Here is a 115,343-nt window from a genome sequence, read left to right on the forward strand (position 1 = left end):
CGTATCTTCCAAAAATCAGTGAAAGCATCCAGAATGCAAAGACGTATTTTAACAATGCGATGCAAGCGCATGACTATCATGGTAATTATACCTATTGTTACTGCACCAAGTCATCCCATTTTAGTTTTGTGCTGGATGAGGCGCTTAAGAATGATATTCATATAGAAACTTCCTCTACATTCGATATCCCTTTGGTAAGAAGTCTCTATGAAAAGGGTAAAATCACCAAGGATACTCATATCGTCTGCAATGGATTTAAGCGAGATTTATACAAGCAATATATTTCGGAATTGCTGAATGATGGTTTCCAAAATTGTATCCCCGTATTGGACAACTTGACAGAAATCGATTACTACCTGGAACATGTCAAGGTTCCCTTTAAGGTAGGTATTAGGATTGCTGCTGATGAAGAGCCCAAGTTCGGCTTTTATACTTCACGGCTAGGGGTGAGGTACAAGGATATTATTGATTTGTATGAAAAGAAAATCAAGGATAATCCCAATGTAAGTCTTAAAATGCTACATTTCTTTATCAATTCAGGAATCAGGGATACGGCGTATTACTGGTCAGAGTTGACACGGTTTATCCAAAAATATGTGGACTTGAAGGCGGTATGTCCTGAGCTGGACACCATGGACATCGGTGGAGGATGGCCGATTAAGACCAATGTCTTTTTCGATTATGATTACCAATACATGGCTGATCAGATCGTAAAGAATATCAAATGGATGTGCGCTAAAAATAATACGGTGGAACCAAATATATTTACTGAATTTGGGAGCTATACCGTGGGTGAGAGCGGCGCAGTTTTATATTCCATTTTGGAAGAAAAACTCCAAAATGATAAGGAATTATGGTATATGATCGATGGTTCCTTTATCACCCAATTGCCCGACAGCTGGGGACTAAACCAAAAGTACATCATGCTGGCCGTGAACAATTGGAAAGAAGAATATCATAATATCAACTTGGGAGGGTTGACCTGTGACAGTATGGACTATTACAATTCCGAAGCCCATCAATACAATATTTACCTTCCCAAAAAGACCGACAAAAAACCGCAATACATTGGTTTTTTTCATACCGGTGCCTATCAGGAATCACTGGGCGGCTATGGGGGGATTCAGCACTGTCTGATTCCAGCTCCAAAGCACGTCCTGATTGACAGAAATACAGATGGTACGATAAAGCATAAATTATTTGCCGAGGAACAAAACAGCGATAGCATGCTGAAGACCTTGGGGTATTGAGGTGGAAGAGGGAAGTAGCTAGTGTCAAGTAGCTATATGCGAGAATATAATATCATTCATCAATGATTAAGATAAGAAGGAGAGAAGCGAAAAGACAAAGTATCAAGTAATGAGATAAGAGTATTGAGCCTCGATGGGGAGGTTAGTGGGGTAGATTGGAGCAGAAACAAGCACCACAGGAAGAATTCGTCATGCCAGGACACGGCTCTCATCATAACCAATAATGAAGAATACCTGAGAGGAATTTAAAAGGAATTAGTTAAAACTTCCGTCCGGGAAAAGATCAGTTATTACAACGTTTAACCCGGTTTTAATTTTGATCATGATGGATTGCTCGGTTCGGAAGTGGTTTCCCTTGTTTTATCGAGGGATAATTAGGATGGATTCGCACGGGATCAATTCAATCAGTTGGCTTTCAGACCTTTTAAATGGTCCAGTTTTTCTCCCTTTAAATTGAAGTAAATACGCATGCAATCCGCTGTCATACAGCTATGGACAGGAAGGATTCCTAAGACATATCCAATTTCCACCTTCGAAAGCAGCTCGTCTGTAGCCTTTATAACTCCATGCTCTTGGCTGATGCTTTTAAGGAAGGATGTTTTAGTTGGGATGGTCCAACCATGCTCGTTCAATAACACTATTTCACCATAGTTTTTAGTACCGTCAGGATTGATCAGAACGTCTTTGGCCAGGTGAACACCACCACTGTGAACCAGTATTTCGTGCTTTTCCTTCTTAATGTCCACTACTGGAGCTGCCAGTGCAATGGCGATGTCAGATTTGTCACAACTTCCAATATTGGCCTGCGTGAGATCATAAAACACAAAATTACCAGGGCCTATTTCGTCGATTCCTGTAAAGTCATTTTCTATCGAACAACTAGGCGTGTCTCCGCTTCTGGTGACGAGCATGGGGAATTCATCACAATATTTGTCTTTCAGCATTCTCAAGGCAGCTTTGGTCTGCCCATGAATTTGATGGATTCCCATTTGATCCGCATGATAGGTGTGTCCTGCATGGATATAAAACCCTTTGAACTCAAGTTTGTCGGACCGATTAGCAATCCGCATGATATCTTCGATCTTTCCAAAATCACTTACTTCCACACCGGCCCTGCCATAGCCCGCGTCTATTTCAATAAAAAATCCCACAGAATTGGTTAGTTGACTGGCGAGTATCTGCGCTACGGGGGCATTGACCAGCTGTACAGAAATGGAATGATCCTTTGCCAGCGTATTCAGTAGGTCGGTCTCCAATGGGTTAAAGGGAAAAGCAATGTGTATATTTTCCCAATACTGTTTAGCAAAATATGCTGCCATCTGAATGGAAGAAACGCTGATCTCATCAATGCCAAATTCCTTGTACCAATTTCCTATTTCAAGTGATTGGTGTGTTTTGAAATGGGGAATAAGGGATAATTGATGTTCCTTGGCCTTTTTCGCCATACGGGCAATATTTGCTTTACAAATAGCTTCATTGACCAATAGGGTGGGTGAATTAATGGAGGTCTGGAGGGACATGAGGTCAGCTAGGTTTTTCGGTGATGGCTACTTCTGTTTTTTCTGGAACAGGGACATTTACGACGTTTTCAAGAAAATCGATACTCGACTGCAGTACACCTTCCCAGTCTCCAGAAGTGATGCTGGATCCGATAACATGGTTTCCCGATTCAGGAAAGGCCACTTTTTCTTTTTGGGATTTAGGAGTACTGATCTGTTGGTACATTTCTATCATGGCCGGGACTGATACGACATGATCTTGGAGCTCTTTGTCTTTATAATAATATCCAAGAAACAGTGGTTGGTTGATTTTCTTGAATGTATCTTCATTCATTTTACTATATACCAATTTGGCCAAGCTTACATAGGCATTAATATGTACTTGTTCAGACCAATATTTAGCTTTTTCACCTTCTCTTGGATTGAGGATTACCCGTTCATCATTGGTGCCAAATTGCTCAAATATCCATCCTGTCCAAGGGCTGAAAAAACCCTCCAACTGATTGCCATTGTCCCGGATACAAGGTGAATAGAGCACTGTGGCGGCGATGTCTTCCCGCTCAGAAGCCAATAGCACCGTCAATGCCCCTCCCATGGATGTGCCCACTACGATGACCCTGTCACCAAGCTGTTTTCCGATCATAAAGGCTTCACGGGCTCCATCAGCCAGCTTTTCGGCAGTGAGGTACTCAAATGCATTTGATCGATCAATGCCATGCTCGGGGAGTCTGGTGAGGTAGAGATTGGCACCAAAATGGGCCGCTAATTTCCTGTGTACAGGATCTCCTTCCATCTGACTGGCCCCAAATCCATGAATGTAAACTATGGAAAAGGGTGTTTTGGTTTTGGTGCTGTCTGCCCAAACGATTCGTGCCTCATTGTTCGGCTTCAGGCCTTTTACAGTGTCTTCTTTTTGTTGGATATAAGCTTCCAGTTTTTTCAAGTCTGTAGGGATTGTAGGGTATGTTCCTTTCAAATCACTGTATGTTTCTTTTGGCCCCATCATATAAACAATAGCCAAAACTATGGAAATAGAGATTAATATAGGTAAAAGTTTCTTAAACATAGCTGGCATGATGGTTTGGATAGTTAAAGCTAAACTGTTTTGTAAAATTATCCTATCGTTGTGGCAGATATGATACGGAAATCAGCAGCCATTCAACTATCTTTCAGGAATCCATGAATTTTTTGTGATTGGGGATTCTTGTGTAGGCGAATATTTATTTATGGTTTCAGAGGTGTTAACCTCAGTTCGATTATAAAACCGTCACTGCGGGCCTGTCTGGAGCCAAGCAGGCTTGTCTGGAGCCAAGCAGGGCTTAGAGGAAGATTTGAAGGGAGGAAGCCGCGGCAGCTCGCACACCCTTTTCCAATGCACGCCCCCCTAAAATGCGTTCGCAATGAACGTTTTTGATGCTGATTATGAGTTGAACTCAGGTTATTATTATTATTGTAATATATCGGGATTATAAGAACCAGGCATATTTTTTGTTGAATTTTGAAACTATTATGAAAAAAACATTACTACTATTAGTGATTGCCGGGCTTTTTACTTCAGTTAAAGCCCAAGAGTATAGTTCTCCAACACGTTCTGTCTATGCTGAACTGGGTGGGGCTGGTCTAGTTTATTCCTTTAATTATGACTTCAGGTTTGACAACAACAGGTTGGATTCATGGGGCATTAGAGTCGGAGCGGGGGGGTATGCTTTTGATGATAAATCATTGCTAACAATTCCTGTTCAGATCAATAGGCTATTTGGAAGGAACAATCATTATTTCGAAATTGGTGCTGGAGCCACTTTTGTCAATTTCAGAAAAACCGGTTATGATTATGACAACAACGGTAATAGCGTTGAAACGGAAAGCAAGGAATGGCATTTTATTTTGGACGTGGGAGAAACTCCATCAGTCATGGGCACGCTTAATTTTGGCTATAGAAGGATTCCTGATGAGCCTGGCGTGACCTGGCGGGCCAATCTTACTCCTGTTTTTAATGGTGACGGTTTTTGGCCACTGTTTGCAGGTATTGGCATTGGTTATGCATTTTGAGTAAATTTAGGATATACTAACCCAAAATAACGATGAAAAAGATACTGATTGTTGCCGTAGGATTATTGTTGGCAGTCCATGTTTCGGCGCAGGAACGGAAGTCGCCGAGAGCAGAGAATGTATTCGCGGAATTTGGTGGTCCCGGATTATTTACCTTCAATTACGATACCCGCTTTAAAGGAGAAAGCACCGGACTGGGAGCGAGAGCGGGGATCGGCTATATTGCTATTGATAATTATAATTTACTGACCATACCAATTGGACTGAATTACCTGATGGGAAACGAGGACGATGGCAAGTACTTCGAAGTAGGCATCAATGCTACATTTACCTCTGCGGAAGATAATTTGTTTGAGGATGATGACCCGGAAGCCGATGGAAGTATGGTGCTGGGATCCTTGGTGTTTGGCTATCGAAAGCAGCCAAATGATGGTGGTTTTACCTTTAGAGCGGGACTGTCTCCTTATTTTAGCTCCAATTACTTTTATCCCTTTGTGCCATACCTCTCTTTTGGATACGCTTTTTAGGGAGATTGGATATTGTAGGATTTGAAGATTCGAAAATGATTTTGAAGTGGAACCGACTCTTTATAAAAATCACTTTTGTAACTTCCACGTTAAAATGAACAATATGAAAAAGACGATTTTACTACTTAGCTTAACTTTATTGGCATCGATTGCTTTTGGACAAAATTCAACAAATTAATTGACAGGGAAATTTTCCGAAAAATAAGAAACAAATACTGATGAAGCGTTTGATTATATTTTCGGAACAAATAAATGGATGGGAGATAATAAAGACGGTACTGAAAAAGTAAAGTTTCAATTAAGGGAATATGCGAATCTAATGGGTGGATATATTGGATTTGAAAAGCTGTATGAAAAGTCTGTTGGTGATAGCCTAAAGGTTTCCGTATACTTGGTCAAATATGATAGGCAACCATTAAGATTTATCTTCAAGTATTATAAGGGAAGAGATAAATGGATGCTTTTTAATCTTAAATTTGATGAAAACATTGATGATGAACTTGAGGAGATTATGAAATATGAGTATCTAGTTGGAAATGAAATTCAATAGTTGGCAATTTTGATGAGTCTTTTTAATGCTAGTTGCTAATCCTGATGTTCTATAAACTAAATCAGCCCAGTACATCCCCGTTTACTGGGCTGATTTGATATAATGCTTCACTGTTTTGTGCTCACTTTGGACCAAGCAATGTTTCTGGGAGATGAGTGATTTCTAGGTGGCTATGGTAAGCATATTTCTCTTTAATTTAGCAATAGGAATGCGTGCTCCAGTATAAAAAAATCAGCGCAAATCTTATTAATCTGCGCCATCTGCGTGCTATCGGAACCAACCCTAATCTCCCCAACTTTTCCGCTTGCCCCCTCACTTTTCTATTTTTTCATAGGAAGCCAAGACTCCTTTGACCATGGCGGCACTGAAGCCGTGGTGTTCCATTTCATTTAGGCCTACGATGGTGCAGCCTTTTGGAGTGGTGACTTTGTCGATGGCAGCTTCTGGGTGGATGCCTTTTTTGATGATGAGTTCAGCGGCGCCTTTGACGGTTTGGTTGACAATGGCATTGGCGGTTTTGGCATCGAAGCCGATCTGGATTCCTCCCTGTGTCATGGCGCGCATAAAACGCAGCACATAGGCAATTCCGCAAGCTCCCAAAACAGTAGCCGCCTCCATCAGATGTTCTTCGATGACAATGGAAATACCAATGCTGTTAAAGAGTTCCTTGATGGCATGTTCTGTTTTTGGACTGCCGTTTTTGCCACAGATGCAGGTGATGGACTCTTGAATGTCAGCTGCGATATTGGGCATGGCGCGGTAAATGGCCATCTCTGCCGGCAGGTGTTGGTACATTTCTTCTAAGGTCACTCCAGTGGCCAGGGATATGATGGTTTGTTTGTCTTTGGCCATGACTGGAGCAATTTCTTTTAGAATAAGCGGGACATTATAAGGCTTTACCCCAAGGATGACAAAATCAGCACCTTCGACAGCCAATTTATTGTCCGATGATACGGTTACACCTAGCGGTGTAAGGTAAAAAAGATTGTCCGGGTTTCTTTTGGTTACCGTAAGGTTTTTGGCATCGAAACCCTTAGTAGCCATTAAGCCATTGACAATGGAAAGCCCAAGGTTTCCACATCCGATAATGGCTATTTTGAGATTTTTCATTTTGTTAATTCCTGATTCTGTAAATGTTACTTTTGCGCTTGTAAAAATAAACGAATCATTTGAATGATTTTTAGTTGTTGTTAAAAAAATATTTACAGAGGGGATCGCAGATTGGGCCTGGCAACGTAATAAAAGTAACATGCCCCTTTCCTCCCTGATCGGAGTTGAAGGGTGGCAAGGGGCAAGGATATGTTTAGAAATCAGCTAGTGTCGAAGGATGATATTTCGGTAAATTGCTCAAGTAAATGATCATTGTCCGAATTAAACCAATTTGGACAAGCTTTCCTCCAACGCTTTGATTTTGGCTTCGGCGTCAGCTTGCTTTTTCTTTTCATTTTCGACTACTTGGGCAGGCGCATTGTTGACAAAGCGTTCATTGCTTAATTTCTTTGTGACCGAATTGAGGAAGCCTTTGGTGTATTCAAGTTCCTTCTGGATGTTATCCTTTTCTGCTTCCACATCGATCTGCTCGCTCAAAGGGATAAAGAATTCATCCGATTTTACCACAAAACTCAGGGCACCTTCCACTTTTCCGGCAAAATCCACTTTGTTTAGGTTGGCCAGTTTTTTAAGAATGGCCTCAAAGGATGTGTACAATTCCTGGTTTTGCGTGTTAATGGTGAGGTCAAAGGTTTCTTTTGGAGAAATGCCTTTGGAAGCTCGGATGTTCCTCACTTGGGAAACCACTTCAAATACCTGAGCGGCATCATTGATCAGTTGTCCATCATAAGGGGATTTGGTAGGCCAAGAAGATACGATCAGCGCGTCTTTGACCTCCCTGCCTTTTACCTGGTGCCAAAGCTCTTCGGTGATAAATGGCATAAATGGATGTAATACCTTCATGATGGCCTCAAAGTAGCCCAAGGTCTTTTCGTATGTCTCCAGATCAATTGGCTTTTGGTATGCTGGTTTGACCATTTCGAGATACCATGAGCAGAAATCATCCCATACCAGCTTATAGGTGCTCATCAGCGCATCAGAGATTCTGAACTTGCTGAAGTGGTCTTCGATTTCCTCCAGTGCTTGGTCAAATCGGCTTTCAAACCATTTGATGGCCGTATGGTTATGGTGCTCCAAAATATTGGAATCCACTTCCCAACCTTTGATCAAACGGTAGGCGTTCCAGATTTTATTGGCAAAATTTCTGCCCTGCTCAACGAGTTTTTCGTCGAAAGGCAGGTCGTTTCCTGCAGGGGAACTGAAGAGCATGCCTGTACGTACGCCATCGGCACCGTAATTTTTGATCAGTTCTAGCGGGTCAGGGGAATTGCCCAGTGATTTGGACATTTTTCTGCCCTGCTTGTCCCTTACGATACCGGTGAGGTAGACATTTCGGAATGGCTTTTCACCCATGTATTCGTATCCTGCGATGATCATCCTGGCCACCCAGAAAAACAGGATCTCTGGGGCAGTTACCAAGTCATTCGTAGGATAATAGTATTTAAGTTCCTCGTTCTTTTCACCCGTGGTAAATACATCTGTATCAAAGACAGAAATCGGCCACAGCCAAGAGGAAAACCATGTATCCAGAACGTCTTCGTCTTGGGTGAGATCACTTAAGCCATAGTTTTGGTTGTATTTCTCGTTGGCGATTTCTAGTGCTTCTTCAGCGGTTTTGGCCACGACATATTCACCGTTGGGAAGGTAGAAGGCAGGGATTTGATGGCCCCACCAGAGTTGGCGGGAGATACACCAGTCCCGCACATTGTCCATCCAGCTGCGGTACATGTTTTTGAATTTTGGCGGATAGAGCTGAATGATATCGTCCATCACGGCCTTTAATGCCGGTTTGGTAATATCTTCCATTTTTAGGAACCACTGTAGCGATAACTTCGGCTCGATCACTGCATCAGTTCGCTCCGAATGGCCTACATTGGAAGTGTACTCTTCTTCCTTTTGTAGTTGGTCGGCCTCTTTAAGGAGCTTTGCGATTTTCTTTCTGGCTACGAAACGGTCTTCTCCTACGAGGATTTGAGCTTTTTCATTCAGGGTACCATCATCATTGATGATATCGATTACTTCCAGCTTATGCCGCAGGCCAATTTCATAATCGTTCACATCGTGGGCAGGTGTCACTTTCAGGCACCCTGTACCAAACTCCATGTCCACGTAATCATCCTCTACGATTGGAATGGCGCGATTGATCAGCGGAATAAGGGCCTTTTTGCCTTTGAGGTGGGTAAATCGCTCATCGTTTGGATTGATACAGATCGCTACATCGGCCATGATGGTTTCCGGGCGCGTGGTGGCAATGGTCAGGTGCTCGTCTTCACTGCCTTCGATTTTATAGTTGATATAGTACAGCTTGGACTGGACTTCCTTAAAAATCACCTCATCATCGGACAGGGCTGTTTTGCCTTGTGGATCCCAATTGACCATGCGGATGCCCCGATAGATTTTTCCTTTATTGTGAAGGTCCACAAAAACACTGGTCACTGCATCGCTAAGCCCTGCATCCATGGTGAATTTGGTGCGGTCCCAGTCACAGGAGGCCCCCAGTTTCTTCAGTTGCTCCAGGATGATGCCTCCGTATTTTTCTTTCCATTCCCAGGCATGGGTGAGGAAGTCTTCCCTTGAAATGGACTTTTTGTCTATGCCTTTTTCCTTCAACAGTGCCACGACTTTTGCTTCAGTGGCAATGGAAGCGTGGTCAGTACCAGGTACCCAGCAGGCATTTTTTCCTTCCATACGTGCTTTTCTCACCAAGACATCCTGAATGGTATTGTTCAGCATGTGTCCCATGTGCAGTACTCCGGTCACATTGGGAGGGGGAATGACAATGGAATAGGGCTCTTTGTTATAATCTACTGTCGAACTGAATAACTTGTTCTCCATCCAGAATTCATACCATTTGGATTCGGCTTCTGCTGGATTATATTTTGTTGAAAGGGACATAGTCAATTTTAATATTGTCGCAATAAGAATCTATCTCAGAGCGCAAAAATAATAGAAATATCTCTGATGACCTTAAAATCTGGATAATTAAGCGATTTCCTGATGCCAGGTGGGGCAGGACTTTTGCACAATATGCCAACATTGGGCAAATCTTTCTGGAGCCAATCGCTCCATAAGTTTTTTTATACGGGGATAATTCTAATTTTGTAAGAACCAGCAAGTGTTCTGAAGAAGACAAACCAAGTAAAACCCTCTCTACACCAAAGCGGAATGATTGACTTGGTCTGAAAGGTTCCTCTAAATCGTACCAAAATCACTTAATGCATATGAAAGAGCAGAAAGTAAAACCATTGGAAAGCTGGGTGCAAATCCCCAAAAATTCGGATTTTACTATTTATAATTTGCCCTTTGGCGTTTTTAAAAGCAAAAGACTTTCTCCCAGGATAGGGATGGCCATTGGGGACAAGATTGTAGATATGCACATCCTTCATCGAGAAGGGTTCTTTTCCGCCATTCATTTACCTGATGATGTGTTTTTGCAGGATAGTCTAAATGGCTTTATTGAATTGGGAAAACCCATTACCCGAAAAGTTCGTGAGACGGTTCAGAAATTATTGTTGGATGAAAATTCGGCGCTGAAAGACCATCGTGCCCGGGGGAAAGTAATGGTCAATCGCAAGGAAGCGGTCATGCTAATGCCTGTGAAAGTGGGGGATTATACGGATTTTTATAGTAGTAAGGAACATGCCACCAATGTGGGAACCATGTTTCGTGGTCCAGAAAATGCCCTGATGCCCAATTGGAAACATCTACCTGTAGGTTACCATGGCAGGGCTTCTTCTATCATTCCTTCTGGCGTGCCGATCCATCGACCAAAAGGACAGTTTAAAGCGCCAGATGCAGATAGTCCTTCCTTTGGTCCTAGCGAGCGGTTGGATTTTGAGCTGGAAATGGCCTTTATTACAGGAAGGAACACCAAAATGGGGGAGCGCATCAAGACAGAGGAGGCCGAAGATTGTATCTTTGGTTTTGTGCTTTTTAATGATTGGTCAGCCAGGGACATTCAAGCGTGGGAATATGTGCCTTTGGGGCCGTTTTTGGGCAAAAGTTTTGCGTCCAGCGTCTCTCCTTGGGTGGTGACCATCGAAGCACTAGAGCCTTTCAGGACAAGTTCTCCGAAACCTGAAGAGCAGTTATTGCCTTATCTCCAGTGCGAACAGAATCACAGTTTTGATATCAACTTGGAAGTTTATATACAGCCAAAAGAAGAAAAAGAAACCCAGGTCTGCCGATCCAATTACAAATACCTTTACTGGAATGTCGCCCAACAACTGGCCCATCAGACGGTGAATGGCTGTAATATCAATATAGGTGATATGTATGCATCTGGGACGATCTCTGGCCCCACAGAAGACAGCTTTGGATCGATGTTGGAATTGGCCTGGAAGGGAACAAAGCCGTTGAGGTTGGAAAGTGGAGCGGAGCGTTTATTTATCGAAGATGGAGATACCGTGAAGATGAGAGGCTATGCCGAAAAAGATGGGATTCGAGTGGGGTTTGGTGAGGTGAGTACTGAGGTTCTGCCCAGTAATGGTAAAAATTAGAGCGTAATTTCAAAGGGAATTCTCTGGTTGCCGAGGTGGTTTTACTTCTATTTCTTTGGTACTATGGATTTGTAGTGGGTAAGTTGAGGGAACCGGGCTATCGGGATCGAAGTAATACGTGGACGGATGAATTTGGTACTCATGCTCCTGATGCAGTCGATAATCATGCATTCATTCCTTGCCCATGTTCAGTACCTACGGGATTGTGAGGATACTGCTTTCTATTACCAAGCTAATGCTCTTAGCGGAGCACCATTATTGACCCTAGGGAAATCCCTTTTAAAAAAAATGTTGTATAAATTACAAATTCTAATTCGTTGTCATTCCGACGAAAGGCATTGTTAGGATGGCGTAGCTAGTGGAATATGCAGTCGCTCATCTAAAAGCGATTTCCCTGGGACGGCATGGAAGAAACTGAGTTTTTTTCTTTCGGAAGGTGGTGCTGTATCCATCGATGAAATGGGAATGGTAAGTGGTCATGAAGACTCCTTTTAAAAGTAAATTTAAAAAAGGCAATCCGAATGTTCGGACTGCCTTTTAAAGATACAAACTGATAATTCTTCAAGTGGGTTTTACCCTGCTATTTTTTACTCAGGTATTTTTTTCTAAGCTGTTTTTTCTCCTTTTCTCCAATACCTATTTCTTCTTCCAACATAGTATCCACATCACCATATTTCTCACGGATACCATCCCAGGCAGCTTCCAGATAAGGCGCTTTGACGCCCATCATGTATGCTGCCCGATCTTTTGGGATGCCGTACATTTCCAGTTTGGAATTATCGATTTTACCCACAGCTTCATTGGAGCGGAGGTAATCGGCCATGATGGTGTCCCAGTCTGCTCCCAAGACGTGTAAGATCAGTGAGGAGGCAAATCCCGTACGGTCCTTGCCGGCACTGCAATGGAAGAGCACGACCTCGTCCTTTTTCAGTAGATGATCGAATAGGGGCTTAAAGTCTGTGATATTGTCCACAAATCCTTTATTGGCGGTGATCATCAAAGAGTCTACTTGGTCAGTAGAAAAGGTAGGTCCCGTCAATACCTTCATAAACTGCTGCATGGATTTGGGATCGATATTGCCAATGGGGCTGTTGATCCACTCTGCTCCTAATGAGGAAGGGATATCGTCTGGTTCACGCTTGATCTCATAGTCAGACCTAAAGTCAATGACTGTGGTGATGCCGGTTTCGGCCAGTTTTTCTTTGTCCTCTTGAGGCAGACTGGTGAAGCTACCCGACCGATATATCAGGTGATCCTTGAGGATTTTTCCGTCTTTGGTTTCTATGCCTCCCAGTTCGCGGAAGTTAGGACTGGCCTCCAATCCCAGGTTTTGTTGGGCATGGGCCGAGACGGAAGCCAATAGGGCTGTGGTTGCAATGATCGCTTTAATTGATTTCATATTAATTGGTTTAGAAGATGATAAATCTGATTCCTGCTTGTCCATTGGTAGCATACCATTCACTAGAGGTGATACGGTCCCTGTTATCACCGAGGTACTGGACATAGGGCTCATTGGTCAAGTTCCTGATTTCTGCAAAAGCCTTGATCTTATCTGTGATGGAATAGGCAGCTGAGAAATCTACGGTGAAGTTATTGTCCACATGGACATAAAAGTCAGGACCAAGGTTTTGGTTGATGGTTTCCACAGATGCTCCTCGGAAGTTTCCTGCCAGTCGTAGCATCAGACCGCTTTTTTCGTAGAACAGGGAAGTATTGAACAGATTGCTGGATTGGGTAGGTAGCGTGGTGATGTCGGTGGATATTACCGATCCTTCATCATCTAGCCTCGGTACTTCCAGTTCGGAATGTATCCTGCTGTAATTGACATCCACTCCAAATCCGCTCCAAATACCGGGTAATGTGCTGAATCTTTTGGTAATGCCCATTTCGAAGCCTACCAAATATGCACTTTCAAGGTTCTTGGGCTGGGAAACGAGGTAGTTGGTGCCGTCGATGGTTTCGGCCGATAGGTCGGTAAAGATGAAGTCATCAATGTCCTTGTAGAATATCCCGGCGGTGATCATCCCAATGTCTTCCAGGAACCATTCGCCCATCAGGTCAAAATTATTGGAAAAAGTGGGGAGTAATGCTGTATTTCCTCTGGATATACGTGGAATTCCAGTTGAGGTATCAACGCTCTCAGAAGGACTTAGGCTACCAAAATTTGCTCTACTAAATGTCCTGGTGAATGCAGCACGGAGATTGACTTGCTCCCTTGGGCTGTATTTTACATGGAACATTGGAAGGAATGCGTTGTAGTCGTTGTCCCTGGAGACTGGGGTTACTTCATCCGTTTCATCATCGTATGCAAAGCTGTTCATGGTAAGTTTGGTAAACTCATTTCTAAAACCACCGATTACCTGAATTTGGTCTGTGATCTTATAAGTACCCATGATATAGCCGGCATATACGTCTTCTGTACCGTCGTATTTGGTGGTGGCATTGGAAGCAGGAGAGTAGTTATTGATGTCATTTTCTTCCATAAATTTCGGAGAGAATATCTCGAAGGTCTGATCCTGAGGCATGGGCTGGATGGCCAAGGCATCAAACTGTCCATCCTGCTCTTGGAAGAAGGTGCCGGGAGCAGGGAAGTCCATTCGCTGAAATTCGCTCAATGCACGCAACGGTGCAGCACCTGGAATTCCCAATAGGGCATTTGGCAGGAATACTAGAGGAGTCTGCTGAGCTTCGTTTTTCTTAAACCTGAATTTCCCACCCGCTTTTAGGGTAAATACTGGATTTACGTCCCAAGTGAAGTTCATCTGGCCCACATTATCCCTGTCACGCTGATCGATCTGGTAAATGATCAGTTGCTGCAGTGTGAGCTTATTAGGGTCCAAGAAGTCATTTTCATTGGTCAGCTCAGGGTCAAAGTTTAGCGGAGTGATCCCTTTGCCGTCCGGCGCGTCAAAGATGTTGTAAACATGTCCGTCTGAAGAGCGACCGCCAAAATCACCTTCCAAGTTTTGGTGAAATTGGGCTATGGGCAATCCTTTAAGCTCACTGGGCATGCTTGGAGGGGTATCCAGGTTATAATAGCTGTCGTATGAAGATAATTTCCAGTCCATTTTGAAGTTGGTGGCCAAATGGTGAATGCCTCCAAATTCATAGCCTTTCAGATAAGTCCGGTATTCAGACTCTCTATTGCTGTAGCGGTAGCGGTTTTCTTCAAATTCATAATACGTCTCATACACAGGACGAATGTCATCAAATTGATCTTGGACGATTCGGCCAAATAGTTTGTGGTCCGTGCTGAATTCATATTCCAAGGCTGCATTGAGAGCAGTGGTGCGGCGGGTACCAAAATACCTTTTGGCGTTCATCGTGTTGATACTGTAACGCTCAGCAGGAACGGCACTGTTAAGGTTGTAATCCAATACAATTTCGTCAGAGGAGAAATTCCTGTTCCAGATGGAAGCGGCAAGGATGATCCCGAACTTGTCCTTAAAGAAGCGGTTGCCATAGACGATGGACGCATTATAACTCCCGTTTTGGGATTTTTGGTTGTATCCACCCGCTGCGCTGACATTAAGCGTCCTGTCCTGGGGGGCCGAGCGCGTCACGAAGTTAATGGATCCGCCGATGGCGTCTCCTTCCATATCAGGAGTGATGGCCTTGGAAAGCTGTATGTACTGGATCATTTCGGCGGGAATGGCATCCAAAAGGGCATTTCTGTTCCCTCCAAAATTAGAGCTTGGCAGCCTAGTGCCATTATAAAGAGTGGAAGACCACGAATATGGCGTGCCACGGACACTGACTTGGTTGGCTTCGCCATGGTAGCGGTTTACACTTGCAGCAGGCAACCGCTGTACAGCCTCAGCCGCATTTCTGTCCGGTAATTTGCCAATGGCATCAGCGGCAATGACGTCCATGATCGCCAATGAATTCTTTTTGATGGAGATGGCCTTTAGCTGGGAAGGTACCATGGTCCCTTGGATTACGTATTCTTCCAGGTCGCCAGATGCCTCAGATAGTCTGATGTCTCCTATGGAGTTGGTACCAGCTTTTAGCTCGATTTCTTGGGTGACGGTTTCAAAACCCAAATAGCTGACCCGTAAGGTCGCTTTACCTGTGGGAAGGTTGGAAATTTCGAATTTCCCGCTAAGGTCTGTCGGAGCTCCTTGACTGGTTTCCATTACCAGTACATTTACTCCAGGAAGGTAGCCCGTCTGATCGGACACACTTCCTGACAAAGATGCCTGACTTTGGGCCATGGTATGGGTGGCCCAGATCAGTAAGGTTAAGAATAATGGTAAGTGTCTTTTCATGTGCTTGAGTAATTTTTCAACAAACCTATTGTTTGTAGCTATTGAAGTCGTCCGTATAAATTTATCCGAACTTTTCCCATGAATATTATACTATAAATAGCTTTATTTCAGTTTGTTAACAGGTGTTAATAAATGGTTATGAAAAGGTGAATGGTAGTTAATTTTAGGATTTAAGGGTGTTTTGTTCACAATATTGAAGTGGATTTTAATAGATGGGTGAGGTGTTTTTCTAATGAGCCCAAGGCATCCTGTTCCCTCATGCTGGAATCAATGCTCAATAGGGAAAAAGAGACTGCTTTTCCGTCAAGACAGAACAGAAAGAGTAGCTATTTTGGTGCTGACTTATCATGGGATTGCCTGGACGATAATTTCGCAGATATGGTGTTAACGGCAATAATTAGGAGTTTACCTTATTTCCTTCGATGGCCGAGGAATAGGGCTTGGGCGAGTGCCTGAAAAATGCTCAGGTAAAGTTTATGCGTTGATTTTCAGGGACTTTTTGTAGTCGCTGGGACTGCATCCCGTGGCTTCTTTGAAGTATTTGTAAAAAGTGGACTTTGATTTAAAACCACTTTCATAGCCGACTACGGTAAGGTTGTCTTCATTGGGCTGTTGGAGGAGGTTTTTGGATTCTTCGATCCGTGCAGAATTGACGAATTGGTAGAAGTTTTGGCCTAAGTGGATATTGAGTGCCTGGGTGATTTTGAGCTTGGAAGTACCCAGTTCATTGGCCAGTTGATCCAGATTGAAATCAGGATTGAGGAATGACTTTTTACGTTGAAATACCAAGTTGATTTGATTCAGTATGTTGGCCAGTTCTTCCTCGGAAATCCTGGAGTTTCTGTACTTTTCCTGGGGCTGTATGGAGATTTTCGGAATCGCATATTCACTTGGTTTGGCAGGAAGCAACATCCTTGTGCGAATATGGATGATGCTATAGAAAAGTCCCAACATTAGGAAATAATAGACATAGCGGGTGGTGACAGGAAACTGAATGTCCCATATCAGCATCGTCCAGCCAAATAGCACCAAAAATGATAGTAAGAGGTTACAGGAGGCAATGAGCCTGGCAATGGTGGCCTTTTGCTTGTAAATGGAACCTGTAGCGGGAGTGTGATGGAGCAGATAAAGTGAATAGATGCTATATGCAGAAAAGGAAAGAAATACAGCGATGATCACACCTTGATGATAAAGCTCCATGATCAGTTTAGGAGTGTTTTGGGCCATTAGAAGGATGATCATTATAATATTAAGCCCAAAGCCAACAAAAAAAGGGGAAGAATGGGCGATGATTTGAGCAGAAGGAATCGATCTGTTTCGGATAGATTGTACATAAAAATATAGCAACGGGCCGTACAATAAGGAAAAGCAGCCATGCAACTTGTCAAAAACCTCCATATTATCGACTAGCCAATAGATAAGGGCTTTGTACGTAACATGTACTGCTATAAGCCCAAAGAGAAGGCTAAGGTAGAGGTCTTCTCCCTTGTAACGTTTGTTCAGGTAAATCAGTAACCCGCTGGTTAAGGCCTGTAATATGACTACAGTCAACATGATCCCCATAATATTTTGCAGTTAAAATGATAAAAAGGTGCGCTCCATTCTCCCTATGAATTTTATTCCTTGCCATAGGCAATACAGCCGGAATTCCTTGCTAACGCTCAAAAGTACCTTTTTAAGGTTAATTGGATGTTAATGGCATGTTATGTTTGGTGACAGCCGGGCCTATGGCAAATAACTCAGATAATGAATGGGATGGTGATGTTGACGGGATTGACCAGTTGAATAGTCGTTTTTATACCTGGTGAATTGTCATGAATTTGCGGAAATTTAAACTTATGAAATTTGTGCGGCCAACAACAACATGAAAGAGTTGGCCGTTATAAAATCACTGAAAATTCAAGCAATTATAAAAAACAGTCAAATCCATGTCATTTCAAGCGTATCTCGATAATGTCCAGGCCAAAACGGGCAAATCTCCGGAGGATTTTAAAGGCCTGGCCGAAGAGAAAAAATTCATCGAAGGCGACACCATCAAAACAGGTGTAAAAGCCACCCAAATCACCGATTGGCTAAAAAGTGAATTTGGGCTGGGGCATGGTCACGCCATGGCCATCTATGCTTTTTTGAAGGGGAAGAAGGAGTAGTGTTTGAAGAAAAGCCTTCGCTCTTATGAAAGGGTTTTGCAGCCTATTATGTTCCCGGTTTTTTTAATGGGATAGAACATCCCGTTTACAGAATCAATTCTTTTTTTTAAAGACAGGGCGATAGTGGATTTAGTTAAGATGGATGATGCTGACATAGGGTTGTCATTCTTGGGCAGTAAATTAGCGGAAAATGGAACGTGAATTATGAAGGAAGCATCTATCGCAACATTTTGCCCCAGTGGCCGCAAGGATTGGCGTCAATGGCTAGAGGACAATCACCAAATACAGGACGCTGTTTGGCTTGTTCAATACAAGAAGGTGAGTAAAAAGGCTTCTCTTTCATGGGAAGAGGCGGTGGAGGAAGCCCTGTGTTTTGGCTGGATAGACGGAAAAAGAAAATCCATCAGTAATGAAAGTTACCGGCAGTTTTTTTGCAAAAGGAAAGCTACCAGCACTTGGTCCCGAATCAACAAGGAAAAAGTCAAGCAGTTAATGGATCAGGGACGTATGCGGAAGGCCGGGGTAGAGGCTATCGAAACGGCCAAGCGAAATGGAGCATGGAGCATGTTAGATGAAGTAGAAGCATTGGTCATTCCCGAAGATCTTCAAGTTGCCTTTTCACACTATCCAGGATCGAAAGTGACTTTTTCAGAATGGAGTAAATCCACCAAAAAAATGGCATTGCATTGGATTGTCATGGCCAAACGACCAGAGACCCGTCAGAGACGCATTGACAAGGTCGTGGCCATGGCGAATAGGAAAGAGCGGCCAAAGGTCTTTAAATAATAATTGGTATAGATTATCCATACTGGTAAAATGCTTCAGATCCTTTTAACCATCGTTTACAGCGGATGGCTAAAATCTTTTACCTGAATGTCAAAGAACATAATTTTCGGGTTTTGTACTTCCCTTTTGCTCCCCTATGTACCATTCCTTTCAAGCGATTTGGAGAAGCGGCAGAGTCCTTTCTTGCTTAGCCTTCAGTCTCTTATGTCCACGGAACTGAACTGACTGTGGATACGGGTTTTTTGGTGATCAGGCAATTGGGCTGAGCAATAAGTGATGGTTAAAAAATAGACAAGCCAAAAAAAGCCCCTAGAGCAAAACAGCGCTCTGGGGGCATAGGTTTAATAGGCGGTTTTAATGCAATATGGAATTAAGGGATTGCAAATCCCCAATACTTTTGGTTAGGCAGCGTAAATGCCGAATAGCGAAAATTTACTTTGTCATAACCTGAAAAAACTTGTCACACGTAATTCAGAGATATGACGAGGGCCGTGCCCTGGCATTTCGAAAAGTAAACTCAAAGCTAATCGTACCGGGGCACAGCCCTCGGTACAACTGCCTCAAATCTCATGTCTGAAATCTTATTCCTCACCTTAGGGATTGCTCGTAAAGTCCAGTTTTTTAAGCCCTTCCTGGATTTCTGGAGCGCCCATAAAGAGTTCCCATCCGAGTCCAGAACGGTGGTTTTCGATCATTGCCACGATAGGGCCTTGATCGATGGCCAGGTATCTTTTTGGATAATAACCAGCTTCAGGGCTTAATGCATCATAGAAACCATAGCGACCAAATACTTTTTCCCCATAGTTGAAATAGAGGTTTTTTAGCACCTTGAGGGATTCCTGTGGTGTATACGGCATGGATGAAAGCGCGGCAGTGGGAGTGATCACGCCCAGGTCGTGTCCTGGTCGGTGGCCAGCATAGCCATTGACCGAATAGCTGGCCGTCAAGCCCCAGAGGTCTTCGCCATAGCCTTTGAAGCCATCCTTGTTTTCGATGCACCAGGCACGGTTGATCAGTGTATGGTTTTTGTTTTCCTGCCAGTAGTTGGCATAGCGGTCTTCCAGGCCTTTTGGATTGAGGCCATGGTAAGAATAGTGTGCCCAGAAGAGCGGTCCGCCCATTTTTTCGGCGCCATTGTGTTTTAGTTTCAGTTTATGCCCGTAGGCCTCTACATCCGTATTGATATCGCCACTTCGAGCCCAGCCTTTATGGTAAACACTTGCCGGAACGGTGTGTGTGGGAGAGGCGGCAGCGAGAATATAGGTGATCAGGCATTCGTTGTAGCCTTCGAGAGGGAAGTTCATGTCCCAGCCGTAGTTGGGAGACCAGTGCCAATAAAGCGCGTCCTGGCCACCTTGGGTGTACCAATCCCATTCCATCTCCCTCCATAATTGGTCGATTTTTTGGGCAATGGCTTTTTCCTTTTCCGAGCCGTTTTTATAATATTCCCTTACCGCTAGCAGTCCTTGCATCAAAAAGGCAGACTCCACCAAATCTCCGCCATCGTCCTTCTTGCTGAATGCTTTGACTTTGCCTGTTTCGCCATGTAGCCAGTGGGGCCATACGCCATGAAAGCGATCCGCCTGCTCTAGGAAATCGACCATTTTTTCAAATCGGGCAGCTCCTTCTTCACGCGTGATCCACCCACGGTCGATGCCTGCCAGTAAACCATATATACCAAAGCCCGTTCCCCCGGTAGTGACTACATTTTGGTCGTTTTGAGGGTAGTCGCCATCCAAGTGTATCCTTTCCCTGGCCATGCCTGAATGAGGCTCTGCCCCCTCCCAAAAATACCTGAAGGTATAATACTGTACCATATTGATCAGCTGTTCATCGGTCAAGTCTTTGGTCAGGACTTTAGTGCTGCCAATTTCATTGTTCTCACCAGTTGGGTCAATAGTAGTTATACGGTAGTTTAGTTCTAGGTTATTGCCCAGGTCATTGACAAAATCCATGTACATGGTGTCTTTTACCGTGGCCCTTTTGCTAAAATCATTATTTGCAGAGCTTACCCAGACTTCATATTCATTTACCCCTTCTTGAGAAGGCCAGGTAAGTTCCACATGGCGAGGGTATCCAGTTGCTTTGACAGGACTTTTAGTAGTCGTTTTCTCCTGCGTACATCCCCAAAAGGCCAAGATGGCCAATAGGAGAGGTATAGGGTTTTTGAAGAGAATATTCATGATGATTTGCAGTTATTTGTGTTTTGAAAATAGCCAGGGCAATAAATCCGGCTCGGCAAAAGTCGGATCCCAGGCATTGTGATTGGCTTCAGGGTAAAAGCTGTACTTTACGTCAGCCCCTTCTTCTTTGAGTATCTTGTAAACACGCTGAGAGAGGACTGGGGGGACGATATCATCCTTGCCCCCATGCGTGATCCACAAGGAAGTGTGGTGTGCATATTTTTTGGCAAGCGAAAGATTGCCGCCGCCACAAATGGCGATGGCAGCAGCATACTTCTTTGGCCATCGTCCCAGCGTCTCGAACGTGCCAAATCCACCCATGGACAGTCCCATGACGTAAAGGCGTTTTTTATCTATCCGTTCTTTTTTGATCAGCTTTTTGGTCAGTTCGTTGACCAGATCAAGCTGTTCAGAGGGGTTCTCCACAGATTGGCTAAAATCGGGGTTACCTTTGCCAAAAAGTTCCTTGCGGATGCTGATGTCAATCCAGTATTTGTCCTCTGGACACTGCGGAAAAACTATAATTGCCGGAAATTGCGCTCTGTTTTCAGGAGACAGGAAGAGATCAGCACCATGGGAGAGCTGCTTTTCATTGTCACTTCCCCGTTCACCGGCACCATGGAGAAAAAGCACCATGGGGTACTTTTTGCCGTTTCCGTAGTTTTCAGGATAAAGAATACGGTAAAGGAGAGAGTCCCCTTTATGGTTGACAAATACCCGCTTTTCAAATGGGGATTTATCCTGCGCCATCAGCTTGTGCGTACCAATGAAAAGCATTGGCAGGAGAAGCAGGATGAGATAGTTTTTGTGATTTTTCATTTTCGGTTTTCACCCCCTAGCCCAATACATGCTTGCGGTGAGTTTAAAGGTTTTTAGAGAAATTTTACAATTTTCCAATTCTTACAATTTCAAAATTCCATTAATACGTCTGTTGGAATCGGTGGTCGAGCTTGGGATGACGGATGGGCTTTAATGGGATTTGGGTCCCGTCAGTGTTTTCCAGCCAGTCCCAGACTTCGTTTCTAAGTTGCTTACTCAAATCCCTGTATTCGGGATCTCTGATCAGGTTGTTCATCTCGTAAGGGTCTTTTTGGATGTCGTAGAGTTCGTTTATATCCCAGACACCTTGGTTAAAGATGTACTTGTACTGATCTGTCCTCACGGCAAATACCGTAGGTGTGGAAGGGTAGGCCATTTCCCAATAATATTCATAAAACACTTTCTCGCGCCAGTCCACCTCCTTTTGCTCCAGAAGTGGAACGAAGGATTTTCCTTGCATCTGCTCGGGAGCGCCGCTCATTCCGGCCACTTCCAGTAAAGTGGGAGCGATGTCAATGTTCATGACCATTTTGTCAATGGTGATTCCCGGCTTTACCATCTCGGGGTATTTCACCAACAAGGGCACTTTCATGGATTCCTCATAAGCATGTCGTTTATCGATCAGGCCATGCTCTCCAAAGGAAAAACCATTGTCACCCATATAAACCACAATGGTGTTTTTCTCCAGTCCTTCTTCTTCGAGCCAGTCCATCACCCGGCCGATACTTTCGTCCAAGGCCATGAGGGTTTCCAGGTAGCTTTTATAGAAAACATTAAAGGGGAGTTGGCCATGGTACATGTAATCTACTCCATGCCAGCTGTAACGTTGTTTCCTTACCCAGTCCGGAATGTCTTTGTAGTTTACCTTGGTTTCTGGTGCGCGAATGATATCTCCGTAAAATTCACTGCTGTCCGTAGCCGTCAGGTACATGGAAGGAGGTGTTATAATAGGCAAAGTATCGTACATACCTTCGTGCCTTTTGGCAGGTTGGAATTCGGAGTGAACGGCCTTGTGGGATAGATAAAGCATAAAAGGCTCTTCATCCCCAAGGCTGTTTAGCCAATTCAGTGCCTCATTGGTCAGCAGATCAGACGTATAGCTGCCTTCTGGTTGTGGCACACGTTCGCCGTTGATGTTGAAAACGGGATTATAATAGGTGCCCTGACCGCGAAAGCTTACCCATTGGTCAAAACCTGGCTGTGGCATATCATCGGTGTTTCCCATGTGCCACTTACCAAAAAAGCCTGTTTTATAGCCCATCTCCTGTAAATACTGCGGGAAAAAGGTCAAATCATCCGGTAACGGAGCCTGATTGTCCACGATCGTGTGGGTATGGGCGTACTGTCCGGTAAGGATAGATGCCCGGCTTGGAGAACAAAGGGAAGTACTCACAAACGCGTTGTTCATGTGGGCTCCTTCAGCGGCTATTCGGTCCATGTTGGGGGTTTTTAGCCCAGGCACTGCCCCGGTAAACCCCATGAAATCATATCGGTGATCATCCGAAAGGATAAAGACAATATTGGGTTTTTCTGACTGGCCAAATGCCTGAATGCAGGACAGCAAGACAGAAGCCAATAAAAATAAACTTCGTTTAAGCATAATTAATGAGGTTATAGGTCTTCTTGAGCTAAAATGAGGAATGATTCAGCTTATCACTAATCGATTGTACAGTCCTTCAATTCTGTCATTTAACGATCCATTAATCTTCCAATCTTACAATTTTAAGTTCACTAAACTTTTCAATCTTCCCAATTGACCTTTTGTGTACTTACTTCACTGGAATTGGTGCCAATCATAATTTCAAATTCCCCGGGCTCGAATACAAAGTCCAAGCTGTGGTTATAGAATTTGAGATCTTCTTGGCTCAGTTCGAATGAGACTTCTTTGGTCTCTCCCGCTTTAAGAAATATCTTCTGGAAACCTTTGAGCTCCTTAACAGGTCGGGTCATGCTGCCCACCAGGTCCCTTACATACAGCTGCACCACTTCTTTGCCGTCGTATTTTCCGGTATTGCTCAGGGAAATGCTGGCTGTGAGGGTTTGGTCGCCATTTAGCTGATCTGTGCTTAGTTTTAAGTTTCCATATTCAAATTCCGTATAGCTCAGTCCATAGCCAAATGGAAATAGTGGCTCATTGGATACATCCAGGTAGTTGGAGCGGAATTTTTGGAACCATTGGCCTTCTGGTAGTGGACGTCCGGTGTTTTTGTGGTTATAATAAATAGGGATTTGTCCCGTATTTTGAGGAAAGGTCATGGTCAGTTTGCCCGAAGGGTTTACTTTCCCGAACAACACATCGGCGATGGCATCTCCCGCTTCACTGCCACCAAACCACACATTAAGGATGGAAGGGATGTTATCCGCCTCCCAGTTGATGGCCAACGGACGACCGGTAAACAGCACCATCACGATGGGTTTCCCTGTTTTGGCCAATGCCTTCAACAGGCGACGTTGGTTGGCTGGCAATTCGATGGTGCTTCGGCTGGATGATTCGCCGCTCATTTCTGCGGATTCACCCATGGCCGCAACGATGACATCAGCTCCTTTTGCCGCTTCTACTGCTTCCTTGATCAATTCCTCCTCAGACCTGTTGTCCCGGTATGTAGGTTTGCCAAAAACGCTCACCCTGGACTCCAATAGGGAATCGGCCACGACGTTGGCACCACGGGCCTCGATGATTTTTACTTTGTTTCCGACCGCATTTTGGATGCCCTGCTTGAGGGAAATGGATTCTTTGAACCTACCGGCCACACTCCATGTTCCGGTCATATTTTCGGCATTGTCTGCCATTGGCCCGATAAGGGCTATTGTTCCCGTTTTTTCCAAGGGCAATACCCGTCCCTCGTTTTTCATCAGAACAAAAGATTGGGCAGCTATTTCCCGGGAAATCTGCCTGTTTTCAGTATTGAATATTTCTGTTTCGGACCTTTCGATGTCACAATAGCGATAAGGATCTTCAAATAGCCCGAGTTTAAACTTGGCCACCAAAATTCTCCGGCAAGCTTCGTTAATTTGTGCTTCGGTAATAGAGCCTTCTTCAAGGGAAGATTTTAAGGTGGTCAGGAAGCCTTCACCCACCATGTCCATGTCCACACCTGCCTTTAGTGCTTTGGCGGAAACCGTCTTGAGGTCTCCGATTCCATGTGCGGTCATTTCATTGATGGCGGTATAATCGGTCACCACGAAGCCATCAAATCCCCATTCATCACGTAGCAAATCAGTCATCAGCCATTTGTTGGCACTGGCCGGGATGCCTTCCACTTCATTGAAAGCCGTCATCACCGTGCCCACACCTGCATCTACAGCGGCTTTGTAGGGAGGGAAGTACTCATTGTACATACGCTGACGACTCATGTCTACGGTATTATAATCCCTGCCTGCTTCCGGTGCTCCGTAGAGTGCAAAGTGTTTGACACAGGCCATGAGCGTGTTATTCAAACTCAGGTCATTACCTTGGTAGCCTTTTACCATGGCTTTGGCTATCTGTGCACCAAGGTAAGGGTCTTCGCCACTTCCTTCAGATACACGGCCCCAGCGAGGCTCGCGCGAAATGTCTGTCATTGGGGAAAAGGTCCAGTTGATCCCATCGGCACTGGCTTCTTTGGCGGCGAGCTGAGCGGATTTTTTGATCAGGTCCATGTCCCATGTGCATGATAGGCCAAGGGGAATGGGGAAAATGGTTTCGTAGCCATGGATCACGTCCATGCCAAATAGAAGCGGGATGCCCAAGCGGCTTTCTTCCACGGCTACCTGCTGCACGTCCCGGATCTTTTGGACGGTTTTGATGTTGAAAAGACCGCCCACTTTTCCAGCTTTTATCTTCTCGGCAATATTGGAACTTGAGGCTTGGCCAGTAGTGAAATCACCAGCGGCAGGTAAGTTCAGCTGACCGATTTTTTCTTCCAAAGTCATCAGTGCCAGAACAGAATCTGCCTTTTGGATATAAGGATCTTGGGCATTTGGTTCAGGGGTTTTGCCCGAGGGTTTAAAGGCCATTATGAAGCATCCAATGGCCAGTATGATGAGGATATATTTTTTCATAGTGGTGTTTTTTTGTATTCTTCTCAATTCACTAATTGTTGGTCGTTTTGTTTAATTGCTATTCATATAACAGTTTGGTCAATAACTGAACCCCAGCCGATCCAAACCGCCCTTTACCTGTTGGTCTTCCATAAATAAATCCCAAAGCAATCCCGTTCGGTGATTTTCGATCATTAGGATGATTGGGCCTTGGTCGATGGCCAGGTAAGTATCTGCGTACCAGTTTTCAGTAATGTTAAAAGCATCATAAAACCCATATTGTCCCCATGTTTTATCCCCCAGTTTATAGTAGAAAAACCGAAGGGCATTCATGGATGCATCAGGGGTGTAGGGGAAAGAGGATAGGGCAGCCGTAGGTGTGATGACGCCCAGGTCATTGGTGGGAGAATGGGCACTGTAGCCGTTGTGGCTGTCGCTGGCAGTGAGTCCCCATACTTCGTCTGAATAGCCTATGAAGCCTTTTGGATTTTGAAGGCAATAAGCTTGGTTAATCAGGCTATGCGCTTGGTTTTGTTCCCAATAGTTGGCGAATTGATCGGAAAGGTTTCTCGGATCCAATCCCAAGAAAGAATAGTGCGCAAAGAACAAAGGCCCACCATATTCATTGCCCAAAGGAAGTTGTTGTTGGAAATAGCTGTTGCCATTTTGGATCTCGCCATTCCTTGCCCATCCAGCTTCGTAGACATCTTTATCGATGGGGTAAGTGGGAGAAGCAGCGGCCAGGACATAAACAATGAGGCTTTCATTGTATCCTCGGATGGGAAGGTTCATTTCCCAGTTATAATTTGGGGACCAATGCCAATAAAGGACATGGCTCCCATCTCTGGTGTACCAGTCCCATTCGACGGATTCCCAAAGTTGGGTGATTTTATTGATCAGCTCATTTTCGGTCGGGTTTTGATGGTTCAGAAAGGACCTCACGGTCAATAGTCCCTGGATCATAAAGGCTGTTTCTACCAAGTCCCCACCGTTGTCTTTAGTGCTGAAAGGAATGGTCTTGCCGGTCTCGCCATTTAGCCAGTGTGGCCAGGCACCATGAAAGCGGTCGGCAGCTGCCAGAAAGTCTACGATCTTGGCCCATCTGGCAAGGGCCTCTTGTCGGGTAATAAAGCCCCTCTCCACTCCAACAATCAAGGCCATCACGCCAAATCCCGAACCGCCAGTGGTCACCGTATTGCCGGAAGTGTTCCGCTCCCTGGCCAGGCCGCTGGTAGGGTGTGCAAAGTCCCAAAAATATCGAAATGTCTGCTCTTGGACCTTAGTGAGCAAGGCTTCGTCGGATAGCATAGGAAATTTGGGCGTTTCATCAATTTCGGTATAAAATTCATTCCTCGTTCCACCAAAACGTTCCCCATTGATCCCTTGTAATTTGTCCGAAATCCTAAAGGCATAGGATGTCAGATGGGAGAGGGGAGCGGTAGTACTGACCGTGACGGTTTGGTCATTGTCGCTCCATTCATATTGCAAGGGGGGTGCGGCAGGGCCAGTCAAGGTAACCGCTTCTTGCAAAGTAGTTCTGTTCACGGGATGGTTAAAGGACAAAACCACCTGGAAATTTACTGGCACTTGTTGGATCTTGCCAGTTCTGGTGGTGTCGCTTGACGAAAGGATGGCTTTGCTTAGCTCCAAGTTTCCCCTTAAGGTTTCGAACCTAAAGTCTGCGCCTGAAAAGGTAGTGCCATTGGTAGCAGTAAGGGCATTGCTGATTTCAAGATGGTAGGCAGTACTTGTTTCAAGTGTTCCGACCATGGTGATGGTAAGTGTTTTATTGCCGGAAAGTAGATTGGTTGAAAAATTCACTGGTGTATTGTCTTGGCTAAGCGAAATGGCCGAAGCAATGGATGCCTCGCTGACAGGGTGGGAAAAAGATAGGCTTATGGATCGGTCAATAGCGACATTTTCAGTAATGTCATCAGGGTCAAGGGAGGTGTCTCCAATATAGGCACCGGTAAGTTCCATTGACATCACCGTCTCGTCATCCTTTTTACAGGAAACCATGCATAGAAAAAATAAGAGAATAAGGAATGATCTCATCATTTTGGGCATTATTGGGAAATGGGAAATAATTTTGATGGCTTTGGTATGACTATTTACGTTGTCAAAAGCCATTTATAGTGGGGTTAGTTTGTGTGAAAATCAACGGAGAATGAAGGAGAGTTTCACTGTGGAAACCCTCCTGTATATAAAATATTACGGCTGTTCGTTGTCCAAAATCGTCTGTACTTCAGTCTGCGACAGGGCTTTATTGAAGATACGCAGTTCATCAATATAGCTGTTGTCAGACAAGTGTCCCCATCCTGAGAAGCGCGGTGCTCCGGAACCTATGGACATGATGTCACATCCTTCCCAAGAAATACCAGGGAAGGTGCCTTGGCTTACAGGTTCACCGTTAATGTAGACAGCACATTCCGTAGCAGCAATGGAGATCGCTATATGTACCCATTCTCCGTTACCGGGATTAATGTCGGCAGCAGTACCTCCATCAAACCAGTTTTCACCGTTTCCATTGCCCACATTCAGCTTGATACGCTGGTTGGTTCCTGCTGCTTCCCTGAAGAGCCTGAAGCCGGCAGTGCGGTTGTTTTGTGAATCTGGGTTTGCCTCGTCTGGTGGTCCCATGACCAAGATACCTGCACGGTCGGGATCCGCGTCCACCTTGTACCATAGAGATGCACTGAATTCATCATTGGTCAAATCTGTCGTAGGAAAGGTCAAATAGGAGTCAGTCGCACCCGCATAAGCATTGGCACCTGAGGCACTCTCACCTGCAAAGCCAGGATCTCCCACTGCAGTGGCTTCACTTACACTGACCAATTCCAAATATTGGTCATCAAATGGCATATAGAAAATCTCGCCTTCATACAGCGGTACATAATTTTCAGGTTTTACAAACTCCACCGTGCTGCTGGTGGTTTTTCCTGAAATGTCATTGGCTGTAACGGTCAGGGTGTGGGTGCCATTGGTGATGTTGTCATAGGGGAGCTTTACAGCGGTTTTTCTGTAATCCTTAAAATCCGAATAGCTTCCGATGCCTTCGCCGTCCAGGGTCACGATGATGTCCTGGATTTCAATATCATCCACTACGTTAAAATCGATATTGATGGACATCACCTCATCGGGTACCCATGTCAAAGGTTCCTCTTTGGGAAAATTGATAGTTACTTCAGGAGGTGTCTTATCCACTCCCGCAGGAGCAGGTTGGATATCATCTATATAACCGTCTTTACAGGCAATGCACGTTGCCAGCAGACCTACTATAAATAGTTTAGAAGTTAATTTCATATCTTTTGGGTTTTATCGATTCTTATTGATTGCTAGCTTCTTTTAGCTGGGGAAGGATATCCTGTTGATCAAGTGGGTAAGGCAGGAACCTGTCGCCTTCTTGGAAGGTTCTTCCGCCGTAGTTGAGTTCGCTTGTACGGTCATGCCTTACCAAGTCGAAGAAACGAACACCCCACTCCATGCCAAATTCGGCAAATTTCTCATCCAGTACCTCATCCAAGGTGACCCCGCTCAGCATTCCAAGGTTTGCCCTGGACCGCACCGCATTTACCGCTTCATCTGCTGACATGGCACTGCTGGAAGCACCACTCACCAATGCTTCTGCATGTACCAAAAGGATTTCGGCGTATCGGATGGCAATCATATTTTTGTTTTCACCATAATTAAATCTCCCTGGTGTCAGCTGGGTAGTGGGTAGATAGTGCTTGCCGCTTAGGAATTTGTACCGAGGGGCGTTGCCAAAAGTATCGCCATCAGGGGTGATATTGGTGACCCAATTGGGTAAATTTGCATAGTCAGGATCCGACTCAATGTCACTGATACCGTCTGGGGTGAAAAGGACAGTAGTCGTTAAACGCTTACGGTCATTTCGGTCAAGCATGAACTTGACGTATTTTTCGGTAGGTTCCCAGAAGCCCCATCCGCCACTTGACCCGGGTACGGCGGGCTGCCAGCCTATCGCTTGAGGACCGTATACCTGCCATGGGAATCTGTCGGATGTACCACTCTCAGCACCATAATCTGAGTATTGAAATTCCAGGATGTTCTCATTATTTAGTTTTCCAGGAATTTTAAACAGCTGGTAGTAATCCGTTTCCAACATAAATTCCCCGCTTTCAATGATCGCCCCGGTAGCGTCAGCGGCCCCTTGATAATTTTCCATTTCCAAGTTGGCCAAGGCTTTAATGGCCAAGGCTGTGTAGCGGGTCACACCACCCCTGATATCCGAACGTTGGTTGGGATGAACATTTGGGAGACTTGGCATGGCCTGATCCATCAGGTCGGAAATGTATTGCATCACCCCATTATAAGGCGTGAGTTCCACATCATAAAGAGCGTTAGGGTCTGAACTTTCGGGAATCAGGATATTGTTCCAAAGCCTGGCCAGTTGAAGCAAGTTATAGCCTTTCATGACTTGGATCTCGGCGATATATTGACTGGCTTTTGAAGCACTTGCCCCCGCTTCCTGGTATTTTTGGATCTCTTCGATAGCACCATTCCAGTAGATAATATCGGAGTACATGTTTAGCCAAGTGGAATTATAGATCCAGAAGCTTCTGTCATAATCGTAGGTGTCTGTTTTAAACAAGGGCTCCTGGTCACCCGCCGGGTTGGCATCATCGCCGCGTACTGAGATAAGCGGAAAGGTTTCCCACTGAAATCCATAAAGCTCAGCATATGCGCCATTTAGCAAAAGAACCATGTTTTGGGATTGGGAATAATCAGTTCCTTCTGCCAGAATTTGGTTTTCCAGCGGAGCATCCAGGTATTCGCTACAGGAAAAGGTGGTCATCAAGGTTAAAGCCGTGACCAATGTGATCAGTTTATATTGAAATTTTTTCATGACTGTTCTTAGGTTATTGGTTTTAGAACTTGACATTTAATCCCACGGTATATACAGCAGGGATAGGGTAGGTCTGTCGGTCAATGCCGTTGTCCACCTCTGGGTTAAAACCATTGTAGTTGAAAATGGTCAATGGCCGTTCTGCTGTCAGGGTGATGCGCGTTTCCGGCATGATTACTCCCATCACTTCCTTGTTCAGCAAGGAGTAGGACATGCGTACGTTTTGGACCCTGAAAAAAGAACCGTCTTCCACAAAGTAATCACTGAAATTCTGGTTCCATCCTTTTCGCAGGCCGGCAGCAGAAGGGTACTTATTGGAAGTACCTTCTCCTCTCCAGAGATTGGTGGCCAAGTCCGCATCGATGTTAGTGTCATTAGTGAAAATCATTTCACCCCTTTTTCTGTTCAGGATACTATGGCCAGATTGTCCTTGGATAAGGACCGAAAAGTCAAGGTTCTTATACCTGAAGCCAAGGTTGCCACCGTAAGTGAGTTCTGGTAGATAAGAGCCAAGAACCACTCTGTCGAGATCATCGATGACCCCATCACCATTTTGGTCCTTAAACATAAAGTCACCAGGCACTAGGTCATTTTCGGCCAAAAACTGTTCTGAATAGCCACTATTGGAGATGTCTGATTCGTTCTGGAAAACCCCAGCTACCTCATAGCCATAAAATGCCTGGTAAGGCTGGCCTACGATGGATCGTTGGCGGAATTCAGCCTGGCCGGAGTTAAGGTACTCAGGACCGCCAAGTCCTTTGACGGTGTTTTGCAGGGTGGCAAAGTTACCGCCGATGTAATACGAGAAATCCTCGGAAACTTTGTTTTCCCAGTTTAAGGAGACCTCCAAGCCTTTGTTTTGGATCTCTCCAACACTTCTCCGCACGGAACCTCTAAACAAGGGCTGCAATACGGTTACTGCTAGACTTTGGGTGTTTCTAATATAGTAATCTGCTTCCAGCGATAGCCTATTTTGGAAGAATTTAGCCGTCACTCCAAAGTTAGTTTCTTCTGTGGTCTCTATCTTATCGATCAGGTCATAGGTGGGATCCAATCTAAAACCAGGAACACGTACATCATTGAAAGCATTGTTGGTTCCTTGTAGAGTAGGTTGTCCCACAGATGGGTTGATTCCGTCGTTCCCAAGCTGGCCCCAAGAAGCCCTGAATTTAAGGAAGTCGATGCCTTTTACATCAAAAAAATCTTCCTCTGTAGCTACCCAGCCGGCACCAAGGGTGAAGAAGTCCTCACTGTCCACCTGGAATTTATTGTAATTGTCCTGACGATAGGTGGCGTAAAGCAAGTATTTTTCCTTATAGTTATAAGCTAATCTACCAAAGAAAGAAAGGTAAAATATGCGACTACCGCCATCTGAGACCGTATTGATATCATTGGCTTGGCCATTGTTCAGGTACCATAGTTCCTCATTGTTAAAGGTAGGATTGGGATCCAAGTCGTTTCGGTTTCCACTGAGGACTTCGTAGGTTTCACTTCTGAAAGATTGCCCTAGTGTAGCGGTAATACCATGGTCACCGAAAAAGTCCTTATAAGTAAGGTAGTTATCTATGATCTGGTCAAAGTAGGTTTGGTTTGATCTGGAAAGACTTGAAAGTGGATCCAGTACCCCGTCATTGTAGGCGAAGTTGACATTTCGGGCATTGACCATATTGAGCTTATAACTATAAGCAGATCGGAAAGTTAGTTTATCGGGAATGAAAGTCAGCTCCGCATGGAGATTGCCATTGATTTTATTGACCTTGTTCCTGTTGTCATTATATAGCAGCGGATAGAAAGGGTTTTGTCTTCCCCTGTAGCCGAGTCGTTGTGCATTGGACAGTGGGACTGGAGATGCACCAAATTCCTCATCATATTTGGGCAGAATAGGTACGGCAAAATAGGCGTTGAACCAAGCTGCGTCAGAGCCTACGTACTGTTTGGCGGTACTGAAGGTGAAGTTACCACCCACGGTAATCCACTCTTTTACCTTGGAGTCGATGTTGGCGCGGATGTTTACCCGCTCGTATTCATTTCTGGTTTCATTGAGCAACCCATCCTGGCTAAAATAGCTGCCACCGATGGAGTATCTGGTTTTGGCACTACCGCCTGAGAAGGTCAAGGTGTGGTTTTGGATGGGGGCAGGGCTCATGATCTCATTATACCAATCGGTGTTGACCGCAGGAATGCCGGGGTCTATCCGGCTCCTTCCATAGGCCTGCATGGCATTGTCTACAAACTCCATGTCAGGAACTGAGCCTGTTTCATTGACGTACTGTACAAATTGCTGGCTGTTGGCCATCTTGAGTACATTTTGAGGATTTTGTACCCCGTAATATCCGTCATAGACGATTTCCGCTTCCTGCTCGTATTCACCGGATTTGGTTTCGATCAGTACGACCCCATTGGAGGCCCTGGCACCATAAATGGCAGATGCTGAAGCATCTTTAAGTACTGAGAGGGTTTTGATGTCATTGGAGTTGAGGAAGTCGATGTTGTCAAAGAACATTCCATCCACTACATATAATGGTGCTCCTCCTCCTTCAAAGGAGCCGATACCTCTCACCCTTACCGTAGGGGAAGCACCAGGCGCGCCCTTGCTGACGATCTGTACGCCGGCTACTTTTCCTTGTAGTGATTGCATGGCGTTAGAACTTGGGGTTTTGACCAGGTCTTCGGTTTTAAGTGTGGTGATGGCCGAGGTCATTTCCTTCTCTTTCTGTGCACCATAACCGATGACAACAACTTCATCGAGACCCGTCAATTCTTCTTGGAGCGTAATGTCCAGTTGGGATCTCCCGTTCAGGGCGATGGTTTGGGGCTCGAATCCGATAAAAGAAAATTTCAATGTGGCATCGGGAGAGCTGAGGGTAATCGAATACTTGCCATCCAAGTCAGTAATGGTCCCATTGCTGGTGCCTTGTTCCAGGATGTTTACTCCAGGGATGGGTTCACCACCTTGGTCGAGGACTGTTCCCGTAACACTGGCATCTTGCGCGGTGCCTAGCTTGATCATCGCAAAAAATACCATGATCAATATCATGAAAATTTTCCCTGAGTAGGATACGTTGGGTTTCCATGATTCCTTACTTATGCGTAAAAGCTCAATCATAAGTGTTAAGATTTTGGGTTTTAGAATAGGTGAACTCAAACGTTTGCATTTTGCATCGTTTGATTTAGAAAAGGTATAAGAAAGAAAAATGGTAACGCTAAAAAATGTTAAAATCTTGGTGTTTTGGACGGTGTTGGAAGTGGGGATTTAGTTCTGAAATTCATGGATAAATAACAATAAAATAGCTTTAATTGAGCGAATTAGGTGGATTTTGAGTTATCGTATCTCGTTAAAATACTATAGTGTATAAGTTTAGCATTAATAATCTCTATTTTTTTGCGAATTGATAGTGAAATGCATTTCAGGGACAGAACAAACTTAGTTAATATGCAAGATTTTTATTTACCAAATAATCCTAATGTCCACAGATAGATTCAACACCCCGTTACTATCTGCCGTAAATGGATCCAGATGAGATTAGTCATGGGGATGAGGATGTGGGATGGAATCCATGGCTTATTCCTGAATGGTTTGAAATGATGGAGTAAACCAGTTTTGAAGTAGATTTAAAATATAAAAATTTTTACCAATTACATGTTAAAAATAAATATTACACTAAATTACTATCTTGTTTTAATTCATTTTTAAATAATATAAGTGATTTTAACCATAATAAATTTTGATAATTAAATAAAATCAGTATTATATTTTATATTATGAGTATTATGATTTATTTTTGTTCCATCCTGTATCATTCTCGCGTAGAGCAAAGCAAGCATTAATAAGGTTTTGTTTTATCAAAGTCAATTATTAACCAATATGAAATCAATAACTGTAAATTGATTGAGTTACCGTTACATGAGTTCGGTGGTTAAGAAGCTTTTCTATAAAGTTTTCAAAAATGAGATTCACATCAATTACGCGCTACAGGAGAGATAGTGGAGTGGATATTATTACTAAACCCAAATATATCTAATATGAGAACAATGATTACTGGTTTTTTAACGCTAATACTGGCGTTAATCGTGCAATTTACCTTTGCACAAGAAAAGATTGTAACGGGCACTGTGATAAATGAGGATGGTGTCCCCTTGCCGGGAGTTAGCGTGGTAATAAAGGAAACCTATGATGGTGTTACTACGGATATTGACGGTAATTACTCTATCAAAGTAAATAAGGGGATGTCCTAGTCTTTTCATTTATTGGCAAAAAGACCGAAGAACGGATTGTAGGTGAGTCCACTAAGATTGATGTCACTTTAGGAGCCGATGCCAAAGAACTCGGAGAAGTGGTGATCACCGCCTCAGGTTTGGAAGCCAACAAAAGTAGTCTGGGGTATGCGGTGCAGAATGTGGATACTCAGGAAATTCTGGATTCCAAAGAGCCTAACCTGGTCAATGCTCTGAATGCTAAAGTAGCTGGGGTTCAGGTGACCTCTTCCGCCGGAACGCCCGGAGCTTCCTCTAGCATCAGAATCCGGGGGAGTGTCTCTGTCAACAAAAGCAACCAACCTCTGTTTGTAGTAGACGGAATTCCTATTGATAATTCCACCGGTGGCGGCGGGAATACCGCGGGTGGTGTTACAGAATCCAACAGGGCCATAGATTTGAACCCAAACGACATTGCTTCCCTGACAGTACTAAAAGGTGCTGCTGCTACCGCACTCTATGGGGTAAGGGCTGCCAATGGGGCAATAGTGATTACAACTAAAAAGGGTAAGGCCGGAAAACCGGTTGTAAAAATTTCTACAACTTATGCAGTGGATAAAGTCAACAAACTACCCAAAAGACAGAATATCTATGCTCAAGGTGCATTTAAAGATGGTGTGGCCACCTATCGCGGACCAGAAACCGCGGAAGGAGATTCTTGGGGGCCAATGATTTCAGAGTTGGAATTTGATGGGGATGATGGTTATTTCTTTGATAAAGGAGGGAAACTTGTCCCTAAGGGTACTGGAAACGGTGTGCCCGCCAGAGCATACGATCCCTATAGTTTCTTTGAGAATGGTAGAACGATAAATTTAAATGCTTCTGTTTCCGGCGGAAATGAGACAACTCGTTACTATTTCTCAGGGGGAAGATTGGATCAAAAAGGGGTAATACCCAATGCCTCTTTTCAAAGAACATCCTTCAGGAGCAACCTTGAAGTAGATATTTCTGAAAAATTGTCTGCTACCATGTCTGCGAGTTTCTCTAATTCCGGAGGATTTAGGGTGCAGCAAGGATCAAATATCAATGGCATTATGCTGGGCTTGCTGAGAAATACACCCACGTTCGATATTGGTAATGGACTGTCGGGACAGTCTGCTGCAAATGAGGAATCTACCTATGTCAATCCAGATGGATCGCAGCGATCTTATCGGTGGGGAGTATATGACAGCCCCTATTGGACGGTTAATAAAAACCCGACAGAGGATAATGTCAACAGAGTCATCGGAATAGCGGGATTGAAATATGAAATAAACAAAAGTCTATACTTATCCTATAAGCTAGGAATCGATCATTATTCCGAGGCAGTCATTAGTGCTTTGGATATTAACCTCGGCGGTTTTGGTAACAACGTAGGATCAGTTACGCAGCGATTTGCCGGAAACTCGGATGTCACTTCCGATTTGGTTTTTGGGTTCAATCATGAGTTGGTCGATGGACTTACCATGACGGGATTGGTCGGATATAATTTGTTTAATTCGCACTATACCCAACAGGAAACTTTCGGGAATACATTAGCTGCGCCGAATTTTTATCATATCAGTAATGCGGCAGATCTTACGGCAGATGAGGATATTTCTCGTAAGCGTATCCATGGTCTGTACAGTACACTGGATTTTTCTTACAATGATTGGGCTTTCCTGAATCTTACCGGTAGAAATGACTGGTCTTCGGCATTGCCAAGTGATAATAATACCTACCAGTCTTATTCGGTAAGTACAGGGATTGTATTATCGGAAGCTATTGATATCCGCGATTCATTTTTGGATTATTTGAAGCTTAGGGCGTCCTACGGGGTAATAGGGAACGATGCCCCTATTTATTCCACCGCCAATATTTATTCCCAGGCAGAATCAGATGGTGATGGGTTTATTTCATCCGTTGAATATCCCTCTTACGGAACAAATGCCTTTGAAAGAGGAACATTGCTGGCCAATCCACAATTGACTCCGGAAAGGGCGACTACCTATGAGGTAGGAGGAGAAGTTCGCCTCTTTAATGGAAGATTTGGCCTGGATGTGACTTATTTCAATACTCAGTCAGAAGATGTCATAATCGAAGTTCAAACCTCAGCCACTACAGGATATCTTGAATCAGTATTGAATTCTGGGGAAATTCTCAATAAGGGCTGGGAAATAATCGGTAGTTTCACACCGGTTGAAAGTTATGATTTTCGCTGGGATATAGAGGGTAATTTTACCAGTATGGAGAACACTGTCGAGCAGTTGGCAGAAGGATTGGATAGGGTGTTTCTGGCTGGGTTTACCTCTACTTCTGCTTCGTTGGTCACCGGTATGCCATACAGTACCATATGGGGAGATGGTTTCCAAAGGGCAGATGACGGCAGAATGATCATAGGAAGTGATGGGTGGCCGCTTGCCGATCCGGAGAAAAAAGCCCTTGGCGACCCAAATCCGGATTTTACGCTTGGCTTGAGAAATTCATTTGAGTACAAGGGGATTCGCCTTTCCGCATTATTGGACTTCAGAAAAGGAGGGGACGTTTGGTGCGGAACCTGTGGGATTATGGATTATTTCGGTACTTCGCAGCTTTCTGCGGATGAAAGGAACGATAAGATCGTTTTTGACGGAGTGATCAATACCGGCACCAGTGATAATCCTGTTTACGTGGAAAATGACATTTCCGTACCGATAGCACAAAGTCCAACTGCATCTGAAGGTGAGTTTTATCGAAGAAGATATGGATTTGGCGGAATAACAGAAATGAACATTTGGGATGGCTCTTGGATGCGGTTAAGGGAACTTACCCTTTCCTATACATTGCCCGATAACCTTTTAGACGGGATTGGGCTGCTGGAAGGTGCGGGATTATCCGTTACCGGAAGAAACCTTTGGCTGAAGACGGACTATCCCGGAATTGACCCGGAGACTAATTTAACAGGTAATTCCAATGGATATGGCCTGGATTATTTCAATTCTCCGAACACCAAGAGTGTTTCCATGACGCTTAATCTTACGTTTTAATGAAAAATTTATTTGAAATGAAGAAATTATATAATACATACATATCTCTCTTCTTAGTTGTTCTCTTTTCATGTGAAAACACCCCTTTTGATGAGCTGAACAATGATCCAACAGCATTGACAGAAGTAGACTTAAACCTCATGTTACCGGAGGTGCTGAGCTCTTCTATGTTCAATGAAGGTGGCGGTGGTCCAAGGGCAATTGGTATTATCATGCAGCAATTTATAGGGCTGGATGCGCAACAGATTGATTACACTCAGTATATACTTGGAACAGATCTCTTGAATAATTATTGGAGAGGTGGCTTGTATGCCGGAGTGCTAAGAAGTTGTGATGTGATGATCAAGCAAGCCCAGCAAGAAGATGCTCCCTTCTATGAAGCCGTTGGGAAAGTGGTCATGGCCAATCAATATGGAATCAGTACCTCCTATTTTGGAAGTATGCCATTTACAGAAGCTCTTCAGGGTGCTGAAGTATTTCAGCCTAAATACGATACGCAAGAAGCAGTCTATATGGGGGTCATTCAAATGCTTGACGAAGCTATAACAATTCTTTCAGGAGAACCGATCGGGTATGCAGGCGGGGATTTGATTTATGATGGTAATGTCAAAAGATGGTTAAAGACTGCCAAAGCACTGAAAGCAAGATTCTTGATGCATCAGACTAAAAGGAATTCGTCAAATTATTCGGCGGCCCTGACTGAATTGGGCGGCGCATATACTTCCATAGAGGAGCAGTCGGATTTCCAGTTTGAAACCGCCCAGATTTCAAATTATTCGCTGGCAAAATTTGGTATAGAGAGACCTAGTACATTAGGGATAGACAGTAGATTTGCTGAAATGATGAAAGGAGATCCGAGACGGCCATTCTACATGTTCCAGGATGGTGATGGAGTATGGCAATACTTTGGTAGTGATGCCAATTTGCCGTATTCCAAGAGTGATGCCAAAATACCGATGATTTCTTTTGCAGAGGTTAAATTTATGGAAGCAGAGGCATTATTAGAAACAGGTGCTGATCCGGCTATGGCCTTAAAAGAGGCTATTGTGGCTAGTTTCGACCAATGTGGTGCCGACGGAGGTGAAGCGTATGCGGATGCGGTAATTACAGAAGGCATAGACAAAGAGACAATCATAGTCGAAGCCTATAAGGCGTATTATGGAACGGCTTTTCATGAAACTTGGGTGAACTACAGGAGAACAGGTTTCCCAGTTCTGGAAGCTAACCCTAATGGATCCAATGGATTTAATCCTTCAGGTGTGGTGCCGAAGAGGTTTTTATATCCCGATAGTGAGTTTCAAACCAACATGGAAAATGTTACGGCAGCACAGAAGGCTCAAGACGGAGCTTTGTTGGATGTAGCGCTTTGGGCGTTTGAGTAAACTTATTTTTGTTTTACACCTTATATTATGAATAAGGAATTACGGTAAAGCACATATGCGGTTGATTTAATTTTGAAAAGAACAGGTAGTGTCTATCTGTTCTTTTTTTTTACAATAATTGAATGGTATAAGTCTAACCACTTCAACCAACAGGAGGGTTTGTTTGACTATACAATAATTAATCAGGCAGTTAGACCATTCGACACAGTCCTGCTCAGTACTTTATGCTACTTTCTATTTTTTTCCGTTCACTTTTTCCTCCACTATGATCAGGATATCATCCCAATGTGGATTTTTGATATTATGGGCTTCGATATTTTGGCGGGTTTTTTTGCGGAAATTCCAAACAGTATTTTTACGGAGCTCCAGCAATTCAGCCAGTTCCTCCAATGTCCGTTTTTCCGTGTTTGCTATCAGCTCGTAAGCAATAAAAAATGCTTTTTCGAGCGGGAACTTGACGCCGTGGAAAATGGTGCCAGCAGTGACCGAGTCGATATGACCGCATTTCGAGCACCTTCTGGTAAAGAGTTTGGGGCCTTTGGAGCTTTTGCTGTTTCCACAATGCCTGCACTCATAGCCTTTGCCCCATTTGAATTCTTCCAGATAGCGAAGACAGGCAGATTGGTCAGGAAAGATGCGCTGAAATTCCTCGAAGGAAAGGAGTTTATTGCTCAGTCTGGCTTGGAAGGATTCCTTGATACTGCTTTTGAGTTTCCAGTTGTCTCTGTCCAGAAGTGAGTTGATGCGCTTAATCTCTTCGTCTTTTTCTGTCAGCTGCTGATTGTAGTCTTCCAGTAGCTTGTTTTTATGCGCTAGTTCTTTAGTTCTTTCGCTTACTTTAACTTCCAGTTCCCTGTTGACTTTTTCCTTAAGGGCAAAATTATCTTCCATTTGCCTTATGGTTCTTCGCATCGCTCGGTCTCTATTGTCTTTTAGGATTTGGATGCGGTCGCCGAGTGCAAAGGTCAGCAATAGCATTTCCACCAAAAAGGCAAGATGAAGGCTATAGTAGACCAGTGTCATGTGTGGTATGATGGCGGCATTGACCAGTACTTTGACCACCACGCCGACAAATAGCACGCCATAGGCGATTACGAAGAATCGGGCCACTTTATATCCCCTCGTCCAGATGTATACGCTGGCAAAGAAGATGAAGAAGAAGGGAATAATGTCATAATACCTGATCTCAAATAGCTTTGGATCCCAGAGCAGGGCAATAAGGAAAATAATGGATTTGATCGCCAAGATGATGATCAGGACTTTGTGAATCAGGGGAGATCGAAACCGTGTATTCAGAAACTTGATCGAGAACAATATGGCCCATAACACAATGGAGAAGCTAAAGACACCATTGGCAATTTGGTTCCATTTTGGGAAATTGGGCCATAGGTACTGGAACGCGATACCGTCTACACTAAGGGCATAGATCCCCACACTGATCAGGTAGAAGGTATAGTAGAGGTATTTGGTTTCTCTGATCACCGTATAGACGAGAAGATTGTAGAGACCAATGATCAGGATCATGCCATAGAAGACTCCATAGGCAAAATACTCGTTTAATGCATAAAAGATAAAGCGATTGATCGAGCGGATGGCAATTCGTATGTCCGCTTTTTGGTGGGATTGGATTTTGACATAATAGTTGCTGATCCCATCACTGTTGTTGTTTATGAGCAATTCAAAGTTTTTATGCCTGAAATTCCTGGAACCGAAGGGTATAGCGTCTCCCATAATGATTTCATCATATTCCCCCTCGCTATTGGGAGCATATACTTCCACCACATCAATGGTCTGATCGTAGAATTCCATCAACCACTTTTTGGTGCTATTTGGGGTTTTGTCTATAGAAAGTTTTACCCAATAGGTATTGTCAATGTTAAATTTATTCTTGTTGAAAGATGGTCGGATTTTGAAGTTATCTTGAAAATCAGGTTGGACAATATCTCCAAATTCCAAGGTGTTGGTAGTGTCTTCGAAGAATTCCAGCTGGGCAATGGAAAAAATACGTTCGTCCAGGCTATCGTCTATTTTAAGCGTAGAGCTACCGGAAATTCGCTGTGCGTGGGCGATGTGAATGCCTACCATTGCCGTGAAGATCAGTAGGGACAGCGTTAAAATGGTGTGCTTCATTAGGGTTGCGTTAGTTGTTTTTTTTCAGGCGATCTTTCCTTAAATTATACTGTGATAACGATTACATCTTCCCAAAGTTAAACAATTCCACTTATTGACTGGAGGTTTGGTGAAGAAGGATCACCTTTGATCGTGCAATTATGATAAGAACAATAGATCCCCAAAAAGTTTCAGTAGGAGCATTTCATAGCTATATGTTAGGCGCAATAGCCCCCCGGCCAATTGCCTTTGTGAGCACCATGGACAGTGCCGGCCAGGTCAACCTGAGCCCGTTCAGTTTTTTTAATGCCTTTGGCTCCAATCCTCCTTTGGTGGTCTTTTCCCCGTCCAGAAGGGTCAGGGACAATACAACCAAGCATACGCTGGAAAACGTCAGGGAAGTCCCCGAAGTAGTTATTAATATCGTCAATTATAAGATGGTACAGCAGATGTCCTTGGCCAGCACGGAATACGAGAAGGGAATCAATGAATTTGTGAAAGTAGGACTGACAGAGACGAAATCCGTAAACGTAAAGCCGCCCAGGGTAAAAGAGGCCCCAGTTGCATTTGAATGTAAAGTACTCGAAGTCGTGCCGATTGGGCAAGAAGCTGGAGCCGCCAACTTGGTGATTTGTGAGATCCTTTTGGCACATATTGATGAGTCGGTATTGGATGAGAATGATCAGATCACGCCTGGTAAACTGGATGCGGTCGCCAGAATGGGAGGGGACTGGTATTGCAGGGCAAATGGGGAGGCACTTTTTAAAGTCAAAAAACCACTCAAGACAAAAGGGCTTGGGGTCGACCAGCTTCCGGAAAAAGTTCGGCTCAGTGTGGTGTTGACAGGGAATGACCTGGGAAAACTGGGGAATGTGGAAAGCTTCCCTGATGAAGTAGCCATCTATGATTACGCCCGACGACCAGAGATCGAAGAAATGTTGGTCAGGTTTCAAAATGACAAAGAGAGCTTGATCTTTCATCTCCATGAGTATGCTAAGGAACTGCTGGAAGAGGATAAGGTTGAAGAAGCTTGGTTGGTTTTGTTGCAGGTAGAGTAGTTTAGTGCGCAAGTGTATAAATTGGTTTTTTATGTGTTTTGTTTTTGTTGAACTAATATTTTTATATTTGTGTACCTTATATGGTACATGATAAATAAAGCAATATGTTAGTGATCAGTTCAAGAGAGTTTAGAGACAATCAGAAAAAATACCTGGATATGGTGGATAATAACCAACATATCATAATCCAGCGAGGAAAAGACAAAGCGTATGTGCTTTCTCCAGTGAGCGAGTCAGATGAGTATTTTATGGATCCCAAGGTTAAGGAACATGTTTTAAAGGGAATTGCCCAGCATAAAGCGGGAAAAACAACAAAGGTTGACCCTCAGGACTTTGACAAGCTTCTTGGGCTATGATTTACGAAATAGCCTTCACTGATGAAGCGTTAGAAGATATATCAAAGCTCAAAAAAGCAGGGAATTTAGCAGTGATTAAAAAATAAGACGTTTACTTGATGAGTTGAAAATCCATCCTTAATGATGGTACTGGAAAGCCAGAAAGGCTCAAGCACGATTATCATGGCTATTGGTCACGTAGAATTAACAGGGAGCACCACTTGGTATATGCGATTGAAGAAGGTAGAGTAGTGGTTACCATTGTTTCAGCATATGGGTATTATGAAAGGTGACGAATAATCTCTTGAGCTTTTTTGCTTTTATCCTATAGAAAGAACTTCATTTTATAATTTCTGTAGTCTTGGAATCCAGTAATTTTCCTTTTTCACATTTAAGAATTCTGTAGGGGTATTTGTTGAGCAAATCATGGTTATGAGTGGCCATAAGTACTGCCGTTCCCTGTTTGTTGATTTCTTGAAAGAGCTTAAAGATACCATCGGCCACTTCTGGGTCGAGATTTCCGGTAGGTTCATCAGCCAGGAGGATGGAAGGGTGATTGAGCAGGGCACGGGCAATGACTACACGCTGCTGTTCGCCACCGGAAAGCTGATGGGGCATTTTGGTCGCTGCACCACCTAGTCCGACCCGCATGAGCACCTCTACCATTCTGGTTTTCATCTTGGATTTGTCCTTCCAACCAGTGGCACGCATGACGAAATAAAGGTTTTCGGCAACCGTCCTATCTGTAAAGAGTTGAAAGTCCTGAAACACGATTCCAAGTTTTCTCCGGAGGAAGGGGACTTCTTTGGTTTTGATCTTCTGAAGGTCATATCCAACGATTTTACCATAGCCCATTTTCAGGGGCAGATCGGCATAAAGCGTTTTTAGCAAGGAACTTTTGCCGCTGCCAGTTCTTCCGATTAGAAAAACAAATTCATCTTTATCAATATCAAAGGAAACATCTTGTAAGATAGCAGTAATGCCTTGGAAGATGCAGGCCTTATCAAGGCGGACAACAGGTTCACTGGAAAATACCATATTTTTTACAGTTCTAGCTTTTGTAATTTACCAAAGGGGAGTTCTCGGATCAAACTTTCCATTTCTTCTTCTTTCCCTTCCAAACCAAATTTTTCCAGGTTTTTGAGTGGGCGATCAGCTCTAAAATAAGCTACAAGCACAAAGTTTTCATCCCTGATTTGAATGTAATCGGGTATTTTGGCTTTGCCCTTGACCTTGATGATATACATAAGAATAATTGGCTGTGTTTAGAAGACGAAATTTAAATGATAACGCTATGAGATAAAAATATTATGCTAATTTAAAATGAGAAATCATAAATTATTGAAGGATGGAATTTGGAACTAAGCAATATTTCTGGCGGAGAAAGGTATCCGTTCATGTGATATGTCGCCACGAAGTCGCCAAGACATGAAGTGTTTTGTAGGAGTATTCCAAATTTCATGGAAAACAAACAGTCTTGGGCCTTAGAGCTTTGTGGCTTACACGCATCTTATTCGTTACCAAGCTAGCCCATCTAACGGCGGGGCAGACCCACTGACATTGATATACCACTTAATAAGAAAAGACCCAAACCTCTATGCCGCCCGTGCTTTAACAAGTGGCCTGCTTTTTTTGCCACGAAGGCTCGAAGTCACAAAGTGAATTGGTTGGGAAGTGTCGTGCAGTCTGCACCTTTGTTTCCCCAAAAAAAATAGTGCCTTGGTGACTTTGTGGTTTACCGTATCTTATTCGTTACCAAGCTAGCCCATCTAACGGCGGGGCAGACCCACTGACATTGATATACCACTTAATAAGAAAAGACCCAAACCTCTATGCCGCCCGTGCTTTAACAAGTGGCCTGCTTTTTTTGCCACGAAGGCTCGAAGTCACAAAGTGGATTGGTTGGGAAGTGTCGTGCAGTCTGCACCTTTGTTTCCCGAAAAAATAGTGCCTTGGTGACTTTGTGGCTTACACGCATCTTATTCGTTACCAAGCTAGCCCATCTAACGGCGGGGCAGACCAATTGGCATTGATATACCACTTAATAAGAAAAGAACCGACCCTTTATGCCACCCGTGCTTTAACAAGTGTTGAGTTAAAAACTCACTGCTTGCGGTTCCGCTGCACAGCTGCTGGAACAATAGGGTATACCGTAGCGGTGCTACGCTCACACCTCCAAACCAACTGATTTTCATGAAGCTCTTTCCGATATTCCTCGAAGGATTTCGGGACAGGCTACTACAATTTCATAAAGCGGGTTGTGCGGTGCCTGTGTTCCTCTACCTATTGCTACAGTATAAAATAAAATGATCATTTACGAACATCAGCGAATATCTGCCCAATCTGCAATATCTGCTTGCTATCAAAAAAAAAACCACCACCCCGAGCATCATTCGATGACAGGATGGTGGAAAAATATAAAGCTTTCCTCAGTTTATTTTCCTGCTGCCTTAGCGTGGTCTGCCAAGAATTTAGCAAGCCCTGAGTCTGTAAGTGGATGGTTTAGTAAACCAGTGATCACTTTCAGTGGACAAGTGATCACGTCCGCACCGATTTCGGCACATTTGATCAGGTGCATAGTGTGTCTCAAGGAAGCAGCCAATACCTGGGTATCGTAGCCGTAGTTTTGATAGATATGGACGATCTGCTCTATCAGGTCTAGTCCATCAAAAGAAATGTCATCTAGACGGCCGATAAACGGAGAAAGGTAGGTAGCGCCTGCTTTTGCTGCCAAGATTGCCTGACCTGCAGAAAACACCAAGGTACAGTTGGTTCTGATGCCTTCACCGCTGAAGTACTTGATAGCTTTCACACCATCTTTGATCATGGGAACCTTTACGACAATCTTGTCGTCTATTTTGGCAAGTTCTTTACCTTCTTTGACCATGCCGTCAAAATCGGTAGAAATAACTTCTGCACTTACCTTGTCATCTACGATGTCACAAATGGCTTTGTAGTGAGCTCTTACGTTATCGTCTCCTGTGATGCCTTCTTTGGCCATCAGGGAGGGGTTAGTGGTTACACCATCCAGTACACCTAGGTCATAGGCTTCTTTGATTTCATCGAGATTGGCGGTGTCAATAAAGAATTTCATTTGTAAAACGGTTTTTTGGTTTTGATGAATATGGTTGGTCATTGCCTGTGTTGACCGACAATGACAATTAATACAATCCGCAAATTTTACCAAATATTATAGTAAAATGCTAAAAGAACACTCATTGCTTTCCTTTTGAAAGCGATATTTTACCTGATTAATCCCTTTAGAGTGGTAAAGTTAGGTGTTTATTTTGAAAGATGGTTAAAAATAATAAATGTATTTTTTACATTTATAAAAAAAGGCAAAAAAGAAGCGGCATCGCACCGCTACAACCGCCTACCCTTGCTTCCTTCCGGACCTGGGGGATTTGGCAGGAGCTGGTCGTGCCGCTTGAGTACAAAGGTACGTCAAAAACTTTCCCGTACAAAACTCCAGGCCAAAATAAATCGTCTCCTTTATTAAAGTATTCAAAATCAACTGAAAAATCTTTGGCAATATTATTGCGGATGTATCGTTAATTAAAAATTTTAAGTATTATGAAAAAATTGTTGTTTATTCTGCCCATTTTATCGATTACACTTTTCGTAGTCAGCTGTTCTTCGATGAAGGGAGCTCCTAATTACAAAGTAGGCATGGAAGAAAGTGATTTTCTAAAAGTCCACCCAGATGCAGTGATCAGCAACTTGGAGGGAGAGCAAAAGACCTATCGTGTGGTCAGGGATGAACGGTTTTATCTTTTAGCGACATTTGAGGATGAGCGATTGGTAAAACTGGAGGAAAAAGAATTACCACCATACTGGAACAAGAAAACTGCTCCTGATGCAAGTGAAGATCAAAAGCAGTAAGTGGAAAGATTTAGGCCAAGCCCTTTAGGTACATATTAAATTCCAAGGGGCTGCAAGACTCAAATTCGTCCACTTCAAGATCATCATAGATTTCGTCATCGAATTCCATGATGGTCTTTTCTATTTTACCGGAAGGGTGTATGATGAGTTCGATTCCTGTAAAGTCAGCAGGGTTAACCTTGACGAGGACTTTATAATCTTCAAATGTCCTTTTGAAATATTTAGGGAGATTATCCATAAAGAGGGAGATTGTAAGTTAATTAGGACAAAGGTAATGGATTTTTCGAAGTGGAGAAGTGTGATGGAGTAGCAATGAAGGGTAAATAGCACCATATGAATACGGTGAAAATCGCATGTTATTCCTAACGGTCAAACGGGGAGACGAATATTTTTGTGAAATTTTGTAGTAAATGTTTTTTGCAAATAGAATCCATTTTTATATTTGCCTGAAGATAAAAAAATGAAACAATTCAATACTCAATATTGGTGGTGGCAAATGGAACTTCTGACTGGGAAGAACAGCTGACCATTGCCTATATGTAAAAGAGTAAAAAATATTACCTTATAAGGCTTGCTGGAATTCCCCGGTAAGCCTTTTTTTATTTTATTCGATAGTTTAACCATGGACACACTACAAAGATTTAAGATCAACACACGGTACAAGAAACGACTGGCGGACACCATTACCCCAGTGAGTATTTACCTACAAGTGAGGGACAAGTTTAAAAACCCTATCCTACTGGAGAGTTCTGATTATCATGGCCAGGACAATAGCTATTCGTACATATGTTTCAATCCTATGGCTACTTTTTCTTTTGATGGAAAGACCATAAGGGAGACTTTTCCAGAGGAAGGGAAAAACCAATATGACTTGAAAAAAGGGGATAAATTGGTGGATAAACTGAAAGCCTTTTCATCCAGGTTTGAAGAGGAATCCAATGATTTCAAATTTATCACCAACGGTCTTTTTGGTTATATGCAGTTTGATACGGTGGGGAGTTTTGAGGACATCACACTGGAAAATACCAAGGAGTCTGCTGTGCCGCAGGCTTTTTATGCAGTCTATAAGAATGTCATTGTGGTCGATCACTTTAAGAATGAACTCCATATTTTTGATTATCATATTAATGGCGAAGATGACCGGATAACAGAAATCGAAACCCTTCTGAACAACCGCAACATCCCGACCTATTCGTTTAAGTTGGACGGAGAGGAGACTTCCAATTATACCGACAACCAGTTCTTGGATATCCTTCGTCAGGGCCGAGAACATTGTTTTAAGGGGGATGTCTTCCAGATAGTGCTTTCAAGGTGCTACACCACAGGTTTTAAGGGAGATGAGTTTAATGTTTATCGTGCATTAAGGTCCGTTAATCCTTCTCCGTACTTGTTTTATTTTGATTACGGCTCTTATAAGGTTTTTGGAAGTTCTCCTGAAGCACAGATTGTCGTGAAGGGCAGAAAGGCTACGATTTATCCTATTGCAGGGACGTTTAAACGAACAGGGAATGACCTGGCGGACGCCGAATTGGCCACCAAACTTTACGATGATCCAAAAGAAAATTCGGAGCATGTGATGCTGGTGGACCTGGCCAGGAACGACCTGAGCAGGTCATCAGAAAAAGTAGAAGTAGAGGTGTTTAAAGAAATCCAATATTACTCCCATGTCATCCACTTGGTGTCAAAAGTAACGGGCATGCTGCCTGAGACGGCTAATCCCCTTCAACTAGTAGCGGATACTTTCCCGGCGGGGACGCTTTCAGGCGCTCCCAAATATAGGGCAATGGAGATCATCGACAAGCTTGAAAACACCAGCCGTAAATTCTATGGAGGTGCCATTGGCTTTTTGGGATTCAATGGAGACTTTAACCATGCTATCCTGATCAGGTCATTCGTATCCGAAAACAACAAGCTTCGTTTCCAAGCTGGAGCCGGGGTAGTGGCCAAATCTTCCATCGAAAGCGAACTTCAAGAAGTCACCAACAAACTCCAAGCCCTCCGCGTCGCCCTCAAAGCCGCCGAAGAAGTTTAAGGATTAAAAAAAATTAAGAATTGGAAAATTATGGCAAAGAATGACTGCTTTGAGGAATTGGATGTTCGGAAGTATGCTGCTGAAATTGGAATAGAAGTCTATGATTTAGTTGATAAATTACCATTATCTAAGGACTTTAAATCAAGAGACCAATTAAGTGGGGCTGCAATTTCAATATCAAACAATATTGCAGAAGGCTTTGAGTACAATGACAACAAGAATTTTATCCGATTTCTAGAATACGCAAAAGGTTCTGCAGGGGAGTTAAGAAGCCAAGCATTTGTTTTGTCCAAAGCCGGTAGAATAAAAGAAGATGACTATTGGGATTTAAAAGAAAGCCTTTTAAATATTTAGAAGGAAATTAAAGGGTTTATTAATTACTTAAGGGCATTTGAAAAAAAAATAAAATGAGATGAGGAAAATGGATGTTGGAAATAAATAATTTTTCAATTTTTAAATTTTTCAATCTTTCAATCAAGATACCATGAAAATACTAGTACTCGATAATTACGATTCATTTACATATAACCTGGTGTATATCATCCGTGAGCTGGGGTATGGAGCAGCGATGGACGTCTTCCGGAATGATAAAATCAGTGTGGAAGATGTGGCAGCTTACGATAAGATATTGCTGTCACCGGGACCAGGGGTTCCTGCCGATGCGGGCATCATGCCGGAGCTGTTGAAGAAGTATGCCGCTAAGAAAGATATTCTTGGCGTTTGTCTGGGGCATCAGGCTATAGGGGAGGCTTTTGGAAGTGGGCTAAATAACCTAACGGAAGTGGTGCACGGTGTTGCTTCTGAGGTGAAGGTATTACAGAAAGACCTGCTTTTTGATGGTGTGCCCGATAGCTTTAAAATCGGAAGGTACCACAGCTGGGTGATCGATGAGTCTACGCTGTCAGAAGACTTGGAAATTACGGCCAAAACTCCAGATGGACAGATCATGGCCGTAAGGCACAAGGAGTATAAAGTGAGAGGGCTGCAGTTTCATCCAGAAAGCGTGCTGACGGAGCACGGAAAGCAGATTGTCCAAAACTGGATAAATAGCTGATCTTTGGCAGTTAATCAGTAAATTACACGGAAATAAGCAACCATCATCTAAAGCCAGTGCTTTGGAGTAATAATAAGTTTGATCATGAAATCGAGCATGACCATAACGTCTCATAGAGGGATGATTATCAACTTGCGGGATTCTCCCGAATTAAGCCTGAGGCAGACAGGTTCGGGACAGGCTATTTGACCATTGAAAATGAACTAAAAGCAGATGAAAGAGATTCTAAATCACCTAATTGAACATAGGACACTAGGCAAGGCAGAGGCGAAGGAAACGTTGAAAAAAATAACCTCAGGCGAGTATAACCAAAGCCAAATGGCGGCTTTTATGACCGTCTACATGATGAGGAGCATCACGGTGGAGGAATTGGAAGGATTCCGTGAAGCAATGCTCGAACAGTGTATCCCTGTAGAAATTGCAGAGTATGACGCCATGGACCTGTGCGGTACCGGCGGAGATGGGAAGGATACTTTTAATATTTCCACCCTTTCCTCCTTTGTGGTAGCCGGTGCGGGACAAAACGTAGCCAAACATGGTAATAACGGGGTTTCTTCCATTTGCGGATCCTCTAACTTATTGGCGCATTTTGGTTATGAATTCACCAATGACATCGATGTGATCCGGAAAAACCTTGATGAAGCGGGGATTTGCTTTCTACATGCGCCGCTTTTTCATCCGGCGATGAAGAATGTCGGTCCTATCCGAAAAGAATTAGGCGTGAAAACTTTCTTTAACATGCTTGGGCCGATGGTAAATCCCAGCTTTCCAAAGAAACAATTGGTCGGGGTGTTTAGCTTGGAACTGGCGAGGCTCTATGGCTATTTGTATCAAAATAGCCGTGTAGACTTCAGTATTTTACACTCGTTGGATGGATATGATGAGGTTTCGCTTACCGGGGATTTTAAAATGGTCTCCAATGGCGGCGAGCGACTGATCTCTCCAGAGTCTATCGGCTTGCCCAAAGTAAATCCTTCGGCAATTGAAGGAGGCAAAACGATCGAGGAATCTGCTAAAATCTTCCAAAATATCCTCAAAGGGGAAGGAACGCAAGCCCAGCGGGCAGTGATCCTGGCCAATGCCGCAGCGGCACTGGTTACTGCTGATCAATCAATGGACTTTGAAGAAGGTATTGCCAAGGCGACGGCTTCTCTGGACAGTGGCAAGGCCCTTCAAACGTTCAAAAATTTGGTCAACCCAAAAACATCTGTTTCACTAGCAAAACCATAATCCATGAATATACTTGACAAAATCATTGCCCATAAAAAGGAAGAAGTAACTGAACGCAAAGGCTTGGTGCCCACAAAAATGTTGGAGCGAAGCATTTTCTTTGAAAGTAAGGTGGTGTCCATGAAGAAATATGTGACTGATCCCGAGAAAACCGGTATTATCGCGGAATTCAAGAGAAAGTCCCCTTCCAAAGGCGCTATCAACAGTGCAGCAAAAGTGGAAAAAACCAGCATCGGATATATGCAAGCAGGGGCTTCGGCATTGTCCGTTCTGACAGACAAGGAGTTCTTTGGTGGTTCCAATGAAGACTTGACCACTGCTAGACGGTTCAATTTCTGCCCTATTCTGAGAAAGGATTTTATCATCGACGAATACCAAATCGTGGAAGCCAAATCAATAGGGGCAGATTGCATCCTGTTGATTGCTGCGGCACTGGAACCAAAGCGGTTAGAGGAACTGGCTGCCTTTGCGCACAAGCTGGGACTGGAAGTACTGATGGAAGTGCACGACCAAGAGGAACTGGACCGGTCACTGAACGATCAGCTGGATTTGGTGGGGGTCAATAACAGAAGCTTAAAGACTTTTGAAGTATCGTTGGATACCTCTTATGGTTTGGTAGGTAAAATTCCTGATAAATTCGTGAAAATTTCTGAAAGTGGGATTTCTGATCCCCAGACCTTGGTAGACTTGAAGAAAGGGGGATTTGATGGGTTCTTGATAGGGGAGAACTTTATGAAATCCATCAGGCCACATCAGGCAGCCTATAACTTTATGAACAAATACAGGGAGTTAAGCCCAGATTTCAAAACGGAAACAGTTTGACCATGTTAGTGAAAGTATGTGGTATGCGCGATGTAGAAAACATCAGGGAGCTGGACGAAAAGGTTCAGCCAGACCTGATGGGGATGATTTTTTATCCAAAATCTTCTCGGTATGTCGCTGATGCTTCCACTATTCCATCCACCAAAGCCGCCAAAGTGGGCGTGTTCGTGAATGTGCCGATGGCAGAGATAGTAACGAAAGCCAATGATTTTGGCCTGGCCTATATCCAGCTTCATGGTGATGAGGATGTGGCTTTTGTGGCGGACCTGAAGAAGCAGATTACTGCTGATATCATAAAGGTTTTCAGGGTTACAGGGGAGGTAGACTGGACGTATTTAAAAGGCTTTGAGCCGCACGTAACATATTTTCTGTTTGATACGGAAACGAAGGGATATGGAGGATCAGGAAAACGGTTCGATTGGGAGCTTTTGGAAAAATATCCGTTGGAAAGACCATTTTTGTTAAGTGGGGGGATTCAAGAGGAAAATGTGGAGGAAATCAAGCATCTACAGCAAAAGCAGCCTAAGCTGGCAGGTGTGGATATCAATTCTAAATTTGAGCTTCATGCAGCCTTTAAAGATGTGGAGAAAGTCATCCGTTTTGTAAAGGCGTTACAAGAAAAAATATAAGCATTTAAATGTACCCTGCTTCAGGGAGTATTTGATAAAACTATGGTTAAAGTAGATGAAAAAGGGTTCTATGGGAAATTTGGGGGAGCTTACATCCCCGAAATGCTCTATCCCAATGTGGAAGAACTTAGGACCAATTATGAGAAAATTACCGAATCGGACGAATTCAAAGATGAATTTCATGCGCTTTTAAAAGACTATGTAGGGCGTCCTACACCTTTGTACTATGCCAAGCGGCTGTCTGAGAAATATGGTGCAAAAATCTATCTCAAGCGGGAAGATCTCTGTCATACAGGAGCCCATAAGGTGAACAATACCATTGGCCAGATCATTTTGGCCAAGAAGCTGGGGAAGAAACGTATTATCGCCGAAACCGGAGCTGGCCAACATGGGGTGGCTACGGCGACCGTTTGTGCCCTGATGGGGATGGATTGTACGGTCTTTATGGGAGCCATCGACATGGAGCGCCAAAAGCCCAATGTAGAGCGGATGCGGATTTTGGGAGCGAAAGTGGTGCCCGCCACTTCCGGCAGCCAGACGTTAAAAGACGCAACCAATGAAGCCCTCAGACAGTGGATCAATAATCCTGTGGACACCCATTACATTATTGGTTCGGTGGTAGGACCACATCCATATCCGGAAATGGTAGCGCGGTTCCAATCGGTGATCAGCGAAGAGATCAAATATCAGTTGAAAGAAAAAGAAGGCAAAGAAGACCCTGACTTGGTGATTGCCTGTGTAGGTGGTGGCAGTAATGCAGCTGGGGCTTTTTACCATTATTATAATACTCCTTCAGTTAGGTTAATTGCAGTCGAAGCAGCTGGACTAGGTGTAACCTCGGGAAAGTCCGCAGCGACTACTGCGTTGGGTACACCGGGAGTTTTACATGGCAGTAAGACACTCTTGATGCAGACCGAAGACGGACAGGTGGTCGAGCCGCATTCCATTTCTGCTGGGTTGGATTATCCAGGTATAGGCCCAGTCCATGCCCATTTGTTCGATTCGAAAAGAGGCGAATTCTTTGCCGTGGAGGATGAGGATGCGATGAAAGCAGGAATAGAGCTGAGCAGGTTGGAAGGAATCATTCCGGCGATTGAATCTGCCCATGCACTTTCGGCACTGAAGCAAGTGAAGTTTGGGGCAAGTGATGTGATTGTGATCAATCTGTCCGGAAGAGGTGACAAGGATTTGGATACATACATCAAGTGGGGAGGGTACTGAGTATAGCATATCAAGTAGCTAGTATCAAGAGCAAAGAGCAAAGAAAAAAGAGGATTGGCAGGAGAAGTTGGAGAAGTTGTGTTACCAATCTTCCGATTTTACAATTTCCAATCTTTCAATCAACTATGAACCGAATAGATCAATTATTTCAAGATAAGAAGGAAAACATCCTTTCCATATATTTTACAGCAGGTTTTCCCAAGTTGGAAGATACGCTCGCCATTATGGAAGCTATCGAAGAGGCGGGTGCTGATATCATCGAAGTGGGGATGCCTTATTCAGATCCTGTAGCCGATGGCCCTACCATTCAAGAAAGCAATAAAGTTGCCCTTGATAATGGCATGAACATGAAAAAGATGTTTCTACAGCTGGAGCAAATGAGGGAAACGGTGACGATTCCAGTGGTACTGATGGGGTACCTTAATCCTATTTTGCAATATGGTATAGAGGCATTTTGTAAGAAATGCAAGGAGGTGGGCGTGGATGGGCTTATTGTGCCAGACCTGCCTATTCAGCAATATCAGGATGATTATAAAGCATTGTTTGACGAATATGATCTTCGCAATACCTTTCTTATCTCTCCGCAGACCACTGAAGAGCGCATCCGTGAAATAGACCTACAGTCCGACGGGTTTATCTACATGGTGTCTTCCCACAGCATCACAGGGGCAAAATCAGGTATTTCTGATGAGCAAGAGGCGTATTTTGAAAGGGTCAAAAACATGAAACTGGAAAATCCACGATTGATAGGTTTTGGGATTTCAGACCATGCCACATTCTCCAAGGCTTCGGCCTACAGCAATGGTGCTATTATCGGCAGTGCTTTCATCAAAGTGATCAGGGATGCCAAAGACCTAAAAGCAGATATTAAAACATACATTCACGGAGTAAAGCAGGGATAGTATTGGGGGAGGATAAAGAGCCAAGAATGAAGTACCAAGTCACAAGCTCTTACCATCAAAAATTAATGGCTTAAAAGCAAAACAACGAGCCTGAAACCTTCAAACTTTACACGATTTAAACCTATTGACCTCCAAACTTTCTAAACAAATAAGAAATGATCATACAAGTAAAAAAGGACATCACCGAAGCACAAAAGGAGCGCCTGATCAAAGATATTAATCGAGTGGGGTATAAGATTACTGAAGTGTCCACTCAAAAGGGAACGTATCTGGTGGGAATCGGCAGTACGGAATTTGATATTCGTAAATTTGGACATCATGAGGGTATCCAGGATATCCATATCGTATCCGATGCATATAAATTGGTCTCTAAAAAGTGGAAAGTAAACCCAACTTCCATCGATTTGGGAGATGGTGTATATATCAAGGAAGGTGATATGGCCGTGATGGCAGGTCCATGCTCGATCGAGAGTGAGGAGCAAATTGTAAAAGTGATCGATCACCTGAAGGCCAATGATATCAAAATCATGCGTGGAGGAGTATATAAGCCTCGAAGTAGCCCTTATGCATTCCGTGGATTGGGAATAGAGGGATTGAAGCTTTGGCATGAATTGGCCAGCAAAGCCGGGATCAAGATCATCACAGAGGTGATGCAGGTTTCGCAGATCGAAGAGATGATGGATTATGTGGATGTATTCCAGGTAGGTGCCAGAAATACCCAGAATTTTAATTTGCTGGATGAACTGGGCAAAGTAGATAAGCCGGTAATGATCAAGCGAGGGATTTCCGGTACGATCGAAGAATTGCTGCAGTCAGCGGAATATGTGTTTTCGGGAGGAAATGAGAAGCTGATCCTGTGCGAGCGAGGTATCAGGACGTATGAAAAAGCAACCAGGAATACCCTGGACCTGAACGCTGTGCCGGTGCTGAAGGACAAGTCCCATCTTCCCGTGGTGGTGGATCCATCTCATGGTATCGGTATCCGGAAATTTGTCCACCAAATGGCCTTGGCTGGGGTGATGGCCGGAGCAGACGGGATCATCTATGAAGCCCATGAAATCCCGGAAAAGGCCTATTCAGATGGTCAGCAGACGCTGGATTTTGCCCAAAGTGCCCAATTGGCCAGCCAGATCAGGCAGACGTTTGCGATGAGGAAGACGTTTGATTTGTTGTAAACCTCCATATAAACCGTCATACCGCGAGCGGAACGATAGTGGAGCGAAGCCATCTGTTGGATAAACCCGATATTGTCACGTCGCATGCTACTCACAATGACTTAGGAAAAACCGCTATTGTAAATGCCGCAACGACGGAGTAAAACAATTTAGTGTAATTATGAGACCAAGGAAATCGCTTTTAGCCAATGGTGTTATTGAATTCAGGCTGACATCACTTCACTGATAGTTTAAAAGCGATTTCCCTGATTATGAGACAAGGAATTTTGATTAGAGAAAGTAACTCTTTATCTTTGTGAATCAAGATGAAAAACCTATCCGTAAAATATTACAGCTATTACTACCATTTTCTCCCCAAAAAGGATTAGGTGTAATGCTGTGAGCTTTACTGTGAAAATTATACAAAGGCCTAATCCTACTCGGGATTAGGCCTTTTTTATTTTAACCCATTTTCAGAATATACGTAAATTTAAGTAGAACTAACCCAAATATAAGATGGCAGGTAAACCAGCGGACTGGGTCTTCAAAGACCCTCGACTAAAAGAAATGCACCAGGATTATGATGCTTACACTGAAGAGGATTTTGCGGTATGGAAAACCCTCTACGAGAGGCAAATTGTCAACCTTCCCAAAGCCGCTTCGCAAGCCTATTTGGACGGTATCAAGGAGATCAACTTCAGTGCTGACCGAATTGCCAATTTTGCTGAAGTAAACCGGGTTTTGAGCAAGTCTACAGGATGGGGAGTGCAGGTAGTGCCGGGATTGATTGACGATGATTTGTTCTTTGGTTTGTTGAAAAACAAGCGGTTTCCATCCTCCACATGGCTGCGAAAAATGGAGCAGTTGGATTATTTGGAAGAGCCGGACATGTTTCATGATGCTTTTGCACATATGCCTTTGCTCACCAACCAACCATACGTGGATTTTTTGCAGGACCTAAGTGGGATAGCGCTCAAGTATATTGATGATAAATGGGCGATTCATTTGTTGTCCAGGATCTATTGGTTTACCATTGAGTTCGGATTGATCCGGGAAAATGGTGAATTGCGGATTTATGGTGCGGGGATTTTGAGCTCCGCTGGTGAGACCAAGTTTAGCCTTTCTGATGATCCTGACCATATTGATTATGATGTCAGAAGGATCATGCAGACGCCCTACTGGAAGGATAAGTTTCAGGATAAGTATTTTGTGATAGATAGCTATGAGCAGCTTTATAATTCCATCCCTGAGATCGAGAAAGTCTTGGGAGAAGAGCTGATCGCCAGTGAAGGGCTCGAGAAAGAATAATAAGCTGAGATCGATTTAAAAAATAGTCAATGCGAGTCTGTCTGGTGCCAAACAGGCCTGCCTTTGGCGGTGGACAGGCTCGTAATGACGTCATAACCTTTTTTTATCGAATTGCATTAATCGAACTGAGGTTAATAAGAATGTGGCGAGAAGTTTTGAAGATCAATCTTTCTGCCAAATAGATCGGATAATACCTTCAAAAATAGGATATAATGTTTATTTTTGAGCTGCGAAAATACAAGCGATTCTATGCTTGTACAGTCAGATCAAAAAGTTCACAAACCTAAGCAATAGACCTCAAATTTTCCTTTTGGGACATTGAGGTCTATTTAGCTTTAAAGTAGCAGTATAGTAAATGGATGTAGCCATTATAAAATATAACTCGGGGAATGTATTGTCGGTGCTTTATGCCCTTGAGCGTCTCGGAATCAATGCCAATCTTACCGATAACGTGGAGGAGATCCAAAAAGCCGATAAGGTGATTTTCCCCGGACAGGGGGAAGCTAGTTCGGCCATGAGGTATCTCCGTGAGCGAAACCTTGACCAGCTGATCAAAGCGCTAAAGCAGCCTTTTTTTGGGATTTGCTTGGGGCAGCAGCTGTTGTGTGAATATTCTGAAGAAAATGATACCGAATGCCTGGGGATATTTCCTGTGAAAGTAAAGAAATTTCCGCAGCAGGATAAAGTGCCCCATGTGGGCTGGAATAACCTTCGGGAGACGAAGGGGCCATTACTGGAAGGGATCAATGAGCACGATTATGTTTATTACGTTCACAGTTATTTTGCTGAAATCCACCCTGAATTTACCATTGGAAAAACCCATTATATAGAAGACTTTAGTGCGTTATTGCATAAGGATAACTTCTATGCGATGCAAGCTCACCCTGAAAAGTCCAGTCATTCAGGCCAAAAAATATTAACCAACTTCTTGAATTTATAGTCATGGAAATAATTCCAGCAATAGATATTATCGGGGGCAAATGTGTCCGTTTGACCCAAGGAGATTATGGACAGAAAAAGGAATATGCTGATAATCCACTAGAGGTAGCCAAAAAGTTTGAGCAAGCCGGCATCAAACGGCTTCATTTGGTGGATCTGGATGGGGCCAAAGCCAAGACGATCGTGAACAAGGCCGTACTTGAAAATATCACGTCCAATACTTCCCTAAAGGTGGACTTTGGAGGAGGCGTTCAATCAGATGAGACGATTCAAATGGCTTTTGATGCGGGAGCCAGTCAGGTGACAGGCGGGAGTATTGCCGTAAAGAACCCGGCATTGTTTGAAAGTTGGCTAGTGAAACATGGATCCGAGAAGATCATTCTCGGAGCAGATGCCAAAAACAGAAAAATCGCCATCAGTGGCTGGGAAGAGACTACCGAATCGGATGTGGTAGACTTCATCAAAGCCTATCATGCAAAAGGAGCACGTTATGTGATCTGTACTGATGTGGCCAAAGACGGTTTGCTCCAGGGGCCTTCGGTGGAATTATATAAGGAAATTCTCCAAGAGATACCAGGGGTCCAATTGATTGCCAGTGGTGGTGTTGCGGAGGTGAAGGACTTGGAAGAACTGGAGAAAATCGGTGTGTATGGAGTCATTGTAGGCAAAGCTTTCTACGAAGGGCGAATTAGCCTTGAACAACTGGCTTCCTTTGCCTTGTAGCCTAAAGAAATGGTATGCAGATGATGCGGGCGAAATGGAATAACACAAATTTCAAGTAGCCATATTCGACATTGTCTGTTTTATCAGCGGTCTAATACCAATTGCTCAAAAACCGAGAAACTGATTAATCAAATGTTGACAAAAAGAATAATACCTTGCCTGGATATCAAAGAAGGGCGCACGGTAAAGGGAGTGAATTTTGTGGATTTGCGCGATGCAGGTGATCCAGTGGAGTTGGCCAAGGTCTATTCCGACGAGGGGGCTGATGAGTTGGTGTTTTTGGATATCACTGCCACGGTGGATAAGCGAAAAACCCTGGCCGAATTGGTGACACGAGTAGCCAAAGCCATCAATATCCCCTTTACCGTAGGTGGAGGGATATCCACGGTAGAGGATGTCAAGGTGCTCCTAAATGCCGGTGCTGATAAAATCAGCATCAACTCAGCTGCTGTAAAAAGACCAGAAGTCATTGGTGAAATGGCCGCGGAGTTTGGGAGCCAATGCATCGTAGTGGCCATTGATACCCGAAACGTGGATGGAGTGGATCTCGTACACACACATGGAGGAAGAAAACCTACCACTATCCAAACCCAAGCTTGGGCCAAAGAAGTGGCAGACAGGGGCGCAGGGGAGATACTCTTGACCAGTATGGATCATGATGGTACCAAAGCGGGATTTGCTGATGGGCTGACCAGCCAGATTTCTGCAGCGCTGACCATTCCGGTAATTGCTTCAGGTGGAGCAGGTTCCATGCTGCATTTTAAGGATGTCTTTACAGGAGGAAAGGCCGATGCGGCCTTGGCGGCCAGTATTTTCCACTTTAAGGAAATAGGTATTCCTGAACTGAAGCACTATTTGGCTGAAAAAGGTGTCAATATGAGGATGTGATTTAGGGAGCGGGGGAAAAGAACGCTGGTGACGCGGATAAAGAGGGTGTTCTCTGATATTAGTTGTGTCAATCCAGTTTGTTCGGTCCATTTTTGTGCCATGGAATGGGGCCTGTTTCTGAAAAATGTAATTTAAGTACAATCAAGCAAATGGAAGAATTAAAGATAGATTTTGAAAAAGTAAATGGTTTGGTACCAGCCATCATCCAAGATGCGGATACCAATAAAGTGTTGATGCTGGGGTATATGAATGAGGAAGCACTTAAGAAAACCCAAGAAAGTGGAAAAGTGACCTTCTTCAGCAGGACCAAGCAGCGTCTATGGACTAAAGGGGAGACTTCCGGTAACTTTATGCATGTCCAATCCATCAAAGTTGATTGTGACAATGATACGTTGTTGGTAAAGGCCAATCCTATCGGGCCAGTGTGCCATACCGGGGCAGATACTTGTTTTGATGAAGAAAACACCTCCCAAACCGGATTTATCGATCATTTACGCGGGATCATTAAAGACCGTAAAAACAATCCTTCTGACACATCTTATACGGCCTCACTTTTTGCCAAAGGTATCAATAAAGTAGCCCAGAAAGTAGGCGAAGAAGCGGTGGAGATTGTCATTGAAGCTAAGGATGATAACAAAGATCTCTTTATGGGCGAAGCAGCGGATTTGCTTTTTCACTATTTAGTACTGCTTGAAGCCAAAGGCTATGAGCTGGATGAGGTAATGGATGTCCTTATCAAGAGACACAAATCCTGATATTGTTTTAAAAAATTGGTTTTTAGAATAGCCACGGATGCACTAATACTACTTTTGTTGGTGGATTCGTGGTTATTATTTAAAATGGAACTTTGACATATTTTATGCTCATCTAGGCGTTACCCATTTTGGGTGATCTATGATTTTTGATGCTTATTAGTAATGTGCGTATATGTGCGTATATAAATACTTTTTTTTATTGATATTCGGCTTAATATTGCGTGGTGAACCGATTAAATATGGTTTATTCGGTTAATATTTTATTTGATTCTTGTTTCACCAACAGTTTTTATAAGATTAGTTTTCTTTTTAGTTGGAAAAATTGAATAGGCGCTAAGCTGAACCATTTAAACTACTACTCATGAAATCAGTTTTTTCTGTTTTTATACTATTCTTTATTGTAGCGGCAGGTTTTTGCCAACAAGTGACCATTAGTGGGACAGTACAGGAAGAAGGGTCTAAGGAAAGTCTTATAGGGGTCAATATTTTTGACAAAGTAACCGAAAAAGGCACTGTTTCAAACAGATTTGGCTATTTCAGCTATACGACTGAATCCGACAGTGTGGACTTGTATATTAGTTATGTAGGTTTTAAGACGCAAAGGATACAGTTAACTTCTATTCAAGATACCGTCCTCAATGTGGCACTGATTGCAGATGGGGAGTTGGCAGAGGTGGTGGTCTCAGCACAGGATATGGACAGGATACAGGAAGTCAATCGTATGAGCACCATAGATGTCCCCATTCATCATATAAAAGAATTGCCGGCCTTGCTCGGTGAAGTAGATGTGATCAAAGTACTCCAGCTCCTTCCTGGAGTCCAGTCGGGGACAGAGGGAGCAAGTGGGCTATATGTCCGTGGCGGTGGCCCAGACCAAAATCTGATTTTATTGGATGGAGTGCCCATATATAATGCGTCTCATTTGTTCGGTTTCTTTTCCGTGTTTAATGCGGATGCGCTAAATAATGTAGAACTCATAAAAGGGGGCTTTCCTTCTCGTTTTGGAGGACGATTATCATCAGTGGTGGACGTTACGATGAGGGAGGGTAATATGGAAAAGATCAAGGGAGAAGGTTCGATCGGTATTATTTCATCAAAAGTCACCGTAGATGGTCCTATTCAGAAGGGCAAGACTTCATTTTTGGTCTCAGCAAGACGAACATACTTGGATCTTTTGGCGAGGCCTCTGATCAAAGCCTTTTCGGGGGGAGATGAGAATTCCGGCTATTATTTTTATGATCTGAATGGTAAGGTCAATCACAAAATTGATGATAGGAATAGGTTATATTTCAGTGTATATAAAGGTGATGACAAAGCTTACAACAAGTATTCCAGTTATTATGTAAACAACAATATCCGCACGGATTATGATGATGCTTATGGCATTAGGTGGGGAAATTTTATTTCAGCATTGCGATGGAATAATGTGATTAATAATAAGCTGTTCAGCAATTATACTTTTACATACAGCAAGTACCACTTTGATTTGTTCAGTGATTATTATGAAAAGGTCGATGATGGTGTCAATACCAGCGTTACTGAATATACCGAAAGGTATTTTTCGGGGATACGGGATTGGGCCGGGAAAGTTGATTTTGATTATGTGCCAAACCCTGATCATTATATCCGTTTTGGAGCAAATGTCATTTCACATAAGTTTTCTCCAGGGGTATATGTCACAAAAGGTTCAGGTATCTCAGATATGAAGGAAGGCTCGGAGGAACTCAATTCCACAGAATATGCTATTTATATTGAAGATGACATTGCTGTCACTGATAAGTTGAAGGCTAATTTGGGGGCGCACTATTCAGGTTTTATGACAGAAGGCAAGCATTTTCAATCCTTACAACCAAGAATTGCTGCCAGGTATCTTGTCAATGGAAGTACCTCCATCAAAGCCAGCTATGTGAAAATGGCACAGTATATCCATCTATTGACCAATGCTGGTTTGGGATTGCCCACCGATTTATGGGTTCCTGCCACCGCTGCCATCGGCCCCCAGAAAGCTACCCAGGTAGGCCTGGGCATTGCAAGAAGCTATAGAGGTTTTGAGATTAGTTTAGAAGGATATTACAAGACAATGGATGGCTTGATTGAATACAGAGATGGAGCCACCTACTTAAATGTAGACGAGAACTGGGAGAATAAGGTCGCCGTGGGAGAAGGAAGAAGTTATGGACTGGAGCTCCTTATCCAGAAAAAAATCGGAAAAATATCAGGATGGTTAGGCTATACACTTTCCAAAACAGATAGACAATTCGAAGAAATAAACTTCGGCAAGTGGTATCCATATAAATATGATAGAAGGCATGATATCAGCTTGGCGCTTACGCATGAATGGAAGGATAACAAGGATTTTTCTTTGGCCTGGGTGTATGGGACAGGCAATGCTTTCTCTCTTCCTTCTCTTAGGTATGAGGCACCAGATCGAGAAGATAATAATAGCTGGTACTACAACAATGAAGTGGAGTACTATGAGAGTAGAAATAATTTCAGAAATCGTGACTATCACCGATTGGATTTAAGCTTTAGTTGGTGGAAGACTAAAAAATGGGGCGAAAGGAAGTGGACTTTGGCGATTTACAATGTCTATAATCGCAGGAATCCTTTCTTTATGGATTTAGGCTATGACAATAATGGCAATAAGAAGGTAGTGCAGTATAGCTTGTTTCCATTTATCCCTTCGGTTACCTATGGATTTAAATTCTAATCAAAATGAAGAATCATAACATTATATTTTACCTTGTTCTGAGCGTAGCAATGTTTGGGTGCGAAACAGTCGTAGATGTGGATCTTCCAATAGAAAGGCCCTCTGTGGTGGTCAATGCCAATTTTAGTCATGATAGTATTCCTGTCGCCAAGGTGGTGTTTAGCAAGCACATTTTGGATAATTCTAACGAATACCTTCCGATAAAAGATGCTACGGTACTACTTTCTGACGGTCAAAACCAAGTACCTCTTTTCTTTAATGAAGAAGAAGGCATTTATAGTAATACTAATGTGGTCATAAATGAAGGAAGACGCTATACATTGGATGTGGATGTACCGGGGTATGATAGGGTAACGGGCACAGACAGTATACCGGTAAGTGTGGAGCTAAGGGATGTCATTTATGAAGGCGAGAATTATATCGATGAGTGGGATCAACAACAAAATATAACGTTGGTCTTTAATGATCCTCCAGGAGAAAATTACTTTTTAGTGAAAGCAATTTCTAGTTTTGAAAGTAAGTACGTCGATACTGAAGGGGATTCTGTATTTTATAAAAATGTCCACTATGTGGATTTGGAGGCGAAAAACCCCGTTTATCAACATGAGTTTAGCAACTATTACTCAGTGATGTTTGATGATAAACTATTTGAGGGAGAAGAGGTCAGGTTTGATTTAGTGTCCAGTGGTTCTAGTTTTGGAGAAGATTCTGAATCAGCGGTTGACGTCTATCTTTATTCAGTTTCCAAGGCTTATTATGAGTTTTACACGACTTATGGGCTGCAGAATTGGAACGCTGATGATCCTTTTGCCCAGCCAGTTCAAGTTTTTACAAATATTCAGGGAGGGCTGGGAATTATTACTGGGCGGAGTTCGAGTGTTTTTAAGTACAGGTAATTGCGTCACCATGAAAATCAATTGTGGTATGATGATAGTTTTATTTTAATTAATACACAGGGAATTCTTTCTCCAGTCCCTCAAAATCATCAATCATCAACCAGGATGGAGATGAGGACTGCTTTCGGCCCAGAGCGGGGAAGCTTCCTGTCTTAATATAGTGGATGGCTGCCGCTAATCGTGGCTCTGCTGGATCTCCCCAATCGTATGAAATGCCGTCTACAGCCTCGTAATCTACTGGGAAACCATCGAAGTAGGCTGCTGTGCCATTTGCATTGGCGGTCGAAAAGGTGATGGGAACCAGTTCCACATTACGCTCCTTTAGGTGTTTGTTAAAGTCGGACACTGGAAAAGCACCAACAGGCTTGCCATAGGTATTTTGTCCGACCAACTTTACATCCATGTAGGGAGTGAGACAGTTAATTGTGAGTTCACTGGCAGAGGCAGACCCTCCGGAGGTAATGAAGAAAATGCGGCTGAGCGACAGGTTCCCTTTTTTTTCAAAATAGACACTTTCATTCATTTCTTTTTTGTTGCTGTTGTGTTGGTCGGTGTACATAATGGCCCCATCTGCAGCAGCTGGTATGAGGCTGTTCATAAGCTGCTCGGCCACGCGGACAGCGCCGCCACCATTATAGCGCAAGTCAATGATCAGCTCTGAAATATTCTCCTCTTCCAGCTTGTTCAAGGCCTCTTCGATCTCCTTGCTTTGGGTCGGCTTGAGGCCTGCTGTGGCCTTGAAGCTATTGTAGACAAGGTAACCTGTTTTTTTGCCATTTGCATTGACGGTGGATTGATGTAGAATGGAGTTTGACTGATAAGCTGCCTTGGTATTGGTGCGCGTGGTGGTGGTTCCGTTAGGTAATTCAAAAGTGAAGGTATTGCTGATGCCACTTTCTGCAGGGCCCAGTAGGAAGTTATAGCCAGAGCTGGTTTTGTAATCATCGATGGGTTTGCCATTGACTTGGGTGATTTTCCAGCCTCTTTTCCAGCGATCCTTACCTGCGGGAGCGTCGTCATAGACAAATGTAAGGTAAAGATTTCCGTCTTCAGCAAGCCCCCAGCCAAAGCCATGACCAATATTTTGGCCTGTAAAGGCCTTGTCAAAAGCATCGGGTGTCGTCAGATAAGACCAGCGGTCGAGCTCTTGGTATTTTAAGGCTTCCAAAAGATCATCATATGTAGTGTAGGCATCAAAGTCCACATCAGCAGGCATCTTGTCATTCCAAAAGTACCATTCTCCCATACTGGCATAAATTCCCGTTTTTACTATGCTGTCGGTGAAACGCGGATCATCAAGATCATCGTGACACGAAGTTATGGTCATGATCAACATGCCAAGCAAGGAAAGGCCAATAAAAGGTAGAAGGGCGGCTTTTTTCATAGTGGAATACATCTACATGGATAAACGGAGAAAATCGCTTTTCAGATTTTAAAAAGACTTGATTTTTCCAGTCAGCAAAAATACTGGATAAATCATTGAAAACTAAAACCTACAGCTTGGTTTTGGTGTTATTACTAATGAGTAAACCAGACAAGACTATGGAAAAGACAACTGCAAAGAAGGCAACGAAAATTGACAAGCGGGCAAAAATCATAGACGCTTACAAGACCTATATTTTGGAGCATGGCAAATCTCCAGCATCGGTCTTTAAGTTTACCAATGAACTTAAAATGAAAGAAGTGGATTTTTATGCTTTTTTCTCCAGCTTTACCGCCGTCAAGAGAGCCGTGTGGCAAAAAATCTTCCTAGTCACCCTGGCGGCATTGGAATCTCAGGAAGTCTATAAAGAATACTCGTCAAGGGAAAAGCTGTTGGCATTTTTTTATACATGGATTGAGGAATTAAAGCATAATAGAAGCTATTTGCTAGTGCTTTACGGGGTACATCAGCTGCCTGGCCAATCCTTGCCGCAAGAATTGCAAGGATTCAGAAATGATTTTAAGGAATATGTGAAGGGTGTCCTTTCGGAAGGAGAGGAGAATGATGAAATCGCCAAGCGTCCTTACCTGAGTGACAAGTATGATGAGGCTTTATGGTTGCAGGTTTTGTTTGTGTTTAGGTTTTGGATAAAAGACCATTCCGATGGTTTCGAAAAGACCGATGAAGCCATTGAGAAATCCGTGAATCTGGCCTTTGACCTGATGGGAAAGAGTGCCTTGGACACCTTTGTGGATTTTGCCAAATTCCTTTATCAATCCCGTTAATCGATTTTATCAGTGGAAAAAAAAGAACAAGCCAGCATTCCCGTGGGCAAGGTCCAGCGGGCAGCCAAGTTTATCAAAACAGGGGCAAAGGTCGGGGGGAATTACGTAAAGCACTACGCCCGAAAGTTTAAGGATCCCGAGCATTCCCGGGATCAACTGGACAATGATAATGCAACGGATATTTACGGTTCGCTGAGTGAGCTGAAGGGAAGTGCATTGAAAGTGGCACAGATGATGTCCATGGACAAAAACCTTTTGCCAAGGGCTTATCAGGAACAATTTGCCATGGCTCAGTATAGCGCCCCTCCCTTATCGTATCCCTTGGTGGTCAAGACATTTCAGAAGTATTTCGCGAAAGGACCAGAAGCTATTTTCGAAACGTTTACACGGTCTGCCGTGAATGCCGCTTCAATCGGTCAGGTACACCAAGCCACCTTGGAAGGGAAGAAGTTGGCGGTGAAAATCCAATATCCTGGTGTCGCCAGTAGTGTGAGCTCTGATCTGAAATTGGTGCGGCCTTTTGCCCTTCGGTTGTTGAATATTAGTGAAAAGGAACTTAGTCACTATATGGCCGAAGTAGAGGAGCGGTTGCTGGAAGAGACAGATTATAAGCTCGAAGTAAAGCGTTCAAAGGAGATTTCTGCGGAATGCAGCCACATTCCACATTTGGCCTTTCCCACCTACTATGAGGCGCTCAGTTGTGAGCGTGTCATCACGATGGACTGGCTGGAAGGAAAGCATATCAAAGAGTGGCTTCAGACGGGCCCTTCTCAGGAAGCAAGAAATCGGATAGGACAAGCACTGTGGGATTTTTATCATCACCAAGTGCATGAGCTAAAGCAAGTCCATGCAGATCCTCATCCCGGTAATTTCATCATGATGAAAAAAGGGGACTTGGGGATTATTGATTTTGGGTGTGTCAAAGTGATTCCTGAAGATTTTTACCTGGGATATTTCAGTTTGATCAAAAAGGAGTTGGTGGCCAATAAAGAAGAGCTGGATAAAATATTCTATGACCTGGAATTTATCTCTGATAGGGATACGGCCGAAGAAAGGATATTCTTCAAATCTGTTTTTAAAGAGATGATTTCATTGATAGGTAGACCTTTTCACCAGGAGTGGTTTGATTTTGCAGATGACACTTATTTCGATCAGATCTTTGCGCTAAGTGATCGGGTATCCAATGATAAAATGTTCAAAAAATCCAGGCAAGCAAGGGGCTCTAAACATGGTTTATATGTGAATAGGACGTATTTTGGGTTGTATAGTCTGTTGAATCAGTTGCAAGCAAAAGTGAAAACCACAAAGCCGGATTGGTTGAAATAAGTGGTATTGTTCGCAAAACTGCCATGACGGAAAAGTTTCACTGACTTAGAAGGATTGATCGAATTTTCATCGGTTTAAAATAGAGAAACGTCACTGCGAGGCATGAGTAGTGACATGCGGGCTGCTGTCGTGGCAGTCTTTTTATTTTGGGAAAACGCCCCCTTTTTAGTGGGCAATCGAACTAAAAAGGGGGCGAAGGTAATTCCATTCTGATGGATTGATGCTCTTTATGGGTTGATTTTACGTGTTATGGCTGGCTATAGCTAATACGATAAATGCAATTGGCCATATCATCGGAGATGAGAAGGCTGCCATCAGGCAATTCCTGCACATCTACTGGACGACCCCAAACTTCTTGGCTGGCATCGTCCAACCAGCCTGAAGCGAATACTTTTTCACCTGCCACTTCACTGCCGTCAAGCGCGACGTTGGTGACGGTATAGCCACTTTTTTTGCTTCTGTTCCAAGAGCCGTGTTTGGCCACGAAGATGGACTTTTTATAAGTGTCAGGGAACATGTTTCCAGCATAAAAACGCATTCCCAAAGGTGCCACGTGCGGGCCTAGTGTTGCTTTTGGAGCTACATAGGCAGATTGGTCTTTTCCTACATCTCCAAATTCAGGATCTTTCACATTTCCTTGGTGCCAGTAGGGATAGCCAAAATGTTGGCCTGCTTCAGTTACGGCATTTAGTTCACATTCAGGGACATTGTCACCCATTTGATCGCGACCATTGTCCGTAAACCAAAGGTTTTTGGTATCTGGATGCCAGTCAAAGCCCACAGAATTTCGCACACCGTGTGCAATGATCTCTGGTTCTGGGTTTTCAGCATTTACATCCAAACGCGTGATCGAGGCAAAGATTTCTTTTTCAGGTTCGCAGATATTGCAAGGAGCGCCGACAGGGACGTATAAAAGACCATCAGGGCCAAATGCAATAAATTTCCACCCATGGTGCCCTTCTGTAGGGTATTGGTCGTAAACCACCTCGAATCTTGGATCAGTCAAGTGATTCTTGATATCGGGAAATTTAAGGATACGGTTGATTTCAGCGACATAAAGGTCTCCATCTTTATAGGCCACACCATTGGGGGAATTAAGGTTTTCGGCAAGGGTGTAGCGGAAATCGGCTTTGCCATCTCCATCGGAATCGATGACAGCATACACATTTTGCTCCTGACGGTTACCGACAAAGACGATCCCCTCTTCGGATATGCTCAGTGACCTGGCATTGGGGATGTTGGCCGCCCACACGTCAATGGTGAATTTTTCCGGTAATTGGATGGTTTCTAGCTGTACATCAGCAGAATCAGCCGAAATATCTACTCGGTTTTTTCCCTCTGCCGCTTCTATTGGCTTGAGTTTATTTTCTTGATCAGTTTCACAAGAGAACAATAAGATGCTGAGCCATAAAGCACCAAACAAGGTTTTGTGATAATTCATAAAATAGGGTTTGTAGTTTTCAATAATTCTTAAAGTTAAGAAAAAGCTGAATTTTTTCATCATTATGATTTATAAGCGGGAGAATCCTTATTTTTGCAGCATGTTATCCATCAATAATTTATCCTATTACATCGGTGGGAGGGCATTATATGAGAATGCTTCCCTTCATGTCAAACCAAAAGACAAAATTGGCTTAGTTGGCCTCAACGGGACCGGTAAGTCTACTTTGCTCAAAATTATCAACGGTGATTATCAACCCAGTAAAGGTGAGATCCAAAAAGCGAAAGATTGCACCATTGGCTTTCTGAATCAGGACCTTTTGTCCTATCAGTCTGATGATAGTATCTTGGAGGTGGCCTTGGAAGCTTTTAAGGAGACGTTGGGCTTGCAGGCGGAGATAGATGCTGTGTTAAAGCAGATGGAAACAGATTATTCAGAAGAAATCATTAATAAACTGGCCCATTTGCAGGAGCGGTTCGAAGCCAATGAGGGATATACCATTAAGGCTAAGGCAGAGGAAGTGTTAGAGGGCATCGGGTTTGCTACCGGTGACTTGGGAAGGCCGTTAAGAACCTTTTCGGGAGGTTGGCGAATGCGTGTGATGCTTGCAAAATTACTGTTGGAAAGGCCTTCATTGTTAATGCTCGATGAGCCAACCAACCACCTAGACCTGCCTTCTATCCAGTGGGTCGAAAATTACCTGAAGACTTATGAAGGAGCGGTGATCGTGGTATCCCACGACCAGACTTTTCTTGATAACTGCATTGAGACCACTGTAGAGGTGTCACGGCAGTCATTAACACCATATGCTGGGAATTATTCCTTTTATAAGGAAGAGAAGGTCGAGCGGGAAGAAATTCAGCAAAATGCTTACGAGAACCAACAAAAGATGATCAAAGACACCGAGCGTTTTATTGAGCGTTTTCGTGCCAAAGCTTCCAAATCCAACCAGGTGCAGTCCCGTGTCAAGGCGTTGGAAAGAATGGATCGGGTCAATGAGGTGGTCAGTGACAATATCGCTGTGAATTTTAAATTTAAGTTTTCCAAGCAATCTGGAAGGGATGTGGTGACCTTGGACCAAGTGTCCAAGGCTTATGGCGACATCAATATTCTACAAAACACCTCTGCTAGAATCGAGCGTGGCGATAAGATAGCCCTAATCGGTGCCAATGGGAAAGGCAAGTCGACATTGCTTCGAATCATAGATGGTTCTGAAAAGATCAATGGCGAAAGGCAAGAGGGGTATAATGTGGTCAAGTCCTTTTTTGCACAGCACCAATTGGAGGCCCTAAATGTCAATAATGAAATCCTGCAGGAGATGGTGCAGGCAGGAAGTGACAAAACAGAAACCGAACTCAGAAATGTGCTGGGCTGCTTCTTGTTTACCAATGACGATGTGTTCAAAAAGGTAAAGGTCTTATCTGGAGGTGAAAAATCACGGGTGGCATTGGCCAAGACCTTGATTTCGGAAGCTAATTTCCTTTTGCTGGATGAGCCTACAAACCACTTGGATATGCAATCCGTCAATATCCTGATCCAGGCACTAGAGCAGTATGAGGGGACATTCATTACGGTTTCCCACGATCGGCATTTCATCAAGGGCGTGGCCAATAAAATTTGGTATATCGAGGACCATGAAATCAAGGAGTACCCTGGTACCTACGGTGAATACATGTTTTGGAGGTCGCAGCAGGAAGAAAAGGGTGTTGCTACAGCTCCCAAAAAGGAAAAAGTGGCCAAGCCAAAGCCTGCTCGGAATGATGGTGAAGTGAATCAGGCCAAAAAGGACCTAAAGAAAAAGGAACGTGAACTAGAGGAAGTAGAAGGCCAAATCATGAAACTGGAAGAGGAAAAAGCCGCACTGGAGAAGCGACTTGCCGATCCGGCGGTTTTCCAAGATGAAGCAGAATCGCAACAGGTGAACAAAGCATATGAGGAATTGAGGGGGAAAGAGCAAAGACTTACTTTAAGTTGGGAGCAGTTGGCGGAGGAAGTACAGGAACTCCAGGAGGCCGCTTCCTGAACAAATTAATATGTGTTAAAAATGAAATGCCAGATCTGCGATATAGCAGATTTGGCATTATTTTTTATCTTGCTCTTTGATTATGAAAATTACCAAGTTGACTATGCGAATATTGACCGTATTATTTTGGTTCGTTAGCTTTTTTCCGATAGTGGTATTTGGCCAAGAGGTGTTGGGCAATAAAGTATTTGAAGAAAATATCCAGACGGTACAGCTTTACCGCAGTGGCGGTAATATGTCTGCCCAAATGAATGCACCCGTGATTGCTTTGGGGAGTGGAGGGCTGATATTGGAGTTTGATGACCTTGCTTATGAGCCTGATCGCTATTCGGCCACTTTGATCCATTGTGATGCGGACTGGACACCCTCAGGGCTTAAGGCGGCTGATTACCTGTCGCGTTTTAATGAATTTAACATTACCGAGTATGATTATTCTATAAACACCAGAGTGCCCTATGTGCACTTTACTTTTCCTGTTCCCCAAGTGACCAAATCCGGAAATTATATCCTGAAGGTATACAGAGGAAGAAACGAGGACGAAGTGATCATCACACGTCGGTTTATGGTGTATCAGGATCAGGCAAAAGTGGGTGTGCAGCTGTTGCCTCCCACGATGAGTGAAGACAGGATGAGTGGGCAGCAGATTGATGTTTTAGTAAATTACGGTGCCAGAGAACTCAAAAATCCCCTTGAGAATGTACAAGTCGTGGTGCGCCAAAACCAACGATGGGACAATGCGAAAGTGGGAGGAAAGCCATCATTCATCCGTCATGACAAGAGTCAGCTGGAATACCGGTTCTTTGCGGGAGAGAATATCTTCGAGGCAGGCAATGAGTTTCGGTTTATAGATTTACGGTATGTCAGGACTACAGGAAGAAATATCGTTTCGGTGGATATGAAAGATGATGTGGTATACGCTTCCACAGCGATCAATGAACCAAGGAGTACCACGAGCTATCTTGAATACCTGGACCTAAACGGCCAGTATGTGGTCGAAAACCAAGAACGGGGAAATCCCAAACTGGAAAGTGAATATGTGCTGGTGACCTTTCGGGCTGATATGGGAGAGGTAGCCGGAGAGCCTTTTATCTTTGGGGCACTGACCAATTGGGGACAATCTGCGCAGGCTATAATGACCAAGAATGCCTCTAGCGGTGATTATCGCACATCTTTGTTGTTGAAACAAGGTTGGTACGATTATCAGATAGCGGTAAAAAAGGAGGGGAAGTGGAATACTGCCTTCATGGAAGGAAGCCATTTCCAGACAGAGAATGAGTATGACGTTTTGGTGTATTATAGGGATTTTGGCTCTCGGTATGACGAACTGATTGGGTATACGGCCATAAATGCCAATAAGCGGAGGTTTTGAGAAAATACGCATCAATTTCTGGCCTGTGTTTTTATGGGCTGCGGAACCGTTTTGATGGCACGCTGATGACGCAGATAGGGAAGATATCCGCTGATTTTTTTTGCTTTCACCCGACAAAATTTCACCTACGCTAAAAAGTAGGTTTAAACGAAAGGAGAAAAGATTTTTTTGATTTCCTGAAACCACCCCGTCCTCTGAAGGAATGATCAGAAAGTCCCCTTTAGGGGATTTAGGGGTAGATTTTGACGAATTTTCTTCAAAGGCAAAAACTTAACTCGGATGCCAATGATTTGGAAAGTGAAAAATAAAAAAAAAGCCCGGCAGTACTGGCCGGGCTTTTCGATGTTCTACTCTTGTTCGTCTTCATCTGTTGAACGAGACTGGTCTTGCTGTCGGGACTTGTAAGGAACAAATCCTTCCCTTTTGAACTTATAAGGTTCTGTGCGTTGACTCGGTGAGTTGTTGGCCAGATCCAGCATTCCGAAGCCTTTATGCGTAAAAGCTCCCAGTCCACATTTAAACACGAAATCCTGTACTTCATGTGCAGCATAAAGCGTGAAAGGCAGGGTGTAGCCTCTTACTTCATACTTTACGTCCATGTCGTACACGGAGTAAATCCGAGCAAATTTCTTTTGCTGTTCCTTCAGCTTATTTACATAATTCATGTCGGGTACTACCTGGAATTTATAGAAAGATTCCATTTGTTCCTGGCTATACCATCCTGATCGCTCCATTCGGGTCAAGGTAGATTCGTATAACAAATCCGAAAACTCGTCCGTGTCTGGGTTGATGAACCTTTTACCGGAATCATCATCAAACGTAGGAGTCAAGAGCACCAATGGAGAGATACAAACAAATTTGTTTGAAGCTTCCAATTCCGGCTCAGATTCTTTTTCTGTGTACTCAGGGGAGATGATGAGATTTCCTAACTCAATTTTTGGCGTTTTGAATACTTGCTCTAGCAGATAGTCAAGAAAGTCTTCATTGGGTGATGAAAGCACTAAGGTAACTAAGCTTGAGTAATAATGCAGGCCACTTCTACTTACTTTGGTCTGGCCTTTAAGACCAGAGAAGTTGAAGTAATTGTAGTTGAAAAACTCTTCACGACCACCTTTTACAATCAGACCTTTAAGAAACTGGGCCAAAATGTATTGGTGATGAAAGGGTAAATAAGCGCCTTTGTTCTTTAACGAAAATATTAATCTAATTCTCACGGCATTAAAAATGAAATGTTAAACAATAAATTAATCTTTAATCCTCTTCGTATATCTATAACGATATAATAACCAATTCATTCGCAAAATTATAATAAAATTTCAATATATCTTAAACATTAAACCTAAAATGCATAATGTCACCGTCTTTAACCACGTATTCTTTGCCTTCAATGGCTGTTTTTCCGTTTTCACGACAAGCAGCTTCAGTTTTGAAAGTTTCATAATCCGGTAACTTAATGACCTCCGCTTTGATGAATCCACGCTCAAAATCGGTATGGATTACACCAGCGGCGGCAGGTGCTTTCCATCCTTTTTTAATGGTCCAAGCTCTAACTTCCTGTTTGCCGGCAGTAAAATAGGTAATCAAGTCAAGTAAATCATAGGCAGCTTTGATAAGTCTGTTGAGCCCGCTTTCTTCCAGGCCATACTCACCCAAAAACAGCTGTTTTTCTTCCAAATCTTCAAATTCTGCGATTTGCGATTCGATAGCAGCACAAAGCATGATCACTTCTGCGTTTTCATCCTTCACGTTTTCCTTGAGTTGCTCTACATGTTCGTTTCCACTTTGTATGCTGCCTTCATCTACATTGGCCACATACAGCACTGGTTTGATCGTCAGTAGATGGATGTCCCTGACCGCTTCAAGGTCTTCCTTCTCCACATCGATTGCCCTTGCATTTTTTCCTGCTTCAAGTCCGGCCTTGAACACCTTTAGGATTTCCAGCTCTTTCTTGGCTTTCGCATCACCTGATTTGGCGATTTTTTCGATCCTCAAAATCTTTTTATCAACAGATTCAAGATCTTTTAACTGAAGTTCGGTATCTATTACCTCTTTGTCAAATATTGGGTCAACTTTTCCTGCCACATGGACCACATTATCGTCATTGAAGCATCGGATTACGTGGACGATGGCATCCACTTCGCGGATATTGGCAAGGAACTTATTACCTAATCCTTCTCCTTTACTGGCTCCTTTTACCAGTCCCGCGATATCCACAAATTCAATGACGGTGGGCATCACCCTTTCCGGATTTACCAATCCTTCCAATACCTTTAGTCTATGATCAGGTACGGTAACAACACCTACATTAGGTTCGATGGTACAGAAAGGGAAGTTTGCCGCTTCTGCCTTTGCACTGGATAGTGCATTGAATAATGTTGATTTTCCGACGTTGGGCAAGCCAACGATGCCACACTGTAATGCCATTTAATTTTTAGCTATTATATTTTAAATATGCGGTACTCCTTATATCCTTTGTAGAACTCCTGTACAGAAACCCTGAAAATCGTATAAATTGGGATGGCAAGTACCATGCCGATCACCCCACCGACTTTTGCACCTGCAAAGATAATAACAAATATTTCAAGTGGATGCGCTTTTACGGATTTCGAGAAAATTAAGGGTTGTAAAAGGATATTATCTGTAAGTTGTACCACCGAAAAGACAGCCAAAATCTTCAAAATAAAGAAGGGCATTTCCTCTGTGCCGATAAAATCACCTGTAATAAGGCCCACAATCACGCCAAATGTAGCGCCCAGCATAGGTCCTGCGTAGGGGATGAGGTTTGCCACTGCCGCGAAAACACCGATGGTAAGGGCGTAATCCACTCCGACGATCGCCAGTCCAGTGGAGGCGATGGTGAATATGGCACTCATTTGAACGAGCAACCCCACCAGGTAATTGGAAAGGAGCCGTTCTACTTTGTGAAAGGTGGCCACAGAAAGTTCAAAGTACTTGTTCGGGACCAAATTGATGATGTTTCTTCGCAATAATCCATTTTCCAATAACAAAAAGAACGAAATGAAGACCACTGCCAGTATGGTGATCAAAAGTGTACTCGTGGTATTTATCAGGCTGTTGATAAAGCCCTGGAAATTGATTTCCCGGATACTGGAAAGGATGGTGTCTTTTACTTGTTCAAATAGATGACCTGGGTTATTGCTTAATAGATTCAGTCTTATCAGGAAACCTTCCACTTTATTGATAGGGCGTTGGATCTGTTCGTAGAGAAATTCAATGTCTACATTTTGAATGATTTCAACCTGATCGATGATCAGCGGGATAAACAGCAATGTGATCAGAAACAGTACCATACCAATGGTTGCGAAGGAGCAAAGGATTGCCATCCATCGTGGGATGTGGTGACCGAACACGTGAACACTGTTGATTCGGTTGGTCATTGGTCGTAGGGCTGCAGCTATAACCAACGAGATGATCAGGTAAAATGCAATGTTAGAAAAGTACCAGCCCAGTAATAGAAGGATGATGGTAAAGGCCAGGACGGAAATGATCAGTTTCTGCATACCATAAAAATAAAAAAGAGATTGAACCCATACTACTTTGTGCAAAAAGAATTTTACATAAAGTGAGCCGCTCTACTAAAAAAAGAGCTTAGCCATGGTAAAGGTTCAATCTCAATGGTTCTTTTAAGCAGGAATTAATCCCACTTTAAATCTTCACCGAATTTATCTTCGGAACTGGTCTCGGCTTCTACTTCATATTGGGAGAAGTCAAAGTCGGCCATCAATTCATTTTTGACGTGATCCACGGTGTCCTGCAACGCATCAACGAACTTGGCAAAATCTTCTTTGTATAGAAAGATTTTGTGCTTTTCGTAAACGAAATTATCATCACGAATTTTTCGCTTACTTTCAGTGATGGTCAGGTAATAATCGTTTGATCTTGTTGATTTTACGTCAAAAAAGTAAGTTCTTTTTCCAGCTTTTACTTTTCTTGAGAAAATTTCCTCTCTGTCGTTTCCTTTATGCTCTTCCACTTTCCAAAATTTTAAATTACTTGAATCAAGGATTTTAATACGAAGGACAAGTTAAATCAATTCGTGATTTAATATCAAGGTCTTTGGAGGTTTTTTTTCAAATAGAGTGGATTTTTTTATCTAAACGGTTAAAAATCAATAAATTTTTTGAGTAAACAGTAAAAATTAAAAGAGTGGCTTTTGCCACTCTTTGGTTTATTCTGCGTGTAGGAATTGTTTCTTTTCTAGTAACTCTTCTTCAGACTCTGGATGATCAGGATCATCAACACAGCAGTCTACGGGACATACAGCTGCACATTGTGGTTCTTCGTGAAAACCAGTACATTCAGTGCATTTTCCGGTGACGATGTAGTAAAATTCATCAGAAACAGGCTCTTGGGGTTCGTCTGCATCTACCACTGATCCGTCTTCTGTCTTCACTTCCTTAAGCTCAGTACCTCCGCCCCAAGTCCACTCTAGTCCACCTTCATAGATGGCTGTATTTGGGCATTCAGGCTCGCATGCACCACAGTTGATGCATTCATCAGTTATCATTATTGCCATTACAATCTCCTTTTTATAATTACAAATTCAAAATTAAGAAGCATATAACAATATACCAATACAAATATTGCTACGCTGAATAATTTATAATGAATCTATGTTATTGTTTCGAATTTCACTACCCTAACCCGTTTAGGATAATAATGGTTCTTTTTCTTACCAAGTTTATAGGATTATTTTTAGTCCTTGCCAAAACGAAGCGATATTAAAGGGTAGTGACTAGATTGAGTTACTTGTTTTTGGTGTATTCAACTATTTTAGTACAGTATATAAATAGTGACCGGAAAAACAAACAATGTTTCTGATTAATGCACTGGTTTATTTTAGCAGGAAGGATTATTCTGCATTACATCCAAAATAGGTATCTTTGTGCCTTTAATCATAAATCGATATTTCATGACACTTCAGGAGAGAATAGATGCCTTTGTGGCGCTAGGCAGGCGGATTGACCGATTATCGGATGCCGAATTTGAAGAGCTGGCATTTAGCGTAGAGAACAATAACAGCTGGTTTACTCCAGATCATGTAAAGCTAGCCTTGCAGGGATTGGTGACCATGCTTGATGAAGAGAAGGTGAAGTCATGGATCGGTAGGTACGACCTTCCGGCAGTGAAAAAGCCGAAAAGCGTTGGCGTAATGATGGCCGGGAATATTCCGGCAGTAGGTTTCCACGACCTGATGATGGTATTGGTTTCGGGGCATATAGCACATGTGAAATTGAGTTCTGCTGATGAGGTGTTGATCAAATGGCTTGTCAGGGAATTGGTGGAGATCGCTCCAGCCTTTGCAGGGCAAGTGGTCATGGAGGAGATGTTAAAGGCCAAAGATGCTTACATCGCTACGGGCAGTGACAATTCTGCAAGGTATTTTAACTATTATTTTGGTAAGTATCCTAGCGTGATCCGAAAAAACCGAACATCAGTGGCGGTCTTTGATGGCAGTGAAACAGCCGAAGATTACCGGGAGCTGGCCAAGGATATTTTTCAATACTTCGGTCTGGGCTGTAGAAATGTGTCCAAGGTTTATGTGCGAGAACAAAGGCAGCTCAAGGATTTTTTAACAGCAATAGAAGGGTATAATTTTGTGTTCAGCCACCACAAATACCTTAATAATTATGAGTACAACAAATCCATTTATTTGATAAATGGCGATGAGCACTTGGACAATGGCTTTTTGCTGTGCAAGCAAAGTGAAGAATTGGTTTCTCCAGTGGCGGTACTATATTATGAAACCTATGATGATCCAGAAAAACTCAAAGAATTGCTGGAAAGCCAGTCTGAAAAAATCCAGTGCATTGTCAGTAGGGGGCGGTGGTACCCGTCAAGCGTGGCATTTGGTGAAGCGCAGCAGCCTGCAATCGACGATTATGCTGATCATGTAGATACGATGGCCTTTCTACAACGATTGAGCTAAAGTGTGGGTGTAGTTTATGCGCTCCAGAAGTTTTGTTATATTGGATTGGGCTAGCGCTTAGAAGTCAATAGTTAACCATAAACCCAATTCCGTTGACAAAGAAATTCCCAACGATTCCTTTTCCTACTCCTTTTGGATTTGCACTGCTCTTATCGGTGTGCAGTATTTTTTTCGCCGTAGTGGAAACGCGACCAACTGATCATGGGGTGGGTGATTATACTTTTCAAGTGCTTGGTTATTGGAAGGATGGATTCTGGGGGCTGTTGGCTTTTACCCTTCAGATGGTGCTAATATTGGTGTTTGGTCATGTACTGGCCATCTCCAAGCCGATTGCCAGTTTATTGGACAAGATTGCCGGTCTGGCCCAGAACAACACCCATGCTGTCATGCTGACGGGTGGTGTGACCATGTTAGCCGGATACTTCAATTGGGGTTTTGGGTTGATCCTGGGTGCTGTGCTGGCCAGGAAGATGGGGGAGGTCTCTTCGAGAAAAGGTATAGCGATAAATTATCCTTTAGTGGCCTCCTCGGGCTACTTGGGTATGATGATCTGGCATGGTGGTTTTTCAGGCTCGGCACCTTTGAAGGTAGCGGAGTCCGGTCATTTTTTGGAAGCGGAAATAGGCGTGATCCCGGTAAGTGAAACAGTGCTGAGTACTTTTAACATTACGCTAAATGGCCTTCTTGTCATGGTTATGCTGGGGCTCTTGTATTGGCTTGCCAGCATTAAAAAATTCAACCCGAAATATCCCTTGGAACAGGGTGGACACCGGATTCCGGAGGGGAAAGATAAGCTGGGCTGGGTAGTTGGGGGAGTGATTTGTCTGCTCGCTGGATATGACCTTGTGAGTATCCCCGTTAAGGGTTGGGGATTTATTAGTTTAGATTACATCAACTTCCTGCTCTTTGGATTGGGATTGGTTTTTCACAAAAGCTTGAAGGGCTATGTAGCGGCGACTGTTGAGGCCATGAAAGGAGCTACGGGAATCGTACTTCAGTTTCCGTTTTATGCTGGGATCTTGGGAGTGTTTAAATCTTCGGGATTATTGGTGTTGGTTGCCAATTATTTTGTACGAATAAGTTCACCGGAAACATTTCCACTTTTAGCGTATTTCAGTTCAGGACTGATCAATTTGTTTGTGCCTTCTGGTGGAGGGCAGTGGGCTGTCCAGGGGCCAGTGATTGTAGCCGCTGCCAAAGATATGGGCCTTTCTATTCCCGAAATGGTCATGGTGATGGCCTATGGTGATGAGATTACCAATATGCTCCAGCCATTTTGGGCATTGCCCTTGCTCGCCATTACCGGTATTAGTCCAAGGGAAATGCTCAAATATACAGCTTGTTTCTTCCTTGTCGGAATGATGGTTTTTGTGTTGGGGATTTATTGGTTTTTAGGTTAATCAGGTTGCTTTAGGGAAAAGGAAATTTTGTTGCCATTGGTTTTTCGGCGCAGAAATAAAGGGTATGAACATAGTGAAGCTTTCCTGTTTTTACGTCAAGTAGATGCTTGGAGCAGCGGGGTAATCGGTTCCTGTTCATTTTGGGGGTGGTTGGGCCATTGATCTCATCCAAGGTGGTTAACTTTCGCTGGTTTTCAACCCATTTGCTTGGTAAAATCAACCTGTGCAACCGTCTGAGGGTTATTTTAAACCCTTATAAATAAGTAACATTACTTAGGTTTTGCTTCTATTTTTCGCCTAAAAATGTATCTTTGCCAACGATTTAAATGAAATCAAGTTATCACTAAAAATAATTCATTTCAAATGGCATTTGATATAGAAATGATCAAGGCAGTATATGCGAAGTACCCTGAGCGTATCGCAGCTGCCAGAAAGACAGTGGGCAAACCACTGACTTTAGCAGAAAAAATACTTTACGCTCATTTGTGGGATGGAGATGCTACGCAGGCCTTTGAGAGAGGAAAGTCATACGTGGATTTTGCTCCAGATAGAGTGGCGATGCAGGATGCAACTGCACAGATGGCGCTTTTGCAGTTTATGCAAGCGGGAAAAGAGAAAGTAGCTGTGCCATCTACGGCGCACTGTGATCACTTGATCCTGGCACAGAAAGGTGCCGCAGAAGATTTGAGGAGTTCGCTTACTGCTAGTGGGGAAGTGTTTAACTTTTTAGAGTCTGTATCCAATAAATATGGCATCGGCTTCTGGAAACCTGGGGCCGGTATCATTCACCAAGTGGTTTTGGAAAACTACGCCTTCCCAGGAGGAATGATGATCGGTACGGACTCACATACCGTAAATGCCGGTGGACTTGGTATGGTGGCGATTGGTGTAGGTGGTGCTGATGCAGTGGATGTGATGGCCGGAATGCCGTGGGAACTTAAGTTTCCTAAATTGATCGGAGTAAAGCTGACCGGAAAATTGAACGGTTGGACATCGGCAAAAGACGTAATCTTGAAAGTGGCTGGTATCTTGACCGTAAAAGGTGGTACTGGCTGTATCGTGGAATATTTTGGTGAAGGAGCCAAGTCGCTTTCTGCTACTGGTAAAGGAACTATCTGTAACATGGGTGCTGAAATCGGAGCGACCACTTCCACTTTCGGTTATGATGAATCCATGGAGCGGTACCTGAGATCTACTGATCGTTCGGATGTAGCAGACCTTGCCAATGAGGTGAAGGAGCATTTGACTGGTGACGACGAAGTGTACGCTGATCCAGCGCAATATTTTGACCAGGTAATCGAAATAGATCTTTCCACCTTGGAACCACATATCAACGGGCCATTTACGCCAGACAGAGCTACTCCTGTATCTCAGATCAGGGCTGAAGCAGAGAAAAATGGCTGGCCTACGAAAGTGGAGTGGGGCTTGATCGGTTCTTGTACCAACTCTTCCTATGAGGATTTGTCAAGAGCGTCTTCTATTGCCCAACAGGCCGTGGACAAGAAGCTGAAAACCAAAGCAGATTTTGGTATCAACCCAGGATCTGAGCAAGTAAGGTTTACCGCCGAAAGAGACGGTATGCTTAAGATATTTGAGGACCTTGATGCCACTATATTTACCAACGCTTGTGGCCCTTGTATCGGGCAATGGGCTAGAACTGGTGCCGATAAGCAAGAGAAAAACACCATTGTTCACTCATTTAACAGAAACTTCTCCAAGCGTGCAGATGGTAACCCAAATACGCACGCGTTTGTAACTTCTCCCGAGATGGTCGCAGCGATCGCCATTTCCGGTGACTTGGGCTTTAACCCGCTCACTGATACACTCACCAATGCAAACGGTGAAGAGGTGAAGCTAGATCCTCCAAAAGGTGAGGAACTTCCAGCAAAAGGTTTTGCTGTAGAGGATAACGGTTATCAGGCTCCTGCTAAAGATGGCAGTGGAATAGAAGTGAAAGTAAGTCCTGACTCGAAGCGTCTTCAGCTACTGACGCCATTCGAACCTTGGGATGGTAAAAATATTACAGGAGCCAAGCTCTTGATCAAAGCCTTTGGTAAGTGTACTACTGACCACATCTCTATGGCAGGTCCATGGCTAAGGTTTAGAGGTCACTTGGACAATATCTCTGATAACTGCCTGATCGGTGCTGTCAATGCCTTTAATGAGGAAACAAACTCCGTGAAGAGCCAGCTGACTGGTGAATACGGTCCAGTGCCTGCTACACAACGAGCTTATAAAGCAGAAGGCATTCCTACTATCGTGGTAGGTGACCATAACTATGGAGAAGGTTCTTCCAGAGAACATGCTGCCATGGAGCCGAGGCATTTGGGAGTGAAAGCAGTATTGGTGAAGTCATTTGCCCGTATTCATGAGACCAACTTGAAGAAGCAGGGGATGCTTGGCCTTACATTTGACAATGAGGCAGATTATGACAAAATCCAAGAAGATGACACCATTAACTTCCTTGACTTGGATCAGTTTGCTCCGGATAAACCTTTGACCTTGGAATTTGTACATGCAGATGGATCCAAGGATGTGATCGTAGCTAACCATAGCTATAATGACGCTCAAATTAAGTGGTTCAAAGCAGGTTCTGCCCTTAACTTGATCAAAGAAGAGCAAAAGAAAAACGCGTAACTGTTAGAAATTAACTGTTTTTGGTAATAAAGAGGCTTGATGATGAATTCATTAAGCCTCTTTTTTTTATATTTAGTGAAGAAAATGATTTTTTATGGATGCCAAATGCTTGATACTATTGTTTTTAATCAGTTTATCCTTAACTGCCCATGCGCAGGAAGCGGATACTATTCCGGAAAAGGATGAAACCGAAATGGGTATTTCCGAAGGTGATTTCCCTCAAAATGCCTTAAAATTATTATCAGATATCTCCGAGGTGGATAAATACAAGTATTACAAAAAAGATAGCTTGGGTGAAGCGGTTTATGAAGCCAAGTTTAAACTGAAAGGAGAACAGTATGCCGTTATATTTGACTCCTTAGGTTCGCTCCACTGGGTAGAGGTAGGTATTGGTCAAAAGGAAATAGCACCACCGGAAAACCGTCAGGCCATAAAGGATTATTTTGACCAACGTTTTAAGCGGACAAAGGTGATGAAAATCAAAAAGCAGTTTTTGCCAAAAGGTGATGGTCTAGAGATCGATACGGTTATAGAAGCGTTTGGTCAGGGAAAGGACATGTCATTTTGTACCATAAAGTATATGGTGGAGGTTTCCGGGGATATTGGAGATGGTTCGGCCAAACTTTATGAAGTGACATTTGATGATAAAGGAGCGTATCTAAAAATAGAAAGTGTGGCGATGCACAATATGGATAACATAATTTTTTAACAATGATATGAGGGTAGTTTTAGTGATCAGTATTTTTTTTATAACGATGAACAGTAGCTTTGGCCAAGATGGGGGGACTAATTATTGGGGTACCCAGATAGAGACTTCGTATACATACCCACTTAAAAAAGGGTGGAAAGCAAATGGAAAGCTATCTTCGAGGATTTTCTGGGTCAAGGATGGTCAAGCAAGCGAGGAAACCAGCAAAAAAACACCAGCAATGGATGTGATCCGGTTTAGTCTTGCTGTAGCTAAGAACCATTCTCCGTTTTTATCATATGGCATGGGATATCTTATAGGTGGAGAGCAAGAGTTTGGAGGGGAGTTTACGAGGGAAAACAGGTTGTTTCAGCAGGTGACATTCTCTCAGCTTTTGAAAGGCCGGACAAGGCTGGCCCAGCAGATCAGGCTGGAAGAGCGGTTTATGGAAAATGGTGACAAATTACGGCTCCGGACTAAGTTTACCTACGAACTTCCCTTGCAAGGAAGCAGCCTTGATCCTGGAGAATGGTATTTGCTAGGGGAGTATGAGATATTGATGGACCTGAGAAAAAAAGCCGTTCGGAATGCATTTTTATATGATAATCGATTTCAAATGAATCTGGGGAGATATACGAATAGATTAAAGAAAATAGAATACGGACTTGGATATTACCTTACGACTGTTTCGCAAGCAGGCACTAAGGAGCGTTTTTGGTTCGTGAGGTTTGCGCTGTTTTTAAATTGATTGTCCAAATAGTGCAATAAATTAGGTGTTTGATGTTTAAATTTTGGTTTTATACAAAATTTGAACAATTTTAAAACGTTAATTATTATTGACAAACAACACGACCATTGAAAGATATTTTTAAGACTATTATTGACCAATCCACCGATATAGTTTTTGTTGTGGAAAATGTGACACCGCATAAAATTATATATGGTAACAAGGCTTTTTATGAGCATATCGCCGGTAAGCTTACCGAGATGTCCTTGCAAGGGATGGATGTAGATGGAGGAGCCCTTTCCCTTCATGAGGAATTTATTTTAAACGTAGATAACCAGTATTATTCATTTTTTTTGGAGCCGTTTGAAGAAGAATCCGTTTTCCTTTTCCACAAAGGTGCCCATGTGAAAGTGTCAAGCACCCATAATACTGGGGATGACAATACAGGATCGATATCCAAAGGAGAATCACAGTTTTTTAAGTTGCTTAACAATAAAGTGCCTTGTGCCAATTTTCAAATGGTATTGGATGACGATGGTAAAATGTGCTTTTCTTACCTGAGTGACAAGGTGAAAAAAATGTTCAAACTAGAAACACACGGAGATGAAGCAGCCAGTTTGGATTTTTTGCTGAGCAAGGTGCACCCGCTGGATGTAGGTAGGGTTTTAAAGTCAATGGTCCATAGTGCCCGTTTGAAGGGGCATTGGGAGTGTGTTTTTAGAATATCGGTTAGGGAAAATAGTGAGCCACTATGGGTCTTGGGGAGGGCGGTTCCCGAAAATGAAGCTAAAAACCTTTACTGGTATGGGACTTTGGTGGATATTTCCGCTTTGAAGCAAAGGGAAATGGAGCTGGAAAAAGCTAAGTATGATGCGGAGACGTCCAGTAAAGTCAAATCAGATTTTATATCGACGATCATACATGAAATCCGCACACCATTGAATGCTATTTCAGGGTCGGTGTTCTCACTCTTAGAAGAGGGGTATGCCACCGGCCAAAAGCAGTTGCTGAACAATATAAGTTTTGCTACTGATAGTTTGATCATCATGGTAAATGACCTCCTGGACTTTCAGAAGACCGAGGCAGGAAAAATACAGCTCGAATACAAGCCATTTAATCTACGAGAGCTTCTGGGGCAAGTGATAGGAGGATTGAAGTATCAGGCTCGAGAATCTAAGAATATATTAAACCTTATTGCTTCGGACCACTTGGATATTGGAGTGGTGGGAGACAAGTTAAGATTGGCCCAAATTTTAAATAATTTGATTTCAAATGGCCTGAAATTCACAAACCAAGGACGAGTAGATGTGACGGCCACACTTGCGGAGGACAATGATGAGGAAGTTAGGATATATTTTGAAGTGAAAGATACCGGAATAGGGATTGCCCGTGAAAATCTTAAAAAAGTCTTCAATGAATTTGAGCAAATCAACCAAAGTTTTGATGTCAAGTATGGGGGCACGGGGCTTGGCATGCCGATTACGAAGAAACTCTTGGAACTCATGGGAAGTGAAATCCAGGTAGAGTCAGAGGAAGGAAAGGGAAGCACTTTTTTCTTTGAGCTTACCTTTGGGAAAGTCGTTTCGGCCGCGGGAGTTTCATTGGTGCCGCCTGAACCAATTAAGCATGCAGGATATTGTTTGCCCAGCGGATTGAAGGTGCTTTTGGCAGAAGATAATGATGTGAACGCGATCGTGATCATGAAAATCATCAAACGATGGGAGATGATATGCGATCGGGTATATGATGGTCAGGAAGCGGTGGATTTTGCGGGAAAGAAAAAATATGACATCATCCTCATGGACATTCAAATGCCTGTCATGGATGGATGTAAGGCTGCAAAATGCATTAAAGAGCAGTCTGATGTTCCCATCATAGCACTCACTGCTTCGTCAAAGAACGAGTGCTGCGCCGGGTATGATCTGGCGTGTATTGACCGCTTTGTATACAAACCAATCAATGCGGTCGATTTGCAAAAAAATATACATGAATTGGTCATGACTCACATTTCTTGAGCCAGCTCCAAATATTTCTTGGTCAGTTTGATGGATGGATCTTTTGAATAAACTTCCTTCAGGTACTTAATTGCAAGGGGCTTGTCGCCCGAGAAGTAATAGTAAATGCCTTTATTTCTTAAAGCAAAGAGATTCTTGCTGTTTTGCTTTAAACTGAAATTAATGTCTTCGATGCCTGCCTCCATTTGGCCATCAAAAAGGTAGTAAAGTCCCCTGTTGTTATAAAAATAAGCTTGACCAGCATGGAGCTCAATTGCCTTGTTAACCCACTTTAGCGCAGCAGTTATGGAGTCCTTTTCAAAAGCAAGCAGAGATCTCAGGTTATATATATTGGCCTCTTCAGGATGAAGTCTTTCGGCGATTTTGAGGTTCGACTCAGCTGATTCAATACTCCCCTGATAATAATGTATCGTGGCCTTATTGACGTAAAGGTCGGCAATGGTGCTGTCCTGATTGATGGCTTGGTCAAATGCCTGCAGGGCTGTTTCATAATCACCTAACGTTTCTTGGACCAAACCACGAAGAAAGTAGCCTCGGTAATCTTGTGGTGTGATGGAGATAAGTCGGTCTGCATCGGATAGTGCGTTATAATTGGCGCCATTATCAAAATTGGCAATGCCGCGATGATAATAGGCGTCTGCGAATTCAGGGCTGATGGCAATGGCTTTTGTGAAGTCGCTAATGGCACGTTGATAGTCGGTCATTTTAGAAAATGCCAAACCACGATTATAATAGGCATCCGCAAAATTTTCATCCAAGTCCAGGGCTTCATCGTAAAACTCCACAGCTCCTTCATAGTCATTTTCCATCATCTTATTGTTCCCTTTTAAAAGGAAGCGCCCCTTTTTATCCTCCTCAGAATCACAAGAAAGCAAAAGGAAGCAAAATACCGATGCAGGAAGTAGAAGTTTTAATAGTCTCGTACTGGAAATCATAGCCAAAATTTATGCTATAAAGTTAAGCATAACTAGAAAAAAACAGTAAAAAACTGCCAGCTTTGACAAGTAAAGAATACCTTGAAAATAATTTCATTACCTATCACAGTGTGTTTTTGTTTAATTTTCAACATGCATATTCCCTTTGGCACTATTGGTGCAGCGGAATGGTCCCTTCAAAATATGGTTTCATTTTAGGGACATATTGGCTAATTTTGGGTGACCGTTAGGTAATAGAAGATGGACAAAAAAAGTATAACAAAGGATATAAAAGCAATTTCGATCAAAGAACAAAATCCAAATAGCACGATGAATAAGATTACGATTTTTCATAATCCACGATGTGGAAAAAGTAGGGAAACCCTGAAATTGATTCAGGAAAAAGTATCAGATGATGATATCGAAGTTGTCAAGTACCTCGAAGATGTCCCTTCAGAAGAAGAGTTGAAAAATATTCTCACCATGCTTGGTGTCAAGGCGGGGGAATTGGTCAGAAAGAATGAAAAGATATGGAAGGATAATTTTAAGGGGAAGGACTTTTCGGAAGATGGGCTCATAAAGGTGATGGTGGAAAATCCGAAGTTAATCGAAAGGCCTATTGTGATCAAAGATGGGAAGGCAGTCATTGGGCGTCCTCCTGAGCAGGTGTATTCCATTTTATAATCCTCTGAGTCCTTAACATCGCTTTCCGTGAAAAATTCCAAAAAGCATTGGATCATAGCTTCTTTTGTGCTCAGTATACTGTTGCTTGTACTGAAATTTTATACGTATTACCTTACTGGCTCCAATGCCATTCTAACAGATGCGCTGGAAAGTATTGTTAACGTGGTCGCTTCGGGCTTTGCGCTTTACAGTATCCATCTCAGTTCCTTGCCACGTGACCAGAACCATCCCTATGGCCATGGTAAGGTGGAGTTTTTTAGTGCAGGTATTGAAGGGGTGTTGATTATGTTGGCCGGGATGTTTATCATTTATCAGGCTATTGTTGGGTTTATCTTTCCTCCTGAACTGACCTCACTACCTTTTGGTATGGCCCTGATAGGTATTTCCGGGCTTGCAAATGGTACCTTAGGATACTTGCTGATCGGTAAAGGGAAAGCATATGATAGCCTGACACTTGAGGCAGATGGCCGGCATATTTTGACAGATGCCTATAGTAGCTTTGTGCTGATTTTGGGTGTAGGGATTATCTACTGGACAGGAATAGTGGTCTTTGATAGTATTCTTTCTATCATGTTTGCCCTTTATATCATTTTTAACGGTTATCGGTTGGTTAGAAGATCTGTGGGAGGCCTGATGGATGAGCGTAATCCTGCATCGATGAGTACGGTGATCAAGGTGCTCAACAAGCACCGCAAAAACAACTGGATAGATATTCATAATATGAGGGTCCAGCAGTATGGAGCCGATAAGCACATTGATCTTCATCTTACCTTGCCTTATTATTTTGAGCTGACGAAGGTACATGATGAGGTAGAGGGAATGGAAAGTGTTTTGGAAAATGGACTCTCCGGTCATGTGGAGGTGTTTGTACATGCAGACCCCTGTCTTCCTGAGAAGTGTTGTCACTATTGTATGGTGAATAATTGTCCGGTTAGAAAGTATTCCCGGACAAAGAAAATTTCCTGGGATACCTCAAATATGACCAAAAATCAAAAGCATTATCACGAGCTGATCAGCGATATGGATGAAAATGATTTTTGAGGAATTTTTATGTTGTAGTAAGTTGATTTTGAATGGTTTATGTTGGTGTTTGATTTGCTTTTGAGTGAAACGTTTTGTAACTTAAAAGAAAAACGAGATGAGCAGCGATAAAAAATTCAAGATTTTTCTGGCTGGCTCAACCATCGCTTGGATAACCATAGTGGTGATGATTATTGTGATGTAGCCAGAAAAAAGGATTATGCCATTGAGTACTGTTCGCCATACAGTAGGTTTTTTTAAATGGAAGAAATTTTTGAAGGTGAAAAAGCGGGATGTAAAGACATCCCGCTTTTTATGTTTCTGATAGTTCCTTGATCTTCTTTAATGCTTCTGGCCAGATTTTATCAAAGTGCTCCTTTAAGCTATCTTCTATATCCATTTCCACGAGTAATACGGTGCTTTGTCCAAGGGGGGTTAAGGTGTAATTTTCCTTGGCTCCTGCCCAGCCTTTTACGTTTTCGCTCTCCAAGTCTTCCTTGCCATTGTCATAAAACCCGAGATGTTCGATGGACATGAACTGGAAAGGTATATTTTTGGCAATTCTACTGACCATGCCTTGGCCATTATTGTCAAGAAACAAAACTTTGCTGCCTTCTTGCCAATCGGTCTCCACTTTCGACTCCTCTGCAAAGACTGCTGTCCAAGTTTGGTAATTGATGTCATCCCAGAGAATATCCCATATTTTTTCGGGCCTTGCTTTGATTTTGATGGTATAAATTGAAGTTTTCATGGTGTAAATTGTTTTTTATGGTTGTGAGTTAGGATTGATACCTGAGTAGCCAGTAGTTTTCGAATTTGTCCTTTACTTCACCAAATAAGGTTCCCCAGTAGTTTTCTTCAAGTGGAGCGATGAGTTTCCCGCCTTCCAATAGATTGGACAAATAGGTACGGATTTCATTTTCGCTGTCGCAATCGATCATCATTGAGATGGAATTGCCTTTTTTTAGTCCCTTTTCACTTACCATATCAGTTCCTAGGAGTATGGCCCGTCCATGGTTTAGGGTAGCATGAAGAATATACTTTTTGAAGGCTGATGGAAGGTTGTCTGATAAAGGGGATTCCTCTACCGTTTGAAATTCCAGCGTTCCTCCCAGGCAGGCTTGGTAAAAGCGCATGGCTTCCAGGCAGTTGCCGTTAAATGTTAGGTATGTGATGATTCTACTCATAACGGATAGGATGATGTTACACTTGCCCTAGTAGTATGGTTTAAAGGTAGGTGATTTTATATTGCATTTACGTGGTGAAAGGCGGCAAAAAGAGGGGTTGATCTCGCCATATAATCTGATTATCTTTAGCCATGAAAAGCGTGTTCATATTAGTACCAGAATCCTCTATTAGGGAGACGATTGCCAATGCTGAATATCTGTTTACGGCAGCCGATCAGTTTTTTTAAAAAAAAATAACCGGTCTTACGCCGATTGAATACTGCAATAAATACCGTAATCGGCTTTGTCAGTTTGAAATGGAGCAATAGCCTTTTTAAAAACTTAAAAATGTCATTTCTTTGATCAGGGTAAATCCGCGCTCAAGTGTCTTATTATCGTAGAGCGATATAAGATCCATATCATTTAAGTGATGATCATTTGATAAAATACTGATAATCTGATCTAGTAAACCCTACATGTTAAATAGCCGTTTACGGTAGTTATTCATAAGTAAAAAATCAACCATGATTAGAGGAAATGATCTTTTCGGTATTTATTAAAACATCATGGGATATTGTTAGTTATCAATTTTTGAATTTTAATAAACCAAACTAATGGGTAAAAACATGACGACAACCTTCCACGAGGGGTTGTTGAGAAACCTAGTACTTCTTGGCTTTTGTGTTGGGCTTGGCAGTATTTCTGCCTTTGCACAAACCAAGCATACCATACGGGGAACGCTTGAAGATGCTTCCACGGGAGAGGGGCTTATCGGAGCTACGGTCTTTGTGAAGGAACTGGGCACGGGAGGTACCAGTAACGTGTATGGGTTCTATTCTGTCACCATCCCTGAAGGAGAATATACTGTTACATTTAGTTTTGTAGGGTATGAATCCGTAACAAAAACCGTCTCACTGGATGATGATAAGACCATTGATGTGGAACTGGCGCCGGGGTCAGCAGAACTGGAGGAAGTGGTGGTAAGTGCGGAACCTGAAGATGAAAATGTACGCTCCACCCAGATGAGTGTCAATAAACTGGACATGCGGGAAGTGGAATCCATTCCAGTGGTATTTGGGGAAAAGGATATTGTGAAGACCATTCAGCTACTTCCGGGCATCAAAGGCAATGAAGGAGGCGGGGGATTCTTTGTCCGTGGAGGAAGTGCAGACCAAAACCTGATTTTGCTGGATGAAGCTCCCGTGTATAATGCGTCCCACTTGTTGGGCTTTTTCTCTGTCTTCAATTCGGATGCGATCAAAGATCTTTCCATTTACAAAGGCCATATTCCCGCCGAGTATGGGGGACGGGCTTCCTCGGTCTTGGATATCAAAATGAAAGAGGGGAACACCAAGAAATTTGCTGCTCAGGGCGGCATCGGCTTGATTTCCAGCCGCGCGACCATTGAGGCGCCTATTGTAAAGGACAAAGGGTCATTTGTAGTTTCTGGTAGAAGAACGTACGTAGACCTGTTTTTGAAGCTCTCTAATGATGAGGATATCAATAAATCCACCCTTTATTTCTATGACCTCAATGCCAAGGCTAATTACAAGTTTGGTGATAAGGACCGGGTGTTTGTGTCAGGATATTTTGGCAGGGATAATTTCGGGTATGCTGATCTGTTTGGGTTTGACTGGGGAAATGCAACCGGTACCATCCGATGGAACCACCTCTTTAACGACCGTTTGTTTTTAAATTCCACTGCTGTGTTCAGTGATTACAATTATGTGGTGGATATTTCGGGAGAGGAAGATGAAAATGATGGGTTTAAGGTGACTTCTTCCATCAGGGATATCAGCTTGAAGGAAGATTTTGAATATTATATAAACCCAGACAATACCTTGAAGTTTGGGGCGGGGCTTATCCGCCATAATTTTGTTCCAGGTGAAATTTCCCCACAGGGAGATAGCTACATCAACGCCCAGACCTTACAGAATAAATACGCCTGGGAAGCAGCAGCCTATGTTTCTGAGGAGTTGAATGTTTCCCCGGCCTTAAGTGTGAATGGAGGGCTTCGTTATTCCTGGTTTGCCCAAGTGGGGCCAGGCGAGGTCTTTACCTATGATCAAGACGGCGATGTGGTAAGTTCGGAGACCTATGGAAAAGGCGAGATCGTAGAAACCTATGGCGGCCTGGAGCCGCGTCTTGGGCTGACGTATATGCTGAATGATGAAACCTCCCTAAAAGCATCATATGGAAGGAACCGCCAATACCTGCATCTTGTGTCCAATTCCACTTCTGGCACTCCCATAGATCTCTGGATTCCCAGCAGCAATAATGTGAAGCCGCAGATAGCCGATCAAATTGCGATGGGCTATTACAGGAATTTTAAGGATAATATGTATGAGTCTTCCATGGAAGTGTACTATAAGGATATGCAAAACCAAGTGGACTACCGTACAGGAGCTGAATTGGTGTTTAACGAAAATGTAGAATCCCAATTATTGTTTGGGAAAGGCTGGTCCTATGGTGCGGAATTTTTCCTGAGAAAGAATACGGGAAGACTGACCGGCTGGGTGAGTTATACCATCTCTAAAACGGTGCGGGAATTTGCCGGGGTGGATTATGGGGAAGTTTATCCGGCCAGTTGGGACAGACCGCATGACTTCTCGGTAGTGGGCATTTACCAGCTCAATAAAAAGTGGAACCTCTCAGCCTCCTTCGTTTACCGTTCTGGAAATGCAGTGACCTATCCTGTAGGAAAATATGAAATGAAAGGCGAGGTCATCAATATGTATGGAAAGCGAAATAATAACCGCATGCCAGATTACAATAGGCTGGACATCGGTGCCACCATGAAACTTAGAGATACAGAGAAGTTTAGTTCGGACCTGAACTTCTCTATCTACAATGTCTATGCACGGAAAAATGCCTATTCTATTTCATTCCGTGAAAACAGGGACGACCCTAGCCAAACCGAGGCTGTGAAAATTGCCCTCTTCAGCATCTTGCCATCCGTAACCTATAATTTTAGATTTAAATGATCATGAATAAATATATTGGACTAATCTTATGTTTGTCTGTGACCTTGATGGGGTGTGAGGACGTGATTGAACTGAACCTCGATGAAGGGGATACCCGTATTGCCATAGAGGGGATCGTTACCGATCAGGCGGGACCTTATACGGTAACCATAACCGAGTCAGTAGGTTTTTATGAAGACAATGTGTTTCCAGCCATTAGTGGTGCTTATGTAGAAATTTCCGATGATCAAGGAAATGCAGAAGTGTTGGTAGAAACCGAGGAAGGGGTTTACCAGACTACCGATCTTCAAGGTCAAAGAGGCGTGACATATACCCTCACTGTCGAGCATGAAGGCCAGTCCTACTCTGCCCAAAGCAGGATGCCAGAAGAGCAGGTGGCAATTGATTCCCTAGGTTTCCGATTTGAAGAAGAATCGTTGCTTAATAAAGAGGGATATTATTTCAAGGCTTATTTTGAGGATCCCCCTGGCTTAGGAGATTACTATAGCTTTAATGTCTTTGTAAATGGAGAAGTGTATGTTTTTGACTTTGATGGTGAGATGATCGAAGATGATAATTTTTGGCTTTACAGCGACAAGTACACGGATGGAAATGTCCAGGATTATGATTTTCCCCATACTTTGGGGGAGGGAGATGAAGTTTATGTGGAATTAAGGCATTTGGAAAAATCCACTTATGATTACTATCGCATGCTTGTGGATGTAATTGACGGTGGAGGAGTGGCTCCGTCCAATCCAATTTCAAATTTTGGCGATACGGCTTTGGGCTATTTTGGAGCGTTCTCGGTAACTAGTATAGAAGCTACAGTGGAGTAGAATTTCACCACTGACCTAATGCATGATACAGGTCAGTGGTATCTTTTTTTGTTTATCCCAGAGAACGACCTCAGCAAGATTCATTGTGGAGGGTCCAAAGTCCTTTGTTTAGAGGGATAAAAGAAAGGGGACAATTTAAATCCAGATTTAATGCCGTTTAGTCAAGGAGGGGTAGAAGGGCACAGAAAGTGTTAGAAAACCGCTTAGGTTAGTAGGTCTAAGCATCCACGGTAGCGACTAGTGTACATGGCTGGTTACCAGATAACCTCAGTTCGATTTAAACGATAAATTTTGCATACAGCCACATCAAGTGTGATTTTTAGCCCTTACCTCTATCGAGAGCCGAAGGCTGAAAACCTTTCCTGAAGGTAGCCCGAGGCAAGGCCTTGGGGCATAAACTCAAACTCATTCCTCTACCACAGCCTGAAAGGCCAGCTCACCATTTCATCTAGCCAAACAATCCTCACAGGAATACTACGGTTATAATTTTTAACTGCCCTTACAGTCCACAAGTAGTGTCATTCCCTCCAATTAGCCCAATGCGTTAAGCACTCCTTCCAGGGGAGCGTACTAAAAACCCCATCAAAACCAACCTTTCAAACTTAATATTACACCGAACTGAGGTAGAAAGAATCGGAGTTAGAGCGTAGTAGCTGGTTTTGAAGTAGTTTGGCTTCGGAACAGACAGACTAATGCATATTTTGAGTTGAAGTTTGGGTGATTTCCAAAAAGAGCCATCAGTCTATATGATGATTGCCGTTTTCCTAAAATGAGTAGATTTTAACAAAAAAAAGCGATTTTTATTAAAACCAAGGAACCATCTTAATTTTGTGGCGTTAGGTAAGGAAGCGGTTTTTTTGAACCACCTTTATCATTATAGAACTACTATTTACCATCTTTTTCCAACCTGTTGTAATTTTTGATCGCTAGGCGAATACAACAATATGTACAGAGTGGAAATCATCAATTTTCAAAGCATGAATCAATCACTAAAATATTTCCCTTCTATCATTAAAAGTAACAAGAGCCATGTTGATTTTGCCTAATATAAAGGTACCATTTACCTTTCTTACCGAATCGCAGTTTCTGATGCATTTTCTCCCAGATCAGAAGAGATCAAGAAAAATATCATGAAGATGTTCCAAAAGGCCGATGACTTAGATGATTTCTTTGCAAAAAACTATGGATGCAAAATGACATCTTTTTCGAAGATTGTAGAAAACCAGCTATAACCCGGATGCATTATGAATTGTAATCTAAGCCGTTTCAGGCCCCAATTGATATGCTAATACATATTTCGGCCTTGATTTCGGGTTTAACATCAACATCATTTTTCATCCATGATAGATCAGGGCTTATCTGAGTAGCAGAGCTCTGCGTTAAATTAATAGAAAAGTATATTTATGAAGATTATCAATTTACTATTCCTGTTAGGCTTGGGGGTATTTCAGCAAGTGATAGCCCAACAAGATACCACATGGTTTGACAGTGACTGGAAGGAGACGACCATGGACAGTGCGGCGTTTTATCGACCGGCTCCCCAGCCAAAAGACGATGGATATTGGATGGTGGATTACTACATTTCTGGAGCCAGGCAGATGGAAGGATATTCCAAGGTAAAGGATCGGGAGGTCTTTGAAGGTACTGTCAAATGGTACAATGAAAATGGCCAGCTAGAACAGAAAGCAGACTATCAAATGGGAGTCCTGAATGGGGTGTTTGTCAAGTACTATAACGGAAAGCCATTTGCCACTGCCAAATACGAGCAGGGCAGGGTTTCCAGTGGTGAGATGCTTTCTTTTAACGAAGCGTATCAGTGTTATAGGTTATTGGCATACCAAGAAGGCAAGGTAGTCCAAGAAAAGGTTTTTTTGGAAATGCCGTGCAAGGGGATGATAGTGGATAGCCGCATAGTGAAGGGGGATGAGGGCAATCTACTTCTGACAAAATATTATGACGGAAAGGGAGATGTATTAGGGGAATTTGAAATGGACGCTGATGAAAGCCAGAATGTATCTGCCTACAACGGGACACAAATATCCTATTTTTACGATCCGCTCCTGAAGAAGAGAGCAATTTCATATGAGCATGGGGAATTTCAAAATGGCACCGTGTGGTATCCTTCGGGTGAAGTCCGTGAGAAGATTCTTGTAGAGAATGATACCGTTTATACGACATATTTTGATGAGGATGGAAACCAACTTGGGGATTTGGTCGGTAGAATGGAAGAAGGCCAAGGTTGGTATGATCTACACGGTAGTCCAATAAGTGGAGTCATGATCAAGTTTAAGGAGAATTACCTTCATAAAACCCCTGCCATTCTATATACCGAACAGTACAGGAATGGACTTATTATCGAAAAAAAGGAGTTTCGGGAAAACGGAAATTTGCAGCAGATGAGTGTCTTTGATGAGCATGGTTTACAGAAATTAGTGTCTTATGATGAAGGAGGGCAAGTTACTCATGAGCTTATTTATAAGGATGGGCAGCCCTTTGAAGGAACGTCATTTGATCAGAGGAAGAATGTGCTGACGACCTATGTTCAGGGGGAGTTGACAGCTCAAACAATGTGTTATTATGATGGAGCTAAATTTGAGAGCAGGGAAGGAGACAGGAGTGTTTTTTATGACCATGAGGGAAATGAAATGGGAGTGTTGACCTATAAGGCCAATAAATATGGAAAAAAGGAACCCTATAATGGGACGCTGTATCAATTGAATTATCAAGGGAAATTGTATATCGAAGAAGATTACCATAATGGGAATCGTACCAGGTATGCGTACTACAGCTTTTCGGGAGAAAAGGGCAGGAATTCCATAGAATCAGAGACATTCTATAATGAAAGCGGCAAAAAAACGCAGTATAAATATTACTATAAAAACGGTGTTTTGAGAGAGGATATTACCTATGTGGACGGTTATGAAAAGGAGACTGCTACATTTTATGATAAATCGGGTGATTTACTCGCTGAAATGGTCTACTTGCCCAAATCACATGGGGCGGAGTATGAGTTTTTTTCAGATACCAGCTTGGTACGATACATCCGAAAATATGATGATAATGGAACATTGATTTATAAAAAGAGTTATGCTGAAAATTACACCAGAAGAGATAGGAATGGAAAATACCCTGTATTTTTGGAAGAGGAGATCGACTATAATGGAAAGGCCAGTTTTTATGATCTTGATGGAGAATTGTTGGGCGAAGCTGTTTATAAAGATGGAGAACCTTGGGAAGGAACAGTAAAGAGCGGTACGGTGTATGAGTATAGGTTGACACCTTACCAGGAGGGGGCCAAGCAGGGAGAAGAGAAGCTTTTTTTTAATCCAGATGGTGGCGTGCCCAAGATCAGTGAACAAACAGGGTATGCCAATGGTGAGCGTCATGGAAAACATAATACCTACTATCGCAATGGCACTCTTGAGAGTGAGGAAAACTATTCCCGTGGGCTTTTAGATGGTGAGTGCGTTTACTATACGGAGCATGGGGAAGTGCGGAATGAGATTACCTATTCATCTGGCAACCCCACAGATGGTGAGTTGATTTCGTTTCAGTATAATGACCAAAAATCCCTTGTTACCAAAAAATCATTTTATGAATCAGGAGAATGCCGGAAAATCGAAATGTGGAAAGAAGACCGCTTGTTTCAGGAGATGGTGACAGCGACCAATCAGCTTGAGGCAACCATCTATGACCCTACGGGGAAAGAACTTGCTGTATTTGAGGTTTCTGATGTAGCTAATAAGACGGGAGAGGTGACTTATTATCAGGGAATTTCTGAAGCGGAAGAAAGGGGTACATTTGAAGATGGATTGCCTGTAAGTGGTACGTTTTACCTTAATGAGTATGTGGTCGGATATGAAAATACCAAGGGTGATAAATCCATCGATGAGGTAAAACTACTGGTGACTGCTGACCAGTACAATATATGTGCACTTAATAAAGAAGGGGAAGTACTTTTCTCGGTATCCGAGAAGAAAGGATTGGAAAAGTCTTATTTTTTGGAAAAGATATTGGATCCATATTCCTTCTATTATAATGTGATGCCTGAGTTTTAAGTAGAGTGTTTTGGGGTTTATTGGTCCCAATCGCTAGTGAAAACTATGCGCTTTCAGCACAAGACTTTCAGTTTGATCCCATTTTTCAATATTGAAAAATGGGATCAAACCACTGTCGAGGAAACCACACAGATAGCTGGCTTACAGTTTAGATGGTTTGGGCTACCAAGTATCGTTACCCAGTGCCTTAGTGGAGGTCTTCAGCGATGTTGTTGAGATTTGTTTAAGCGAATATTTGATGCAGAAGACGTTATGATTCTTGGGCAATAGATTCTTGGCAAGAAGCACAGGAAATATAGAGGATAAAATGGTTGAAGAATATTTGGAGCACATTCGGATAAATTCAAAATCCCCCCCTTTTTTTGATTGAAATTGTCCTTCATAATATCACCTTTCCCCGACCCAATGTGGATAGATTGGCGTCTGTCCAGATACTTTGTCAAGTTGGAGAAGGTGCTTTTCGGAAAGTTTCCATCCGACAGCATCAATATTGGCCAATAACTGCTTTTCGTTCCGTGCACCGATGACCACATTGGAAACGGTCCTTTTTTGGAGTAACCAATTTATGGCCACTTGGGGAATGGATTTATCCAGTTCATCGGCAATGTTTTCCAGGACGTCAACCACCTTGTACAGGAATTTATCCCCAACCGGCGGTGCACCCACATCGCCGCCTGATTTGATTCGTCCCTCCTGCATTTCACGGCCTCTTTTAATCTTTCCCGTAAGTCTTCCCCATCCCAGTGGGCTCCATACCATCATTCCCAGTTTTTGGTCTTCCAAAAGGGGCATCAATTCCTGCTCATAATCTCGCCCTATCAGGGAATAATACCCTTGGTAGACGATATATTTTTCCAGGTTGAACTTTTCCGAAACCGAGAGTGACTTCATCAATTGCCAGGCAGCAAAATTGGAGCACCCGATGTACCTTACCTTGCCGCTTTTTACCATTAAATCAAGGGTTTTGAGGGTTTCTTCGATGGGCGTTTGGGGGTCATAGCTGTGCATAAAATAAAGGTCAATATAATCGGTTCCAAGTCGTTTCAGGCTATCATCAAGGGCATTTAACAGGTGATATCTGGACGATCCTTTTTCATTTGGAGATTCTCCCATTTGGAACGTCGCCTTTGTGGATACAATAGTTTTATTCCTTTTACCTTTCAGGGCTTTTCCCAGAACGATTTCTGAATCACCGAGTGAATACACATTTGCGGTATCAAAAAAGTTGATCCCCCTTTCCATGCAGATGTCGATGAGCCGGCTTGCTTCTTTTACATCTGTTTGACCCCAGCGTTGAAAGAATTCATTGGTTCCCCCAAAAGTGCCTGTTCCCAAGCTAAGTACGGGTACTTTCAATCCCGAATTTCCCAGATTTCGATATTCCATTTTAGTAGACTTTAGTGATCAATGCATTTAATATCTACTGGCGTCCGACTAAATTTCAAATATGATCAAAAGCTGTCTTTAAATAGAAATTTTAGGGTTTTTATTCCAATCCCTAAAATGCCCCCCATCCCCCTAAAGGGGATTTAGGGGTGAAAGCAGTTGAGTTTTTCAATTTGACGATTGTTTCCCCGGACACCAGCATTTAATATCTATAACAAATTTCCAAAAGGATTGCCGTTGCAGACAGGACATATGTCACCGAATCAATGTGAGGAATGTCACATTTCAGGCCTCGGCTTTGGTCAGCCTGCTTAGTGTTTCACGAGAGACTCCTAGGTAAGAAGCCACCATGGCCTTGGGAATGCGCTGGATCAAGCCGGGATAAATGGAAAGGAGGTTATGGTAACGGTCCTTGGCATTGCTGCTCAAGAAGCAAAGGATCCTTTTTTGGAGGGCAATATATCCATTGATTGTTTTCTTAAGGAAAAAGGTCTGCATTTTAGGAATCTCCCGGCACAGCTTTTCCTTGTCCTCCAACGTGAGGGACATTGTCCGGGTGTCTTCGAGACAATCTACGGTCAAGGTTGACTGGGCTCTGCGGTGGAATGCCTCCGCATCGGTAATCCACCAGTTTTCCATTCCAAACTGCAGAATATGCTCCTTGCCATCTTCATCCAGCCGGGAAACCTTCATCAGTCCTTCCATCACGAAATAATCGTATCTGGCTTCGTCCCCTTGGTGAAGAACGATCTGATGTTTTTTGAATGTCCTTTGCCTGAAATGTTCCAATACAACCTTAAACTCCCCATCGGTAAGTTTGACGATTTCTTCAATTTGGATCCTTAGGGGATGTTGATTCATTTTAGAGGTCATTTATAGATAAAAGGAAGTTGGCTCCAGAACGGTTAACGATCGCTTTGTAAGTTCCAAACAAAAATGTATAGTTATAGGTTTGCATTCATGTTTTTTTGCCGTGCTGTTTTACAAATGGATGATATCCATCATTTAGAAATCGCTGATGTGTTCCTGACCAATAAAAATTCAGATGCATGAAGGTGGAATCGGTCGGAAAGCTCTTCAACTGTATTTTCAGAGTTGTATTTTCCTGCTCAGCATGTGATATAAAAGTGATGATCGATTGGTTTTTCTTGGTGTCAAGTAAATGGGACAGTGGCCAGGCAGGATACCTCGGGTACCTTCCAAGGGTACCAATATCATTTAAAGGACCATTCCGAAGAAAGTTAAGAAAGTCCCTTGGTGAGACCGATTTAAGAAAAATGAGCAGGCCGTTAAGAAAATGAATTAGCTCGCGTCGTGGAACAGCGAGATCCATTCATTTTCAGGCCGGAGCAGTTTTCATAAATTAAATTGGGTAACGTATTTTCCTCACTGGAAAACTTGTTTTTCCCAATTTAAAGGGCTCACCACCGGACTGGATTTTTGGTCCTTTTCATCAATGGAAATGCGTAGCATTCATGAAGACCTATTGAAAGCAATTTTACACCTGAATAAAAGGACGGAAACACTATTTATTCAATTATGCTTGGCTACTTGTATGATTGCGGAGACTCATATAAAGTAAAAGCTATTACAGTCTTCCATTATTATACATAAAGTGGATATTGATCAGGTAGGAGCTGATTATATCTCGTGGCTTGGTCTTAAGAGTTGGTGATGAATGTTTGATACTAGATCATAATACTATGGATTATTTTGTCATTTCCACATGCTTATTTTGCATTTGTATTGTTTTGGTGCTTTTTGATTTGGTTTATTGATGTTTAAGTTTTTGATTTATTTATAACAGAATTTTGGACAATTATAGATCTTCTGTTCAAAACCAATGACCTATTGCTTTTAAAATATCCCAAAATGAACAACTATGATCAAACGAATATATGAAGATGGGCATAAGCTATCTAAGGATTATGAGGCAGATCAAAAAGAAAGCAGGGATCATTCGTTTTATAGCTCAGAAAACCATGCTTGGGAGGAATTTTTAAAAGGCAGTGATGACGCATTGGCCGAACTTTATAACCGTTTTGCCGATAAGCTTTTTCATTATGGGACACAAATAACTGTTGATAGGGAAATTGCCTATGATGTGGTCCAGGATGTTTTTTTATATGTTGTGGTAAAGAAAAAGCAATTAGGAAAGGTTGATTCTGTCAAGAATTACTTGTACGCTTCTTATCGGAGAAGGCTTATGAGGGTTTTGAAACGGAACAGGAAATTAAAACTGGTGGAAGGGTATGATCGCCATGATGGCTTTTTGATAGAGGTGGCTGAAGATTTTCATGCCATTGGAACTCCACTGACCATCGATATAAAAGAGCTGTTGCAAAAAGTCTGTAACCAACTTCCCATCCGTCAGCGTGAAGCGATTAACTTGTATTTCTTCGAGCAGTTATCCTATAAGGAAATTGCCCAAATAATGGATATGGGTCATGTAAGGTCAGCACGAAATCTCCTGTACAAAGCATTAGGAAACCTGGCTGTTTCCCTCAAAGGACATGAAGGTGTTGTATTCTTGTTCCCTTTGGCCCTTCAATTGAACCTGTAGCATTTTCAATGGTAGAAGAGCATCTCCTGTCAGTCAGGGGCAGGGGTTAAACAGTGTTTTTCAGATAAGGTTTGTGTCATAGGAAAAATAAAATACACTTCCCTTTATGATCCTCCCATAATAAAATTTAAAAAAAACACTTTTACCGATGTCACTTTTAGGGCTTATGTCTCTTAATATCTACAAGAGCTAGAAACTCAAAAATGCCCATGGAATTTGATCCGGAAAGTGAACTTGATTTTTTAAAGAACCCTTTGTTCGTCAAATGGGTGAAACAGCCGACCCAGCACACTGACCGGTATTGGGAGAACTGGAGCCGGAAGTATCCAGAGAAAATAAACGTGATGTTGAATGCCAAGGAACTGGCCAAGCGGTTAAAGCCCCAGGAAGAAAATAAAATAGATAAGGCCAAGTTTGAGGCAGGTTTGGACCGACTGTTGGAAAAAAACAATAATGAGCTGGAAACCCCATCCCCTACCTTTGCATACAAGAGAAAGGAAAGCAGGCATTTTTGGACATGGGGCAATTCGGTAGCAGCGTCCATTTTGTTAATTGGAATGCTGTTTATGGCCTATAACTGGATCAATAGATCAACAGGGACAATCCCTACTACCAAAAATGTAGCAATAATTTCAAGAACCGTCTCAAAAGGCGTCAAAAAGACTTTTATGTTGCCGGACAGTTCAATGGTTACGCTAAACTCCGGTAGTACTATTTCCTATCCAAAGGATTTTGCCGAAAACCGTCAGATAAAACTTGTAGGCCAGGCATTTTTCGACGTCAAGAATGATTCTGATCACCCCTTTAGTATTAAAAGCGGAGATTTGGTGACGACAGTGCTAGGAACTTCATTTGATGTCAAAGCCTATGAAGGTCAGTCTAATTTTCATGTGGCAGTGGTCACGGGAAAGGTAAAGGTGGCCACTCAAGATGGAATTGAAACCGAGATTGTCCCAACAGAAGCGACCTATTACGATGCGGAGTCCGGAGCTATCAGCAAAGGAAAATATGACTATGAGGAACTGCTGGGCTGGAAAGAGAAGATACTGAAATTTGATGATGCCTCCTATAGAGAGGTGTTCAGGATACTTTCCAATTGGTACGATGTCGATTTTGAGTTGGATAGTGAATTTACACTCAAGGGAAACTATACAGGGAGATTTGAAGACCAAATGCTCGAAAATGTCCTAAAAGGCATGGAATACTCCACTGATATCCAATTTGAACTCAAGGGCAAAAAAGTCATGGTCAGCAAAAAATCAACCTTGCCGAACCAGTAAAACATGAATCATACAATTACAATTAACCCAAATCATTATGAAACATTCCATACCCATTTGGAGAAAAGGGACAAACAGCCTAATAATATTGTTTGTGGGATTTCTCGCCAGTTTATTTCACTTATCCGCAGTACAGGCGGTGCCCAGTCAGGAAAAAGACCTTGATCAGGTCTTTATAAGTATTCATGTAAAGGAAAAACACGTTTATTCCATCTTCAAGGAGATCGAGCTGAAGACAGGCTATGCCTTTGCCTATGAAAAGGGAAAGTTGGGAGCATTATCCCCGCAGACTTTGGAGGTTGAAAACGGTTCCTTGCTGTCCGTGCTGGAGACCTTGTCCAAAAATGCAAAGCTAAAGTTCAAAAGTATCAACAGTACGATCCATGTTTCCCGTCAGGAACAAACAGTTGCTGAAATAAAGGTACAAGAAGATAAGAGCGTAAGCGGGACGGTAACCTCAGGAGTGGATGGCCAGCCCATTCCTGGTGCCACGGTCAGTGTAAAAGGGACAACCACCGGTACCGCTACCGATATTGACGGGAAATTCACCATCAATGTCGCCGATAACGATGCCGTTCTGATCATTTCCTTTGTAGGATATAAATCCCAAGAGGTGTCTTTAGGAAACCAAACGGACATAGAAATTGTATTGGAGGAGGATTTGAAGGGTCTGGAAGAAGTAGTGGTCGTGGGCTACGGTACCCAGAAAAAAATCAATGTTACCGGAGCAGTGGCAGATGTGGACGGAGAAGTGCTCTCCCGTCGTCCGGTCACCAATGCAGCATCCATGCTCCAAGGCAGAATGCCAGGGGTAAGGGTGGTGCAGAATTCGGGTCAGCCAGGGGATGAAGGGTTGGGCATCCAAATCCGTGGACAGGGAACATTTAGTGGAGCAGGTTCCAATCCCTTGGTACTGATCGATGGCGTGGAAGGAAACCTGTCAGATATAGATCCCAACGATATTGAGAATGTTTCTGTACTGAAAGATGCAGCTTCAGCCTCCATTTATGGATCAAGGGCTGCCAACGGAGTTATTTTGGTGACTACAAAGAAAGGAGCCAAAGGAGGCTTTAAACTGGATTACCATGGGAATTTTGCCATGCACAATCCTTCCAGAATGCCTGAATTCATTACCAATTCCGCTGAATATATGGAGATGTGGAACGAAGCAAAAACCAATTCCGGCATTGGTACAGGGCTGTACTCCGAAGAACAAATCGACCTCTACAGAAATGCTACCGACAGAAGCCGGTACCCCAATGCTGACTGGCTGGACATTATGTTCAATCCAGCCCCAACCCAAACCCATTATCTGTCCTTTAACGGTGGGGAGAACCTTACTACTTACAACATATCCCTTGGATATGTAAACCAGGAAGGAGTCATGAAAGGGTTCAATTACGAGCGGTATAACTTTCGTGTAAACCTCGCCTCCGGTATCAACGATAAAATACGTTTTGGCACGAATTTATCATTGAAGCGAGGAGAACGGGAAGAACCACGACAAGGGGCGGTGGATACTTTTTTGAGCACCCTTTCACAGGCGCCTACCTACGGGCCAGTGCTTCCCGATGGGTCAGGGAAATATACCTATAAGGCATTTGATTTTGAGAGCAATAATAAAAACCCTGTCGCCCTTGTAGAGAACGGTGTTCTGAATAGGCTAGTGGACCATTCCATCAATGCGCAGGCATGGACGGAGTTTGAGCTTACCGATGGGCTGAAGTGGTATACCAAGGCAGCTATTATTGCAGACCTCAACAAGTCAAAGGACTGGAGACCGGAAGTCCCGCTGTATAATTACCTGAGTGGAGAGTTTATGACGGATCTTGATGTGGGAGGCCGTGGGCTCAATGTCAACAATAATGAAAACATCTACACCAACCTGTTTTCTTATTTGGCCTATGAAAGGACATTGTCTGAAAGACATAATTTTAACCTGCAGTTGGGATATAGCCAAGAGTACAACAAATATGAAATTCTTACAGGATATCGTGAGCGTTTTTCAAGCAATCAATTGCTGGAGCTTAATGCCGGAAGTCCAGCGGTACAAAATGCTTTTGGATCCAGTGAAGAGTGGGCCATTCAGTCGTTCTTTGCGCGGCTGGGATATAATTTTGATGAGCGTTACTTGGTGGAGCTCAATATGCGCTATGACGGCACCAGTAGGCTGAGCCCTGATAACCGATGGGGTGCTTTTCCGTCCATTTCGGCTGGTTGGAGAATTTCGGAGGAATCCTTTATCAGGGATGGAAATGTAAACTGGCTGGATGATCTGAAGCTACGCGCTTCCTATGGTGAGCTGGGCAACCAGAATATCGGCATTTATCCTTATCAGGATATCTTGGTATTCACGGGAGCCTATCCTTTTGACAATAGTGACCTGGCCACTGGAATTGCCCAGACAAGGTTGTCCAATAACGCCATTAAGTGGGAGACGACAAAAATTACGGATATAGGCCTGGACTTGATGGTGCTCAATGGTCTAAACCTAACAGTAGACTGGTACAGGAAAGAGACATCCGATATTTTGAGAAGTTCCCAGCTTACCGGGGTAGTGGGGCTTTCACCGCCCACGATCAATGACGGGGTGATGCGGAATACCGGTCTGGAAGTCAATGTAAACTATCGAGGAGCAATTGAAAATGGTAGCTTGGAAGGGCTTAATTATGAAGCAGGTTTCTTTATTGACCGCTTCCGAAATGAACTCGTTGAGTTTGGTGCCGAAGAGATCAGCGGTAACCAGATATATCGGGAAGGGCTCCCCTGGGGAAGCTTTTACATGTTGGAAATGGAAGGGATCTTCCAGACCGAAGAGGAAGTGAACAACAGTCCGGCGCAGTTTAACGATAATACCCTACCCGGGGATATCAAGTACCAGGACCAGAACAACGATGGTATCATCAATGATGATGACCGGATTGTAATAGGCAACCCCTTTCCGAAATTTGAATATGCCTTTAACTTGAGCGCCTCTTGGAAAGGCTTTGATCTCTCTGCCTTTCTGCAAGGGGTGTATGACCGGGACATTTATGTGAATAATTGGGGAACGATTCCTTTTATCCAGGGAGCCCCGCCCACAGTGGATTGGAGAAACCGCTGGACCGAGGACAACCCAAGTACCTCAATGCCCAGAATGTACTGGGGGTGGAACGATTCAGGAAAAATTTCCCGTACCTCATCCTATTTTCTCCAGGATGCCTCTTACCTGCGGTTAAAGAATCTGGTAGTGGGCTATAGCTTCGCAAAAGCTATGATCGAAAAGCTCAACATGAGTAAGCTACGGATCTATTTTTCCGGGGACAACCTGGCCACGATCACCCAGTATCCAGGATTGGATCCTGAAAGAAGCGATAATGGGAATTTTGTAAACTATCCCCAAAACAGGATTTATTCATTCGGCTTACAGGTACAATTTTAAGGACTAAATGAAAAATAATATGAAAACGATCAATAATTATATCATAATTGGAGTTTTGTTCGTGCTGAGTGCCTGTGAAGGCTTTTTGGACAGAAGTCCCACCGATCAGCTTTCATCGAATCTTTTCTGGCAATCCCAAACGGATTTTGAAAATGCATTGACGGCCATTTATGGAAGTATGCAAGTGGACATGTACACCTATGGAGCGCCCAACAAGGATGTGCTGACCGATAATGGATACGGTCAGCACAACTACTATGGGAGCAACGCCATTGTACAGGGAAATATCTTTCCTTCATCGGGAGGGTATATTTCCTCAATTTACTCGACAGCTTACTCGGGTATTGCTAGGATAAATATCTTCCTGAACCAACTGCAATCCTATGAAGGGGAAGATATAAGTGATGAAATGAAAAGCCGCTATGAGGGAGAGGCAAAGTTTGTTCGTGGATATTTTTATTTTGAGCTGTATCAGGCCTATGGTGAGGTGCCAGTGGTTACGGAACCATTGGACTTGGAGAACCAGTCCCAGCCAAAAGTGTCTATGGAACAGGTCTTTGCCCAGGTCAGGGATGATCTGACGGATGCCATTGGTATGTTGGAGGAAATACCCTATGGCAATAGTGGTGGACATGCGGTGAAAAGCTCAGCGGAAGCACTTTTGCTCAGGACATTGATGTATGAAGCCTATCAGGAGAACGGTGCAGCCAATTCCGCTATCATGGAAGAAGCAAAACTGTTGGCCCAGTCACTGATGGAAGGTGATTATAGGTTGGTTGAAGATGTGGAGAGCGTCTTTAGGACAGGGTCACAGGAAGGAAATGAAGAGATCATCTTTTCGGTCAAGTTTTTGGCACCGGACAATGCCACCCCTATGGACCAGTGGTACGGGGATTGGCTAGTGGTAAGCCCTCTTCAAAATCTAGTGAATGATTTTGAATATATGGATGGCTTACCTTATGGTGAATCACCAATGACCGATCCCGATGATCCCTATGAAAACAGGGATCCGCGACTTGCGCAGACTATTTTTGTGGATTATGTCGATTGGGGTGATGGAAACGAGCACCGTCCATCCAATAACCGACCGACTGGTTTTGGATTGAAAAAATTCCTGAGCCCAGACCTCATTCCTTACGGGTATTCTACCAGAAGTGAGCAAGATTGGGTATTGCTTCGCTATGCCGATGTGCTCCTGATGTATGCAGAACTGGAAAATGAGCTTTCCGGGCCCAATGCCGCGGTTTACAATGCAATCAATGCCATACGTGAGCGTTCCGAAATGCCGGATATTCCTTCGGGACTTTCTCAGGACGCCATGCGTGAACGTATCAGGCATGAGAGAAGGGTAGAACTGGCCTTTGAAGGACTGCGCTATTACGACCTGAAGCGTTGGAGGGTGGCAGAGGAAGAGCTGAACAGCGTGGATGATGGGGTGATACCCTACCATTTTGAAGATCGCTTTTACCTCTGGCCATTACCGCAATCGGAGATCGATAAAAGCAATGGCGTGTTGGTACAAAATCCAGATTACCAGTAGTAATTTACCGTAACAATAGAAGTTAAAAAAGTTCATATGCACATTTTAAATCACAAAGAAAAGCAGGGTGGTGTTGTTAAATGCTCGTTATTGGTGTTTGTCACCCTGTTTTTTTTAAAACTAACCACGCAGGCCCAGTCTCTTGACAAAAGCCTTTATTTTAAGCAACCTGCTAAAAATTATTTAGAGGCCTTGCCCTTAGGGAATGGCCAACTGGGGGGGATGGTATTTGGTAATCCCAATCGGGAAAGGATAGTACTGAATGAAAAGTCATTGTGGTCCGGAGGAGTGCAGGATGCCGACAGGGATAATGCCCATGCCCATTTGGATGAAATCCAACGGTTGCTTTTACAGGGGAAAAATAAAGAAGCCGAGCAGCTATTGCAGGAAAACTTTGTCTCCAAAGGTGAGGGATCGGGTCATGGCAGGGGGGCAAATGTCCATTATGGCAGCTATCAAACCCTTGGAGACTTATGGATCAACTGGCTGGATACGGCTTCTGCCTATTCTGACTACAATCGAATTCTGGACCTGAATCGGGGAGTGGCGACGACGACTTGGAAAAGGGACGAAATATTATTTTCGCAAGTTGGTTATGTGAGCTTGACTGATGATGTGCTGGTCGTCCATTTGACCGCGTCTGATAAAGGAGCCATTTCTTTTTCTCTTGGACTGCATCGAGAAGAAAATGCAGAGACCCATAGCTTGGATACTGATCAGTTGATGATGTTGGGTCAGTTGCCGGACAAGGACAAAAAGGGGATGCGATTTGCTTCAGTAGTGAAAGTGATCCCAGTGGGAGGAGAACTTACCCAGGATCCTGACCATCTCACCTTGAAAAATGCCGATGAGTGCCTAATCATATTGGCTGCAGCCACCGACTATAATATAGATAGTCCTGCACTGCGGGGAGCTAATCCCAAAGGGAAAGTACTTCAGGTCATTAATGATTTTAAACCGAAAGGTGCTGAGGAACGACATGAAAAGGCTTTTTTGGAGCTTTTTGAAAAGAACGGTTTTCAACTTGATAAACGTGAAAGGATGGTAGCGAACCTAAGTACGCCCGAGCGGCTTTTACGGTATGCAGAAGGGCATCCGGATAGCCAGCTGCCAGTACTGTATTTTAATTATGGAAAATACCTCTTGATTTCGTCTTCACAGCCTGGCCAACTGCCTGCAAATCTCCAAGGAATCTGGGCACCGGAATATCAGGCTCCCTGGAATGGAGACTATCATTTGGATATCAATATCCAAATGAACTACTGGCTGGCAGAGCCGCTTGGCTACGGGGACTTGGCAGAGCCGCTTCATCAGTTCACGGCCAATTTGGTGGAAAACGGGCAGAAATCGGCCCGGGCCTATTATAATGCGCCAGGGTGGGTAGCCCATGTTATCAGTAATCCTTGGTATTTTACCTCCCCCGGGGAAGGAGCTAGCTGGGGATCCACCATGACCGGTGGTGCTTGGCTTACCGAGCACCTTTGGGAGCATTATCGCTATTCCAGGGATACGGCTTTTTTGGCTACTTATTATCCAGTGCTAAAAGGTGCTGCTGAATTCCTTTCTTCTGTGTTGATCGAAGAACCTGAGCACCAATACCTGGTGACCGCCCCATCGAATTCACCAGAGAATACTTACCTCAAGCCCAATGGTTATAAAGGGCATACTGCCATGGGGCCAACAATGGACATGCAGATCTGTCGGGAGGTTTTTGGGAATACCATTCAGGCAGCCAATGTTCTCGGAACGGATCGGGAACTGGTCGGTCAGCTTACCGAAAAGATGGCACGATTGGCTCCGAACGAGGTGGGCAAAAACGGGGACTTGAATGAGTGGCTACATGACTGGGATGATGCCGATCCTCACCATCGGCATGTATCGCACCTCTATGGGTTACATCCTTACGATGAAATTACCCCATGGGGCACGCCGGATCTGGCAAAGGCGGTAAAGGCTACCTTGTTGCAGCGAGGTGATGGAGGGACGGGATGGAGCAGGGCTTGGAAGATCAACTTTTGGGCAAGACTCGGTGATGGGGACCATGCTTTGGAATTGCTCCGAAAACTCCTTCAGCCAGCAGCAGGTGACGGAACCAAGATTGTCATGGGCAATGGCGGTACCTATCCCAATTTATTTTGTGCCCATCCACCTTTTCAGATAGATGGAAACTTTGGAGGAACAGCAGGCATTATCGAAATGCTCTTCCAAAGCCACGGTAAAAAGGAAACCATTCGTCTTATCCCAGCTCTGCCTGCAGATTCATCTTGGCAAGCAGGTGAAGTAAATGGAATGCATGCAAGGGGAGCATTTATAGTGGACTTTAAGTGGAAAGAAGGACGAGTAGTTTCGGGAAATATCACCTCGCTAAAAGGACAGGAGTGCAGTTTATTATTGCCTAAGGGAATGACCATTGTGGATGAAAAGGGAAAAGAAGTTATAAGTAATAAAAGGAATGAAAGCATGGAAGTTCGATTCAATACCAACCCAAATCAGCGCTTTTTGCTAGTGCCCTATTAGATACTTCAGGTAACGAAAATTCCCGGAGTTATCTTAATTCCTAATCACCGTAAAATTAATGGTTTTCTGAGTTTAATGTAAAAAAAAAGTGAAATCGGTCTTGGTTGATTCTTATTCAATTACCCCGCAAAGTTAGGCAGACAGGTCCCATATAGGACAAGGAACTTCGGCATAAAGCCATTACTGTTTTCCCCGCTTGTTTATTCCGATCCTCCTTGCCTTTAATGTCCCCTGCAGCCTGGGGAAGCTTCATCATTAAAATCATTCACTCTAAAACGTTTGTGTTATGAAGCGACAAAGAAAAAAATCCTGCAAAGATGTTTACCAGATCGTCAACGAAAGGATCATGGCCAGCCTTGGAAATGCCCTTGGTCGGTGATGGGACTGCCCAAAAACTTCCATTCAGGAAAGGTCTATAAGGGCATCAACCTGTGGTTATTGCTCAGCTGTGGCCATGCCTATCCGTATTACCTTACCTTAAAACAGGCCGAAGGTTATGGGGCAAAGATCAGGAAAGGGGCCAAGTCGGTTCCAGTGGTCTATTGGAACGTTGTCTACCGCCATAAGGAAAGCGGTGAAAAGCTCTCCGAGGCAGAGGCACGGAAGCTGCCCAAGGGGATCGTTGACAGAAAGGCATTTCTTAAATATTACAATGTGTTCAATATCGAGGATATCGAAGGGGTGAAATGGGTCATGCCGGAATCCGGTGAAAAATACCCTTTCCAAACTGGGGGATTTTACCGGATTTATTGGAAGGTGGTGGAAGAGTTCGGCGTATATGCAGTAGAGGTGAGGGAGATGAGGGGAGTGGGGCTGGGGTAGCTGTAAAACCAATATGATGATATATAATATACCGGCGAACAAGATTAGGCCGAAATATGCGGAAATGCTGTTTTAACGTTCCCCGTGATAAAAAGACATTGTGCGTTAAGGGGATACAAGTATAGTTGATTTTCTGGTATAACTAAACCCCTTAAAGCTTAACATTAACTTATTTTTGCATGGGGAATATTTAACAATTCCTTATCTATTTTTACCAAATAATGCTTCGAACACATTGGAGGAGTCTAATGTGAGTGAAATGGTCAGAATCAGTAAAATTTGGGGGCATGAATTCAAAAGATGAAATGGGATTGATGGCCGATTTTAACCAATACATTAGGAATTCCATAAAGACTTGGAAAATGGCCAATAAGTTTAAAGTGTTGTTCCTTAAGTATATTGGTCAGGAATGACATTCGATACTTTTAGAATAGGGAATTGATTATTATCCCATAGTTGAATCACTCGCCAGGTAATTGCAGATAAGAGCAGTTGGTCGTTAGCTGTGGCAATAAATATTATGGTCAATTGAAAATTAGGATAGAACAATGGAAACCCATCAGCAATCAGATGCCGAATTACTTGAAGCGTTAAAGCAGGATTCTTGGGAGGCTTTTGAGGGATTATACCAGCGGTATTGGAAAAAAATCTACGCAATTAGCAAAGCCGTTACCAAAGATGAGGAGCTTAGCAAGGATTTCGTCCAAGAAATATTTCTTGACTTGTGGAAGAGAAGGGAAAAGTTGGCCATAAAAAATACCTATGCCTACCTCTACCAGGCATCAAAATATAGATTGATAGCCCATATTAGAAGATTGGAGCAACAGGAGCATTTTATCAAGGAATTTAACCAGGTACTCGCACACAATCCAGTGGAAGAGTATTTAAATTATAAGGAGTTGGATGGTAAAATCAAACAATGCTTGGAAATGCTATCGCCAAAATGCAGGAAGATTTTTTTCCTCAGTCGCTACGATCACCTTTCCAATCAGGAGATTGCCCAGCAACTGGAAATTTCAAAAAGTACGGTCGAAAACCAAATTAATAAAGCCTTGACCCATTTGAGAAATTCACCAGAAATCAAGATGGCATTTATTATGGGATACTCCCTGTTCGACCAACTATAGTGTTACTTTATTTTTAATATTATTATTTAATCATTAAATCCAACGGTATCCCATTTTTTCCATAGGTGCGTAGCCTGTTAATTCCCACTATTAAGCAAAACACAAAATTGATGGTGGATAGGAAACAATTCAACGACCTATTAAAACGGTACCTAAAGGGTGAAACTGGCAAGGATGAAAATAAAGCGGTGGATCAATGGTTCAAAAAGAGTTTTGAAGGAAAATCCATTGGTGAACATCAGGATCTCACGGCTTTGGGGAAGGAAATATTAACCCAGATCAGTGTCAAATTAAATAAAACGAAAACGGGCCAAAGAAAAATTGTGAACCTTTATACTTGCCATTGGTGGAAAACCGCCGCGGCTATCTTTCTCTTACTGGTAGGGGGCTATTGGATAATTGCAGGTAGGTATCAAAATGCTGGGTTATTGACCAAGTCCACAGGTAACGGTGAACAATTGCACCTTAAACTGCCCGATGGGTCAACTGTTATGTTGAATGTAGCTTCCAGTATCCAATATCCTGAGAAATTTGGTAAGGATAGACGTGAAGTGAGCGTCACGGGAGAAGCATTTTTTAAGGTGGTTGCCGACCCCGGGAGGCCTTTCCACGTGAATACGGAAAATTTGGTTACCGAAGTACTCGGTACACAGTTCAATGTCCACGCCTATCCTTCCGAACAGTCCCAAGTTGATGTCTTTGAAGGGAAAGTAAAGGTCTATTCAAGGGCAAATAGTAGCCAGAAAGAATTACTCAAGGTAAATCAAGCAGCCTCGTTCAACGATCAGGGAAAGCTCCATAAACATCCGGCCAACTTGAAAATGGCCGCAGCTTGGCGAGAGAGAATGAATTATATGGACAATACCTCTTTGGATGAGCTTGGCAAATTGATCGAGCGATGGTATGGCCATAAAGTAACCTTCATTCCTCATTCACTCGGGGACTGTACCCTGTCGGGAAAACTTAAAATGGGTGAGTTGGAATTACTGCTCAACCAAATAAAATTCATCAAAGAAATTGATTGGGAAATAAGCGGAAATAACACAATAGTATTTAAAGGACAACAATGTAATTGAACTGCCTATGTAACACCTTGTCTTACCACCTCCATAATTAGGCCCATACCTGATTGCAGCAGATATGGGCCAGATAGATTTCATTAACATTAGTTAACATTTACAAATTTATGTATTCCATCATCTTAAAACAATCGATATTATTATCGAAGAGAATATTTTATGCCTTTATGGTACAACTGTTTATGATACAGGTGCTTATGGCCAATGTCTCAAATGGCCAAAGCAAAGAACAGATTACATTTTCTTTTTTTGCCCAGGATTCCAGATATACGGAAGTATTCAACCAAATAGAGGCCAAGACGGATCTGGTATTTCTCTATGATGACGTCATTGCCGACAGTGACGATCGTTTTAGTCTTAACAGGGATAATATTAGCCTGGACAAGTTACTGGGCCTACTGGAGCGAAGGGGACTTAGGTTTATGAGGGAAGGTGACCACATTTCCGTGAAGCGAACATTTGGTGGGTACGCCAAGTTGGAGATTACCGGAAGGGTAACCAATGAAAATGGGGAACCCATGCCAGGTGCCACTATCCTGATCAAGGGAACCAATGTGGGCACCGTATCGGATAATGACGGGTATTACCACATCAGTGCCGAGGATGCCGGAGTGCTGATCTTCAATATGCTAGGTTATAAAAACCAAGAAGTTACCATTGATGGGAGGAGTGAGATCAATGTCGTGCTCCAAGAGGAAAGCACTGCACTGGATGAGGTAGTGGTCATGGGGTATAATACGGTCGAAAAACAACACGTGGCCTCGTCGGTTGCAGAAATGGATATGAAAAGGGCAAAGATGCGGCCGATTTACAAGCTTCAGGAGGCCTTTAGTGGTACCCTGCCCGGTGTCACGATGCTGCAGGGAAGCAACCTCCCCGGTAGCGTACCGGGAACCATAAATATCCGGGGGATCAGTACCTTGCAAAATGCCGATCCATTGGTGATCGTGGATGGGATGGAGCAGTCCCTGACCGATATCGACCCCAACGAAATCAAAAGCATCAGTGTACTCAAAGATGCTGCCTCGGCAGCGATGTATGGATCCAGAGGTGCCAATGGCGTGATCATCATTACCACTAACAGGGGAACCACCGGGCAGTTTAGAGTGGATCTTCATTCGTGGGCAGCTATGAACGATCCGATCGATTTACCTACGTTCGTGAGCGCAGTGGATTATATGCGCTTGAACAACGAAGCGCGTGAACACCAGGGGCAAACTCCCCAATTTACCGATGAGGACATTATTGACTCCGGAAATGGTAATTCCACAAATACGGATTGGTTGGACGAGGTGATGGAAAGAAGGGCTCATTCCTACAACATGTCCGCAAACATCTCCGGTGGAGGAGGTGTTGGGACATTTAACCTGATGCTGGGCTATCTGAAAGAAAATGGACTGAATAACTACGAAGGATCGGAGCGGTTCAGTGCCCGGTTCAATACTGATATCCATATCGACGACAAGTTTGTCCTGTTGGCGGACTTCTATGCCAGAAGACTGCAGGTGAACAGGCTACATGCCAATTCAGATGGACACGGGCTCTATAAAATTGCCTGGAGGATGAACCCAACGCAAGCGATATTTTATGACTCCGATATTCAGGACCATTATATGCTCCACAATGAGATGAACCCAATTGCATCCATTAACCATGGCGGTGAGCGTAACAATCTCTACGACAGAAGCACCATCAACCTCCGCCCACGCTATCATATCAATGATAACCTGCACATTAACGGAAATATCTCCTATATGATCAATAAATCTGCCAATAAGTATAAGCGGGAAACGTTCAAGTTCTTTGATGGAGATGGCGTGCCGGTGACTACATGGGGAAATGAAGTGGATTCCGAACAGGGGGTAAGTGTCAGCCAACTTACGGCCAGGGCAAATATCAATTATGAGCGCAACCTAAGAAAAGAGCGGGATAAGCTCTACTTGGTCGCTGGTACGGAATTCATGAACTATAACTATACCGATTACAGGGAAATTGCAAAGGCTTCATTTTATTCAAAGCTCAATTATTCCTTTGATGACCGCTACCTGCTGGAAGTAACCGCACGCGGGGACGGAAGCAGTAAGTTTGCCCCCGGGCACCGATGGGGCTTTTTTCCTTCCGGAGCTTTGGCCTGGAATGTCCATAACGAAAGGTTTTTATCCGGGATCACCCAGAATGGTTTGGTCAATAACCTAAAGATCCGGTTATCCTATGGCCTGATCGGGAACGAAAATGTGGCCCCCTATCTATGGCAGGAAGTGGTCAACAACTGGGGCTGGACGATGCGGGTCCCCAACCCGAGCTTTAGCTGGGAAAAACAACGACAGGGAAATATTGGGCTT

At 43.3% G+C, this 115,343-nt stretch carries 88 protein-coding genes and 1 other RNA gene (2 of these 89 cut by a window edge); 56 read left to right on the forward strand and 33 right to left on the reverse strand.

Features of this window, described 5'->3' with window-relative positions; all coding sequences use genetic code 11:
• Positions 1-1,250, forward strand: the 3' portion of a protein-coding gene (locus tag FKX85_RS11795) for an arginine decarboxylase (RefSeq protein WP_141614923.1). Its footprint begins 139 nt before the window's first position; the window shows 1,250 of its 1,389 coding nt (coding positions 140-1,389); the start codon falls outside the window, past its left edge; it ends in the stop codon at positions 1,248-1,250.
• A gap of 404 nt (positions 1,251-1,654) precedes the next feature.
• Here the strand turns inward: FKX85_RS11795 and FKX85_RS11800 are convergent, their stop codons facing one another.
• Together FKX85_RS11800 and FKX85_RS11805 are read right to left on the reverse strand one after the other, a co-directional pair.
• A complete protein-coding gene (locus FKX85_RS11800; RefSeq protein ID WP_141614924.1) occupies positions 1,655-2,770 on the reverse strand; it encodes an alanine racemase in 1,116 nt (371 codons plus the stop codon).
• 4 nt (positions 2,771-2,774) lie between these two features.
• The gene (locus FKX85_RS11805) at positions 2,775-3,815 is read right to left on the reverse strand and encodes an alpha/beta hydrolase (protein WP_141614925.1); all 1,041 of its coding nucleotides are present in this window, start codon (positions 3,813-3,815) and stop codon (positions 2,775-2,777) included.
• A gap of 443 nt (positions 3,816-4,258) precedes the next feature.
• On the opposite strand from FKX85_RS11805, the gene FKX85_RS11810 reads away from it, so the two are divergent.
• The 3 genes from FKX85_RS11810 (at position 4,259) to FKX85_RS11820 (ending at position 5,875) form a co-directional block, all read left to right on the forward strand.
• The gene (locus FKX85_RS11810; RefSeq protein ID WP_141614926.1) at positions 4,259-4,798 is read left to right on the forward strand and encodes a hypothetical protein; all 540 of its coding nucleotides are present in this window, start codon (positions 4,259-4,261) and stop codon (positions 4,796-4,798) included.
• A 32-nt stretch (positions 4,799-4,830) separates the two neighbouring features.
• The gene (locus FKX85_RS11815; RefSeq protein WP_141614927.1) at positions 4,831-5,325 is read left to right on the forward strand and encodes a hypothetical protein; all 495 of its coding nucleotides are present in this window, start codon (positions 4,831-4,833) and stop codon (positions 5,323-5,325) included.
• Positions 5,326-5,581: 256 nt separating this feature from the next.
• Complete coding sequence (locus FKX85_RS11820) at positions 5,582-5,875, forward strand: hypothetical protein (protein ID WP_141614928.1); 294 nt, start codon at positions 5,582-5,584, stop codon at positions 5,873-5,875.
• Between the two features lie 312 nt (positions 5,876-6,187).
• Here the strand turns inward: FKX85_RS11820 and proC are convergent, their stop codons facing one another.
• A complete protein-coding gene (gene proC / locus FKX85_RS11825) occupies positions 6,188-6,985 on the reverse strand; it encodes a pyrroline-5-carboxylate reductase (RefSeq protein ID WP_141614929.1) in 798 nt (265 codons plus the stop codon).
• 261 nt (positions 6,986-7,246) lie between these two features.
• Positions 7,247-9,880: a valine--tRNA ligase gene (locus tag FKX85_RS11830; RefSeq protein WP_141614930.1), complete on the reverse strand. Its 2,634-nt coding sequence runs from the start codon at positions 9,878-9,880 to the stop codon at positions 7,247-7,249.
• Positions 9,881-10,206: 326 nt separating this feature from the next.
• Here FKX85_RS11830 and fahA point away from each other — a divergent pair, with 326 nt between their 5' ends.
• On the forward strand, positions 10,207-11,484 hold the full coding sequence (gene fahA, locus FKX85_RS11835) for a fumarylacetoacetase (RefSeq protein ID WP_210416847.1): 1,278 nt from the start codon (positions 10,207-10,209) through the stop codon (positions 11,482-11,484).
• 580 nt (positions 11,485-12,064) lie between these two features.
• Here the strand turns inward: fahA and FKX85_RS11840 are convergent.
• The 3 genes from FKX85_RS11840 to FKX85_RS11850 all read right to left on the reverse strand — a co-directional run bounded on the left by FKX85_RS11840 (position 12,065) and on the right by FKX85_RS11850 (position 17,315).
• Positions 12,065-12,883 (reverse strand): tyrosine-protein phosphatase, encoded by an 819-nt coding sequence (locus FKX85_RS11840; protein ID WP_141614931.1) that lies wholly within the window; start codon positions 12,881-12,883, stop codon positions 12,065-12,067.
• Positions 12,884-12,893: 10 nt separating this feature from the next.
• Entirely contained in the window at positions 12,894-15,752 is a 2,859-nt protein-coding gene (locus FKX85_RS11845) for a TonB-dependent receptor (protein WP_141614932.1), read from the reverse strand.
• A 474-nt stretch (positions 15,753-16,226) separates the two neighbouring features.
• Positions 16,227-17,315, reverse strand: coding sequence for a helix-turn-helix domain-containing protein (locus tag FKX85_RS11850; protein ID WP_141614933.1), 1,089 nt, complete (start codon positions 17,313-17,315; stop codon positions 16,227-16,229).
• Between the two features lie 365 nt (positions 17,316-17,680).
• Between FKX85_RS11850 and FKX85_RS11855 the strand changes: the two genes are divergently transcribed.
• The 3 genes from FKX85_RS11855 (at position 17,681) to FKX85_RS21775 (ending at position 18,876) form a co-directional block, all read left to right on the forward strand.
• The gene (locus tag FKX85_RS11855) at positions 17,681-17,899 is read left to right on the forward strand and encodes a DUF4287 domain-containing protein (protein WP_141614934.1); all 219 of its coding nucleotides are present in this window, start codon (positions 17,681-17,683) and stop codon (positions 17,897-17,899) included.
• A 204-nt stretch (positions 17,900-18,103) separates the two neighbouring features.
• Positions 18,104-18,685 (forward strand): YdeI/OmpD-associated family protein, encoded by a 582-nt coding sequence (locus FKX85_RS11860; RefSeq protein WP_141614935.1) that lies wholly within the window; start codon positions 18,104-18,106, stop codon positions 18,683-18,685.
• A 65-nt stretch (positions 18,686-18,750) separates the two neighbouring features.
• Positions 18,751-18,876: a hypothetical protein gene (locus tag FKX85_RS21775; protein ID WP_262711610.1), complete on the forward strand. Its 126-nt coding sequence runs from the start codon at positions 18,751-18,753 to the stop codon at positions 18,874-18,876.
• 402 nt (positions 18,877-19,278) lie between these two features.
• On the opposite strand, the gene FKX85_RS11865 is transcribed toward FKX85_RS21775, so the two are convergent.
• From FKX85_RS11865 to FKX85_RS11900, 8 genes are all read right to left on the reverse strand, one after another.
• Entirely contained in the window at positions 19,279-20,868 is a 1,590-nt protein-coding gene (locus FKX85_RS11865) for a glucoamylase family protein (RefSeq protein ID WP_210416848.1), read from the reverse strand.
• A gap of 12 nt (positions 20,869-20,880) precedes the next feature.
• Positions 20,881-21,687, reverse strand: a complete 807-nt coding sequence (locus tag FKX85_RS11870) for a carboxylesterase family protein (RefSeq protein ID WP_141614936.1) — start codon at positions 21,685-21,687, stop codon at positions 20,881-20,883.
• Between the two features lie 100 nt (positions 21,688-21,787).
• The gene (locus FKX85_RS11875) at positions 21,788-23,287 is read right to left on the reverse strand and encodes a sulfatase family protein (RefSeq protein ID WP_141614937.1); all 1,500 of its coding nucleotides are present in this window, start codon (positions 23,285-23,287) and stop codon (positions 21,788-21,790) included.
• A gap of 140 nt (positions 23,288-23,427) precedes the next feature.
• Positions 23,428-25,728: a beta-glucosidase BglX gene (gene bglX, locus FKX85_RS11880; RefSeq protein WP_141614938.1), complete on the reverse strand. Its 2,301-nt coding sequence runs from the start codon at positions 25,726-25,728 to the stop codon at positions 23,428-23,430.
• 78 nt (positions 25,729-25,806) lie between these two features.
• Entirely contained in the window at positions 25,807-27,765 is a 1,959-nt protein-coding gene (locus FKX85_RS11885; protein ID WP_229239602.1) for a glucoamylase family protein, read from the reverse strand.
• A 153-nt stretch (positions 27,766-27,918) separates the two neighbouring features.
• Positions 27,919-29,010 (reverse strand): LamG domain-containing protein, encoded by a 1,092-nt coding sequence (locus FKX85_RS11890; protein ID WP_141614939.1) that lies wholly within the window; start codon positions 29,008-29,010, stop codon positions 27,919-27,921.
• A gap of 22 nt (positions 29,011-29,032) precedes the next feature.
• Complete coding sequence (locus tag FKX85_RS11895) at positions 29,033-30,574, reverse strand: RagB/SusD family nutrient uptake outer membrane protein (protein WP_141614940.1); 1,542 nt, start codon at positions 30,572-30,574, stop codon at positions 29,033-29,035.
• A gap of 22 nt (positions 30,575-30,596) precedes the next feature.
• On the reverse strand, positions 30,597-33,680 hold the full coding sequence (locus tag FKX85_RS11900) for a SusC/RagA family TonB-linked outer membrane protein (protein ID WP_141614941.1): 3,084 nt from the start codon (positions 33,678-33,680) through the stop codon (positions 30,597-30,599).
• A gap of 917 nt (positions 33,681-34,597) precedes the next feature.
• On the opposite strand from FKX85_RS11900, the gene FKX85_RS11905 reads away from it, so the two are divergent.
• The 3 genes from FKX85_RS11905 to FKX85_RS11915 are packed head-to-tail and all read left to right on the forward strand — an operon-like array spanning position 34,598 to position 39,194.
• Positions 34,598-34,810 carry a carboxypeptidase-like regulatory domain-containing protein gene (locus FKX85_RS11905; RefSeq protein ID WP_141614942.1) on the forward strand — a complete coding sequence of 71 codons (213 nt, stop codon included), beginning with the start codon at positions 34,598-34,600 and terminating at the stop codon, positions 34,808-34,810.
• Positions 34,811-34,845: 35 nt separating this feature from the next.
• Entirely contained in the window at positions 34,846-37,812 is a 2,967-nt protein-coding gene (locus FKX85_RS11910; RefSeq protein WP_229239839.1) for a SusC/RagA family TonB-linked outer membrane protein, read from the forward strand.
• Between the two features lie 17 nt (positions 37,813-37,829).
• On the forward strand, positions 37,830-39,194 hold the full coding sequence (locus tag FKX85_RS11915; RefSeq protein ID WP_168196255.1) for a SusD/RagB family nutrient-binding outer membrane lipoprotein: 1,365 nt from the start codon (positions 37,830-37,832) through the stop codon (positions 39,192-39,194).
• A gap of 234 nt (positions 39,195-39,428) precedes the next feature.
• Here FKX85_RS11915 and FKX85_RS11920 read toward each other — a convergent pair whose 3' ends face one another.
• On the reverse strand, positions 39,429-41,324 hold the full coding sequence (locus FKX85_RS11920; RefSeq protein WP_229239603.1) for a 7TM diverse intracellular signaling domain-containing protein: 1,896 nt from the start codon (positions 41,322-41,324) through the stop codon (positions 39,429-39,431).
• A 140-nt stretch (positions 41,325-41,464) separates the two neighbouring features.
• Here FKX85_RS11920 and FKX85_RS11925 point away from each other — a divergent pair, with 140 nt between their 5' ends.
• The 3 genes from FKX85_RS11925 (at position 41,465) to FKX85_RS11935 (ending at position 42,989) form a co-directional block, all read left to right on the forward strand.
• Entirely contained in the window at positions 41,465-42,361 is an 897-nt protein-coding gene (locus FKX85_RS11925; protein WP_141614945.1) for a flavin reductase family protein, read from the forward strand.
• Between the two features lie 104 nt (positions 42,362-42,465).
• Positions 42,466-42,717 (forward strand): type II toxin-antitoxin system Phd/YefM family antitoxin, encoded by a 252-nt coding sequence (locus FKX85_RS11930; protein ID WP_141614946.1) that lies wholly within the window; start codon positions 42,466-42,468, stop codon positions 42,715-42,717.
• A gap of 113 nt (positions 42,718-42,830) precedes the next feature.
• Positions 42,831-42,989: a Txe/YoeB family addiction module toxin gene (locus FKX85_RS11935; protein WP_141616783.1), complete on the forward strand. Its 159-nt coding sequence runs from the start codon at positions 42,831-42,833 to the stop codon at positions 42,987-42,989.
• Between the two features lie 46 nt (positions 42,990-43,035).
• Here FKX85_RS11935 and FKX85_RS11940 read toward each other — a convergent pair whose 3' ends face one another.
• The 4 genes from FKX85_RS11940 to ffs all read right to left on the reverse strand — a co-directional run bounded on the left by FKX85_RS11940 (position 43,036) and on the right by ffs (position 46,128).
• Positions 43,036-43,734, reverse strand: coding sequence for a cell division ATP-binding protein FtsE (locus FKX85_RS11940; protein WP_141614947.1), 699 nt, complete (start codon positions 43,732-43,734; stop codon positions 43,036-43,038).
• 5 nt (positions 43,735-43,739) lie between these two features.
• A complete protein-coding gene (locus tag FKX85_RS11945; RefSeq protein ID WP_141614948.1) occupies positions 43,740-43,943 on the reverse strand; it encodes a fructose-6-phosphate aldolase in 204 nt (67 codons plus the stop codon).
• Positions 43,944-45,130: 1,187 nt separating this feature from the next.
• Positions 45,131-45,790: a fructose-6-phosphate aldolase gene (fsa, locus tag FKX85_RS11950; protein ID WP_141614949.1), complete on the reverse strand. Its 660-nt coding sequence runs from the start codon at positions 45,788-45,790 to the stop codon at positions 45,131-45,133.
• A gap of 247 nt (positions 45,791-46,037) precedes the next feature.
• Positions 46,038-46,128, reverse strand: an RNA gene (ffs, locus tag FKX85_RS11955) — signal recognition particle sRNA small type.
• A 141-nt stretch (positions 46,129-46,269) separates the two neighbouring features.
• On the opposite strand from ffs, the gene FKX85_RS11960 reads away from it, so the two are divergent.
• Positions 46,270-46,578: a hypothetical protein gene (locus tag FKX85_RS11960; RefSeq protein ID WP_141614950.1), complete on the forward strand. Its 309-nt coding sequence runs from the start codon at positions 46,270-46,272 to the stop codon at positions 46,576-46,578.
• A gap of 10 nt (positions 46,579-46,588) precedes the next feature.
• Here FKX85_RS11960 and FKX85_RS11965 read toward each other — a convergent pair whose 3' ends face one another.
• Positions 46,589-46,816, reverse strand: coding sequence for a ligand-gated ion channel (locus tag FKX85_RS11965; protein WP_141614951.1), 228 nt, complete (start codon positions 46,814-46,816; stop codon positions 46,589-46,591).
• Between the two features lie 384 nt (positions 46,817-47,200).
• On the opposite strand from FKX85_RS11965, the gene FKX85_RS11970 reads away from it, so the two are divergent.
• The 16 genes from FKX85_RS11970 to FKX85_RS12045 all read left to right on the forward strand — a co-directional run bounded on the left by FKX85_RS11970 (position 47,201) and on the right by FKX85_RS12045 (position 63,841).
• Complete coding sequence (locus tag FKX85_RS11970; protein ID WP_141614952.1) at positions 47,201-48,610, forward strand: anthranilate synthase component I family protein; 1,410 nt, start codon at positions 47,201-47,203, stop codon at positions 48,608-48,610.
• Positions 48,611-48,640: 30 nt separating this feature from the next.
• Positions 48,641-48,964, forward strand: coding sequence for a four helix bundle protein (locus tag FKX85_RS11975; RefSeq protein ID WP_141614953.1), 324 nt, complete (start codon positions 48,641-48,643; stop codon positions 48,962-48,964).
• A 130-nt stretch (positions 48,965-49,094) separates the two neighbouring features.
• Positions 49,095-49,664: an anthranilate synthase component II gene (locus tag FKX85_RS11980; RefSeq protein ID WP_141614954.1), complete on the forward strand. Its 570-nt coding sequence runs from the start codon at positions 49,095-49,097 to the stop codon at positions 49,662-49,664.
• A gap of 213 nt (positions 49,665-49,877) precedes the next feature.
• Positions 49,878-50,894 carry an anthranilate phosphoribosyltransferase gene (trpD, locus tag FKX85_RS11985; RefSeq protein ID WP_141614955.1) on the forward strand — a complete coding sequence of 339 codons (1,017 nt, stop codon included), beginning with the start codon at positions 49,878-49,880 and terminating at the stop codon, positions 50,892-50,894.
• A 3-nt stretch (positions 50,895-50,897) separates the two neighbouring features.
• Positions 50,898-51,716: an indole-3-glycerol phosphate synthase TrpC gene (gene trpC / locus FKX85_RS11990; RefSeq protein ID WP_141614956.1), complete on the forward strand. Its 819-nt coding sequence runs from the start codon at positions 50,898-50,900 to the stop codon at positions 51,714-51,716.
• Between the two features lie 2 nt (positions 51,717-51,718).
• Entirely contained in the window at positions 51,719-52,345 is a 627-nt protein-coding gene (locus tag FKX85_RS11995) for a phosphoribosylanthranilate isomerase (RefSeq protein ID WP_141614957.1), read from the forward strand.
• 42 nt (positions 52,346-52,387) lie between these two features.
• A complete protein-coding gene (gene trpB / locus FKX85_RS12000) occupies positions 52,388-53,566 on the forward strand; it encodes a tryptophan synthase subunit beta (protein ID WP_141614958.1) in 1,179 nt (392 codons plus the stop codon).
• A gap of 125 nt (positions 53,567-53,691) precedes the next feature.
• The gene (gene trpA, locus FKX85_RS12005; RefSeq protein ID WP_141614959.1) at positions 53,692-54,468 is read left to right on the forward strand and encodes a tryptophan synthase subunit alpha; all 777 of its coding nucleotides are present in this window, start codon (positions 53,692-53,694) and stop codon (positions 54,466-54,468) included.
• A 155-nt stretch (positions 54,469-54,623) separates the two neighbouring features.
• On the forward strand, positions 54,624-55,643 hold the full coding sequence (gene aroF, locus FKX85_RS12010; RefSeq protein ID WP_141614960.1) for a 3-deoxy-7-phosphoheptulonate synthase: 1,020 nt from the start codon (positions 54,624-54,626) through the stop codon (positions 55,641-55,643).
• 495 nt (positions 55,644-56,138) lie between these two features.
• The gene (locus tag FKX85_RS12015) at positions 56,139-56,930 is read left to right on the forward strand and encodes a phenylalanine 4-monooxygenase (RefSeq protein ID WP_141614961.1); all 792 of its coding nucleotides are present in this window, start codon (positions 56,139-56,141) and stop codon (positions 56,928-56,930) included.
• Between the two features lie 355 nt (positions 56,931-57,285).
• Entirely contained in the window at positions 57,286-57,870 is a 585-nt protein-coding gene (gene hisH / locus FKX85_RS12020; protein ID WP_141614962.1) for an imidazole glycerol phosphate synthase subunit HisH, read from the forward strand.
• 2 nt (positions 57,871-57,872) lie between these two features.
• The gene (gene hisA / locus FKX85_RS12025; protein ID WP_141614963.1) at positions 57,873-58,592 is read left to right on the forward strand and encodes a 1-(5-phosphoribosyl)-5-[(5-phosphoribosylamino)methylideneamino]imidazole-4-carboxamide isomerase; all 720 of its coding nucleotides are present in this window, start codon (positions 57,873-57,875) and stop codon (positions 58,590-58,592) included.
• Between the two features lie 132 nt (positions 58,593-58,724).
• Positions 58,725-59,480 carry an imidazole glycerol phosphate synthase subunit HisF gene (hisF, locus tag FKX85_RS12030; RefSeq protein WP_141614964.1) on the forward strand — a complete coding sequence of 252 codons (756 nt, stop codon included), beginning with the start codon at positions 58,725-58,727 and terminating at the stop codon, positions 59,478-59,480.
• 149 nt (positions 59,481-59,629) lie between these two features.
• A complete protein-coding gene (hisIE, locus tag FKX85_RS12035) occupies positions 59,630-60,235 on the forward strand; it encodes a bifunctional phosphoribosyl-AMP cyclohydrolase/phosphoribosyl-ATP diphosphatase HisIE (RefSeq protein ID WP_141614965.1) in 606 nt (201 codons plus the stop codon).
• A gap of 361 nt (positions 60,236-60,596) precedes the next feature.
• Positions 60,597-62,945: a TonB-dependent receptor gene (locus tag FKX85_RS12040; RefSeq protein WP_141614966.1), complete on the forward strand. Its 2,349-nt coding sequence runs from the start codon at positions 60,597-60,599 to the stop codon at positions 62,943-62,945.
• 5 nt (positions 62,946-62,950) lie between these two features.
• A complete protein-coding gene (locus tag FKX85_RS12045; protein WP_141614967.1) occupies positions 62,951-63,841 on the forward strand; it encodes a DUF4249 domain-containing protein in 891 nt (296 codons plus the stop codon).
• A 49-nt stretch (positions 63,842-63,890) separates the two neighbouring features.
• On the opposite strand, the gene FKX85_RS12050 is transcribed toward FKX85_RS12045, so the two are convergent.
• Positions 63,891-65,225 (reverse strand): S41 family peptidase, encoded by a 1,335-nt coding sequence (locus FKX85_RS12050; protein ID WP_141614968.1) that lies wholly within the window; start codon positions 65,223-65,225, stop codon positions 63,891-63,893.
• A gap of 158 nt (positions 65,226-65,383) precedes the next feature.
• On the opposite strand from FKX85_RS12050, the gene FKX85_RS12055 reads away from it, so the two are divergent.
• Together FKX85_RS12055 and FKX85_RS12060 are read left to right on the forward strand one after the other, a co-directional pair.
• Positions 65,384-66,049 (forward strand): TetR/AcrR family transcriptional regulator, encoded by a 666-nt coding sequence (locus FKX85_RS12055; RefSeq protein ID WP_141614969.1) that lies wholly within the window; start codon positions 65,384-65,386, stop codon positions 66,047-66,049.
• 12 nt (positions 66,050-66,061) lie between these two features.
• On the forward strand, positions 66,062-67,375 hold the full coding sequence (locus FKX85_RS12060) for an ABC1 kinase family protein (RefSeq protein ID WP_141614970.1): 1,314 nt from the start codon (positions 66,062-66,064) through the stop codon (positions 67,373-67,375).
• Positions 67,376-67,622: 247 nt separating this feature from the next.
• On the opposite strand, the gene FKX85_RS12065 is transcribed toward FKX85_RS12060, so the two are convergent.
• The gene (locus FKX85_RS12065; protein WP_141614971.1) at positions 67,623-68,816 is read right to left on the reverse strand and encodes a PQQ-dependent sugar dehydrogenase; all 1,194 of its coding nucleotides are present in this window, start codon (positions 68,814-68,816) and stop codon (positions 67,623-67,625) included.
• 100 nt (positions 68,817-68,916) lie between these two features.
• On the opposite strand from FKX85_RS12065, the gene FKX85_RS12070 reads away from it, so the two are divergent.
• Positions 68,917-70,839, forward strand: coding sequence for an ABC-F family ATP-binding cassette domain-containing protein (locus FKX85_RS12070; RefSeq protein ID WP_141614972.1), 1,923 nt, complete (start codon positions 68,917-68,919; stop codon positions 70,837-70,839).
• Positions 70,840-70,942: 103 nt separating this feature from the next.
• Complete coding sequence (locus tag FKX85_RS12075) at positions 70,943-72,208, forward strand: type IX secretion system plug protein (RefSeq protein WP_141616784.1); 1,266 nt, start codon at positions 70,943-70,945, stop codon at positions 72,206-72,208.
• Between the two features lie 347 nt (positions 72,209-72,555).
• Here the strand turns inward: FKX85_RS12075 and cas6 are convergent, their stop codons facing one another.
• The 5 genes from cas6 to FKX85_RS12100 all read right to left on the reverse strand — a co-directional run bounded on the left by cas6 (position 72,556) and on the right by FKX85_RS12100 (position 76,745).
• Entirely contained in the window at positions 72,556-73,422 is an 867-nt protein-coding gene (cas6, locus tag FKX85_RS12080) for a CRISPR-associated endoribonuclease Cas6 (protein ID WP_141614973.1), read from the reverse strand.
• Positions 73,423-73,534: 112 nt separating this feature from the next.
• Entirely contained in the window at positions 73,535-74,632 is a 1,098-nt protein-coding gene (gene ychF / locus FKX85_RS12085; protein ID WP_141614974.1) for a redox-regulated ATPase YchF, read from the reverse strand.
• A gap of 14 nt (positions 74,633-74,646) precedes the next feature.
• Positions 74,647-75,729, reverse strand: a complete 1,083-nt coding sequence (locus tag FKX85_RS12090; protein ID WP_141614975.1) for an AI-2E family transporter — start codon at positions 75,727-75,729, stop codon at positions 74,647-74,649.
• A gap of 134 nt (positions 75,730-75,863) precedes the next feature.
• Positions 75,864-76,202, reverse strand: a complete 339-nt coding sequence (locus tag FKX85_RS12095; RefSeq protein ID WP_015266329.1) for a DUF3276 family protein — start codon at positions 76,200-76,202, stop codon at positions 75,864-75,866.
• A gap of 195 nt (positions 76,203-76,397) precedes the next feature.
• Positions 76,398-76,745 (reverse strand): 4Fe-4S binding protein, encoded by a 348-nt coding sequence (locus FKX85_RS12100; RefSeq protein WP_141614976.1) that lies wholly within the window; start codon positions 76,743-76,745, stop codon positions 76,398-76,400.
• A gap of 396 nt (positions 76,746-77,141) precedes the next feature.
• Here FKX85_RS12100 and FKX85_RS12105 point away from each other — a divergent pair, with 396 nt between their 5' ends.
• From FKX85_RS12105 to FKX85_RS12130, 6 genes are all read left to right on the forward strand, one after another.
• A complete protein-coding gene (locus FKX85_RS12105; protein ID WP_141614977.1) occupies positions 77,142-78,158 on the forward strand; it encodes an acyl-CoA reductase in 1,017 nt (338 codons plus the stop codon).
• 92 nt (positions 78,159-78,250) lie between these two features.
• The gene (locus FKX85_RS12110; protein ID WP_141614978.1) at positions 78,251-79,558 is read left to right on the forward strand and encodes a TIGR00366 family protein; all 1,308 of its coding nucleotides are present in this window, start codon (positions 78,251-78,253) and stop codon (positions 79,556-79,558) included.
• 363 nt (positions 79,559-79,921) lie between these two features.
• Positions 79,922-82,195 carry an aconitate hydratase gene (locus FKX85_RS12115; RefSeq protein ID WP_141614979.1) on the forward strand — a complete coding sequence of 758 codons (2,274 nt, stop codon included), beginning with the start codon at positions 79,922-79,924 and terminating at the stop codon, positions 82,193-82,195.
• Between the two features lie 94 nt (positions 82,196-82,289).
• A complete protein-coding gene (locus tag FKX85_RS12120) occupies positions 82,290-82,904 on the forward strand; it encodes a hypothetical protein (RefSeq protein ID WP_141614980.1) in 615 nt (204 codons plus the stop codon).
• Between the two features lie 46 nt (positions 82,905-82,950).
• Positions 82,951-83,631, forward strand: a complete 681-nt coding sequence (locus FKX85_RS12125) for a DUF2490 domain-containing protein (protein ID WP_229239604.1) — start codon at positions 82,951-82,953, stop codon at positions 83,629-83,631.
• A gap of 107 nt (positions 83,632-83,738) precedes the next feature.
• A complete protein-coding gene (locus FKX85_RS12130) occupies positions 83,739-85,625 on the forward strand; it encodes an ATP-binding protein (protein WP_141614982.1) in 1,887 nt (628 codons plus the stop codon).
• On the opposite strand, the gene FKX85_RS12135 is transcribed toward FKX85_RS12130, so the two are convergent.
• Entirely contained in the window at positions 85,613-86,437 is an 825-nt protein-coding gene (locus FKX85_RS12135; RefSeq protein WP_229239605.1) for a tetratricopeptide repeat protein, read from the reverse strand. The genes FKX85_RS12130 and FKX85_RS12135 overlap by 13 nt on opposite strands.
• 432 nt (positions 86,438-86,869) lie before the next feature.
• On the opposite strand from FKX85_RS12135, the gene arsC reads away from it, so the two are divergent.
• A complete protein-coding gene (arsC, locus tag FKX85_RS12140) occupies positions 86,870-87,223 on the forward strand; it encodes an arsenate reductase (glutaredoxin) (RefSeq protein ID WP_141614984.1) in 354 nt (117 codons plus the stop codon).
• A 27-nt stretch (positions 87,224-87,250) separates the two neighbouring features.
• Positions 87,251-88,264 carry a cation diffusion facilitator family transporter gene (locus tag FKX85_RS12145; protein ID WP_141614985.1) on the forward strand — a complete coding sequence of 338 codons (1,014 nt, stop codon included), beginning with the start codon at positions 87,251-87,253 and terminating at the stop codon, positions 88,262-88,264.
• Positions 88,265-88,556: 292 nt separating this feature from the next.
• Here the strand turns inward: FKX85_RS12145 and FKX85_RS12150 are convergent, their stop codons facing one another.
• Entirely contained in the window at positions 88,557-88,994 is a 438-nt protein-coding gene (locus FKX85_RS12150; protein WP_141614986.1) for an SRPBCC family protein, read from the reverse strand.
• Positions 88,995-89,022: 28 nt separating this feature from the next.
• Positions 89,023-89,430, reverse strand: a complete 408-nt coding sequence (locus FKX85_RS12155) for a VOC family protein (RefSeq protein WP_141614987.1) — start codon at positions 89,428-89,430, stop codon at positions 89,023-89,025.
• Between the two features lie 605 nt (positions 89,431-90,035).
• Between FKX85_RS12155 and FKX85_RS12160 the strand changes: the two genes are divergently transcribed.
• The 3 genes from FKX85_RS12160 to FKX85_RS12170 all read left to right on the forward strand — a co-directional run bounded on the left by FKX85_RS12160 (position 90,036) and on the right by FKX85_RS12170 (position 97,266).
• On the forward strand, positions 90,036-92,393 hold the full coding sequence (locus tag FKX85_RS12160) for a TonB-dependent receptor (protein ID WP_229239606.1): 2,358 nt from the start codon (positions 90,036-90,038) through the stop codon (positions 92,391-92,393).
• A 2-nt stretch (positions 92,394-92,395) separates the two neighbouring features.
• Complete coding sequence (locus FKX85_RS12165) at positions 92,396-93,208, forward strand: DUF4249 domain-containing protein (protein ID WP_229239607.1); 813 nt, start codon at positions 92,396-92,398, stop codon at positions 93,206-93,208.
• Between the two features lie 1,403 nt (positions 93,209-94,611).
• A complete protein-coding gene (locus FKX85_RS12170; protein WP_141614990.1) occupies positions 94,612-97,266 on the forward strand; it encodes a toxin-antitoxin system YwqK family antitoxin in 2,655 nt (884 codons plus the stop codon).
• A 387-nt stretch (positions 97,267-97,653) separates the two neighbouring features.
• On the opposite strand, the gene FKX85_RS12175 is transcribed toward FKX85_RS12170, so the two are convergent.
• Positions 97,654-98,652, reverse strand: coding sequence for an aldo/keto reductase (locus FKX85_RS12175; protein ID WP_141614991.1), 999 nt, complete (start codon positions 98,650-98,652; stop codon positions 97,654-97,656).
• Between the two features lie 285 nt (positions 98,653-98,937).
• Positions 98,938-99,513, reverse strand: a complete 576-nt coding sequence (locus tag FKX85_RS12180) for a Crp/Fnr family transcriptional regulator (RefSeq protein WP_141614992.1) — start codon at positions 99,511-99,513, stop codon at positions 98,938-98,940.
• Between the two features lie 1,021 nt (positions 99,514-100,534).
• On the opposite strand from FKX85_RS12180, the gene FKX85_RS12185 reads away from it, so the two are divergent.
• The 10 genes from FKX85_RS12185 to FKX85_RS12225 form a co-directional block, all read left to right on the forward strand.
• Entirely contained in the window at positions 100,535-101,215 is a 681-nt protein-coding gene (locus FKX85_RS12185) for an RNA polymerase sigma factor (RefSeq protein WP_141614993.1), read from the forward strand.
• A 209-nt stretch (positions 101,216-101,424) separates the two neighbouring features.
• Positions 101,425-102,495, forward strand: coding sequence for a FecR family protein (locus tag FKX85_RS12190; protein WP_168196256.1), 1,071 nt, complete (start codon positions 101,425-101,427; stop codon positions 102,493-102,495).
• A gap of 37 nt (positions 102,496-102,532) precedes the next feature.
• Entirely contained in the window at positions 102,533-105,916 is a 3,384-nt protein-coding gene (locus FKX85_RS12195; protein WP_141614995.1) for a SusC/RagA family TonB-linked outer membrane protein, read from the forward strand.
• Between the two features lie 19 nt (positions 105,917-105,935).
• Positions 105,936-107,456 carry a RagB/SusD family nutrient uptake outer membrane protein gene (locus tag FKX85_RS12200; RefSeq protein WP_141614996.1) on the forward strand — a complete coding sequence of 507 codons (1,521 nt, stop codon included), beginning with the start codon at positions 105,936-105,938 and terminating at the stop codon, positions 107,454-107,456.
• A 36-nt stretch (positions 107,457-107,492) separates the two neighbouring features.
• The gene (locus FKX85_RS12205; RefSeq protein ID WP_141614997.1) at positions 107,493-109,973 is read left to right on the forward strand and encodes a glycoside hydrolase family 95 protein; all 2,481 of its coding nucleotides are present in this window, start codon (positions 107,493-107,495) and stop codon (positions 109,971-109,973) included.
• A gap of 378 nt (positions 109,974-110,351) precedes the next feature.
• Positions 110,352-110,795, forward strand: a complete 444-nt coding sequence (locus FKX85_RS12210) for an ArdC-like ssDNA-binding domain-containing protein (RefSeq protein ID WP_141614998.1) — start codon at positions 110,352-110,354, stop codon at positions 110,793-110,795.
• Between the two features lie 287 nt (positions 110,796-111,082).
• Positions 111,083-111,208, forward strand: a complete 126-nt coding sequence (locus FKX85_RS21780) for a hypothetical protein (RefSeq protein WP_262711611.1) — start codon at positions 111,083-111,085, stop codon at positions 111,206-111,208.
• Between the two features lie 135 nt (positions 111,209-111,343).
• Positions 111,344-111,922, forward strand: a complete 579-nt coding sequence (locus tag FKX85_RS12215) for an RNA polymerase sigma-70 factor (protein ID WP_141614999.1) — start codon at positions 111,344-111,346, stop codon at positions 111,920-111,922.
• Positions 111,923-112,032: 110 nt separating this feature from the next.
• Positions 112,033-112,998 carry a FecR family protein gene (locus tag FKX85_RS12220; RefSeq protein ID WP_141615000.1) on the forward strand — a complete coding sequence of 322 codons (966 nt, stop codon included), beginning with the start codon at positions 112,033-112,035 and terminating at the stop codon, positions 112,996-112,998.
• A gap of 170 nt (positions 112,999-113,168) precedes the next feature.
• Positions 113,169-115,343, forward strand: partial view of a SusC/RagA family TonB-linked outer membrane protein gene (locus FKX85_RS12225; protein WP_229239608.1) — the 5' portion only. Its footprint extends 972 nt past the window's final position; the window shows 2,175 of its 3,147 coding nt (coding positions 1-2,175); the start codon lies at positions 113,169-113,171; its stop codon lies beyond the right edge, outside the window.

The organism is Echinicola soli, from assembly GCF_006575665.1.
Classification (GTDB): domain Bacteria; phylum Bacteroidota; class Bacteroidia; order Cytophagales; family Cyclobacteriaceae; genus Echinicola; species Echinicola soli.

What these genes read in the sequence shown, in the direction of transcription:
- FKX85_RS12090 (WP_141614975.1), bottom strand. Translation starts at nt 75,729, where the DNA reads ATGCAGAAACTGATCATTTCCGTCCTGGCCTTTACCATCATCCTTCTA.
- trpB (WP_141614958.1), top strand. Translation starts at nt 52,388, where the DNA reads ATGGTTAAAGTAGATGAAAAAGGGTTCTATGGGAAATTTGGGGGAGCT.
- FKX85_RS12180 (WP_141614992.1), bottom strand. Translation starts at nt 99,513, where the DNA reads ATGAATCAACATCCCCTAAGGATCCAAATTGAAGAAATCGTCAAACTT.
- ychF (WP_141614974.1), bottom strand. Translation starts at nt 74,632, where the DNA reads ATGGCATTACAGTGTGGCATCGTTGGCTTGCCCAACGTCGGAAAATCA.
- FKX85_RS12220 (WP_141615000.1), top strand. Translation starts at nt 112,033, where the DNA reads ATGGTGGATAGGAAACAATTCAACGACCTATTAAAACGGTACCTAAAG.
- bglX (WP_141614938.1), bottom strand. Translation starts at nt 25,728, where the DNA reads ATGAAAAAATATATCCTCATCATACTGGCCATTGGATGCTTCATAATG.
- FKX85_RS12205 (WP_141614997.1), top strand. Translation starts at nt 107,493, where the DNA reads ATGCACATTTTAAATCACAAAGAAAAGCAGGGTGGTGTTGTTAAATGC.
- FKX85_RS12040 (WP_141614966.1), top strand. Translation starts at nt 60,597, where the DNA reads ATGAAATCAGTTTTTTCTGTTTTTATACTATTCTTTATTGTAGCGGCA.
- FKX85_RS11815 (WP_141614927.1), top strand. Translation starts at nt 4,831, where the DNA reads ATGAAAAAGATACTGATTGTTGCCGTAGGATTATTGTTGGCAGTCCAT.
- trpD (WP_141614955.1), top strand. Translation starts at nt 49,878, where the DNA reads ATGAAAGAGATTCTAAATCACCTAATTGAACATAGGACACTAGGCAAG.
- FKX85_RS12135 (WP_229239605.1), bottom strand. Translation starts at nt 86,437, where the DNA reads ATGATGGAAAATGACTATGAAGGAGCTGTGGAGTTTTACGATGAAGCC.
- FKX85_RS11930 (WP_141614946.1), top strand. Translation starts at nt 42,466, where the DNA reads ATGTTAGTGATCAGTTCAAGAGAGTTTAGAGACAATCAGAAAAAATAC.
- FKX85_RS11855 (WP_141614934.1), top strand. Translation starts at nt 17,681, where the DNA reads ATGTCATTTCAAGCGTATCTCGATAATGTCCAGGCCAAAACGGGCAAA.
- FKX85_RS12100 (WP_141614976.1), bottom strand. Translation starts at nt 76,745, where the DNA reads ATGGCAATAATGATAACTGATGAATGCATCAACTGTGGTGCATGCGAG.
- FKX85_RS12165 (WP_229239607.1), top strand. Translation starts at nt 92,396, where the DNA reads ATGAATAAATATATTGGACTAATCTTATGTTTGTCTGTGACCTTGATG.
- aroF (WP_141614960.1), top strand. Translation starts at nt 54,624, where the DNA reads ATGATCATACAAGTAAAAAAGGACATCACCGAAGCACAAAAGGAGCGC.
- FKX85_RS11830 (WP_141614930.1), bottom strand. Translation starts at nt 9,880, where the DNA reads ATGTCCCTTTCAACAAAATATAATCCAGCAGAAGCCGAATCCAAATGG.
- FKX85_RS12075 (WP_141616784.1), top strand. Translation starts at nt 70,943, where the DNA reads ATGCGAATATTGACCGTATTATTTTGGTTCGTTAGCTTTTTTCCGATA.
- hisA (WP_141614963.1), top strand. Translation starts at nt 57,873, where the DNA reads ATGGAAATAATTCCAGCAATAGATATTATCGGGGGCAAATGTGTCCGT.
- FKX85_RS12070 (WP_141614972.1), top strand. Translation starts at nt 68,917, where the DNA reads ATGTTATCCATCAATAATTTATCCTATTACATCGGTGGGAGGGCATTA.
- fsa (WP_141614949.1), bottom strand. Translation starts at nt 45,790, where the DNA reads ATGAAATTCTTTATTGACACCGCCAATCTCGATGAAATCAAAGAAGCC.
- FKX85_RS11970 (WP_141614952.1), top strand. Translation starts at nt 47,201, where the DNA reads ATGGACACACTACAAAGATTTAAGATCAACACACGGTACAAGAAACGA.
- FKX85_RS12200 (WP_141614996.1), top strand. Translation starts at nt 105,936, where the DNA reads ATGAAAACGATCAATAATTATATCATAATTGGAGTTTTGTTCGTGCTG.
- FKX85_RS11890 (WP_141614939.1), bottom strand. Translation starts at nt 29,010, where the DNA reads ATGAAATTAACTTCTAAACTATTTATAGTAGGTCTGCTGGCAACGTGC.
- FKX85_RS12115 (WP_141614979.1), top strand. Translation starts at nt 79,922, where the DNA reads ATGGCATTTGATATAGAAATGATCAAGGCAGTATATGCGAAGTACCCT.
- FKX85_RS11940 (WP_141614947.1), bottom strand. Translation starts at nt 43,734, where the DNA reads ATGGTATTTTCCAGTGAACCTGTTGTCCGCCTTGATAAGGCCTGCATC.
- FKX85_RS21775 (WP_262711610.1), top strand. Translation starts at nt 18,751, where the DNA reads ATGGCTAAAATCTTTTACCTGAATGTCAAAGAACATAATTTTCGGGTT.
- FKX85_RS11870 (WP_141614936.1), bottom strand. Translation starts at nt 21,687, where the DNA reads ATGAAAAATCACAAAAACTATCTCATCCTGCTTCTCCTGCCAATGCTT.
- FKX85_RS12105 (WP_141614977.1), top strand. Translation starts at nt 77,142, where the DNA reads ATGACACTTCAGGAGAGAATAGATGCCTTTGTGGCGCTAGGCAGGCGG.
- FKX85_RS11900 (WP_141614941.1), bottom strand. Translation starts at nt 33,680, where the DNA reads ATGATTGAGCTTTTACGCATAAGTAAGGAATCATGGAAACCCAACGTA.
- FKX85_RS11905 (WP_141614942.1), top strand. Translation starts at nt 34,598, where the DNA reads ATGAGAACAATGATTACTGGTTTTTTAACGCTAATACTGGCGTTAATC.
- trpC (WP_141614956.1), top strand. Translation starts at nt 50,898, where the DNA reads ATGAATATACTTGACAAAATCATTGCCCATAAAAAGGAAGAAGTAACT.
- FKX85_RS11860 (WP_141614935.1), top strand. Translation starts at nt 18,104, where the DNA reads ATGAAGGAAGCATCTATCGCAACATTTTGCCCCAGTGGCCGCAAGGAT.
- FKX85_RS12160 (WP_229239606.1), top strand. Translation starts at nt 90,036, where the DNA reads ATGACGACAACCTTCCACGAGGGGTTGTTGAGAAACCTAGTACTTCTT.
- FKX85_RS11915 (WP_168196255.1), top strand. Translation starts at nt 37,830, where the DNA reads ATGAAGAAATTATATAATACATACATATCTCTCTTCTTAGTTGTTCTC.
- hisF (WP_141614964.1), top strand. Translation starts at nt 58,725, where the DNA reads ATGTTGACAAAAAGAATAATACCTTGCCTGGATATCAAAGAAGGGCGC.
- FKX85_RS12185 (WP_141614993.1), top strand. Translation starts at nt 100,535, where the DNA reads ATGATCAAACGAATATATGAAGATGGGCATAAGCTATCTAAGGATTAT.
- FKX85_RS12125 (WP_229239604.1), top strand. Translation starts at nt 82,951, where the DNA reads ATGAACAGTAGCTTTGGCCAAGATGGGGGGACTAATTATTGGGGTACC.
- FKX85_RS12045 (WP_141614967.1), top strand. Translation starts at nt 62,951, where the DNA reads ATGAAGAATCATAACATTATATTTTACCTTGTTCTGAGCGTAGCAATG.
- FKX85_RS12155 (WP_141614987.1), bottom strand. Translation starts at nt 89,430, where the DNA reads ATGAGTAGAATCATCACATACCTAACATTTAACGGCAACTGCCTGGAA.
- FKX85_RS11885 (WP_229239602.1), bottom strand. Translation starts at nt 27,765, where the DNA reads ATGATGAGATCATTCCTTATTCTCTTATTTTTTCTATGCATGGTTTCC.
- FKX85_RS12120 (WP_141614980.1), top strand. Translation starts at nt 82,290, where the DNA reads ATGGATGCCAAATGCTTGATACTATTGTTTTTAATCAGTTTATCCTTA.
- FKX85_RS12055 (WP_141614969.1), top strand. Translation starts at nt 65,384, where the DNA reads ATGGAAAAGACAACTGCAAAGAAGGCAACGAAAATTGACAAGCGGGCA.
- FKX85_RS11820 (WP_141614928.1), top strand. Translation starts at nt 5,582, where the DNA reads ATGGGAGATAATAAAGACGGTACTGAAAAAGTAAAGTTTCAATTAAGG.
- FKX85_RS11875 (WP_141614937.1), bottom strand. Translation starts at nt 23,287, where the DNA reads ATGCTTAAACGAAGTTTATTTTTATTGGCTTCTGTCTTGCTGTCCTGC.
- FKX85_RS11805 (WP_141614925.1), bottom strand. Translation starts at nt 3,815, where the DNA reads ATGTTTAAGAAACTTTTACCTATATTAATCTCTATTTCCATAGTTTTG.
- proC (WP_141614929.1), bottom strand. Translation starts at nt 6,985, where the DNA reads ATGAAAAATCTCAAAATAGCCATTATCGGATGTGGAAACCTTGGGCTT.
- FKX85_RS12190 (WP_168196256.1), top strand. Translation starts at nt 101,425, where the DNA reads ATGGAATTTGATCCGGAAAGTGAACTTGATTTTTTAAAGAACCCTTTG.
- FKX85_RS11945 (WP_141614948.1), bottom strand. Translation starts at nt 43,943, where the DNA reads ATGTATATCATCAAGGTCAAGGGCAAAGCCAAAATACCCGATTACATT.
- FKX85_RS11975 (WP_141614953.1), top strand. Translation starts at nt 48,641, where the DNA reads ATGGCAAAGAATGACTGCTTTGAGGAATTGGATGTTCGGAAGTATGCT.
- FKX85_RS11965 (WP_141614951.1), bottom strand. Translation starts at nt 46,816, where the DNA reads ATGGATAATCTCCCTAAATATTTCAAAAGGACATTTGAAGATTATAAA.
- FKX85_RS11980 (WP_141614954.1), top strand. Translation starts at nt 49,095, where the DNA reads ATGAAAATACTAGTACTCGATAATTACGATTCATTTACATATAACCTG.
- FKX85_RS11800 (WP_141614924.1), bottom strand. Translation starts at nt 2,770, where the DNA reads ATGTCCCTCCAGACCTCCATTAATTCACCCACCCTATTGGTCAATGAA.
- FKX85_RS11920 (WP_229239603.1), bottom strand. Translation starts at nt 41,324, where the DNA reads ATGAAGCACACCATTTTAACGCTGTCCCTACTGATCTTCACGGCAATG.
- FKX85_RS12150 (WP_141614986.1), bottom strand. Translation starts at nt 88,994, where the DNA reads ATGAAAACTTCAATTTATACCATCAAAATCAAAGCAAGGCCCGAAAAA.
- trpA (WP_141614959.1), top strand. Translation starts at nt 53,692, where the DNA reads ATGAACCGAATAGATCAATTATTTCAAGATAAGAAGGAAAACATCCTT.
- fahA (WP_210416847.1), top strand. Translation starts at nt 10,207, where the DNA reads ATGAAAGAGCAGAAAGTAAAACCATTGGAAAGCTGGGTGCAAATCCCC.
- FKX85_RS11810 (WP_141614926.1), top strand. Translation starts at nt 4,259, where the DNA reads ATGAAAAAAACATTACTACTATTAGTGATTGCCGGGCTTTTTACTTCA.
- FKX85_RS12170 (WP_141614990.1), top strand. Translation starts at nt 94,612, where the DNA reads ATGAAGATTATCAATTTACTATTCCTGTTAGGCTTGGGGGTATTTCAG.
- FKX85_RS12065 (WP_141614971.1), bottom strand. Translation starts at nt 68,816, where the DNA reads ATGAATTATCACAAAACCTTGTTTGGTGCTTTATGGCTCAGCATCTTA.
- FKX85_RS12195 (WP_141614995.1), top strand. Translation starts at nt 102,533, where the DNA reads ATGAAACATTCCATACCCATTTGGAGAAAAGGGACAAACAGCCTAATA.
- FKX85_RS11895 (WP_141614940.1), bottom strand. Translation starts at nt 30,574, where the DNA reads ATGAAAAAATTTCAATATAAACTGATCACATTGGTCACGGCTTTAACC.
- hisIE (WP_141614965.1), top strand. Translation starts at nt 59,630, where the DNA reads ATGGAAGAATTAAAGATAGATTTTGAAAAAGTAAATGGTTTGGTACCA.
- FKX85_RS12175 (WP_141614991.1), bottom strand. Translation starts at nt 98,652, where the DNA reads ATGGAATATCGAAATCTGGGAAATTCGGGATTGAAAGTACCCGTACTT.
- FKX85_RS12215 (WP_141614999.1), top strand. Translation starts at nt 111,344, where the DNA reads ATGGAAACCCATCAGCAATCAGATGCCGAATTACTTGAAGCGTTAAAG.
- FKX85_RS11850 (WP_141614933.1), bottom strand. Translation starts at nt 17,315, where the DNA reads ATGGGGATCATGTTGACTGTAGTCATATTACAGGCCTTAACCAGCGGG.
- FKX85_RS12015 (WP_141614961.1), top strand. Translation starts at nt 56,139, where the DNA reads ATGGCAGGTAAACCAGCGGACTGGGTCTTCAAAGACCCTCGACTAAAA.
- arsC (WP_141614984.1), top strand. Translation starts at nt 86,870, where the DNA reads ATGAATAAGATTACGATTTTTCATAATCCACGATGTGGAAAAAGTAGG.
- FKX85_RS11840 (WP_141614931.1), bottom strand. Translation starts at nt 12,883, where the DNA reads ATGAAATCAATTAAAGCGATCATTGCAACCACAGCCCTATTGGCTTCC.
- hisH (WP_141614962.1), top strand. Translation starts at nt 57,286, where the DNA reads ATGGATGTAGCCATTATAAAATATAACTCGGGGAATGTATTGTCGGTG.
- FKX85_RS11925 (WP_141614945.1), top strand. Translation starts at nt 41,465, where the DNA reads ATGATAAGAACAATAGATCCCCAAAAAGTTTCAGTAGGAGCATTTCAT.
- FKX85_RS11845 (WP_141614932.1), bottom strand. Translation starts at nt 15,752, where the DNA reads ATGAAAAGACACTTACCATTATTCTTAACCTTACTGATCTGGGCCACC.
- FKX85_RS11865 (WP_210416848.1), bottom strand. Translation starts at nt 20,868, where the DNA reads ATGAATATTCTCTTCAAAAACCCTATACCTCTCCTATTGGCCATCTTG.
- FKX85_RS12210 (WP_141614998.1), top strand. Translation starts at nt 110,352, where the DNA reads ATGGGACTGCCCAAAAACTTCCATTCAGGAAAGGTCTATAAGGGCATC.
- FKX85_RS11995 (WP_141614957.1), top strand. Translation starts at nt 51,719, where the DNA reads ATGTTAGTGAAAGTATGTGGTATGCGCGATGTAGAAAACATCAGGGAG.
- FKX85_RS21780 (WP_262711611.1), top strand. Translation starts at nt 111,083, where the DNA reads ATGAATTCAAAAGATGAAATGGGATTGATGGCCGATTTTAACCAATAC.
- FKX85_RS12050 (WP_141614968.1), bottom strand. Translation starts at nt 65,225, where the DNA reads ATGAAAAAAGCCGCCCTTCTACCTTTTATTGGCCTTTCCTTGCTTGGC.
- FKX85_RS11960 (WP_141614950.1), top strand. Translation starts at nt 46,270, where the DNA reads ATGAAAAAATTGTTGTTTATTCTGCCCATTTTATCGATTACACTTTTC.